Raw genomic sequence first — 115,343 nt, forward strand, 5'->3', positions numbered from 1 at the left:
CGGATAAAGGAAAGATTGTATTCTTCTCTACACACGTATTAGAAGTGGCAGAAAAATTATGTGACCGCGTCGCGATTATTAATAAGGGAAACCTTCAGTTTAAAGGGAATTTAGATGAAATGAGAGATCATTTTAAATCCAATGAATCACTTGAAAAAATGTTCTTGGAGATGACGGGCAATGAGTAAAATTTGGACGTTAACGAAAGTATTATTGAAATTAAATTATGCAGATTTTATAACAGATAAGAAGAAGCGATGGGCGTATGTATTTTCATTTGCAGCTATTTTATTTGTCGGCTTTTTACTGTTTGGTTCTATCACGCATGCAATGTATGAGGGAATGATACATTTAGGGCAAGATCCAGGAATGATTATCGCAATGGGACTTGCGATTGCGAGTATATGGGTATTTTTAATGAGTATTACGAACATTTTAACTGTATTTTACTACAGCAATGACATTGAAATGTTATTACCATTACCATTAAAACCAGCGCAAATTATTTCAGCCAAATTTTTAACAGTATTAATTACACAATACGTAATGAGTTCATTTATTTTATTACCGATCTTTATTACGTACGGTTTAAAAAGTGGCGCATTTATTACATATTACATATATATGATTTTCATTTACTTACTCTTCCCAATTGTGCCGTTAGTACTAGCTTCGTTACTGATGACAGTTATTATGAGGTATACAAATATAGCGAAAAATAAAGACCGAGGAAATATATTTATTGGAATCGTAAGTATACTATTTATTGTAGGAATTAACGTATTTTTGCAGTGGAAAAATAAAAGTTCGTTTTCTGAAGATGCAATTGCGGATTACCTTGCAAACAACCAGTCTTCTCTTTTAGTACAAATGACAAACTATTTTCCAACTACATATTTTGGAGCAGTAGCATTAGTAGAAAATGCAAATTGGAAGGGACCTTTATATGTAATAATCTTTGCAGTTATTTCATTTGTCTTCTTTGTGTTGTTTTATTACATAGCAGAGCGTACATATTTAAAAGGGGTTATTGGACTTTCAACGAGTACAGCAAAGAAACAAGTTATTTCGGCGGAAGGTTTACAGAAATCAACAGTACAAAGTTCGCATTTAAAAGCGTATGTGAAAAAAGAATTTAAAACGTTATTCCGTACACCACAATTTTTCTTAAATTGCATTGTACAAACTTTCGTTATGCCAATTATGTTGTTCTTTATTTTATTTGTGCAAGATGGAAATTTAAAGTTTATTACAGAGTATATTAACAATCCAGAGACAACGGGATTTGCAATTGGTGTTGGCCTTTGTGCATCGTTATTTTTAATGGGTAGTAACGTCATTGCAACAACGTCATTTTCGCGAGATGGAAGCTCTTGGTTTGTGAATCGTTATTTACCAGTAAAGGCTTCGGATATCTTTTTTGCGAAAGCAATCACTGCTTGGTTAATTAATGTGATCATTTTAGCAGTATTCGGTATTACGATGGCAGTTGTAGCTGGGATTTCTCCAGTCTTTATGATACTGTGGTTTTTACTAAGTGCGAACGGGTTGTTATTAATTAATTTAATCGGAACACGCTGGGACGCGCAAACTGCAGATATTCATTGGGATACAGAGCAGAAATTATTTAAAAGTCGATATACAACTTTGTGGAATTTTTTAGCTAATATTTTAATAGCTTTAATTATTGTGGGGGGAGTAAGTGTATTATACTTCTTCCTTCATGTCGGACTGTGGGTTATGTTTATCGTTTTATTTGTAATGTTTACGATTGTAAATTATATCTTTATTAAAATGTTAAAATTAGGTGCTGAACGTATACTGTCAAATATTCAATAAGAAGATAGATCCTCTGTATTCATGCAGGGGATCTGTGTATAGATGGAGGAGAAAAAGGTGAAGAAAATAGCAATTGTAACAGGGGCAACTCGTCTGAATGGAATTGGTGCAGCTGTATGCAAGGTGCTTGCTCAAAAAGGGATAGACATTTTTTTCACGTACTGGCCAAAGTATGATAAAGCGATGCCATGGGGAATGAGTGATCAAGAACCCTTTTTGCTGAAAAAGGAAATTGAAAGTTACGATGTTCGATGTGAAATGGCAGAAATCAATTTATCGCAGTCTTATTCGCCAAATCGTTTGTTTTATATGGTATCAGAACGGTTAGGTGATCCATCTATTCTAGTTAATAATGCAGTATATTCTACTCATACGAGAATTGAGGAATTAGATGTAGAGCAGTTGGATAAACATTATACAGTTAATGTTCGGGCTACTATGCTATTAAGTTCATTGTTTATAAAACATTATTCACTTAAAACGGGCGGGAGTATTATTAATCTTACTTCAGGACAGTCAGTAGGTCCAATGCCAGATGAACTAGCATATGCAGCAACGAAAGGGGCAATTGAAGCATTTACAAAGTCAGTAGCACCAGTTGCGATGGAGAAGGGGATTACAGTGAATGCTGTAGATCCAGGACCGACGAATACAGGATGGATTACAGAGGAGCTGAAGCATCATTTAGTATGGAAGTTCCCGCAAGGTAAAGTAGGAGAACCGGTGGATGCTGCGCGCTTAATTTCTTTTTTAGTAAGTGAAGAAGCGAAATGGGTTACTGGGCAAGTCATTCACTCGAATGGTGGTTATTCATAAAAATATTATGTTAACAAATGTTGAGAAACAAAAAACGAAAGAAAATTTTATTTTTTTGTATAAATAAAATGTCAAGAAAGATAAAAATTTGATAGAAGAGTATATCGTCATATGAAGATAGTAATTCTTAATGTGACAATATACTCTTTTTCTTTTACTTGCGAGTAGAAAAATGAAGTAGAAGAAACTCGAATATTAAAATGAGTTTATCAGTTTTTGTACGTATTATTATGAAGATTACTGTCGGAAAGATGATAATTCGTATGAAAAGGGATTTTTTAAGGGGGAATCGAATCGTAAAGGGGAGGATAAATTATGTAAAACATAGGGGGATTTATATGAAAATGAAAAAGGTCGCTATCGCATCGATAACAATTGGTACAATGCTTACTATGGCAGCTTGTAGTCCTTCAGCAGATAAAGAAACAGAAAAGAAAGAGCAAGTAACTGCGCAAAATGATGGAGAAGCAAAAACGACAAGTGCAGATGAAGCGTCAAAAACAATGAAAGATACTGAAAAAGAAACAAATACTTCTTCAAATGAAAAAACAGATAAGGATGCAAAAAATACGAAAGAATCATCAGGGACAGAAAGTAACGGCAAAACGTCAACTCAAAACGAAAATGTAAAAACAAAAGAAAAAGAGACGACAGGAAAAACGAATGATCAAACGACTAGCGGGAAAACAACAGATCAAAGCACAAGTACAAGCACAAACAATAACGGAAAGACAACGAAAGATCCGAAGAAAAGTGTTGCTGTGAAAACGAATGTTAAAGAAGTTGTAGCATTAATTGATAGCTTGGACAAGCAGTTAGCTGCTAATCCAAAATTGGAAACAGTGAATAAGCTTGGCAAACAAATTAATGAAAAGTGGGATGTGATTGAAAAAGAGCTAGAAGCATCACATCCGACGGATTCTAAAACAATCGGTCAAAGTATGTATCCGTTAATTGTAGGAGCGGAGAAAGAAAAAATCGATATTAATAAAATGAAATCATTAACGACGAAAACGAAAAAAGATTTAAATCAGTTATTGACGAAACTTTCATAGTTTCAAAAGCCTACTCGTGTGAGTAGGCTTTTTTTGGTTGTTGTAATGTGCACAGTATAACTTATTCATTTTCAATTACGATACGAAAGGAACTGAATGCTTGTTGACTAACATAATCTTCTTCGCTAACTTTAAAAGGAAATGGAAAAGCGACGAGTTGAAAATTACTTTCCTGATCTACTGAAGGCAATGTGAAATTAAAGATTTGTCTCGTTTCAGGTGCAACCTTAGTATAAACGACTTTTCTATTGTTAAATATTTCAACTTGTTTCCAATCTTTAAAAGCCACGATTGCGTAAGTCATTTCATCATTTTTTTCATTACCGTTTGATAAAATTAATTGCTTGCCTTCCTTTTCAAAGAAGACAGTTTGTAAGTTCTCTTCACGGTTCGTAACAAATACTGGTTCGTAAAGACCATCTTTTAAAATAGCATTTGGATCTATAAGGGAGAGTTTTATTTTTTCGTTTTCTTTCTGAAGAAGATGCATTGAATACCGCATACTTAGAATATCTTCTAAAATAGCTGCTTTATTTAAGTTATTATCTTTTAATTTGTATTCAGGTTTTTTAATTATTAAAAAGGTTAATTCACTTGCATCAGGAGAAGTGTGTAAAGAGATTTTCGTAGTCATTGAACTGTTTGGTTTCATATCAAAAAAATAGTGTGATATTTCATTAGTAGTATCTTCTATTTTAAAAGGTTTTTGTTCGTAATCTTCTAGAACAATTAATCCATATTTTCGGTTTTCATTAATAGTATGTACGAATGATAATGTTACATTAATTTTATTATCCTCACTAGTAATTGTACTACCATTGTTAATATGTTGGCCTTGATTATCCTTCAATCCGTAAGAAATAGTATTGGTTTGTTGCTCTCGTTTATTTTCTATGGAAGGTGGATGAGGTTGTATGAATGAAGTATTGAACAAAATATAAATTGTAAGTAATGAAATAAGTAAAACACCGCTAATAATATATATTTGTTTCATAAATAGCACCTCAATATATGTAAAATATTATAGAAAAAAGATATGCAAGATGCATATCTTTTTTCTCTTTCTTACCAGAAAGCTTTTGTTTCGTGATTCACATCATTATAACCACTTAATTTATAGGTATGATTACCGATAGCGTAATCATCTCCATAATAAATGCTTGTGTTGGTCGCTGTAGCACTTACAAAGGATGATTTTTTTGCACTATTACTTTTCGTACTCACTAATGAGCCATCGCCATTGAAAGTTCTTGCTTTTGCATAAACATAGTCTTCGGTCGTAGTTGATTTCGATTTAGCAACTGCATAGGGGTTACCAAAAAAGGGAGTATATACGCTAATGTTAGAGTCATTCTTAGGTGCAGCTGCAATAGTCAAACTAGGAACACTAGATGTTTTTGTTGATTGAATTGTATCAAAGTCAACTAAAACGGGCTGCTTGTCTATAGTATCGACCTCTGAAGCACTTGCGTTATTAGTAAAACCAAAACCTAAAACCGCTAACCCTAAAGTTGTCACCGATAAAGATTTTTTCATATTCACTAATTTTCCCACCTTTTTAAATTTTTGAGTTCGAACTCAATTCATACAATATATGAAAATTTCGAAACTCTCAATGGTTTATTCCATACTTAACTTTTCTTTTACTTTCGATTCAACATGTCTTCATTTGCAAAAAAGCGAATATATCTTCTAATGCTTAGCCAGCAAGGGATATAGGTTTAACTTTATGAAATTCGTGTAAATTTAAATCTATTCATGTCAGAATCTCTGTTATTTTTAAGTTCATATGGGAAACTTATTAAAAAAAGGATGGTGACAAAAATGACAATCGATCGAATTTGTACAATTGGACCCGCAAGTAATAATAAAGAAACGTTAGCACAGTTAATAAAGAATGGTATGAAAATTGTTCGACTGAATTTATCGCATGGCACGCATGAAAGTCATAAAGACATCATTCGTTTAGTGAAATCATTAGATGACTCTATTAAATTTTTGGGTGATGTACAAGGACCTAAAATAAGATTAGGTGAAGTGAAGGGAGAGCAAATTACACTTCAGGCAGGAGATTCTTTTATTTTACATACACAATCAGTTACAGGGAGTAATACAGAAGCGAGTGTTGATTATGAAGGAATTGCGAATGATGTAAAAGTAGGCAGTAGAATTTTAATTAATGATGGAGAAGTTGAATTAATTGTTGAAAAGATAAGTACGGACAAAATAGAAACGAAGGTAAAAACAGGTGGCAATATCTCATCTCATAAAGGAGTTAATTTACCAGATGCGGCTGTTCGTTTACCAGCTATTACAGAGAAAGATAAAAAAGATATTCAGTTTCTTTTAGAGGAGAATGTTGATTTTATCGCGTGTTCTTTCGTAAGAAAACCTAGTCATATAAAAGAAATACGAGATTTTATACAACAGTATAAAGAAACGTCACCTAATATAATTGCAAAAATAGAAACGATGGAAGCAATCGAGAATTTTCAAGATATATGTAAAGAAGCAGATGGAATTATGATTGCAAGGGGCGATTTAGGAGTAGAGTTACCGTATCAATGCATTCCGCTTTTACAGAAAATGATGATTCAGGAATGTAATCGAACGAATACATATGTCATTACAGCAACACAAATGCTTCAATCTATGGTAGATCATTCTATTCCAACAAGAGCAGAGGTGACTGATGTGTTTCAAGCTGTACTGGACGGAACGAATGCAGTTATGCTTTCAGCTGAAAGTGCATCAGGAGAGCATCCAATCGAAAGTGTGAGAACATTACGTCTCGTTTCAGAATTTGCGGAACATGTTAAAAAAGATGGACCTTTTGCGATGAAAGATGTACTGCAATTACTGCGTGAGTCTCTGGATGAGTAATAAATAAAAAGAGGGCGGATATGCATCCGCCCTCGTGTTTTTCATTCATACTATTCTTGCTCTTGCTCATCCAAAATCTTTTCAAACGCAGCAGATACTTTATCAAACTCTTCATCATTTTCAATGTATGAAAACTCATTATCTTCTTCTACTTTTAAAAAGAAAATATCAATGTCTTCCTCAGTTTCTGTTTGGATATCTTCAACAAAGGCAACTGCAATATATTCTGCACCTTCGACATCCATCGCTCCAAGTACTTCTACTTCTTGCTCTTCGTTATTCTCATCACTAAGAGTAAACACTTCGCCAACTTCAATATCAGACATATTCATTCTCCTCCTGTTCGACTCTAAAAAATAGAGCGCTCAAACTGTATACATACTAACATATCTTTCCATGAAAAACCAAATTCATACATAAGAAAAACGACTGATAGTTCTTTAGTATAAGTATCCAGCTATTAGGAGCATTATTTGTCTGTGCTATATTACTTAATCCATTCAACAATTGTATCCATAGTCTGTCTTGTTTTATCACGCTTTGGCTCTTCTTTACGGTAACCAAAGGCAACCATAACTGATACTTCAAAGTTATCGCCTTGTATAATGCCTTCTTGACGAAGTAAAGAATCTACTTCCTCTTTATCAAATCCTTCTATTGGACAAGAATCAATACCGATTTGAGCTGCGCTCGTCATCATATTACCTAAAGCAATATAAGTTTGTTTAGATGCCCAATCAAATACAGCACGATCGGATTGTAATAAGTTAAAATCTGATTCCTGGAACTTTTTGAAGAATTCATATCTAATTTTTTGAGTGTCTTCAGGCAATCCAATAATATCGTTCATCATATATTTGATATACTCTGCATCATAATGCATATCTTTAATGTTTCTTGAAAGAACAATAACAAAATGACTAGCTGTTGCAAGTTGCCCACCAGCGCCCCATGAATACGGTTGTAGTTTTTCTCTTAATTCTTTATTTTGTACGACAATAAATTTCCAAGGCTCATATCCAAAAGAAGAAGGAGATAATCTGCCTGTTTCTAAAATGAATTTGAAATCCTCTTCTGAAATTTTGTGCATAGGATCGAATTCTTTACATGCATGTCTGAAATGAAAAGCCTCCAAAATCTTTTCTTTTGTAATTTCATTTGTATTTGTCATAAAAGTTCCTCTTTTCATGAATTTATTTTTGTAAGTAAATTATATTTTTAAAGTAACACAGATACAAGTACGCACATTTATGTGGTATAGTATCATAAAAGATACTATTGATAAGGGAAGGGATTTATTATGGATTGTTCAAATGAAAATAATATAAATTACCCATTTTTAAATAAATATTCTTGTCCAGTTGAAGCTATGGTTGAGGTGATTGGAGGGAAATGGAAAGGGGTAATTTTGTATCATTTATTAGATGGTACAAAGCGGTTTAATGAATTAAAAAGATTAAAACCAAATATCACACAAAGAATGTTAACGCTGCAGCTGAGAGAACTTGAAGCTGATGGCATTATACATCGTGAAGTATACCGTGAAGTGCCACCTAAAGTTGAATATTCGTTAACTGAGCTTGGTGAATCACTACGTCCAGTGATTCTATTAATGATGGAATGGGCAACTCATAATATGGAGAAAGTTTTGGAGAGTAGGAATACGAAAAATAATAATTAAGAGTTGAAATTGTTATAGAAGAAATAATTGTAGAAATAAAAGGTGCTTTCATACGTGAAAACACCTTTTATTTCTATATTTTTTACTTTTTAACTTCAACTGCTGAAGTTGGAAAGTTATTTAAGTTTGCAGTTTGACCATACCAATCAGCATGTTTAAAAACAATACCTTTTCCATATCCGTCAGTTGAAGTACGTTCCCATAGTGTTGTTGAATAGCTAGCAGTAGGAGCTGCTGTACGTACAGAAACAATTTGATTTTGCCAACTAGCAGACAAGTTTTTATAACCGCTACTTAGAGAAAAATACTCGCTACCTTGATTTGTGAGTTTATAGAAGTCTGTACTACCAGGTCCGCTTCCTCCAACACCAAGAAGAGTGATTGAATGATTCAACCTTTGTTTATCTTTTTCAATAAAAGACTCTAAACTTTCTTTGCTCGAAAATCCATAAGATAACCAGTCTCCATTTTGATTTTGTTTCGGTAGAACTAACGTTATTTTTACGTCTTCCTTTGATGGAGCACTCAATTTGTTAAACGAATCAACAGTCTTTTCATCTACAGTTACATATTCGAAAGAGGAAATCGTATAATCTTTTTCGGTACTAGCTGATACTAATCCCATTCCTCCAGTTAACGACGAAACAGTTAATAATGCACCTGCTACCAACTTTTTCAGCATGGATTCATCTCCTTAAAACTTAGATTTTTTACATAACTAAAATGTATGTTAATTCGAATGTATTATAAATATTTAGAAATTTATAAAAATTAAACAGAATATTCTTTTATTATTCTGGAGTAAGGAGGGGAATTTAAAAAAGGATTTACTTAAAAAGTAAATCCTTTTTGGGTGTTAGCAATGAAGTTATTGTGTAAGTTTTGCAATTTGCTAACCGACTTCAAAACTCTACTGATTAAAGTTTCATTTCATCCTGTTATGAATCATACACTTCTTTTGCATTCGTAGAAGCAGCATCTAATAAAAGGAAAATGGCTGCTATCATATGTAGAACGATTTCTATATAAGGGAAAAAGGCAACTAGAGTAACGATAATACCGATATAATGAGGGGACGTATTCATGCCTTCTTTTTTAGCTAATAAAATAGTATTGATATGTAAAACAATCAATAGTAGTAAAGGTATCCCATATAGGTTAACAAGACTTGGAAATACATAATAAAAAGGAAGTAATAAAAGATGATAGATTCCTGTAGTCCACTTTAGTAATTGGATGTAGGTTTTCAAAGTGAATCCTCCTAAAATAATTCATATCTATATATTACCAAAAATAATAGGTAATTGGATATTGTTTATTTGTATTTTTAATAGATTATAATAATTTTATGTAAACTAATTGTTAGGTATCTATAAAATAGAAAAACCACCCAAACGAGGGTGGTTCGTATTATAAATAATTACTTAAAGAAGAAATCGGAACCTTCACCTCACTACCTTCCTTCATATTCCGCAACACAACAGTGTTTGTACTAAGTTCGTCTTCCCCAATAATAAGCACATAAGGGATATTCTCTTTATTGGCATAATTAAGGGCACGTTTTAATTTGCGTCCTGCTAGTTCTAGTTCGACTTTTAAGGAAGTGGTAGAACGTAATTGCTGGGCAATTTGTAAGCATTGTAACTCTGTCCCGAGTGGGATGATAAATAGATCCGCTGTAGATGAGATGGTTTCTTTCTGCGATAGTGCTGTATAAATAACGTCTAAACCGAATGAAATACCGACTGTTGGATAGTTCATATTATCACCACGGAATGCTCCGATAATGTTATCGTAACGGCCGCCGCTACCGATGCTAGATGTAATCGATCTGTCTTTTAAAAAGATTTCATATACAGTACCTGTATACATTGTGAGTCCTCGCGCTAAAAACGGATTAAATATCGTATTTTCATTTATTCCAAGGGCGATTAAATATTGCTGTAATTGTTGTAGTTCGTTTACTCCATCGGCAACGAGTGGATTATTGAAAGCTTCTTTAAAGTCAGCGATAGTAAGCTTTAGACAAGATAATACGGTATTACATATCGTATCAGCCATTTCTTCAGAAATTCCGCGCTCTAATACATCTTTTCGTACACCATCAATCCCAATCTTTTCGATTTTATCTAATGATAAAATGACGTCACTTGTTAACTCAGTAGGGATGTTAATGGCCTGAAGAATACCATTTAACAATTTTCGGTTATTATATTGGATCGTTATCTCTAAGTTTAACGTTCGGAACAGCTCAAACGCCATAGCCATAAGTTCAGCTTCTGCCATGACAGACTCAACACCGACGATATCAACGTCGCATTGTATAAATTCACGAAATCTTCCTTGTTTAATTGGCCCATCTCGAAATACTTTCCCAATCTCATAACGTTTAAAAGGGAGGCGGAGGTTCGGATTCATTGCCACAACCTTTGCGAATGGAATAGTTAAATCGTATCGTAAGGCGAGCTCACGTTTTCCTTGATCCTGAAGTGTATATATTTCTTTTAATATTTCATCGCCACCGCCGTACTTGTAAGACATAAGCTCATACATATTTAACGTCGGCGTTTCTAAAGGTTTGCATCCGTATCGTTCAAACGTATCTTCACAAGCTCTTTTAATTTTATTTCGCAGCACTTGCTCCTCTGGTAAATAGTCTTTCGTTCCTTTTACATTTCTCATTTCCATCATAATCACTCCTTTTTCAAATTAAAAAAGCTATGCAGGTATAAAAATACCCACATAGCTTTATGAACGCTTCGTGGGTCAACAGGAAAAGCCCTGTACCCACGAAGAAAAATTTTTCTTCGGATACACGGCGTTACGTTTGATGATGAAGTTGGAAAGAAGTATTAAAATTTAGCATTGCAAATCTCTCCTTAACGTAAGTTTTTCCAAATTATATCAGATGATTTTTGAATTATCAATATTTTTAGTTTTGAAATATACGTGAAGTTATGTAGGAGAAATGGAAAAGGGTGTATAATAAAACTTAATAATATGAAATAACCTTTTAAGGAGATCACTATGAAAAAAGATAAAACAAATGCGATGCGAATATTAGATAAAGAAAAAATTGAATATTCGATGATGTCATATGATCCAGACGATGGGAAAATTGATGGCGTATCAGTAGCCGAGAAAATTGGACGAGAAGTGAGAGAAGTATATAAAACGTTAATCGCTCAAGGGAATAGTAAAAATTATCATGTGTTTATTATTCCGGTAGATGAGGAACTAAATTTAAAAGCTGCCGCAAAAGCAGTAAGTGAAAAGAAAATTGAAATGATTCCTGTAAAAGATATTACGAAAGTTTCAGGATATATTCGCGGCGGTTGTTCGCCAGTCGGAATGAAAAAGTTATTTTCTACATGTATTGATGCGAGTGCTCAATCACTTGAAACGATGATTGTAAGTGGCGGGAAAATTGGTATACAAATTGAGCTGAAAGTTGATGACTTGGCGAAAGTGACGAGAGCGCAATTTGGTGAGATAACGAAATAAATATACATAGGGAAAGAAGTTCTAGTTTAGATAAACATTTATAGGATAATTAGTCCATTATGGGGCTGATTATCCCTTTTATTTACATACCTATATTAAAATGAATAAAGATTGAATATTCAGTTTGAAATAGACTATAATATGAATCATTTGTTTGGCTATGGGAGGAGGACAATGCCTCCTTACAAGGAATTTAAATAAACAAGAGTTACCCTTAAAGATAGCCAAAGGTCTGGAGAGTGTTTTAATGAGGTTTCAAGAAATACCCATAAGAAAGCATATATTGGGGATGCTAGTATTTTTAAAAAAACCCACGCATAAGAGTATGCAAAATTTTATACAGTTTTTTAGCTAATCGAGTAACAAACAAGAACCATAAAACGATACCAGAATAGGAATGTATAGAATATGTATAGATTCATAGAACTAAAAAAGAAGGTTCTCCTTTTTCCATGCTACTGATAATGAGACGTTATGTTAACCTGATATGTATAGAATATACAACCAAAATCATACAATAAATTACTTGTTTTAAATAGTAAAATAATAAATAGTAGTTTCTAAATAATGCCTTTAGAAACTACTATTTATTACATAGATGTTGCCGAAAAAAGAAATGAAAGAAAAAAGTAAGGGAGGGACATATATGGATTATATTAACTATTTAAGAAATATGGTGGGTCATGAAAAAGTGATTATGGTCTCCGCGGGAGTAATTGTATTCGATAGAGAAAATCGCATATTACTACAAAAACGAACAGATAACGGATATTGGGGTCACCCAGGTGGTTTTATGGAGTTAGGAGAAACCATACAAGATACAGCAAGAAGAGAAGTATTTGAGGAAACAGGACTTGAATTAGGGAAACTGGAATTTTTCGATATCCACTCTGGACCTAAATACGAAAGAACACTTTCAAATGGCGATCAAGTTTCCGTGTTCAAAGTTTTGTTCACTTGTTATGAATTTGAAGGAGAACTATTAGAATCGAGTAGCGAATCCCTAAATAATCACTTTTTTTCACTCGAAAATCTACCAAAAAATTTAGTTCCTCAACATAAAGAAATTTTTAAAAGTCTATTGTCCCATAAAAAACCACCAAACATAAAGTAAATACTAGCACAGTTAAATTACCTCACAACTTCCGTTTTCACTGATTATGTGAATATGAACCCCTCCAGATTGCTTTACTGGAGGGGAGTTTTATAGGATTCCAGTATATATTGAATCCTGATAATGATGCGTTATGTTAACCCCACATGAATACCCTATTCATACAAATTTGCACAAAGTTGTCTTTCCTGATGGTACAATTAAAATCACGGAGGGATGTTATGGGAATTTTTTATGTAATACCACTTTTTCTTATATTTGGCACTGCAACATTTTTATTTATCAAGTCTGGTTCAGCAAAAATTAAAGATAAAAACTTATCATTAATAATGATCTTTCTAGGGATAAATCTAATTACAATTCCAATGGCTTATTTGGTAGGTTCGTTTGTTTCTTATACACATGAGGCGTCAACAGAATTTACATATAATAATCCACTTTATTTTTGGAAAGGATTTTTCTTTATTCAAATAATACCGCTTTTCGTGCTATTTGTAGCTTTAATATGGTGGTTTATCCGTAAGGACAAAGAAAAAATCGACACATAGAATTTTAAAATGACTTCCGCTAACGAAAGTTATATAAATAAGCTGTTCACTAGATTCTCATAGAAAACTGTGGTGAGATAAAATTTTTGATTTTGCAGCACTTCAAAATCTTAACTAGAGTGCTAGTATCGGTACCCCACAATAAAAAGGCAGGAACATATCAAATATGTTCCTGCCTTTCATTTTAGAGAGATGTTTCCTAACAGTTGATTTTGTTAACGAAAGTCGACTTTAAATCCATATTTTGTGTGAAATAAAAGCATATAATAAAAGTATGAGGTGATGATGTGAAGGAGATAAACATTCATAAAATAATTGCGGATAAGAGAAAAGAAAAGGGAATTACGCAGGAAGAGTTAGCGATGTATATTGGTATTACGAAGGCATCTGTTTCCAAATGGGAGACAGGGCAGAGTTATCCGGATATTACATTTTTACCACTGTTAGCATCGTACTTTAACATAAGTATTGATGAACTAATTAGTTATACACCACAAATGGAGCAGGAAGATATTAAGGATTTATATCATAGACTAGCGGAAGCTTTTAGTGAAGAACCATTTGATGAAGTAATGATAGAGTGCAGAGGAATAATCAAAAAATATTATTCTTGTTTTCCGTTATTACTTCAAATGGGCCTACTTTTTATTAATCACCATATGTTAACAGAGGATACGGATAAAAGAATTGAAATGTTAGAAGAGGCAATGTCTCTCTTTAGCAGGGTACAGGAAGAAAGTGACGATGTTTCTCTTGTGAAAGAGGCGGTATCGTTTCAAGCAACTTGCTATCTTATACTCAATAAAGCGAATGAAGTATTGCAATTGCTTGGCGAAACGATACGTCCTAACGTTCCAGAGGAGGATTTAATTGCACAAGCGTATCAAATGCTTGGAAATGTTGAAAAGGCAAATGAAATAATGCAAATTAGTATGTACCAACATTTAATACAACTCGTTGCGACAATACCGAATTATGTAGTAGTAAATGCCTCAAGCGCTGAAAAGGTAGAGGTAATTTTAAATAGAGCTTTCATGTTAATAGATATATATGAAATAGAAACATTACATCCTAATATGACTTTAAAAGTATACTATGCTGCTGCGCAAGTATATTGTATGCAAGGCAATTTTGAAAGAGCCTTAAAAATGTTACGGAAATATGCAGCGGTTTGTGCGGCGAGCTTTACAGTAAATAGTCTACATTTACACGGTGATTCATATTTTGATGCGATTGACGGATGGTTTGCAGAGTTTCCGCTCGGCGCTAAAACAGTTAGAAATGAAGAGATTATAAAGCGAAGCATGCTACAAAGTATTGCAGAGAATCCAGTTTTCGCTCCGATGAAAGGTGTAAGAGAGTACAAAAATATAATAGCGAGTTTGAAATTCAAATTAGATATAACTGAATAGAAGGAGGGTTCATATAATGACCTTTGACGAATATGAAGTAACGATAAAGAGTGAATTAACTTTGCTAGGTACGATTACTAAACCGAAAGTCGACGGGAAGTATGCAGCGGTTGTCATTATCGCTGGATCTGGAGAGATTGATCGTGATGGAACGATCGTACCGCTAAAGCTTGAGGCGAACATATATAAAGATTTAGCGCATGTAATAGCGGGGCTGGGTGTAGTGACGCTCCGTTTTGATAAGCGCGGAGTAGGAAAGAGTGACGGAGAATTTCTGAAGACTGGAATGTGGGATTTAGTTAGTGATATAGAGTCTACGATTACGTATTTAAAAGAACAACCATTTGTTAATCCAGAAAATATCATTTTAGCTGGTCATAGTGAAGGGTGTATGTTGGCAACAGTAGTCAATGCAAGAACACCAGTTAATGGGCTCATCCTTCTTACCGGAGCTGCGGAATCATTAGAAGAGGCTTCGAAAAGACAAAGAGAGATTGCTTATAAAGAATTAAAAGCGCAGAAAGGAATAAAAGGAAAACTAATGCGCCTTCTCAATGTAGAGAAACGTGGAGAGAAGCAAATGGAAAAAATAAAAGAGAAAATGATGAATACAGAAAAAGATACGATTAAAGTTGGTTTTAAACCGATGAACGCAAAGTGGTTTAGAGAGCATTTTCAGCATGACATTTATAAAGATTTAATGAAAGTAACGTGCCCGGTATTAGCAATCGCTGGTGATAAAGATATTCAGGCTGATCCTGAAAGAGCGAAGCGGATCGGTGATTATGTGAAGGGTGATTCTGAAGTACATGTAATAAAAAATATGGATCATAGTTTGAAAGTTTTTGAAGGTGAGTTTAAAGCATTAGATTTTAAAAAGAATTATGAAGAAGGGGCAAGAAAGCCACTTCATCCAGAGTTGGAAGAAATAATTGTGAATTGGCTGGATACACATTTTAACTCGCAACATGCGGGTAGTAAGATTCCCGGCTCAATATTAGGCGAAAGTGAGGAAGTCGGAAGGAAGAGTAATTGTCTGTAAAAAAAAACGGTTGTTGTAGGTTGATTTAGTTTAGTATATGAATTTATTTTTTTTGCGAATTCATTCATTATAAAATGTTCGTTTTTATTAATTAACGAGATAAAAACGAACATTATTTTATTTTAAATAAATTAGGTAATTAGACTATAACATTAATGTTCATAATTGAATATAATAATAATATAATGGAGGTGGTGTTATATGGCTCTTACTACAGGACCAATTGAAAACGTAGGAAATCAACCTGCTAATGCAAATAAAGTTAGGGTGAAGATCCTTAACCGTACTGCGGGCCCACTTACTGGAGTAGCTAGAGTTTTTAGACTTGACGGTTCATTAGTATTAATTGAACAGGTAAACTTCAATGTGAATTCTAATGCTTCTACTTTTGCAACTCTAAGTTTAGTTCATCCTGCTCTTGGACAAGCATTTGAATATGAAGTTCAAATTGTTCCTAATCAACCTGGTGGACTATATAGTGTTTATGGACTAACAGCTGAAAATGTTATTATTACTGCACAACGTGTTGTGAACTCAGAATTGACACAGTTTCTTTAATTAAAATAGATTGGTGCCTACATGGTATCCAATCTATTTTTGTACGTATTATTCAGAGAAAGAAAGGTTTTACACAAAAATAAAGATAGTTATGGAAAAGGGAAAAGTCGAGCTATCATCTTAATTTTTATTATTTCTGTCTTAGACCGTATCTGTTTTGTGGCACGGTTTTCTTTGAATGCATTTTATTCAAACTGTTTTTTAAAGTATTTATCAAATATGCATTATTGCATAAATAAATTTAAATTTATAAGTTAATATTAAACTACTTTTTAGTTGTAAAGAATATGTTAATAATCTTTATAAGAAAAGGATATTCCTTGTAAAAAGTGAAATTGTTTGGAATGTGAATAAACAAAAAGTTTAGAAGTGATACAGACTGGATAGAGTCTTGTATTAAATAAACAGAAAAGGGGTATGGGTTTCTAAAAGGTTTCGGGGTTAGAAAGCACTTTTTAGTTAATAGCTTTAAATTATATTTTAAAGGGGAATGGGTATATGAAGTTTCGAAATACAAAGATTGCTATGGTTACACTATCTTCATTTTTTATTTTAGGTTCTGCATCTCTATCATTCACAGATACTATACATGGTGAAGTGGTTCCTGCATCAGCACAGGAGATTATTGTAAAAAATTATGACGATACATATTATAATAACGCAATAGGAAAAACGGGGTTAGAATTAAAGAAGGAATTGCATAATATTATTGATAATCATACAAAGTTATCATACAGTGCGGTTTGGGACGCGTTAAGAGATACTGATGAAGATCCGAATAATAAAAATAATGTGATACTCTTATATACTGGTCGTTCGCAAGGGAAACTTACGAATGGATCAGGAGTAAATAACTGGAACCGAGAGCATGTTTGGGCAAAATCTCACGGTGACTTTGGAACGACTGCAGGACCTGGAACAGATCTACATCATTTAAGAGCGACGGATGTATCTGTAAATAGTTCACGTGGAAATCTAGATTTTGATAACGGTGGTGTAAATCATTCTGAAGCGACAGAATGTAAATATGATAGTGATTCTTGGGAACCTCGTGATAGTGTAAAAGGAGATATTGCTAGAATGCTGTTTTATATGGCTGTTCGTTACGAGGGAGACAACGGCGAAATAGATTTAGAACTAAATGAAAAAGTGAATAACAATAAAGATCCATACATGGGGAAACTATCTGTCTTATTAAAATGGAATGAACAAGACCCGGTCGATGATTTAGAGCGAAAGCGTAATGAAGTGATTTTTACAAAATATCAACATAACCGCAACCCTTTTATTGATCATCCAGAATGGGTAAATAAAATCTGGAACTAAGATTTTTAAAGGTATTATACTTTGATAAAAGGGATTGATCATTATGATCAATCCCTTCTTATATTTTTACTAGAATAAATGATTTTTATAGGACTAGTGAGGGAAATAGAATAGATATTTATATGGAACGATAGTACTTATTTATCTAGTTAAGTATTTAGTAAGGTCCCCACTCAATATTCACCCCAACAATAAGAAAAACAAGTCCAATGATAAACCAAATGAGTGCAAGTGGAGCCATGAAACGAATCCATTTTCCATAAGAAATCCCGCTTGCTGCGAGAACGCCCATTAAAACACCGGAAGTTGGATTTAAGCAGTTTACTACACCTTCTCCGAGCATAACAGCCTGTACTGTAACTTGGCGTGTAATGTGCATGAAATCAGCTAATGGAGCTAATATCGGAATAAAAATAACCGATTCTCCTGTCCCGGATGAAATAAGGAAATGTAATGCAGCACTACTTACGTACATACCGATAACGCCAAATACAGGGCTTTGTCCTTCAAGAGACTGTGCGAGCTGGTTAACGATAGTATCAAGTAATTTGCCTTGTTCTAAAATGACTGAAATACAGCGAGCCATTCCGACAATTAAAGCACCATAGATAAGGTTTTGGCAGCCAGTTAGAAAAGTAGAAGCGATATCGTTTGCTTTCATGCCACCTATTATTCCGGCTGTAATTGCTATGAAAATAAAAGTAGCGGTCATTTCTGCGTCCGTCCAATGCAGACGAAAAGCGCCTATTAAAAATGCAATTAATGATAAAGCTGAAACGAGTAAAATTAATTTATGACGTATCGTCCAAGGAACTTCCTTTTTCTCTGCTTCTTTTTCGCTTGAAAGAGCGTTACTTGGAAACCAGTTGTCGCCAAGGATGCTTCCTTTATTCGATTTTTTCAAGCGCTTTACATACCAATTTATATATAGAATGGTAGCAAGTAAAAAAGATATATAAATTGCTGTGCGTAAACCAATTCCCGAAAACATCGGAAGTTCTGCGATCTTTTGTGAAATGCCTAAAGGTGAGGGGGATAAAATAGTAGCATTAAAACCAGCATAAGTGCCTAAATAAATAATTGCTACGCCAACGATAGCGTCCCATTTTAATGTGCGGGCAACGATGATGCCGATAGGGATAAAGCCGATAACTGAGTTAACGATAATGCCAGTCGTTCCGAGAATGGAAAAGAGTGCGGCGACAATACATATGAAAAGTAATTGCTGATTACGAAATTTGTTAATAACATGATAGATTAAACCGTCAAGGGCACCTGTCTTTTCAAGAATTGCAATGGCTCCACCTGTAAATAAAATTAGAAAGATAATAGGAGCAGCAAGTGTCATTCCTTTTTCAATAGCGGTAAAAAAAGAAACAAATCCTACAGGTGATTGCGGAACAGAATGGTAGCTACCTGGTATTGTCGTTGTAACGGTCCCGTTTGTAACCCTTTTAAATTCTCCAGCAGGAACGAAATAAGTAGCAATGGCGCAAAGTAAGGCAATAAAAAATAGCAGTACGTACGCATCAGGCATTTTAAACTTTGGTTTACTAGGTTGTTTTTTTGCCTCAGTTTGTATTTGCATAAAATCCCTCCTTCTTCACTTTGTTAATTTTAAATATTCTGAATTTAATCTGTGAAATAGATTATAATAAAGGTAGCTTCTTAAGGCAATAGTTTTTGTATCCTTTTCCCGCACGTACAAATTATTGCAATATTAGACAGGGAAACGATAATAAGCCAAGAATATGTTATGTAGAAAGAAAAAGGAAAAGAGGGAACAAGATGTGGAAAACTACTGATCTATGTGATGAATTTGAAAAGGAATTACAAATATGTCGCCAGTCTTTTCGGTCTTTTGGGAAGAAAGAACAATTCCACGGGAAAATTGCAACTGTAAAAGTGAAAGATGATAATGTACTAGTGAAGGAAGGATTGCAAACATTACCAGAAGGAACAGTATTAGTTGTTGATGGCGGAGCGTCTACGAATTGTGCGTTACTTGGTGATAATTTGGCAGCTATTGCGGAAGAAAGAAAGCTAGCAGGAATTATTGTGAATGGGTATGTTCGTGATTCTAGTGAACTAAAGAATATTAATATTGGTATTTTAGCGTTAGGAACGATGCCAAATAGAAGTGTGAAAGAAGGAAAAGGAGAACGAAATATTTCATTGCACTTTGGACAAGTGGATTGGAATCCAAATGAATATGTCTATGCGGATGAAGATGGCGTCATTATTAGTGAAAAGAGTTTACATCGTTAAGAGTTAATAAGTTATTATTCTTAGAAAATAAATCCGATAAAGCATGGACAAAATTCTTTGTCAATAGTAAAATAATACAGAAATTTAAAATTTACAGAATGTATAGGTTTATCGTTTTACGATAACTTAAATGGAAGTAAGTTGTGCCAAGAAAAGTGAATGTTATCACAATGATACGTTCATAAACAAAATTATTTTTCCTATACAAATATAGCCGCGAATAATGCGGGTAGGAGGTGTTGTACATTTTTGTTCGACACTTACAAAAAGAGAGTGTCAATCGCACGCCCTTGAAGGGCCTTTTTTTGTGTAAATGGTAGTAAGGGAGGAAATTTTGGGATGGCAATGTTGAAAAAGTGGCTGCTTACGTCGTTAATGGCAGTGACACTTGTATTTGTTTCTTTTGCGAATACAGTACATATTACGTTTGCTGAAGGAAATACAGCAAAACTTGCAATTATTGGGGAATCACAAAAGGGCATTATGTTATGTCCGAAAGAAGAGCAAATTAAAGATGGGGAAACAGCTTTAAGTTTGCTGCAAAAGGTCATGGGGGACAAAGTAGAATCTGAAACGATGTCGTTTGGAACATATGTAAAAGGAATCGATGGTTTAATGGCCGGGGCTACAAGTGCTTGGCTATATGATGTAAATGATAAGTCTGCAGAAGTCGGAGCAGATAGTTATAAATTAAAATCTGGAGATGTTGTTGTCTTTCGCTTTGTTTCAGACTGGAGCAATATAAGCCAGGAAACATTGAAAGAAACGTTAGATAAGTTCGGGACGTGTAAAACAGAAGAACCTAACGGTGGCAAACCAGAAGAACCAAAGACGGATGATCCAAAACAAGAAAAACCAGAAGAACCGAAGACGGATGATCCAAAACAAGAAAAACCAGAAGAACCAAAGACGAATGATCCAAAACAAGAAAAACCAGAAGAACCAAAGACGGATGGTTCAAAACAAGAAAAACCAGATGGTACAAAAACAAATGATGAAAAACCAGAACAACCAAAGCAAGAGAACATTCAAAATCCAAGTGCACAATTAAACGAAGCCATTTCTAAAACATCAGATAAGATGTTACAAGATGGAATTGAAAGTGACTGGGTAGCTGTAGCGCTTTCTCGTTCTGGAAAGAATGTGCCAATTGAGGCGAAATTAAATTATGTTAAGTCAGTAACTGAAAAAGTAGAAAAGCGCATTAATCGTTTTTCAGCGACAGATTTAGCTAGAACAATTATTATGATGAATGCAATGAGTGCAGACCCTAAAAATGTAGGTGGACATAATTTAGTTCAAAAATTGTATGAGTCAGATAAAGTGAATTCTGTTACAGGTTATGCATTTGCTTTACTTGCATTTGATACGAAGAAGTATGAGATTCCAGTTGAATCAAAATGGAACAGAGTTGCTCTAGTGGAAGCACTGTTAAATAATCAGCATACAGACGGTGGATGGACTTATAATAGTTCAGGTAGTAAAGATAGTGCTAGTAGTGTTGATGTAACAGGTATGGTTTTATCAGCATTAGCTCCTTATCAAGAGCGATCAGATGTGAAACCAGCTATACAAAAAGCTGTTGCGTATTTATATAACGAACAGCTGCAAAATGGCGGTTTTTCAGCTGATGGACAAGAAAATTCAAATAGTACTGCGCAAGCAATTATTGGATTATCGCTTGTTAAAGATGTAGATCAAAATCGTCTTCATAAGGCAATGCAAAACCTATTATCATATCAACTTTCAAATGGTGAATTTAAATGGTTACCAAGTGATCAAAATGGTAACGGAATGGCTACAGAACAGGCTCTTTTAGCATTACTTCAATTTAAGGAAATGGGAAAATCTATTTATGATTGGTCTAATGTAGACGCTGGTGATGTAATTAAGCCAAAACCGATTGAAGAGCCAGAAAAGGTCGTTGAACCAGAAAATAATGTAGTAGAAAAAGAAGTTATTGAAGAACCGAAAGAACAAAAACAAGTACAACAAGAAACAAAAGATGAAAATCTAAAAGTAGTTGTAGATAACGAACCGGTTAAGAATAAAAAAATCGGAAACGATAACAGTCTACCAAAAACAGGAGCATCTTCTCATGGCGCAGCAACAGAAGTAGGTATGGGTGTATTATGTATTGCTTCTGCATATGTATTATGGAGACGTAAAGCAGCTTAACAAAAAATTAGGAGCAATTATTTGCTCCTAATTTTCGTATGAAAGGTGAGAGATAGGATGAGTAAGGTGAAATGGTTCATTTCTTTACTGCTTTCGCTCGGGCTACTTGCCGGATGTGAAGAGGCAGCTGTAAAGCCTGAGAAGAAGGTAGAACCGAAGCAAGAAGAGGTAGCGAAACAAGAAGTACAAAAAGATGAAGCGAAGCCGGAAGAAAAAACAGAAGAAAAGCAAGCTGAATCAGAGCAAAAGCAGCAAGAAGAGCAGAAAGAGAAACAAGAACAAAAAGTAGAAGAGAAGGCGAAAGAGGAAAAGCCGCAGGCACAACCAGAGGTAAAGAAAGAAGAGAAACAACAGGAACAACCGAAAGAACAGCCGGCTGTAAATAAGCAACCAGAGCAGCAACAAGCACAAGAAGAGAAACAACAACCGAAAGCACCAGAAGTAAAAGAAGAAGCAAAGGTTGTGAATCAGCCGAAAGAAACACCGAAGCAGGAGCAAAAGAAAAAGCCAGAAGAGAACAATAGTGTACCAGCTCCACCAACACCGGTACCACCACTAAACCCAGTGCCACCACCAGTACCACCAGTACCTAAAGCAAAACAAGTAACAATCTCGGTAAAAGGAAATAACGGATATATAATGGGTGCGAAAAAGATGGATGTACAAGATGGCGATACTGTGTATAAAGTATTACAACGTACAGGATTAGATGTTGATGCAAGCGGATCTAGAGATAGTATTTATGTAAAAGGTATTAATGATTTATATGAAAAAGATATTGCGGATACTAGTGGATGGAAATATCGTGTGAACGGTGCTTTTCCAAACCATAGTGCTGGTGTAGCTACGGTAAAACCAGGAGATACAATTGAGTGGGTATACGTATTACAATAAGAAAGGCATTCGGTAAAGGGCTATGAAAATAAGTTTTTCTTCTTTACATCCTTTTGTGAATTTTTTCTATTATATCGGGGTGATGATACTATGTATGATGTGTCTTCATCCTCTTTTTTTAATTGGAGCAATAGTATTAATTATTATGTTAAATGTGATGCAAGGAAATAGCGAAAAGATAAGAAAGATGCTACCGAGCACAATTGTTTTCTTTTTTATGGTAATTTTATTTAATTCGTTATTAACGCATAGAGGTCGAACTACGTTATTTTGGTTAGGTGATAGCCGTATTAAGCTTGAGGCGATTATGTTTGGAATAGTAATGGGGTTATTACTAGTTGCAGTTATGTTTACGTTTGCGTCATACAATGATATTATTTCCAGTCATAAATTTTTATATTTGTTTTCAAGAATTTCACCGAAAGTTGCATTGTTAACGATGATTACAGTGAGATTTGTTCCTTTGTTTATAAGACGATTAAAGAAAATCACACTCGTCCAAAAAACGAAAGGTGTGCAGGTAGATTCAGGTTCGATAATTGAACGCGTCAAAAATGGTATGCAATTGCTGCAAGTATTATTAATTTGTTCATTAGAAGATGCACTGCAAACGGCAGATTCTATGCAAGCTCGTGGATTTGGTGTAACGAAGCGTACGACGTATATTCGCTATAGAATGGAAAGGCGCGATTGGTATACGCTCAATTATTTAATCATTTTATTTATAGCTGCTATTGTATGTAGTAATTATGGCGGAGGGAAATTAATTATTTATCCGAAAGTCGAATCTATTTTCTTCCAGCAATACGATGGGATGATGTTTGTTGTATTTACGATGTTTATTAGTTTACCAATCATAATGGAAGGGAGAGAATGGATATGGTGGCGCATGCAGAAATAAACAATTTATCATTTGTATATACTGATGAAAACGAATACGCGTTACAGCATATTTCTCTTTCTGTTCAAAAAGGTGAGTTTATTGCACTTGCTGGAGGATCGGGATCTGGGAAGACGACGTTATTAAAACATTTTAAAAAGGAGTTACTTCCAATTGGTACGCGTTCTGGAGAGATATTTTATGAGGGTGTTTTAATAGAGGAAGTAGCTGATTTGTTATCTGCCCAAGAAATTGGGATGGTATTTCAAAACCCAGAAAACCAGATTGTTATGGATACAGTGATTCAAGAATTAGCATTTTCTTTAGAAAATATCGGATTACCATCACATATTATTCAAAAAAGAATAGCAGAGCTTATTAGCTTTTTAGGATTTCAAGATTTATTGCATCAATCTGTTCATACGTTATCTGGTGGGCAGAAGCAGCTTGTCAATTTAGCTGCGGTATTAGTTATGCAGCCGAAATTGCTATTATTAGATGAACCGACAGCGCAGTTAGATCCAATCGCTGCAAAAGAGTTTTTAGGATTATTAAAACGGATTAATGAAGAACTTGGAATTACGATTATTTTAAGTGAACATCGTTTAGATGAAGTTATCCCGCTTGCAACACGCGTTGTTTGTATGGATAATGGCCGTATTATGTATGATGGTAGTCCTAAAATTGTTATTACGGATATGTGGGGAGTAGAAACATTCCGTCCATTTATTCCGCAAATTCCAAGGCTATTTTTAGAGTGGAATGTGAGAGATATTCCGTTTACAGTGCGAGAGGCGCAAATGAAAATGAATGATTTTGCAGCGATATCATATGTAAATGACCCAATAGCACAAAGTGAAAAGCAAGAGGTAATTTTAAGCGCAGAGCATATTTCGTTCCAATATGAAAAAAATAGTCCGCTTATTTTACGTGATTTATCAGTTTCGATTGAAAAAGGAAAATGGGTAGCGCTCGTTGGGAAGAACGGTACAGGTAAGTCTACACTGTTAACGATTTTAGCAGGATTACAAAAAGCGAGAAGAGGAAAAGTAAAGTGGAACGGAAAAGTGATACATAAAATTGATTCGAAAGAACGGTTTAAAAGTATTGGGTATGTATCGCAGCATCCGTATTACCATTTTACATTTGATACAGTATGGGACGAGGTTTATGAACGTGCGCGTGAATTATATGGAGAACAAGGAAAAGAAATAGCAGAAGATACGCTAAAACAGTTTTGGTTGTACTCGCTTAAAGAACGCCATCCGCATGATTGTAGCGGAGGAGAGCAACAATTACTTGCGTTATGTACGACGTTATTATCAAAGCCAACGATATTATTACTTGATGAACCGACAAAGGGATTGGATCCATGGAAGAAAGAAAGAGTAGGAGAACTATTTAGGAAGCTGCAAAAAGAAGGTACAACAATTGTAATGGCAACGCATGATATTGAGTTTGCAGCGAAATACGTGGATCAATGTATGATGTTATTTGATGGAACAGTCATTATGAATGATGCACCGAAAGAATTTTTTAGCGGCAACTTCTTTTATACAACATCTATTAATCGATTCATTCGAAAAGAATTGCCATATGCATTAACGTGGGAGGATGTGTACGAAGCTTGTCCAAACAATATGTTGCATTCATAATATGTATCTTTGCAGTAATAATCGGCACATTACTCTTTACGACACTTGTCATGGACGGTTATTACATGTTAAGTAGTTTGTTTCTATTAGCGGTTATTATGTTACCTTTCTATATCCGTTTTGAAAGAAAGGCGTTTGTTTCACGTGAAATTGTTCTCGTTGCTGTATTAGCGGCAATTGCAGCAGTAAGCCGGGTGCCATTTTCTATTTTACCAAGTGTACAACCAACTTCTTTTGTCATTATCGTTTCTGCAATTGTATTTGGAAGTGAAACTGGTTTTATGATTGGTGCTACAGCAGCAATCGTATCTAATATTTTTTTAGGACAAGGTCCATGGACACCGTGGCAAATGTTTTCGTGGGGCATGATTGGTTTTATAGCAGGTTTACTTCGTAATACATTTTTTATGAAAAAGCTATGGGGGAGACTTCTTTACGGAGTAATTGTTGGCTTTTTATTTGGCTGGATTATGAATTTCTGGGGCCTTCTCGGTTTTATACGAGAAGCAACATGGGAAACTGTCATTTCGTATTATATCGCAAGTTTTTACTTTGATTTGAGCCATGCGATTTCGAATGTTATTTTCTTATTACTATTTAGTACTTCATGGATTACGATTCTTACAAGATTTAAAAAGAAATACGGTATATTAGATGAGCATAACGTGACATAGAAAAGCATACTCATATAAGGTAGGGTCGCGACTTACATATTCGTTTGCCTCTTTCATGCTTCTTACATAATGTAAGGAGCATTTTTTTGTCAAAAAATCGATTCAATATGCATCCGCTATTATATAAAATTATTTGTATAATTGTAGGTGAGAACTTTTTTCAAAAGGGAGGTGTATAGTTAATGAAGTTAGTTATTCCGAAGCAACATGGTGCATGGGCCATGCTTGTTATTCCTTTTTTATTAAGTGTCATACTTGGGAAACCTACTATTTATCATATTCCATTGTTTTTAGCGTGGTTCTTTATCTATTTAGCTACGTACCCATTTCTTACGTACATAAAGCAAAGACGAAAAAAAGAGTTTTTACAAGTTGCCATTATTTATTTTCTTATTGCGTTCCTATTTGGGATGATTTCTTTATTATATGAGTGGCGAATTCTTTTATTCGTAATAGTAATGATTCCATTATTTATAGTGAATATGTATTACGCTCGTCAAAAAAATGAAAGAGCACTATTAAATGATATTTGTGCGATTATTGTGTTTTGTATCGGTGGGTTAATTAGTTATTACTTTTCAATGAAGCAAATCGATCATACAGCATTATTCATTGCGCTTATTTCATTTTTATACTTTTTAGGTAGTACGTTCTATGTGAAAACGATGATTCGTGAAAAAAATAACCCGAAGTATCGTCTTATATCTTGGGGATATCATATCGTATTAACGATAATCATATTTGTGATTAATCCGTGGTGTTCTCTTATTTTTATACCAAGTGTCATTCGAGCAATTGTGTTGTATGGCAAAAAAATTTCTATTATAAAAGTAGGAATTTTAGAAATTGCTAATTCTGTATATTTTTTAATCATAACGGCAATAATTATGAAGTATGCCATTTGAAAAAACTTCCCATCAATTGATGGGAAGTTTTTAATCTTTTTCTAAAATGTGAACGGTGTACTCGCAACGTTGAATAGCTTGTTCAACAGCATAAAGTGATTGTTCAATACGAGCGCGATTAAAATCTTTTTCAACTGTTTCGAGCGCTTCTTCTAAACAATTTTTAGCTTCTTGTAATGATTGAAAAGAATCTTGTACATATCCGCGAGCATTTTGATGCATTTCATAATCCTCCTTGCATGTTCGTATATGGGTAGTATGAACAGTAAGGAAGAAAATATAATTTGTTATATTTATTATATTTGTTTGACAATTAAAGTGGAATTACGTATAGTAAGAATTAAGTGAATATTTTCTTATCCAGAGAGGTGGAGGGACTGGCCCGATGAAACCCAGCAACCGCGATGCAGGTGCTAATTCCAGCAGAACATATTTGTTCTGGGAGATAAGACGAAGATATATACGTAACTTCTTCTTATCGGAGAGGTTTTTTTATTGCAAAAAAACCGATTACGAAAATTTATATTAAGAAGAAAGGGGTTGCGCATTACTGTGACACTCGAAAAATACGTAAAACTGCGTAGTACAGTTTATGAATATATGATAGAGCAAGATAAGCCGATATCATTGTTAGATATTCAAGAACATATCGTTTCGCATCATGAAGGAAAATTCACGAAAAAGATGTTGCATCAATTTTATTTATCAAGATTATTAGACGAACTAAAACTGGATGGGAAAATTACATTAGCTGATGAATATCTCTATGCTGAAAAAGGGGTATTGTATAAGGCGAGAAAAGGGAGCTAAGCTCTCTTTTTTTCTTAAAATAACGGAGTATGTAGAGTAAAAGACTGCTAAAGCAGCCTGATACAGGGAATGGTGTTGAGTGTGTAGTGTCAAAAATTGAATGTGCCTGAAAGAGGCAATTCATATCGGCTGCAAATGAAAAGAGACACCTTCGCCGAATAGGTGTCAGTCGTTTTGTCACGTAGACTTGCTACTTAACAGTAATTAGAATAACATGCAGGATTTTTGAAGTCAAAAGGGAATTAAAGGAAGGGGTACAATTATGTACGCTTACTTATTAAAAGATATAACGAAATGGATCCCAAAGTACATTGTAGATAAGGGATATGAATATTATGAAGATGGGCATGTAGAAGATGTTGAAATACAAGGTAAAAAAAGTGTTTGCTTTCGTTACTGGAAATGCAGGGAATTATGAAGTAGTTATCGATCTCGAAGATTTTTCAGAAAGTAACTGTGAATGTCCCTATGAAAATTATTGTAAACATATGGCGGCAGTTGTTTATGATATGCAAGGTGCTGGTGAGAGTGCAGTTAAAGAGAAACTGAAAGATTTAGAAAAAGAAGAGTTACTTATATTATTAAATCGATTGTTGCAAAGTTCGAAAAACGTACAAATTGTAGAGAAGTTATTAAAGAAGGAGAAACTTTAACGTATAGAGGGAGTTGTTTTGTAGTGAACGTACTAATTATATATGCTCATCCTAACCCTTCAAGTTTTAACGCGGCGATTTTCAATCATGTGCAAAAAGGACTACAGGAAACAAATCATTCAGTTACCGTACTTGATTTATACAAAGAACAATTTGATCCAGTCCTCGTATTTAATGAAGAGAAGAAAAGACGCGATTTAGTAAATGAAGAGGAAACAGCTCGGTATAGAACGTTAGTAGAAGAAGCAGATACACTTCTATTCATCTATCCAATATGGTGGTGGGGGATGCCAGCAATTTTAAAAGGATTTATCGATCGTATTTTCGTAGCTGGATTTGCTTATAAATATGAAGGGGCTCTGCCGAAAGGATTATTGCAAGGGAAAAAAGCATGGGTTATTAATACGTTAGACTCGCCTCTATGGTACGTCGCATTGTTATATCGATCAGCAGATTGGATTATGATGAAGAGAGGTATTTTACGTTTTTGTGGCATTCGCGATATAAAACGGTCAGTGTTTCAATCTGTGAAAACGAGTAAAGTATCAAAGCGTGAGAAATGGTTATTACAAATAGAAGAAAAGGCTCGTGCATTATGAATGAAGTCGATCGTATTATAAACTGTGTTCAGTATGATGGCGAACTTTTTCGGAAGTATGTTACGTGTTTACTTCAATTGAAAAAATGCAGCGAAACATTTCAGCAAATTCAAATAGAGTTAAGAAATGATTATTTAATAAGAGGAATTTGTGAAAGAGAAGTTGATCAGGTAGTACGGGGAAGTAAAGAATATGAAACATATTTTCTTCCTAAAGCGTTACAGTGGAATTTTTTGAGGGAACATCCACACCTGATCGGAAAAATTTGCGAAGATTTTTTTGCATTTGAGTCATTACATCTTACGGAGTCAGAGTGGGAGAAGATTATAAATTGCATGGGAAATAAGTGATTTATTATGTAAAAAAGCTAGTATAAAACTAGCTTTTCGTTTAAATAAATAAGAAACATAGACTAATGATAAAACCCGCATATAGTAAGTTCACAACACAAAATCCCATAATGTCACGAGCACCTAAACCAGCTATCGCTAATGCTGGTAATGCCCAGAAAGGTTGAATTAAATTCGTCCAAGCATCGCCCCATGCAATTGCCATTGCTGTTTTTGCAGCAGGTACACCAAGTTCAGCGCCAGCTGGAATCATAATTGGTGCTTGCACAGCCCATTGACCGCCGCCAGATGGAACGAAAATGTTAACAATGCCAGCACTTAAAAATGTAAAGAGCGGAAAAGTCGTTTCATTTGAAATGCTAATAAAGAAATTAGAAATAGCTCCTCCAAGTGAAAGTCCTTCACTATTTGCTCCAATCATCATGCCCATAATTCCTGCGTACAACGGAAATTGAAGTAAAATGCCAGAAGCACTTTTCGTAGAGTCTGAAAAAGCACGAATATACTGAATCGGAGTACGGTGGAAAATAAGACCTGCAATTAATAACATAAAAATCACGATATCGAGAGTAAGGTTAAAACCTTTCGTATAAAAGTAATTGAAAATATAAATGAGACCTAACAATCCAACGCAAAGTGTAATAATAATGCTATTTTCCATCTTTTCAGCGAACGTATTTTTTTCTACTTCTTGAGCAGCAGCTTCTTCATGGAACACGCTAGGATCTACTGTAATCGTATGTTTTTCATCTGGATGCATCGCTTTATTAATGAGAGGCATCGTAATGAGAAAAATAATAACTGGAACGAGAGCGTATGGTGAGAATAACGTTTCTGTTATTGGAATCGCCTCTTTAATACTTCCAGCAGTCGTTTTAATTAACGTTTCACCGCCTGTTGCTAACGTAAGAGGAATAGAGGCAGAAAGACCGGCATGCCAAATGAGAAATCCAGAGTAAGAAGAGGCGATTGCTAGTCTATAATCTAATCCGTCCAGCTGCCTGGCCACTTCTTTTGCGTATAAAACAGATACAACAATTCCAAAGCCCCAGTTTATGTATGCACCGAGTAAACTTACAATTGAAATGGCAATAATGCCTTGTCCAGTTGTTTTTGGTAGTCTGGCAGCTTTCGTTAATCCTTTTTTAATAAGAGGAGCATTTGCTAAAGCAGATCCAGTCACGAGTACAAGTGCCATTTGCATAGAAAAGGCGAGGAGTCCCCAAATTCCATTACCCCAGTGATTAATCATTTCTACAGGTGTTTGGTGAGTCGCAAACATACCAAAGAAGATAACGAAAACAGTTAGTAAACATGATAAAATAAACGGTTCTGGCAAGAAGCGTTGCACTAAGGCGACGCAACCATTTGTAAAGGAACGAAACAAAATAGATCAACCTCCTTATGTATATGTATTACAATTATTCGAGGTTGTTTAGGAGATAACCTTCAATGTAAAGAAAATTCAGATATTTACAGAGTGGTAATTTATTGATAGATTGATATAGAGCCTCGTATCAAATTCTGCTTTTAATATACTAGAAGAAAAACGGTTGGAAATGGGGTAGCACTTATAGGGATAGTATAGAGAAAGGTTACTAGCTGGCTTCAAAGCAACTGTTGCAAAGGGAGAGGAGATTCAATACAATAGTGTTGCATTACATGAGAAATATGTTTTAGCACAAATCTAGCTAAAAATGTTTATACAAATACATTTAAAATTGATGGGGGAATTATGATCAAAAGTTTTTATCTTTTAAAGCCTAAAATGTTTACGGCAGATATATATTATAAAGTTTTTATTACAGGTGACTGTATATATTTTATAAAGATTGGCGGACAGTTTCATAGCCGACATGCTTATAAAAAACAATTACCTGGTATTTCAGAGCTATTGTTTTTGTTTTGGTTCAAAAAAATTGAGAAAAAACAATTAAACTTAGAAACTGAAATAGATGCAAAAATACATACTGGCGATGTACATGAACTCTTGCAATTAAAGAATAACTTTTCAATTGAAATAAATATAATTGAAGAGGTACTATTAAATAAACGAGGAACGTTTCATACAGGTTTTAATGATAATGGAACGATTTCCTTCATGTTAAAAAATGGTCAAAAAATAAAGTTCATCATCCCGGAAGAAACTTTATTTTCATCTATAGAAGAAATTTTCGACCAATATGAACAGACAATCTTTGTAAGGGAAGTGTTTTAAAGGAAACGATTAATTTATTATCTTTTTAATAAAGTGATAGAAAGCTTCATTAAAAAGATGAAGCTTTTTACTTATAAAAGATAACAAAAGTAATACATTCATTACTACATTTGTGTGTGAATTCAAGAAAAATTAAACCACCTAGCCCCTAAAGAGAATATAGGAAGCAGATGGTTTAGGTGTTTTGAGAGGTATCCTGTTTTCAGGATTTAGTTCAAATTATTGATTTGCATTTTTATATCGAGTAAATTTAAGTTTCTGGAATAATTGTAATAGCGACAGTCCGAACCGGAGTCTCTATTTCGTCGCCTTTACTTTGGCTATTGTAGTATTTAATCATTAATTCGTTAAGTTCGTTTTGAAATTTTCCAAAGTGTTCTTCATCTAGCTTTAATTCTACTACAGAAAAAGTAGCAGTATCTTCTTGACTGTTTTGTTCCTCTAATTTCTTAAGGTAACTTTGATATTGTGTCATAAGTGATAACTGATAATAGGAAATGTAGTTTAACTTTTCATCATCAGATAATCCTTTCCATTCACTTCCTTCAATTTTTGCATCTTCTTCATTGATTGCGTAATATTTTTCAGAAACAGATTTCACCTTTTTTTCTTTAATTACATGGACGATACCAGAATCAACCATAGTTTGTAGCTGTCTATATAGTGTGGCTTGTGGTACATTTTTAATGATTTTTACCATTTCTAATGGTGTTAGCCCATCTTCCTTATTTCTCATTAACACTTGGCAAATTTTCATTCTTACCGGATGCATTAAAATTTCAACTTTATTATTCATTCGCTCACCTTATTTATTATGTATTTTTATTCTCATTATAAATAATGAGAATAAAGTTTGCAATTCATTCGTTTATGTTTTATCATTATCAATAATGAGAATGAATTTAGGGAGGAATGACAATAATGCAACTACATTATGGATTGAATGATCTTAAAGACATTGATATTATGACTTTTCTACCCATTATATTGCCAGTTATTGCAGTGGGGGTACTTTTAGTTTTCATTGCATTCATTGATTTATACCGACATAGAAAAACAAGAAAAAATGTACTTGTATGGACGTTCATTATTCTTTTCATTAATGTATTGGGACCTATTTTCTACTTCGTTATAGGGAGAAAGGATAGTGAGAAATTATGAAATTAGAGATTAAAAATGTAACAAAAGTATTTAAAAGAAAAATTGCGGTTAATAATTTCTCGATGGAACTGCAAGCGGGGGAATGCGTCGGATTAATTGGACCGAACGGAGCAGGGAAATCCACATTAATAAAAGTAATTTCGGATATTATTCATCCAACTGCTGGTGAAGTTTTATTGAATGGGATAAAAATATCAAAAATGAAAAGTGAAATTGGTTATTTACCGCAATACCCTAATTTTTTCCATTGGATGACAGCGAGAGAAACGCTTACCTTTATGGGCCAACTTTCGGGATTGAAAAAAGAAGAATTGTCAAAGTCGATTCCAAAGATTTTGGAGAAAGTTGGACTAAAGGACGAAGAAAACGCAAAGGTTAGTACATTTTCTGGTGGAATGAAACAACGACTTGGTATTGCACAAGCATTATTGCATAAACCGTCACTTATTGTCATGGATGAACCGGTATCCGCATTAGATCCAATCGGCCGACGGGAAGTATTGAATTTAATTGAAGAAATAAAAAAAGATACAACCATTTTATTATCAACCCATATATTAGGCGATGCGGAAGAAATCTGTGAACGATTTGTCATTATAAAAGATGGAACAAAAATAGAAGATACAACGATTACGGAACTTTTACATCGTAATAGTGAAAATAAATTAATGATTGAAATAACAGCTAAAGATCAAAAGTGGATTGAAATTGTAAAAAAATTACCGTATGTGAAGGACGTTGAAGTGGTTGGGCTTAAAATCAAAGTGAAGGTTGAAAGCATTGAAATAAATAAAAATATGTTATTGCAAAATGCACTCGAACATAAAGTGAACATCGTTAAATTTGAAATGAGCAACGATACTTTAGAAGAAATCTTCTTGAAATTGGTGGTGCAAAAATGAATAACTCAATTGTATTGATAAAAAAAGAATGTGTTCAAATGTTACGTGATTTCAAGATTATTTGGCTACCAATTGTTTTTATATTTTTAGGCGCAACACAACCGATAGTAACTCATTATTTGCCATCAATTTTAGAAGCGTTAGGTGGAGGACAGGGAATTACCATTGATTCGAGTATGGCAACGCAAAAAGGGGGCGAAGTATTAGCGAGTACTTTGGGATCCCAGTTTGATCAGCTTGGACTTATGATTCTAGTGATTTCTATGATGGGTGCTATTCAAACAGATAAAGCTAATGGTATGTTGGCCTTTATTTTAACAAGGCCTGTTACTGTTCCTTCATATGTAGGTGGGAAAATAGTGTCGAACTATTTAATGGTAGCGTTTAGTGTAACAATTGGATTCGTTACTTCTTATATATATGTAAATTATCTTTTTACTGTTGTTCCATTCGCACACCTAATTACTGGATTACTATTTTATTTAATTTGGGTTCTTTTTATCGTATCTTTCACAACAATGATAAGTGCTATTTTTCAAAGTCAAGGTATGATTGCATTAATTTCAATTGTTTTCCTTTTAGCTTGTAGAGTAATCGTCGGTTTGAATCCAATAATGGATCAGCTTAATCCAGCCAGTATGAGTAAGTATGCAATGGAAATGTTAGTCACGGGGGGAGTAAATTCAAACGCAATAATCAATGGATTACTAACTATAGTATGGATTTTATTGACACTCTTCGTAACGTTTTATTGGATTGCTAATAAAAAGTTTAATGATGAATAACCATGATGAGTATAGTAGATTTACGAATGCTTTTAAACCTGGAATAATATAATGGATTCAAATAAAACACCGAAATAAGAAAAAGCTTCCACTACTGTGGAAGCTTTTCTAAATGATGTGCAATATCAATATACATATTTGAGTAAACCGAATGTATTTCATTACTTGGCGTTGCGTTAGAAGAGAAATGAACGATCACCATATTTGCTTTCGGATCGATGTAAAGTGTTTGTCCGTAACTACCTAACACTTCGAAAGCACCTTGTTCATTGTGCGGAATCCACCATTGATTACGGTAAGAAATGGAAGCTCCAGGGCCAATTGCAAGTTCACCTTCTTGGACATTTTTTATATCTTTAGTAATAGAAGAAGGGAGAATTTGTTTTCCGTTATATTCCCCATTGTTTAATAGTAATTGCCCAAATCTCGCGATATCTCTAGCAGTTGCATTTAATCCAGCACTAGCTTGTTCTATTTTTGTTTCATCTGTAACGTAATACGCGTTTTCTTCCATACCAATTTGAGACCAAATTCGTTCACTTACATTTTCAGCTAGTGATTTACCAGTAATAGTTCTAATAATCCAAGCGAGCGTTTCTGTTGATCCGTTATTGTAAGAAAAGGAAGAACCAGGCGGTGCCGTTTCTTCGGCTTCTCGTAACATATCATAAATTTTCATCGGACCGTCGTAATTTTTGCCGCGGGGTAAAATATTGCTAGCTAAATATAATTGTGCATCTTGATTTTCTAGCCCAGGCTGCTCATATCCGTGGGTCGGGTATTCTGCTGACACTTGCATGTCCATTAATTGCTGAAGTGTGGCATTACCGAACGGTGTGTTTTTTAATTCTTTTATGTAAGTGTCAGCTGTTTTCTCTAAATCGATACGATTCTCTTCAGCGAGAGATTGTATAATTGCCCCGGTAAAGACTTTTGCTAATGATGCCATACCATGAGGTTCATTCTGTTTATACCCATTGAAATATCGTTCGTAAACAAGTTGTCCATTATGTACAACGACAAAAGCATCTGTTTTGTTATCGTCTAAAAGTTTTTTTAGAGGATTTGTATTTCCGAATCTACGCTCCACAGCAAAATCGTCTAAGTTTTGCAATGCGGAAGGGAAGTGAGCAATTTGGTCAGAATTGTTTTTTACGTTATTAACTAAAGTGAATTCTTTCATATGTGTATACGACCAACGTAAGTAAGGGTCATTTAACCAGTTTTCTTTTGTCACATTATGTTTTGATGGGGTCGTTTTATTTTGTTTGAAGTAAGTAAACCCAAGCCCTGTAATTACAAATATGAATGTTAGTATAAGTAAGAATAGGGGAGATTTTTTTAGTTTCATATATGGCCCTCCTTTTTATTTCTACTATAAGTATACGCTCGTCTTGAAAGAAATACAAAATAAGGAAAGTAAACGGGGAAGTTTACTTTCCTTATTAACGTTAAGCGGAAATTTTTCCGTCTGTAGGTTGTTTCTTGAATTTTTGTTTTCGTCCGTGTAATCCATAATATAAAAGTAAAGTGAACGCAACGATAATAGCTGCGATAAAATACATATTATGATAACTGGATTTCGCTGCGACAATACCTAAAATAAAAGAACCAAAGCCAATACCACTATCAAAGAATGAGAAATACGTAGCTGTCGCAGAACCACGTCTATGGTTTGGAGCGGCAGAAATCGCAATCGTTTGGAAACTCGGAATTAATGTTCCGTAACCTAAACCGATTAGCATACCTGCGCCAAGGAACCAAAATGAAGTTTGTGCTTGGCTTAATATGAACATTCCGATTGTGAAAATAATGATAGCAGGGTAAACGAGTACATTTTCACCGAAGCGATCAAAAATCTTTCCTGTAAATGGACGAGAAATGACAACAACAAGTGCGTATAAAATAAAGAAGTAACTTGCAATTTCACTTAAACCAAGTTCTTTCGCATAAATAGGAATAAAGGATAAAATACCACTATAAGAAAAGGCTAAAACAAATCCTGTAAGTGCAATCGGAATAGAAGATGGTTCGATTAAGTCTTTCCATTTCATTTTTTCACGTTTTTGTTTGCTAACAGGTGCTTCGTGTGGAATATCTACAAGTAGTCCTAATAAAAATGCAAGTAATGAAAATACGGAACAAACGATAAATAACACAGTAAACGAAAAATGAGAAATAATTGTTAAACCTAAAAAAGGACCAATTACCATCGGCAGACTCATAAATACGCCGAAATATGCAAGTGCTTCGCCTCGTCGATGAGCTGGCGCAACATCAGTTACGATCGTACCAGTAGCTGTCGTTGCCATTCCGAACCCAATACCGTGTAAGAAGCGAAGGGCAAGTAATAAGAATAAACTTTGCGCACCGAAATACATAACAGTAGCGGCTAAAAATAATGAAAGTGAAATAAATAATATTTTCTTTCTTCCTAAATCATCGAGCCATTTTCCTGTGAATGGTCTACATAAAACAGAAGAAATAAGAAACACAGTTGCAACTAAACCAATTTCCTCAGGTTTTCCTTTTAGGCCGTCTATTACATAGACAGGCAGAGTAGTCATAAGCATGTAAAATGTTAAGAAGAGAAATAGACTACTAAAACAAGTTCCGAGGAAATCCTTCGTCCAAAGTTTCTCACTTTGCATCGTCATCCCTCCAATTTAATCTAAATTTTTAATAATTTGTTGTAACACTTGAAATGCTTGATGTAAATCATCTTCGTTAATACCTTCTAGCGTTTTTTCTTCGAAAGTATCAACTTCTTCTTGCCATATTGGAATCATCTTTATCGCTGTTTCGGATAAAGAAATGAGCTTCTCACGGCGATCTTTACCTTCTGTACGAATAATCCATCCCATCGTTTCCATACGTGTTAACGTACGAGTCATCGTTGGTGATTCAACATTTAAATACTGGCACAATTCTGTTTGCGTACAAGAACCAGTTTGATTAATGCGGAAAATAACAGCCCATTGCGCACTAAATAACCCTGTTGGAGATACACGTTCATTAAATTTCTTCGTAAACTTTCGAGAAGTCTGGCTGACGATGTGAAAAAAATGTTGTTTTTCGTCCATGTATTTTGATCCTTTCAAATTAGTTACCTAGCTAACTATATACTTTTTTATAATAATTGTCTAGTAATAGACATGTTGATTTATGTAAAAAATTCTTATAGGTTTTATGTTGCGAACGTACATTCTACGTGCTATTCTTTAATTAAGTAAAGAATTTTCTTTCTATTAAATAGAATGGGGGAACTTGTGATGATTAAGCCTGCAACAATGGAGTTTGTTTCACTATCGAACGGAGAAACGATTGCATATCAGGAAGTTGGAAGGCGAAATACAGATATTCTTGTACTCATTCACGGGAACATGACATCGTCACAACATTGGGATTTAGTTATTGAAAAGTTGCAAGATCAATACCATATTTACGCTCTTGATTTAAGAGGGTTTGGACAATCAACGTATAATCAGTCGATAGATTCATTACAAGACTTTGCAGACGATGTAAAATTATTTATTGACGAGTTAAAGCTAGAGAAATTTTCATTAATGGGCTGGTCAATGGGTGGTGGCGTTGCGATGCAATTTACAGCGAATCACCCAACTTTTGTAGAAAAGTTAATTTTAGTAGAATCAGTAGGAATGAAAGGATACCCAATCTTTAAAAAAGATACGAATGGGCAGCCGATTGTATCAAGTTTAGTAAAGACGAAAGAAGAAATTGCGCAAGATCCAGTACAAATCGCTCCAGTATTAGATGCGATAAAAAATATGAACAAACTATATTACCGTACAGTATGGAATCTATTAATATATACACATAATCAACCTGAACCGGATCGTTATGAAAAGTATTTAGATGATATGTTAACGCAACGTAATTTCGTAGATGTGAATTATGCGCTCATTACATTTAATATTTCAGATGAACATAATGGGGTTGTAGAGGGAAGTAAACAAATTCATCGTATTAAAGCGCCAACACTCGTCATACAAGGTGATAGAGATTATGTCGTACCGCAAGTAGTCGGTGAGGAATTAGCGAAACATTTGCCAAATGCAGAGTTGAAGGTATTAGAAGATTGCGGACACTCGCCGTTTATTGATTGTTTAGATGTATTTATAAAACATGTAGAGGATTGGTTAGAACAGAAATAATCCCCGAAATGAGAAGTGTTGCATATACTATAACATTTGTATGTATAAGGGGAGATTATCAATGCATAAACCATCCTTAATCGCTTATTCGCCATATAATCATCATATCTATACAAAAATAATGATAGATCCGATGTATATGCAAGTTTCACCAGCTGTAGTTCCTTTACAAATGCAGCAGCCACTAACAGCTCATATGCAACATTACTTATATGGACCTTCATTTTATGAAAATCCATATTTTAAACACTTTCATTACAATGTGAAAGCGCAAGTTTGGGAAGGATAAGATAACAAGCTAAAAGGTTCATTCTTTTAGCTTGTTTTTTATTGCGAATATTCGTACACGCATTTGAAGAAACAGTTTATAATGAAAAGTGGAAGCATGAGAAGGAGAGGGACAGAGGATGTCAATGCGTTTTACTTTTTGGATTATGGTTGGGATTGTAGCAATCTCGGGTTTGTCACAAGGAATGCTCTTACCGGCCATTGCAATGATTTTTGAACAAGAAGGGGTTAGTTCAAGTATTAATGGTATTCATGCGACGGCATTGTACATTGGGATATTAGTTATTTCGCCGTTTCTTGAAAAACCGATGCAAAGGTTTGGAATGAAGCCGATTATTGTTATAGGTGGGTTTCTCGTTATTATTTCATTATTCTTTTTTACACAAACATTTTCATTTTGGGTATGGTTTATCCTTAGATTTCTAGTTGGAGTTGGAGATCATATGCTTCATGTCGGAACACAAACATGGATCACGACAACATCAGACCCAAGTAAAATAGGGAGACAAGTATCGATATACGGTGTATTCTTCGGAATTGGTTTTGCCGTTGGTCCGTATTTAGCAAGCACTGTGCAGTACGGTCTTGCAACGCCATTTATTATATCTACTATACTTTGTTTAATAGGTTGGCTTTTACTACTTCCAACAAAAAATGCATTCCCAGCGCAAGATGAAAGAGAAGTGAAGAGTGAATCATCATTTTCTCGTTATAAACAAGTTGTTGGATTAGGATGGATTGCACTGCTAGGACCACTTGCATATGGCGTACTTGAAGCAATGCTAAACAGTAACTTACCAGTATACGCACTTCGTAAAGGGTGGTCTGTTTCAGATGTATCCTTCTTATTACCAGCATTTGCAGTTGGGGGTATTATTACACAAATTCCGCTCGGTATATTGAGTGATAAATACGGAAGGGACCGTATTTTAACGTGGACGTTTAGCATAAGTACGGGCATTTTTCTACTTGCCGCCGTATTTGATCAATATTACTGGATCGTCTTTGCCTGCATGCTTTTAGCGGGTATGGTTATTGGATCGTGCTTCTCTTTAGGGCTTGGATTTATGACTGATTTATTACCGAGACACTTACTACCAGCAGGTAATATATTATCCGGAATCGCTTTTAGTTTAGGAAGTATTATGGGACCTGTATTAGGCGGCGTATTTATAGAAAAAATACAGTATACAAGCTTTTTTATTGCGGTTATGATTATAATGGGAATTCTCGCAATGTTATATATGGTCTACATGAAAAATCAATTCGCATCAAGAAAAATAGAAAGTAGGTTAGGGCATGACAAAACAACCTAATAAAAAGAAATTTGAAGTACTTGAAAATGAAACAATTACAGACTGCTTAGCACGTATGGAACAAGAAGGCTACGCTCCGTCTCGTCGTATGGAAGAGCCAATCTTTCATGAAGTAAAGAAAGACGGCAAAACAGTAGTTGAGCCGTGCGGTAGGAAGATTGTTTTTGAAGGGAAATTGAAGTAATCCAATAACAAATTCTCTTTATAGTATAGAGCCATCCAATAGTTGGGTGGCTTGTTTTTTTATTAATCAATGAAGGAATTGAATAGAATGAATCTCTCGTTCATTTCTCCTAATTGCCTTCTTTATATGGGGCAAAAGATTGCTACTTTTTTCGTATATTGGTAAAATAAGTTCTTGGGTCTTACTTATTGTTATCGGTATAATGTTTGTCGCTTGAATGAAAGAAATTAGTTGCAAAAATTTCGCACTATGTAAAGGGGTACAGCAACGATCCCTTTTTTGGGAGGCACCTTAAACATAAAGCGAGAGAAGAGGCTATATGAACGATTCTCCTATCTTGTTTAAATATTAAACGAGTTACTGCAATTGGAACAGGTATATCAAACTAGTCGACATCCTGATGGATCATCTTTTTCTAGTAATCTATCACTTCTGATGGAATCGATAGATTGCTAGAAAGCGGAAAATAATTATTAGTATATTCCGAAGCAGGTGTAACAGAGTGTCCTTCCATAATTAAGGGTAAAACCAAAATACGTTGTTGTAAAGAATGATTTGTTAGAACTAGTTATAAGGAATAAAACAGAAAAGAGGATCACATGTTAGATACTTTACAGAGAAGTAAAAAGTTTTTTTTAGTATGTCTTATTTTTTTAGTGCTTTTAACCGCTTGTGGTAATACTGATGTTAAGACATCTAAAGCTTCATTACCACCGGCTGAATCCAATATAGATACATCATTAAAAGCACCAAATTGGGTAGATAAAAGTCCTATCCAACAGTCTCCTAATTTTACGGAAGATAAAAAAGTACAATCGGTTGTGAATTTAATAGCAACGGGTGATAATTTATATCATGACGCAGTAATTAAAGATGGCAAACAAAAAGACGGTTCATATGATTATAATTATATTTATGAAAATATCAAAAAAGCTGTTAAATCAAGTGATCTTGCTATCGTGAACCAGGAGACTCCGATTGCCGGAAATAATTTAAAAGTACAGGGATATCCGACTTTCAATACACCTGAAGAAGTAGGCCAATCTTTAGTGGACACTGGATTCAATATAGTGACGCAAGCGACAAATCACGCTATGGATATGGGTATTAAAGGTGTTGCGAATACAAGAGAATACTGGAAGAAATATCCGGATGTTATCCCGGTAGGTATTAATGAGAGTCAAAACGAGCGTAATGAAATAAAAACGATTACAAAAAATGGTATTCGTTTTGCGTTACTCAATTATACATATGGTACGAATGGAATTAAAATTCCAGCTGATAAGTCTTGGGCTTTAAATTTAATTGATAAAAAAGCGATACAAAATGATGTGGAAAAGGCAAAGAGTAGCTCTGATATGGTGATTGTTATGGTGCATTGGGGAGTAGAATATACCTCAACACCTTCAAAGCAACAAAAAGAAGTTGCTCAATATTTAACAGATTTAGGTGTAGATGTAGTAATTGGAAATCATCCACATGTAATTCAACCAATTGAGTGGAAACAAAATAAAGATGGACATGAAACGCTAATCTATTATTCTCTTGGAAATCTTATTTCTGCGCAAGAAAAATTAGAAACATTAGTTGGAGGATTATCTTATGTACAATTTGTTAAGTATGAAGATAAAACTTTTGGTATACGACAAGCGGCAATCGTACCGACAGTAACCGACTATGCTGATGGTAAGAAACAATTTAAAATTCAATTTTTAAAAGATTATTCGGATGAAAATTCTAAAAAACATGGAATTAAAAAATTTGTCGGCCCCGTTTCTTTGAAGGATTTCAAGGAGATTCCTAGAGACGTGTTGGGAAATTGGTATAAAGACTAATAAACAAAAAGGGAATGAGATACAATTAAAAAATTTATAATTTTAGCATTGGTATTAGCAATGGGATGGAGTCTTGCTGCTTGTAGTGGAAAGCAAACATCTCAGGAAACTACTAATAATAACGATAAAAATAAAAATGAAATACATGCGAAGAAAAAAGATGTTTTACCTATCTCTGATGTTAATGATTGGAGAATTATCCTTGTAAATAGAGAGCATATGTTATCAAAGGAACTAGGAATTGAATTAACAAGTATCACCCAAAATGCGAAGCCAAATATGAAAATAGATAGTAGAATTGCAACTTCCTATCAGGATATGGTAGCAGCTGCAAAAAAAGAGGGAATCAATCTTTATTTAAGATCAGGTTATCGAGCTATAAAATTACAACAAACTTATTATGATGCTTCAGTTAAAAGCTATAAATCTCAAGGCTTGTCGGATAAAGAGGCTAGTGCTAAGGCATTGGAATATCTTCAGTATCCTGGTGCAAGTGAACATCATACTGGATTAGCGTTAGACATTATTTCAGTTGAATGGCAGAATACTGTAGAAGATTTAAATGCAAAATTTGAAACTACCGATGCATTCAAATGGTTAGATAAGAATGCTGCAGAATATGGATTTACTCTCCGCTATCCAAAAGATAAAGAGAATATTACTGGCATTAAGTATGAGCCATGGCACTATCGTTATGTAGGAAAAGAAGTTGCTGTTTATCTAAAAGAAAAAGGGTTAACTTTAGAAGAATATAACGAAAAAATTAAGTCTGGTAAGTAAAAATATGCTTTAATTTTATTAAACATTATGCACTGCTACAGGAAAAGGTGAATCTGAGGATGTGTTAACCTTCCGCCTAGTATTGTAAAAACTGAGTATGATAATTTGAACACGTATGAACCAGTTATCGTGTAAAAAGATGTATGTATTAAGAAATTAAAGTTAAGGATCTGATATTCATATCAGATCCTTTTTCTATCGTTCTTTTAAGAGCGACTGAGCCAAAATATTGGAATGAATATAAAAATAAAACAGCCCAAGGAATAGTAAAACGAATCCGGGAGTCTACTCGTACGCTTCATTGGGATTATCCAGAAATAGTTGTTGATGAAATAAGAAAGAATGGGTCTTACTCTCAAGCAAGGATTTAATATGAATGAATTGGATAAAAGGTAGTAATAAAAAACACTGCGCCTGGCAGTGTTTTTTATTATTTCTGCACATAAATACATAGTCATATTGATTAAAGTTTCACTTTATTGAAGAAAAATGCGAAAGCCATTCATAAAATATGGAAATGTTAAAATCCCTTTGATAAAATAGCAATATGTAAAAATAATTATTTGTTAATTCTTAATGTAATGAATATTCATGTTTAAATATACGAATTTAACTACATAGTTATTGTGCTAAAGGGGGAGAAAGATGTTAGATGAATTGTACAATGCTTTTTTAAATGCGTCTGGTTTTACAGAAAGTGCGAGGAAACGAGATCGGTATGATGATTTACATGATTATTTAAAAGATAAAGAAAGAGAGTTAAAGCAATTCATTCAAGAGGCTGAATCAGCGAAGAGAGATTATGAGAGTAAAAGTAATGGCTTAGAAGCTAATAAAATTCCGGCAGTTGAATTTGAACAAAAACGTCATGAAAAGGATGAAGACTTAAATACAGTATTATCCTATTTTAAAAGTGCATTAAGCGATATTGGATCTGCAAAAAGTACAGCTTATGCAAAGTATTTGGAATATAAAGCGAAAGCAGAATCGGAGAAAGCGTCAGCATACGCCGCAGCGACCAAGGCTTTTGAAGAAAAGAAAAAGGAATTTGAAAACTTTATCCATTAAGCATACAAAGAATGGAGGGAACCAACATGAGTGGTAAAGAGGTTGAAATTATAGGAAGTAACACTGCAAGTGCCATTTCTTACGCACAAAACATTGAAAATGGTATGAAGGATTCTTTAAACCAAGCGAAAGACTTAAAAGCATATGTCACAGGTGCGAAATGGAATGGAAAAACGCGAGATGCTTTTTTAAGTTATCTTGATTTGATCATTCAATATAATTCAGAAATGGTAGAGGCATTTGAAGGGCATACGAAAGCTTTGAAAGAGTTAGATAAAAGTATTCAAACGTACGGCGATATACCGAAAGTAAGGGCGATAAAACAATTGTGATGGAGAAACGAGGGATAAAAGAATGGGGAAAGAAATGAGTTTTGCACCTGCTGAATTATATGTTCTCGCAGGTGCAGCTGGAGTTACGGATATATTTGGATTGCCAAATCGTGACGCAATTATTTTACTTGATGAAGAATGTGTCACGAAAGCAACTACGAGTTTAAAAGAAAAAGGCTTACTTACAAGTGAAAATGGAATTACCCCTGCAGCCTTTCAAATAATTGAGCTATTAAAGGAATATGAAAATTGTCATGAATACACGAGAATGAATAATGTGTTAATTGGCTTTTTAAAAGAGGATAAAGACCGAGTGGCTGTATTAACGGAAATAGAACCAAATAAAAAATACGAGATCGACTACATACCAAAGCCAGACGTATATTTTTCATTATTAACACGCATTCCTTTCTTATTGAGAGAACCGAGGGAAATAGAAGATACATTTTTCTCAAAGAGAATGACAGAGGCAGAACAACAAACATTTGAGGAAAAAGATTTATCAAATAAAAACGTTATAGCGATAGAAACGTATACGAGGCCTCGAAGTAATAGAGGAGGAAAATGGGAATGTTTCTTATATTTCACTGAAGGAGAAGATTTCGTTCAAATAGATGTAGATCGTAATCAATATGACTGGGTGAGCCTCTATGCGGTTAATAAGAAATTGTATGACGTGTTAAAAATGCCATATAAAAAGTTAATTGACCCGAGACAATTCTCGTTAGGAGGTATTCAATAATGCAAGTATCAATGGGAGATAGTGGTTCTGGTGGTGGAGAAGAAGTATTAGTTAATTTTCAAGAACTACTAGATATAGTAATGAAGTTAGAAAATATATATAAAATCCATGTAGACGTCATTGGAACGAATATTGAGAGTTTATTAAGCTGTGATTTTTATCAAAAAGGTGAAGCGATGAGAGTAATTGAAAAATATCCTGATATATTACACAAAACACTAGAATTGGCTGAACACTATTCTAGGTCAGCGACAGTTGTAGGAAATGTATGTGTAGAAATGCTTGAAAAGGACGAACAATTACGTGAAATATTAAGTAAGTTGTAGAAATCACCATACGGCTGGGGGGATGAAAACGAGATGGATGTGAAATATAGACCTGAACCATGGCAAAACATGGGGGATGGTATGAATCGAATTACAAAAGATGCACTCATGAAATTACGGGAAGCAAATGAATCATTAAAAAGAATTGATGGAAGAATACGAGATTTAGACTCGGATGGTAGTATACATTTTAATCCTAAAGATCAATCGCAAAAAATCGGGGAATTACTTGATAGCTATTCGACATTACAAAAATATTGCGGAGAAGCAGGTCGATTAGTCTCTGAACATATAGATAAACCTTTTTTAGTAGAAATGGATAAATTCGCTCAAAAAATGAGAGATACATCTATTCTCAGTTTTGAAACAAATAACCGAATTGGCTCTACAACAACGACAGTATTACCAGGTGCGCATGCAGGCTACGGAAGTGTACCACAAACAATACAGAAGAAGAAAGATAAAATAACAGTAGAAGATATTTTTAGAGATTCTCCTGCATTTGATAACGTACTTAGGGCAGAATACAAAGAACTAAAAAAACAAAATCCAGATGCAAAATTAAATTATGAAGAATACAAGAAAGTAGTCCCATCCACACGAGGATTTGAATACAAATCGATAGAAGATGAACAGAAAAAACTAGAAATGGTGCGAGACATAGGAATAGGCGTAGGAATCATCATCACAACAATCCTTTGTCCACCACTTGGGGCCGCTGCCGCAGTAGTATACGGAGGTGTACAAATAAAAAGCGGTATCGACGGAGAAGACTGGGGAACACATAGGAAATTGAGCCAAGAAGAGCGGGTAGGAAACATCATTTTTGGCGGATTAGATGCAATCCCAGTTGTTGGAGCAGTAGGAAAAGGAGTAAAAGCATTCAAAGGCACGAGTGAATTAGCTGATTTAGCGAAATTATTAAAATTCAAAGAAGGAATGCCTGGTTTTAATCCAAATTTGGGTAAAAATGTGGTACAATCGCTTAAGGAAAATAATCTATTAAAAAATTTAAAAATACAAGGCTGGAAAACCGTAGATAAGATTAATGATGCGGACTATTTCATTAAAGGTCTAGTAGCAAAAGGTGTGGACTCCGTAACTCCATTCGTTAAAGGTGTAGAAATACTGCCAGATGGAAGTGTCGTTAGATCTGGAACGAACTATAGCGGGAAATTCCAAGAAGCCCATGATGCCTCAAAGGCGAGTATTCAGAGTAGGATCTCGAATTTGGAGAGTGGTGGGGTTAAGGGTACGGGTAACGCTGTTCATAGATCTGAAATTGACGAAGTAATTAAAAATAATTACGATAAAGACGGAAATTTGATTAATAGATCAATTGTGCCTAAGGGATATGATAGTGTTGAAGATTTCTTAAAACAAGTAGATGATACTACTATCAAAGAATTTGGGTATGATAGTGTTGAAGAGTTTAAATCAGTAGTAGGATATGTTGATGACTTTTTAAATGCTTCACCTAAAAATAATATAATTAATAAAGGATTGGCAGGAGGAACACATGTGCAGGGTGTAGACTATGATGTGTTAGGTTTTCCTATTTTTAAAGGAGATAACTTAAAATTTACGTTAAAATTAAAGGAAGAATATTATGTTATGAAAGATACAGATCAGTTTAAAGAGTGTACAAGGATATTAAAAAAGGCAATTGAAGAAGGTAAAGTATCAAGGGAACTTTTTACTCCACAACAGCTTAATCAGATTGAAAAGGGGAGAGCAAGAATAAAGGGGCTTACTTGGCACCATCATCAGGTTCCTGGAAAGATGCAATTAGTATTAACAGATATTCATGGGGTTAACCATCTTGGTGGAAATAAATTATGGGGAGAGGGTATTAGATGAGAAAAGATTTAGAGTGGGAATATGCTGATGCAGAAGTATCAGAAACTAAGATTAAAGAAATTGGATTACAATTAGGCTTCCAGTTACCTCAAGATTATATTGATTGTGTAAAAATAAATGGAGGTGCGAGTGTATTACCAGAAGAATTTAATGTAGGCAATGTAGAGCGTTGCTTTGGTAGTTTATTTAGTTTTGATGAGGAAAGTAGTGAGTACATTATTAAAAAGTATGAAATATATAAACCTACGCTTCCGCAAAAGATTTTCCCTATTGCAATTGATCCAGCTGGAAATTTAATATGTTTAGATTATAAAAATAATACAGAAAACCCAATTGTAGTTTTTTGGGAGCATGAGAATGCTGGCGAAAAAGAAATGTTAATGCGTCAAGAAGGTTTAACAGAAGCACAAGTAGAAGAACTGGCAAGAGAAAATGTATTTTATATTGCAGATACATTTACTGATTTTTTAAGTAAATTACACGATTAAAAAATATAATGATGAATGAAAAATAAAGTTTATGTGAAGTGGATAGAAAAAATAATAGGGTGTTTGAAAATAGATACTCCATGATGGTTGTACCATCATGGAGTACTATGTGCAATGATAGAATAGAAAACGAAGTACGAGCTTAGGCGAAATGGCATTTTACATGGCGGTGAATATAAACACATGGAATGGGTATGAAACTAACGAACTCGTACAAACTCGGAAGTTTTAACATAGTAGTTGTCATGACATACAAAAGGTGTCATACTTTTACTACAAAACTTACAAAATTAGCGATACTTAAAAATATATTAACTTAAAGTACTTGATTGTCGATTACAGGAAACAAGTGCTTTTTTTGTTTTAGCGTAGAAATAATGTGGTACAATCGCTTAAGGAAAATAAGAATTTAAAAAATGCACTAGATGCTATGAAAAATACTCCTATTCCAGTAGCAGTTAGGATGGTGGATACTGGAATAGGAGTGAAGATTCCTTATGTAGAATCTTCAACTGTTGGAGAAGTAGCTGGAAAGTTTTCAAAGGCAAGTACGGCAGCTAAGGATGACGCTTATCAACTTGCTAAGGGTACGGGTAACACTGTAAGCAATTATCTTGATGATATAGTCGAGGCTGGTAGTGTCAATGCCACAAAGATGAATAAGCTTAAAAATGCTATTCAAAATAATACTTTTAGTGTAGATGAGTTGTCTGAGGTTAGAAAAAAGATGTCTGATTTAGGCATTACTAAAGAATATAATGAAGCATTAATTAAACTTAATTTTGGTAAATATCTTAGAGGACTAATAGGTGACCCACCTACTGCTATGATAGATCCACATGCACATCATATTTTATTTAAAAAGGGTTTAGGTGAGGCTCAACAAAAACTTGTTCAAGAAGGTCAAGAATTATTAAGGAAATATGGTATTGATCCTATAATTGGTAAAGAAAATTTAGTTTGGGCGCCAAATAGAGTTGCCGGACAACATAGTATTGCAGCTTTAGAGAATGTTGTAAATCAATTGAAAGCAGTTGATGCGGCAGGTGCAGATTTAGATGATATTATTGAAATACTAGAAGACCTTGGAAAACAAGCTGCTTCTAGGAAATAGAACTTAAAGGAGAAATTAACATGGATAAGACTCAATTTGCAAAAGATATTAGAAGTGCCATAAAAAGTGGTCAATTGGATACTTTAAGAGATTTACTTGAGAAAGAACCAGAAATGTTAACATGGATGACACCTTTTGGTACATGGTTACATGTAGCGGCAGCTCATGGACATTTAGCGATAGTAGAATATCTTATTAATGCTGGAATAGAAATTAATGCACAAGGTGGAACTTTCTCTACAAATGCTCTTGAAAGAGCAACTACAAAAGGACATTTAGATATTGCTGAATATCTAATTAGTCGGAATGTAGAGATTGATATTAGTGAACCAGATAGAAATCCTCTGTTTGCTGCAATATACGGTGGGCATTTGGAGATTGTTAAATTGTTAGTTGAGAACAATATAGATATATCTATAAAATACTCTGGTGACACCATGAAAGATATGGATGCTTATGCATTTGCTATTGAAAGAGGGCAAACAGAAATTGCTGAATATTTAAAGCAGAAGATGGATGAAAAAAAATAGGCTGTTAAAAAGTACATACTTCATGATGGTTGTCCCGTTATGGAGTATTATGTGCAATGATAGAATAGAAAATGAAGTACGAGCTTAGGCGAAATGACATTTTACTGTACAACGAATACAAAGACATGGAATGGGCATAAAACTAACGAACTCGTAATTTTTAAGGTAGTAGTTGTCACGATATATAAAAGGTATCATACTGTTTCCATAAAACTTACAAATTTAATGCTACTTAAAAGCATATGAACTTAAAGCACTTGATTGTCTACGAAAGGCAACAAGTGCTTTTTTAATAGATAAGCATGCTATAAATTTATAAAAATTATTTTTATGAATTAAAGCTAACAAAAATTACTAGTATTATATAACTAGAACTACATTAGCAAAAGGTGTGGACTCCGTAACTCCATTCGTTAAAGGTGTAGAAATACTGCCAGATGGAAGTGTCGTTAGATCTGGAACGAACTATAGCGGGAAATTCCAAGAAGCCCATGATGCCTCAAAGGCGAGTATTCAGAGTAGGATCTCGAATTTGGAGAGTGGTGGGGTTAAGGGTACGGGTGAAACTCCTAAGATAACTGAAATAAAAGAGAAAGATCTTGGGAAGCACATTGTTAAAGGAAAAAATGGAAGGAAAGAACTTGCGCCAAACGTACGCTATATCACTGAGGATGGTTATAAATATACAACAGATGAACTTGGTAGAATAGTAGATGTTGAGGCGGAAGGATTAATACTTCAAAAAGGAAAACGAAGCACAGGAATGCAAGTGGCTGCAGGAAGAGAAGATAGATTGCCTGATGATGGTGGGCACTTGATAGGGACGCAATTCCATGGATCCGGTGATATTGATAATTTAATCGCTCAAAATAAACAAATTAATCGTTCGGGTGGAGAATGGTATAATATGGAGAAAGAATGGGTTAATGCATTAGGTGGGAAGCCTCCTAAAAAAGTATCAGTAAAAATTGAATCAGTATACTTAGGTTCATCACTAAGACCAAACTCATTTAAAATAAATACCAAATTGAAGGCCAACGTAAGGTAATACGTGAAATACTTAATAAAACAGGAGGTTGATGTAAAAGTGTTCGAATTAGAATTAAATAAAATCTATCAAAATATAGCGCAAAAAATAAATGATACAATTCCCGTAGAATGGGATATCTTTTATTTTAATGCAGAGATTTATAACCAAGAGGGTGGGGTATTATTCTTTTTCAATACCCCAGATAGATCGGATGAATATATATATTCCCATGATATACCAGATATATTTAATGTGAGTGAAAAAGAATATGATAAGACATATGATGAATTATTTCATTTAAGTGTAGAGTTACAGGAAATATTTATAAAAAATAATCAGGAACCTTGGTATTCTTTTGATATGATTGTGACATCTGAGGGGAAAGTAAAAATTTATTATGGGTATACTAAATGGTATCAATCTACTTTTGGATCGAATGACCGAGTGGATTATTTTGAATATAAATATTTAGGGAAGAAACCTAGTAATGAAAATGAGCGAAGAAAATTCGAAGAGATGAAAGAATATGAAGAGCAAAATAAATCTTAAAATGTTTTTTTGTTAAATTAAGGAATGTATTATTAGCGAGTAAATATGTAAAATATCCAAATTAACTAGCTTTAGTTGGACTATTGAAAAAAGAATAGTGACGGATTAATGTTACTTATAGAACATATGAAGTTAAAGCACTTGATTGTCTACTTGAAGCAACAAGTGCTTTTTTGCGTAGAAATTTAACAGATTACTATAATTTTATTATGTAAACTTTTTACATAGTTTTCTATACAACTAAAGAGAAGAAAAAGGTTCACTATTACTTTCATTTCTGTTATAAAAATTCTACAATAGAAGACAGAACGTATATTTGGTATAATCAAAATATACTATATGAAATGATGTACATGAGTTTGAAATTCATGTAACGAGGTAAGCACTACATAACAATGACTAATATTTAAAGTTTTCGTACCTATAGAATTCAATTCATGTTATATAAATCAATTGTTAGAAAGGAACAGGTGTAATGAATCAAATTTCATTTGAAGATTTATTTGAAGAAGAAAAAGAAAAGGTGGAGGTAGCTGAGGTATGTAAGGTACCAGCCCCTTTATCACCATTACAAAAAGATATTTTAGAATTAATTGATTCTGAAGAAATAAGTGCGCTTGAGCTATGTGAACGATTAATACGATCTGGTAAAATACCCGATGAAAGATTCACTACGAATAAGCCTAAAGCATATGGACAAGTATGTTTACTATTAGAAGGTTTTGTTACAGAAGGAAAACTTATTTTTATCAAAGATGATGAGAAAAGAGATAGGGTATATAAATTGAAAGAAGAAGTTTGAGATGTATAGTGGGAGATGAATGATTGGTTTCCTTTAACTTGTAGCTCCGTTAGTCTAGTAATGTCCACTAAAAAGGTGTCAATCTCTCCTAGATTGACACCTTCATACTTTTAACATCTTACATACTTACGCTTAAAACCAAGTCTTCCTCTATCAAGTTCTTTCTGAATACTCTCTGTAGCATTTAACAAACTGCTTTTTTTATTATCACGTTTGACTTCAACTATACCAACTTCTTTTGCAATCTCGACTGCTTTTTCATGTAGTGGTACATATGAGATTGCCACAGTGTTTAGGAAATTATTCATAGCGGATTTTGTTCGTTCTGGAGAATGATGAATTGTATCTTTCACCATTTCAAGCATATCGGAAATTTTACTTTCGGAAAATTCATTGTCTTTGCGGTTTCCTAAAAGCCAACAGTAGCAACTCCAGCCTGCAGACATTTTAAGCTCGTCCCCACTTGCAATCCATTTATCAGCAACATCTTGTGCGATATTTGACTCTGATAAAGTTACTGCCACCACATAATCGGATAGCATATAAAAATATGCCCCGTCTATCCAGCGATCAAAATCAGACTCACTCATAGCTTTTGGATCGGCAATAATACCTGCAAAGTACATAGCATCGTAGTTACCTGTGGCATAAAGCTCTTCAGCTAACTCTTGATTTAATTTTATTTTTTTAGCGATTGGTTTCATAGCACCTGTAGCAACTCCGAATACTGGCTCATGCGCACCGTTAGATATGTATATTTTTTTCGTTCGTTCCTTACCTAGAGATTCAAGTTCTTGCATAACTGTTTTAAAATCCATAGTTGTGCAACTTCCTTTCTTCATGTGAAAGCCTTTTTAAGCCTTTCGTATTTCATATGTTAATACTAATTGTATTCAAGGGGTATGTCTACTTTCTAAAAGTATCGAAACCGGTTAGTAATTTTGAAGCTTTTGATTTTGTGACTGCTACAAGCTATCTATAGTTAGAAGCAAAGTATAGTAGAATAAAAAATACATTTGTATAGTTTTTCCAATGAATATTTGGTATGATGGTGAATGGGAAAAATATACAAGCAGTTAGTGGTTCATAAAAGGGGGATTGAATTGAAAAGAACGCCTGAATTTGTATTAGGTTTAATTGGTGGCATTTTGGGAATTATTATTTCTATAATATTAATAGTTGTAGCGTTTAATATTATGGAAGGTGTTGATTACGAACTTTTAGCTTATTACTCTATTATTTTAACGGTTCAAATAGGGTTGTTCATTTTATCGTGTTTAGTAAACAAGGTTAATAATAAAGTTTATGGAGTTTGTATGATTGTGATTCCTATAGTTATGTTATTTATGTCATTATTCTTTTTACTTATTCCGACAATTTTACAAATTATATCTGGTTCATTTGCATTTAGAACATTAAAGTTAGAATCGAATGTAAGCTAAATATAATTATTAACGTCTGAATATTCGGTTTTTTAAACGTTTTCGTTTGCAGTTCAAATTAACATAAAGCACAAAGTTGTATGCTTTAGGAGGAGAAATAAATGATTATTTGGTCTGGTTGGGGTTTTTTAGTCGCAATTATTGTAATTATTAATACTCTTTTGGGTAAGGCTATCTTTGGATCTATAACGGGGGACGCTACATATTTTCAAGACCATAGTTGGCCAATGGCGGTAATGTTTATTATATCAGGGGTTATGTCTTGGTATTTAGGTAAATATATTAATAAGCCAGATGGTAAAGTTTATATAGATGCCGAAACTGGTGAAAAAGTTATGTTTAACAAAAAACACTCGCTATTTTTTATAAAAATGGAATATTGGGGACCAATTTTAGGAGTTATTGCAGTTGTAACTTTAATTACAAGATAAAAAAAGAGGATGGGTATAGTAAGAGTAATCTATTCAAGTAGAAGGAGAAATCAGTCATGAATGCAAAGAAACTACTAGGGGTAGCAGTTCCGGTCATGTTGTTATTTGGTTGTGGAGTTTCTGAGAAAACGAACACTTCTAAACAGGAGAAAACGGAAGAGTCTAAAGTAAAAGAATCGAAGTCTAATAGTAAGAAAGAAAAAGTTTCAAAGGAAGACTATCCTAATAAAGTGTATAAATTAGGGGTAGAGTTTGATAAGTTGTTTGCGGAGCATAACAATATTACAAGAGAGGTTTTTGACGGTAAGAAAAAGAAATCAGATATAGTAGATAGTGTGAAAGAATTAAATAAAGTGTTAGATAAATTTGAGTCGATAGATCCCCCTGCAGAGTATGTAAATCAACAAAAGGATTTTGAAAAAGCAATTGGTTATTTTAGAGAGTCTTTTTCTTTAATAAATGAAGTATTCACCCGAAAAGAAAAAAGAGAAAAAGGCGATAAGACTGATAAAGAGTTAATGGAGAAATCCGAAAAGTTAGTGAAAGAAGGAGATATTTACTGGCTTAAGGCATTCAAAGATCTTGAAGGGGATATTAAAATCGGTGACGGTACAGTATCTGTGAAAGATTTGAAAGAGTTAGATAAGAAAGCTGGAATTAATACGGATAACGTTATGAAGAATGTGAAAGATGGTACGGAATTAATCGGTAATTGGGGATTCAAAGGAACAGACGGTTTCATTATGTCACTTATTCTAAAAGGTGATAAGACATTTGAAACGTATGGTAAAGGTGAGTATCCAAATAAAAAGAATTATATTGAAGGCACTTGGGAATATGATAAGGAAGCTTTTACAATCTATTTACATCTCAATAAACGTTTAGTAGACGGTGTAGAAGATACAATTCAAAAAAAGAAAATAGCATATAAAGTTCAAGATTATGATGGGGAAAACTTGCAATTATTTAATGAGACGTCATTTCATACAATTAAGTATGTGAAGCAAAGTTAAAGTTATGTAGGACTAGGTTTAAATGGCCTAGTCCTTCATTAAAGAGTGGGTATGTAAAGAATATGTTATCTTTCGTTCTGTTTACTTAATATCATGTTATTCTTTAATAGAGTAATAAATGGAGTTTTGCATTAAATATATGAGGTTGGTTACAAATGATAAAGAAATTTACTAGATTAGTATTAATAGTGGTTATCCCAATCAGTCTTATTACAGGTTGTGGGACTGCTGAAAAAACTGAAGCACAAAAGCCGAAAGCGGTACAAACGGAGAAAAAGGACTATATGGATTACTCATATGGTAGCAAAGGTATATTAGTAAGTGGCAAAGCGAAAGAACGGCAACAATACGAGATTGGATATATGGATGATAATAAATTAATTGGGATTGATGAAAATATTGAAGACTGCATTATTTTAGATAATAAAGATGAAGCAGGTCTCATTTGGAAACAAATAGAGCGAGGATCTATTATTGAAGTGCAATACGGTAAGGATCGCAATGATATCGTAGGCGTGCAATTCGTAGGAGATCGTGAGTCATATGAAATTAGTGATAAGTTTGATCGGAATACGATAAATGAGATTGTTGAAAACGTTAAAGGGAATTTGTAATAGATGTATTTCGATAGTATAGGATCTCTTATTATGAAATTGTATGCCAGTTATTTGTCTAAGTTTAAATTGATTATTTTGACGGTATTTGTAATTAGTTGTAAAATAATGTTTGTTGATGAATTTTATAAAAAGTATGTTAGATGAAATTCATCTGTAGGGATGACATATAAATATTTTCTTAATGGGTATAAAATATGATAATTTAAATATATGAATAAAAAGAAAATGCATTAAAAGTACATAGTAGATTCATATTTTAAAAAATTAATGTGACAATAAAGGGAGGTTGAGATACATACACGGCGGGAATGTGTATGTATCTATTATAATAATGAATAAGACAATCAAACAACAAGTAATCGCACTATCAACAAGTCTAGTGATTTTAGGGAGCGTACCTTTATCAGCATCAGCAGAAGAGATCAACAAATCTCAAACTGATCAACTTAATATTGCCCAAGGAGAACACGGAACGAGCGGATTAAATTATTCTAATTTCAAGTTGGAAGTTCCTGATCATGTACAAATTAACGAAGCAGAAGTATCTGAAAATGAAAAAATGCTTTTAGAAGAATATAAGCATAAACATGATGAAACAGAAGAATTAAACAAAATGCAGGATGCTAAGAAGGGACAAGTAGCAGAAAAGGAAGCTATTTCAAACATTGAAAAGGCATTTGAATCTGTAGATGGTCGAAATGATGGATCTGATCGTCAAATGAAACCTGTTGCAAAGCCAAGAGGTATTCAATATAGTGCACAGAGTACGAAGAAATATGGAACACTTGCAGGAGTTCCATTTGTGGAGTGGATTGTTCCAGCAGGAAATCCTGATATTCGTCCTGCGAATCCGATGAAAGCACGTTACATTACAATCCATGAGACCGCAAATACAGCCGCTGGTGCTAATGCTGAAAATCATGCGAAATATTTATACAAGCAAGCAACTGAAGGCACTTTCCGAACAGCTTCATGGCATTTTACTGTAGATGATAAACAAATTTATCAACACTTACCAACAAACGAAAATGGTTGGCATGCAGGAGATGGAGATGGTTCAGGAAACAGGGAGTCTATCGGTATCGAGATTGCGGTTAACCAAGACGGTGATTACAATAAAGCGTTAGAAAATGCAAAACGACTTGCAGGTTATTTAATGAACAAAGAAGGAATTGGTGCAGATCATATATACAAGCATCAACAATGGAGTGGGAAAAAATGTCCTGACATTTTAATTTCACGAGGTAATTGGGCTGGTTTCGTACAAGGAATTCAGTGGTATGCAAATATAAATGCGCAGATTGATACGCCTTTACAAGATAAAAATGACTCATTTAATCCAAATGAAAATAATCCAGCTGAACCTAGCATGGAACTAGTGGTAAATGGTAGTGGCATCAATGTACGTAGTGATGCGGGCATTGAACATCGTGTTGTACGTAAAGCTTCAAACGGAGATCGTTACAAAGTATTAGCGGTTAAAAATGGTTGGTATAAAGTAGGTAATGGAGAATGGATTTTCTATGACCCAAGTTGGATTAAAATTAACTACAATGTACCAAAGGAAGAAGTACAAAAGCCTAAGGAAGAAGTACAAAAAACAAAAGATGATATTACAGGTGGATGGTTTGAAGGGCATATTCGTAAATTAAACAGTCTAGGTATTATGCAAGGCGAAGGCAATGGTGTATTTGCTCCATATCGAAATGTAACGAGAGCGGAGTTTGCGAAATTAATCTCGAATGCTCTTAAACTACCAGAGGGAAATAAGTCATTTGTAGATATTAATGAGGCACATCCATCACTTCATGACGGTATTAAACGTTGTGCAAGTGCAGGAATTATTAATGGTCGTGGTGAAGGGATTTTTGATCCTAACGCACCAATTACTCGTGAAGAAGTATCTATTATGATTGACAAAGCATTACGATATAAAGGAATTACAGGTGAGTTAGTAGCATTACCATTTACAGATAAGCATTTAATAACATACAAAGAATCGGTTCAACGATTATACAGTTTAAAGGTAGTTAATGGTATTGGAAATAATGAGTTTGATCCTCGAGGCACAGCAACTCGTGGTCAGGCGGCTGCCTTTATTGTGAAGATGTTAGATTCAATGCAAAAATAAAATGAAACTTTAATCAGTGAGGGCCACTCGCATTGCAATCAAGCAGTTTATTCACCAAATTTTGAAATGAGAGTTTTACTGCCCGCAAATAGCAGAAGAAATTGTATGTAGAAGCTGACATTGGTAGAAGTAAAAAATAAGAAGAATTTGAAAGGAGCTATCCAAAATAATAATTTGGAATAGCTCCTATTTAGTAGGAAGAACAATTGTATTTGATAGATTGTAATGTAGAATGCCCTTCCAAGCCCCTCATAAGCCCCTACCAAGTAATAAATCACTAAGAAAAAACAAAAGCAAAAACAAAAACAACTACAAGAACAAAACAAGCGCGAAAAAATGAAACCGGCGTTGTAGTAGTAAAAAAATTGTAATTCGAATGCCAAAACCATTCCCGCATTCCTATCTTTATAATGAAGGATTAAAATTTTCCTATTTACTAGCAAAGAGTGGAGGGAAACATATGGCGGTATACCGTAATGTGCAGGTGAACTTTTGGCAAGATGAATTCATATTAGATTTAACGCCAGAGGAGCGTTATTTTTACATATATTTGTTAACTGGTACGAAAACGAAGCAATGTGCTATCTACATATTACCGAAGCGTGTGGCAGAGCTTGAAACAGGTTATAGTATGGAGACTGTTGAGAAGTTGCTAAACAGGTTTGTTGAGTATGGAAAGATTCTATATGATACGGAAACGAAAGAGGTATTCATAATAAATTGGTTACACTATAACCCTATTTCAAATACGAATGTGGAGAAGTGCGTATTACGTGAGTTAAAGACTATAAAAAGTAATGAGTTCATACATATATTTTTACGTAAATGCCTTGAAAAAGAATACAAGATTCCATTAGTACTGCAGCATTTTGGTATGCCAAAAGAAGAGGATAATAGTAGTTCACAAGTAGTTATTGAAGAGAAAGAAGAAGCGGAAGAGGTGGAAACCATAGAAGAGGACGTTCCAAATAGTGAAGTTTATAAGTTTTATGAACAAAATATTAGTAGTTTATCCCCATATATTGTGAAGGAATTGAAGAATTGGATACAAAGACTTTCTGGAGAGAAAGTGTTAGAGGCACTTAAAATTGCGTTTGAAAATAATAAGAAAACGTTAGCTTATGTGAAGGGGATTTTGAGGAATTGGTGTAAGAAAGGACGAGTAGATTTTAGTGAAGGAATGCATAGGAGAGAAGTATTTGGTTCGTATGATCCATAGTTTGGATAAGGATTTTTTCTAGTCTAAAAGGTTCTTTTACTATAGAAGCGAATAGTGTGAGAAAGGGGTGGTTATATGGAAGTCGTTATAAAGAAGAAACGAAAAAGGGGAAAAAGAATTTTTATTTGGGCTAGTAGTATCGTTCTTTTGTTAGTTATTTCCGCTGCGATTTTTTTGAACATATATACGCTGAAATCTATGCCAAAGATAGATGGAACGATAAAGCTAGAGGATTTACAACAGGCTGTTACGGTGAAGCGTGATAGTAAAGGTGTACCGCATATTAGATCGGAAACTGCACATGATTTATATTTTTCACAAGGATATGTGCAAGCGCAAGATCGTTTGTTTCAAATGGACTTAAGTAGAAGACAAGCGTCTGGTATGTTAAGTGAAGTTGTTGGGGAAGCAGCTGTTGACCGAGATAAATTGTTTCGAACACTCGGTTTACGGCGAGCGGCCGAAGCTTCAGTTAGTCAATATAATGGAGAAGCGAAAGATGCCCTGCAGTCATTTGCTGATGGGGTGAACGCTTTTATACGTGAGGCGAAAAAGGAAAAGAAATTACCAGTTGAGTTTACTATATTAGGTTATGAACCTGCTGAGTGGTCAATTGTTGATACTTTAACGATTGGGAAGTATATGGCGTTTGACTTAGGAGGACATTGGCACGGACAGGCATTTCGATATTGGGCGCTGAAAAATCTTCCGAAAGAGCAAGCGAATGAGCTATTTCCTGCATATCCGAAAGATGCTCCTAGATTGCTAGCTGAACTGAAAAATACAAATGTGGACGTAGCACAAAGTTTTTCAAAAACGATAATTCCGCCGGAGTTTAACGGTAGTAATAACTGGGTTGTGAGCGGTGAGAAGAGTGCGTCAGGTAAGCCAATTTTAGCAGATGATCCTCATTTATCTCTTGCGACGCCTTCTATTTGGTATCAAACGAGACTTGAAATGAAAGGTTTAAATGTGAGTGGCGTTATTTTCGCTGGAGTACCAGGTGTTATATTAGGACACAATGACAAAATAGCGTGGGGTGTTACGAATACAGGGCCTGATGTGCAAGATTTATATATTGAGAAGAGAAATCCTAATAATGAAAATGAATTTCTGTATAACGATAAATGGGAGAAAGCTACCGTTGTAGACGAGTCTATTAAAGTAAAAGGCGGGAAGACAATTCCTTATAACGTTACGATTACGAGGCATGGACCAGTAATTTCAGAGTTTGCGGATAAGGGGAAGGAGAAAACGAAAACAGTATTCTCTTTAAAGTGGACAGCTTTAGAACCGTCAGCTGAGTTAAAAGCTGTATTAAATATGAACAAAGCAAAAGACTGGAATGAGTTTGAAACCGCTCTTCAAGATTTTCATACACCAACCCAAAACTTTGTGTTTGCATCAAACGACGGCACAATTGCTTATAAAGCGAATGGAAATATACCAGTGCGTAAAAAAGGTGATGGTAGCTTACCTGTTCCAGGATGGACAGATGAATATGAATGGGAAGGGTATATCCCGTTTGATCAACTTCCAAAAGTAATTAATCCAAAACAAGGGTTTATTTCAACTGCGAATAATAAAATTGTTGATGATGATTATCCGTATCATATTAGCAATACGTGGGCGCAGCCATATAGGCAAATGCGTATTCAAGAATTTTTGCAAGAGAAGGAAAAGTATACGGTGAAAGATTTAGAAGAGTTACAGATGGATCAAAAGAATTTATATGGGAAAGAGTTTACTCCTATATTTTTAAAAGAGTTAAATAAAGCATCTTTAAATGAGGTAGAGAAAGAAGGCGTAGACCAATTAACAAAGTGGAATTTTTACGATAGTAAAGATGAAGCGGCACCATTAATATTCCATTTGTTAATGAAAGAGATTTCAAATACGTTATTTTCAAAAGAAATACCGAAAGATGTAATGGAGTTATTTGAAGGGAAGTCACAAGTTGTTGATGAATTGATTCGAAAAGAAGTAGCGGGAGAAAATAGCGTTTGGTTTACGAAGTACGGAGGTTTCACAAAAGTTGTGCATACATCGTACGAGAATGTAATGAAGAAATTGCAGAAGGAATATGGACCCGATATTGGAGAGTGGAAGTGGGGCGATTACCATCAACTCGCTTTTACACATCCAATTTCGAAATCATCGAGTATGTTAGCATTACTCGCTTTTAATCGTGAGAAACCAGTTCCGATTGGTGGGAGCCAAGTTACCGTGCAAGCAGCGAGTTACGGCGAAAACGGCATTGTAAATCACGGGGCGTCTTGGAGATTCATTATTGATACGAAAGATATGTCAAACGGTTATCATATCGTAGGGCCAGGACAGTCGGGCCATTTTAGAAGCGATTGGTATCATGATCAAATAGATGATTGGGTAAATGGCACGTATCATACGACTACATTGAATACGGAGGGGATAGAGGGGAAGGTGCTAAATTTAGAACCGAAGTGATAGGGTGTTTTTGTTTGTGGAGGGAACTAGTAATACTCTTTTTGATAATGAAAGCTTATCATTTAGAACATAACCCAGTTCTTAAATAATTTTAACAGCCAGCCTACTATCATTTAATTTGATAGTAGGCTGTTTCCATCTTCGAAATACGCTGTAGCAACTTCTTCAGGATTACGATTATTTCCACATGCTGTAAGTGCTGTAACTAATAAAGTCATTACAACTATTAACATGATCATTCCAGTTTTGAGGGGAATTAGTTAACAAAGACTAGGTATTATTTGCAACAGAACTGTTCCTCTATCCTCCTTGTTTCATCATTTTTCTAGGCCAGCCAACTTGAAAAATGTTTTTTTATCAAACTACAATGAAAATCATTATCAATAATATAGGGAGGATACTTTGGTCAATAAATGAAAAACAATATATTTATAGGTTAATAATCAGATTTTGTTAAGTTGTATGTACTATTTTTAGTTTAGCGTTTCCCAGAATGTACACCAATTAATCTCGCGAATTACAAGAAAACTATTATTGAAATGAGGCGTGTATTGTGAAGTTAGACGTGAATGAGTTAGCAGAGTATCTTGCCAATACTCCTTTCGGAGTAGAAGGAGTATATCGTTATGCTAAAAATCCAGGTGTGCCTTTTGCTGAGTCTACAGATTCTTTCCTAGGATTTGTATTTCCAATTACAGGGAAGACGCAATTTCAATTTAATGGTACGCCGTATACTCTTTCCCCAGGAAAAGTTATACATGGGGGTGCAAAAATGACATTAGCCCATAAAATGCTTGGTGAAATAAACTGGGAATATATTCTTGTTTTATATCGGATAAGCAATTCAGAACGAGAAGACTCTGGATTTACTCATCAGCATTTTGAATTATTAACAGGACAATCTCCTCGTCTTGTCGAATTACTTATGCGTCTTTGGGATGTATATAATCAGCGTGGAGGCATTTCGATGTTTCAGACCGAAATGCTGTTTCGCGAAGCGTTGAATGAAGCTTTATTAAGTGTTTTCAATAGAGAAAGCAATTATGAGTCGCATACTTTATTCGAACGAATATCTAGTTACGTTCGTAAATACTATTATAAAGATATTACAATTCATACACTTACAGAACAAAATAATGTTAATCGAAATCGTCTTTCTTACGTGTTTAGAAAGCATGCAGGTATGGGGGCAGCAGAATATTTATTGAACTATCGTATAAAGATGGCTCAAAAAATGTTATGTACAAGTGATGTGCCTGTACAACAAATTGCGCAGGCTGTTGGAATCGCAGACCCTTTTTATTTTAGTAGAGTTTTCAAGAAGCGAGTTGGCATTTCGCCTACTAAATATCGCGAGAAGTTCATCAATAATCCATACTAATGTCAACAGGGGTCCATTCTTATTTGAAAATCACTGTTCTATACTTATGGAGAGTTAAAGGAAACATTGGATTGAAAGTACTTTCATTGAAATCACTCCTTTGTACTATCTGAATGAAAAGTTCTGGCCGGAGCATTTTCTTTTTAAGCGTAATAACGACTTTTTTACTTATATTACTGTAATATAGTGGAATTTGAAAGTGAGGAGGGATTATTATCCATTACCAACCTATTAAACTAAATGACGAGTTATCTAAAATTAACGATTATTGGTATCCACAAGTGATTGGTGAAATGAATGACGATCAAATTCAGCTTTTTAAAGCTAATGGAGATTTTATATGGCATGAGCATCCTAATACAGATAAGCTATTTATTGTGCTTGAAGGGGAGATGTTCATCGATTTTCGTGATGGACAGGTGAAAATTTCTAAAGGCGAGATGTTTATTGTCCCGAGAGGCGTTGAGCATAAACCTTTCACTGAAAAGGAATCCCATATCATGTTGGTAGAGCCTAAAAGGGAAATGGATTGATAATTGTAAAAAGATAAAAAAGGAGCGGAAATCCGTTCCTTTTTTATTTATCTTACTATTTTTAGGAGCTTAGTATGAGTAAGATGTGAATAAAGGATGAATAGCATTTTTATCAATAAAAATTTATTGGATTTTTTGTGGAATATATATGAAACGTTGTATAAAATAATCAAGAAAGCCAAAAATTATAGGGGGAAAGTTGTGAAGAAAAATAAGAGTTTAATAAGTTTTTTAGGAGTGTTTCTTATGTTGTTTTCTTTTTGTTTTCAAGGAAATGTACAGGCAGATGTAAATACTGTTCAATCTGGAAAAATCAAATCAGGAAACGTAACAGTATGGGAAGTTGGAAATGTAGCGAAAGTATTAGCGGATGTGGAGCGCTTAAATTTAAATACAGTAAATGTACCGATTCAAGTAGATATCCCAAATGTGACTTCTACTAACATGGTAATTAATCAAGCGCAAAAGCAACAAGCTATTATTTTAATTCAAGAATTATTAAAGCGTAATATTCAAGTTATAGTGGAACCGTTCCCGTATATTCAGCAGGGGAATGTTGGAGAGACAGAATGGAACCCAAGTAACATTAATGATTTCTTCTGGAATTGGAAGACGGTTATTCTGCAAGATATTTTTAATTCCATTACAAGTAAATACAATGTGTATGGACTAAAGATTGCTTCTAATTTCGTGAATATGGAGTATGCAGAAGGATACTGGAGCGATACAATTGATTTTGTTCGTAATCAGTATAAAGGAAATGTTTTGTATCAAATGAACTGGTGGTTAACAGCAAGCTGGGACCCTTCTTATGAAGCGAAGTTTAAAGAGAAAATCAATCGCCCGTATTTAAAAAAGGTGGATATTGTTAGCATAGACAGTTGGTTTGAAGTTTCAGGAAAAAGAAATCCAACATATGAAGAAGTGAAGCAAAGTTTATTTGCGACAACAGTATTTAATCGTGGGCAAAATGTTGTTCAGCAATTGGAACAATTACATAATGCAACAGGAAAGCCAGTTTACTTCGGTGGATTTAACGTTCCAGCACGTGAACTTGGATTACAAAATCCATGGAATTCAGATGTTTCAAATGTGTTTTCGAAGGATGTGCAATTAAATGGATGGCGTGCTTACCGCGATGTATTAGAACCGAAACCATATTTTAAAGGTTTTTCAATTTGGTTTATTGGCTCTAATGATAGTACACATGCGTATCAAATACATAGTAAAGAAGCAGAGGCAGTTATTAACGGGTGGTACAGAAAATAAATTTTATAAAATAGGTAAGTTTTAAAGTTTACTACATATATTTCTAGTGAAAGGCCTTTCACCATCTTATCACCTAGGGGGCAATCATAATGAAATTTTTGTCTTACCTTACAGTAATTTTGGTGATTCTTGGCGGTTTGAATTGGTTATTTGTAGCGTTAGATTACAATGTAGTTGAGAAATGGTTTGGTTCTATGCCGGCGCTTGTGGACACTATTTATTGGCTCATTGGTCTCTCTGCTATTTATCAAATTTTTGATCGGTTCTTTACGAACGATTAGCTATTATTCTTTCATTATTAGAGTGTTAAGTACGATTATGTACTTAACACTTTTTTATATGTCCATAAAAAAGTCTGCACTTGCAAGCGATTCCATCGCGTCTTGCGCCCTAATAATAGAAAACAAATTGACCACATATTATATTTTAGGTTATAATTCAGAAAGTTTAAAAAATAATCTGATGAGAAATAGGGAGGTTATGAGGGTAATGGAGAGAGTCTATAATTTTTCAGCAGGACCATCAATACTCCCTTTGCCAGTTTTAGAGAAAGTGCAAAAGGAGCTATTAAATTATAACGGGACAGGCATGTCTATTATGGAAATGAGTCATCGATCTTCTTATTTTCAAAGTATTATAGAGGAAGCGAGTAACTTACTTCGTGAATTAATGAGCATCCCTGATGAGTATGAAGTTTTATTTTTACAAGGCGGTGCGTCATTACAATTCTCTATGATACCGTTGAACTTAATGAATACGTATAAAAAAGCTGGATACGTACTAACTGGCTCATGGTCTAAAAAGGCATTGCAAGAAGCCGAAAAAGTTGGGGAAGTACAAGTGATTGCTTCTTCCGAGCAAGAGAAGTTTACTACGATTCCTAAACTGGACGGTTTATTAAGTGATGAAAAACTAGATTATGTACATATTACAACGAATAATACAATTGAGGGGACAAAATATGTGGACATTCCACATGTAGAAAAAGTGCCGCTCGTTGCGGATATGTCCTCAAATATTTTATCAGAGCGATATGATGTTTCGAAGTTTGGTCTTATATATGCGGGGGCGCAAAAGAATTTAGGACCTGCGGGCTTAACGATTGCTATTATAAAAAGAGATTTAATTGGGGAAGCAGATCGCTCTTGTCCGACAATGTTAAATTATGAAACTTACAGTAAAAATAACTCCTTATATAATACACCGCCGTCCTTTAGTATTTACGTAACGAAACTTGTACTAGAGTGGTTGAAAGAGCAAGGCGGAGTATCTGCGATTGAAGAACAAAATAGAATGAAATCTTCACTTCTTTATAATTTCTTAGATGAATCAAAATTGTTTACTTCACCAGTTGATCCTACGTATCGATCACTTATGAACATTCCGTTTACAACACCGTCAGAAGAGCTGAACAGTGAGTTTTTACAAAAAGCGAAAGAACGAGGACTTGTTACGTTAAAAGGGCATCGATCAGTCGGTGGTATGCGCGCTAGTATTTACAATGCGATGCCAGTACAAGGCGTACAGCAATTAGTAAATTATATGAAGGAATTTGAGCTTGAGAATAGATAGGGAGATGGGGATATGTTTCGTGTTCAAACGTTAAATCAAATTGCAGAAAAAGGTTTGCAAGTTTTTACTGAAGAACGTTATGAAGTAGGAGATAGAATCAAGCATCCAGATGGAATTTTGCTTCGTAGCTATTCTTTACATCAAGAAGAGTTTTCAAAAGATTTAAAGGCGATTGCAAGAGCTGGCGCTGGTGTAAATAATATTCCTGTCGAGCGATGTACAGAAAAAGGAATTGTAGTATTTAACACGCCGGGGGCAAATGCAAACGCTGTAAAGGAACTCATTATTGCCAGTCTTATTATGTCTTCACGTAACATTATTAATGGTGTAAGTTGGACGAAAAACTTAGAGGGTGAAGAAGTACCACAGCTTGTTGAATCAGGAAAAAAACAATTTGTTGGATCAGAAATTGCAGGGAAACGTCTAGGTGTTATCGGACTTGGCGCAATCGGTGCTTTAGTTGCGAACGATGCGTTAGCGTTAGGGATGGATGTTATCGGATATGACCCTTACATTTCAGTTGAAACAGCTTGGCGTCTTTCTACACATGTGCAAAGAGCATTTAGCCTTGATGAAATTTTTGCAACGTGTGATTATATTACACTGCATATTCCTCTTACGAATCAAACGAAGGGGATTATTGGGGAACACGCTGTAGAGAAGATGAAAAGAGGGATGCGTCTATTTAATTTCTCTAGAGGAGAACTTGTAGATGAAAAGGTTCTTCAAAAAGCATTAGAAGAAGATATTATTACACATTACGTAACGGACTTCCCGAATGAAAATGTAATAAAGATGAAAAATGTAACAGCGACGCCTCACCTTGGTGCATCTACGTCTGAATCGGAAGAAAATTGTGCAGTAATGGCAGCACGTCAATTACGTGAATATTTAGAGACAGGAAATATTCGTAATTCAGTAAATTATCCAAACGTAGAATTGCCGTATATCGGAAAGAAACGAATTACAATTATGCATCAAAACGTCCCGAATATGGTAGGGCAAATTACAGGATGCTTAGCGGAACATCATATTAATATTGCCGATATGATTAATCGTAGTAAACATTCTTGGGCATACACAATGATTGATATCGATAACGGAATTGATGATATAATAAAAGAGAATATTGTAGAAAATATAAGCAAAATTACAGGTGTTGTAGCCGTTCGAATGATTGTGTAAAGGAGAGAGGAATGTGGCAAAAATACGAACGTTTCGGGCCATTCGTCCAGTAGAGGAAAAAGCGGCACAAGTGGCAGCTTTACCGTATGACGTATTAAATAGTGAAGAGGCAAGGGAAGTTGTAAAAGGGAATCCATATTCTTTCTTGCATGTTGATAAAGCAGAAATTGATTTAGATCCTGAACTGTCACCGTACGATGATCGCGTGTATGAAAAAGCGGGAGACAATTTAAAGCAATTTATACGAGAAGAAGTGTTCATACAAGATGAAGAGCCAGCGCTATATATTTATGAACTGACGATGCAAGGAAGAACGCAGTCAGGCCTTGTCGTTTGTACATCTATTGATGAGTATGAAGATGATACAATTAAAAAACATGAAAGAACACGTCATGAAAAAGAGCTAGATCGTATTCGCCACGTAGATGTGTGTGACGCAAATACAGGTCCGATTTTTTTAACGTACCGTACAAAAGATGAAGTAAAGCATTTAATTAGAAGCTGGAAAGAAGAGCATGCGCCAATTTATACATTTACAGCAGAAGACGGTGTTAAGCATGTTGCGTGGAAGATTGCAGATGAAGATGTAATTACGACTTTAGTAAACGCATTTGAAGATATTCCTAATCTTTATATTGCAGATGGGCATCACCGTTCTGCATCAGCTGCAAAAGTAGGACTTATGCGAAGAGAACAATATCCAAATTACACAGGAGAAGAGGAATTTAATTTCTTCTTATCGGTTCTATTCCCTCATGATGAATTATCGATTTGGGACTATAACCGAGTTGTGAAAGATTTAAATGGCTTATCAGAGGAACAGTTTTTAAATCAAATTACGCAGTACTTTTATGTAGAAGAAACAACTGTTTCTCCGTATAAACCAAATGAGCCCAAATCATTTGGTATGTATGTAAATAAGAAGTGGTATAAGCTTACTGTGAAAGAAGAAACATTTGATGCGAATGATCTTGTTAGAGGTTTAGATGTATCTATTCTGCAAGATCATTTATTAAGCCAAGTGCTTGAAATACATGATCCGCGTTCTGATTCACGTATCGATTTTGTCGGAGGAATCCGCGGATTAGAAGAACTAGAACGCCTTGTGAACAGCGGCGAATACAAAGCAGCATTCGCATTATATCCGACATCTATGGAAGATTTATTAGCAATCGCAGATGCCGGAGAAGTCATGCCACCGAAATCAACGTGGTTTGAACCGAAACTGCGTAGTGGGTTGTTTGTTCATTCTTTAAAATAAATAGACTTCTTTAGTTAGAAAAACCGAAATGATTTTTAGTTTCGGTTTTTCTTATTTTGGCTCAGTAAACGTTTAATGTTGATTTTAATGTTAAGATTGAAATATGTAACAACAGGTCGCTACAAAAAAATGGAGGAAATACGATGAAAATGCAGCTGCAAAAAAGTTTTTATGTTGAATTGAAAAATGCAATTCGTTGTCATTATAACGAACTTTTAACAAGATGCGGTGTTGACACAATATACGGGTACTCCATATTAACAGACGATTGTGTCAATAGCATTGGACCAGTGGCAAATAAAGAAAGACTAATCAAAGTTAATAAATCGGACCCTTTATACAATTATTATAGATACGGAGCTGTTGAGTGGAGCGAATGGAACGATTTTGGAATGTTTGATGAAGTGAACAAAATTATTAAGAAATATCATAATATCGTCGAAGATGACTTTAACATACGAGTACATACACTGTTGAAAGAAACGTTAAATGTGTTAATGGAACTTGAATCAGAAGGGTTGTTTGGAGATAGAGATGATAATCGATTTATTGTCATTTGTGTAACTGATTCATCGAACGAAATCATGATTGAATCAGCTCGATTGCTTAATACATTAAAGACATACGAAGAATATGCTTCAGAATTTGCATAAGAATGAACATAAGTAAAACTGCGCTCTATAAGAGGCGATTTTCATTTAATAGAAAGTCACCAATTAATAGTAACCATTCGTTGTGACGTAAGCATTGAACAATTAGAACCTGATGAAAAAACGTCCAAAGATAATTACGATGTTTATATGTATGAATCAACTTGGAAAAGAAGTAATGCAGGGGAGCTTTTCAGGCATTATTCTTTGATTGGTAGGAAAAGTAATGAATAAGTGGGCCCCCGATGCCTCCCAGGCTTAGCGTTTTAATTCCCTCCATAACGTATACTCTGTTCTTTCCTTAACTATTAGAAAATAGTTGAATAAGCTCGTCAACAAAAAGGACATTCCTAGTATTACAAGAAATGTCCTTTCCACTAAATTATAGGATATTTTACTAAAATTCAAACTCTAAAATCAGTTTACTAGTTTGACCTGTAAACTGATAATTATAGGATCCTCTCAGGTTTTCTAAGTTACCGGTAGCTTTAATAATTGTTCCTGGGGAATCTAAATTTCCTTTATCAAATATTCCTTGCTCTATAGCTGTAAATGTCCCTTGTTGCCCCTTATAAATCCCTTCAAAGTGTAAAAATCCAGAAATTTTAGCCGTAGCCAAGTGACCATCATTTATATTTGAGTCTAAATAATATAATAAGTATTCAACAAAAGCCTTTCCTTTTAATTCCCCATCAATATCATATTCGACATGAGCAATATTAATAGGGAGATCTTTTTTATTATCATCAATTGGTTTTTCATCCCACTTACTTACTGTAAATGTTACTTCCATACACGTAAATCCCCCTTTATCATTAGATAAGTAATCTCCATATCATTTAAAAAGTACCAATTCACTGTCATATCTCATAGGAGTGTTTTTATTTATTTGAGTCCTGTCATATTGCTATCAAGCTCATCAAAATAAAATACACCCTAAAATGAAAAAAAATTATAAAACTTATGGCTAAACTTATTTAAAGTTTTCCTTTATTCCACACCACTCTCCAAAATAGAGAAAGATCCATTCTCACAATCAATTTCTGCCATTGCACCGTAAGGTAAAATAAACTTCGGTTCAGTATGGCCAAAATTTAAATTATAAAGAATCGGCAAATCTTCTAAGTTATGTTCCTTCATAACCTGCAATATTTCCTGTTTATATTCTTCATAGTATTGTTCATCTTTCGGTTTACCAAAAATGATTCCTTTTGCTTTTTGCAGAATACCTTGTGCTGCATAATTTCGTAACCAATATTTTATATAACTTGGTTCTGGATGATCTTCAGAAGTTTCAAAGAAGAGAATACTATTCTCCCAATGTTTTTTCTCAGGCCAAAGTTCCGTTCCTTTTGCAAATTCCAATACTTCAATACAACCACCAATTAAGCGCCCCTGTACAGTGGTAGAGCCTTGAAGTACCTCATATCCATTGTTTTGCTGCATCGTACGTCTTGTATCCTTATTTATTTCAATCCATTCTAAATGCTCACTTGTCCATTCATGAGCTGGTTGAATCTCGCCAATCGTTTCATTTGAAAAGAGGGTACGATTTACCATTTCAATTGTGTATGGATCCATTTCTACATTTTCGGCAAAATCGGTCAGAATTGCTGGACCGTATAAAGAGGAAAGGCCTGCTTTATGACAAAATAAATGTGTAATAGTAACGTCAGAGTACCCCATAAAAATTTTCGGGTTTTCGCGTATCACATTAAAATCTATATAGGGAAGTAACCGGATGCTATCTTCACCGCCAATATTCGCGATAATTGCTTTCACGCGTGTATCTTTAAATGCTGTCATTATATCTTCGGCACGAGCCTCTGGATTGTTATAAAGGTATTCGCTACCTTTTAAGCTATTTGGCATTGGGATAACCGTAAGACTAAAAACTTCTTCTAATCTTTTTACTCCTTGCTCATATCGCCATCTTATTTCAGCATCACCTGCTCCTCCCCACGAAGGACTTACTGTCGCTACGATATCTCCTGGCTGTAATCTCTTTGGTTTTATTAACATATGAATCCCGCTCCTACATAATGTAATGAACTACGGCTATACAAACCGTAGAGTTGAAGAACATTGTACATGACATTAGTTTCTCCGCCTTCAATAAGTTCACCTGCTGTAATTTGAGAATTTAGTATTAGTGCTGAATATAGGAATAATCTACAAATATTTTTTGCTAAAATTTATATTTGAAAATCACAGTATGCATCATTGCATGAGGAAAACGGTTGTTATTTTTATAACCTGTAACTATAATGATTACAGGTCGGTCGTATCCAATCAAAAAAAATCATCATGAATGGAGATGTTACATATGGGTATGAAAAAAATAATTTTAGCAGGTGCTTTAGGGATTGCAGCATTATCAGGAACAAATGTACCAGGATTAGAACTAACAAAAGCGAGTGCAGCTTCTATTGAATCGAATTTCTCGACGTTAGAAGGACGAGTAGTAGAAGTAGATAACGGTGTGATTGTTGTAAAATCTAAGCAATATGAGGAACCTGTTAGTGTGTATATTGATTCACTTTCAAACGTGAAAGTAGGAGATGAAGTAAAAGCTACTGGATCTATGATGCGTAATTTTACAGAATATATGGTTGCAACTGCAGTTGAAAATACAACAAACAAGTTAGGTATGCACATGAAAGAAGATGGCTCACCTAATTATGTAATTGGAGAAGTATCAAAAGTAGGAACGATGGAAGATGAGGGAGACGGTGCTACTAAATATGTTGTAGTTGAGTATCCATCGTTAAATGGGAAGAAAGATATTATTGATGTTTTCTTAACAAAGGGACAAGTATTTAATGTGGGTGAGAAAGTGAAAATTGATATGAAGTATGTAGGGTGGGGCGGAAGTTCTATTAACTGGAACACAGTTGACCATATTGAAAAAGTTCATGAAGCAAAGACGAACGTTGAAAATAATGATGATGTATGGATTTGGTCTTAATAAGGCGAGTATAAGTCGTTATTTGCAATTTTCTCCAAACAATACATGTAAAAACTAAATGTATCATGCAGTACCCATCTAATTATCATTGTGTATGACAATTAGATGGGTACTTTTTTATTTGAAATTTGTGCAAGTCAATGTTCAGCATTTCTTTTTAAGAGTAAATTACGGGTGAAATCAAAACTTTATTTGCAGTACATAATAAATAATGTTGATTTTTTATCTTATATTAAAATAAAAACAAACCACTGTTCGATTTGAATATTCCACGATATAATAGTGAGAGTTTATGGCAGAATAAATATTTACATAAGAAGTGAGGTACTGTATGAAAAAAAGAACGACAGACATTATTTTTATTATTATCGGTGCATTTCTTTTTGCGTTAGGTGTCAATTTATTTGTTATTCCGAACGAGTTTGGTGAGGGCGGGGTAACAGGTATCACGATTATTACGTACTATTTATTTGAGTGGTCACCAGGTTTAGTTAACTTAATTTTAAATGCGATTTTGTTAATAGTCGGTTATAAATTTTTAAATAAGATTACAACGATTTATACGATTATCGCTGTAGTGACTAACTCGCTATTTCTTCATTTAACAGAAGGCTGGACGATTGCTTCTGATGAAATGCTCGTAAATGCCATTTTCGGTGGAATATTTATCGGGTGTGGTATTGGTCTTATCATTCGCGTTGGTGGAACAACTGCAGGTACTACGATTTTAGCAAGAATGACGCATAAGTATTTAGGCTGGAGTATTAGCTATGGTCTACTGTTCTTCGATTTAATCGTTGCGTTTTCATCTTATTTCATCATTGGTGCAGAAAAACTGATGCTGACAATTATTATGTTATATGTAGGAACGAAAGTAATGGAATTTGTAATTGAAGGCTTAAATCCGAAAAAGGCCATTACAATTATTTCTGATAAACCAGATGAAATTGCCGGGAAGGTAACTTCTTTAATGGGTAGAGGGGTTACTGTGTATTCAGGTCATGGTTATTACACGAAAACTCCGAAGGACATTCTTTATGTTGTTATTAATAAGCAAGAAGTAGTGAAGCTAAAGCGGATTGTTCAAACTACAGATCCGGCTGCCTTCATCGCTATACACGATGTTCGTGATGTGTTCGGAGAAGGATTTGTTGATATTTCGAAGGCTTAAAAATTGTTTTTGATTAAAATAATCTTAATACTAAAACGTGAGAATCTATTTTGAATAATCTTTTTTCAAAATAGATTCTTTTTCTTTTTCTTGCAAAAAATCTAATTGTTTTTTAATGTAGTGATGTAGAAGGATGAACGAGAGAGGGTTTAATGAAGATGATACATATTTTATTAGCTGATGACGATAAACATATTAGAGAGTTATTGCATTACCATTTAGAAAAAGAGGGGTTTAAAGTTTTTGAAGCTGAAGATGGAAAGGTAGCGCAAGAAGTATTAGAGAAGGAAAATATTCATCTTGCGATTGTAGACATTATGATGCCGTTTGTTGATGGTTATACGTTATGTGAAGAAATACGGAAGTATCATGATATTCCTGTTATTTTATTAACGGCGAAAGACCAGTTAGTGGATAAAGAAAAAGGATTCATTTCTGGCACAGACGATTATATCGTAAAACCATTTGAACCAGCTGAAGTGATTTTCCGTATGAAAGCATTGCTGCGCCGTTATCAAATGCTGAGTGCAGACATTATTACACTCCACGGAACGACAATTGATCGTAAAGGCGTTGAGGTGAAGTGTAACGGACAGACGATTCTACTTCCGTTAAAGGAATTTGAATTATTATCACAATTAGCTAGTTATCCTGGGAGAACATTTTCAAGAGAAGAGCTAATTGAATTAGTATGGGGAATGGATTTTGAAGGAGATGAACGAACAGTTGATGTTCATGTGAAAAGGCTCCGAGATCGTTTCTCAAAACGAACGGATGATTTTCAAATTACAACGGTGCGCGGCCTCGGGTATAAGTTGGAGTTGAAATAAGATGAAATCACTATATTCTAGATTTGTATTTATGACGGTCGGCATTATGCTACTTAGTAGTATTATCGGCTTTTTATTAACGAACGTATATTATCAAGTGAAGTTAAAACCGTATAATAGTGAAAAGATTTTAAAGTATGCGGAAGAAGTTAAATCGTTATATGAAAAGCAAAGTGAAGAAAATCAAGAGACGTATTTGCATTCTATTGCAAAGTTAGGGTATGAAATTTATATTGTCGATGATCAAAAGAATGGAAAGCGTATCGGTAATGCGTTTCGTAAGACGTCTATTAGCGATGCTACTGTTCATAAAGTATTGCAAGGAGAAACGTTTAATGGTGTTTCTACGTATCCAACGCGTCTTTTTATTACAGGATTTTTCGATAATGAATTAATAAATAGTGTTGGTGTACCGGTAAAGCACGGTGATAAACAGTACGCGTTATTTATTCGCCCCGACATTCAGAACCAATTTGGCGAAATGCGAATTTTCTTAGCGGTATTACTTGGGTTTATCGTACTATTAAGCATTATCTTTATAGCGATTGCAGCAGGTTATATCGTTCGCCCAATCCGTAAATTTACGAAGGCTACGCAAAAAATTGCGAGTGGGGAATATAAAATTGAATTAGACGTAAAACGAAAAGATGAAATAGGAACGTTATCTACAAGCTTCCAAAAGATGACGAAAAGTATTAAAGAACTAGATGAAATGAGACAAGAATTCGTTTCGAACGTTTCACATGAATTTCAATCACCACTTTCTTCCATACAAGGTTTTTCAAAAACGTTGCAAACAGAAAAGATGAGTGAGGAAGAAAGAAATCATTACTTACAAATTATTGAAGGTGAAAGTAAGCGAATGTCTAGTTTATGTAAACAGTTGCTTACGCTCGCTTCATTAGATAAGGAGGAAAAGGTTTTACAAATAAAAGACTTTTCCTTACAAAAACAAATTAAAGACGTCATTTTTATGCTTGAATGGAAATGGCGGGAAAAAGATATCGCCGTTGAATTTGATGTGCCGGACATTACAATTCAAGGTGATGAAAACTTACTTCATCAAGTATGGAGTAACATTTTCACGAATAGCATTAAGTTTTCAAACGATGGTGGAACGATTGAGTTTTTCGTGGAAGAGTTAGAGTCTAGCGTTATAATTTCTATATCAGACAACGGAATCGGTATGGAAAAAGAAGAAATGGATCGTATTTTTGATCGTTTTTATAAGGTGGATACAGCGAGAGCAAGAAACGTAGAAGGTAGCGGTTTAGGGTTATCAATCGTGCAGAAGATTGTTGAACTGCATAAAGGGACCGTTTCGGTATATAGCACGAAAGGGGAAGGGACGACTGTTCGGGTTGAACTTCCTAAATAGATGAAAGAGGCTGTTTGGGAACAGCCTCTTCTTTTTTTGTCGCTAGTATACGTGTAAAATGAAAAAATATGAGTCATTTTAATTGCATAATCGGATGAGTTTATGGAGTGGGATTAGGAGGAAGTTTATTTAAAAATGTAGAATCTCTACAGAGTTAGAGGAAGTGTATTAAAACTTGAACTGTGTAGGGAGGAAATTACTTTGAAACGAATTGACTTGTTATTAAATAAACTAGATTCAACATTCGATAAAGAGAGTTGGTATGCACCGTTTAAACATGCTATAGAAGGACTTACAGCTGAACAGGCTATGTGGAAACCAGCTGGAGAGACAACGAATACCATTTGGGAGAATGTTAATCATCTCACTTATTACAAAGAAAGACTTGCTGCAAACTTGGAAGGACGTGAATGGACACATAATCTTGACGGTAATGACACCTTTTATCTTACTAAGCAATCTAATAATGATACGGAATGGAAGGAAGTCGTTGAACGCTCTGAAAATGCTCAGCGTAATTTAAGACAGGTATTAAGTGCAATTTCTGAAAGAGAGCTTGAACAAAATTCACTTGAAGGTAAATTACTGGACATCATGCTTCATGATGCTTATCATACAGGCCAAATTATTCAATTAAGGAAAATGCAGGGGGCATGGTCATCAAAGCGTTAACTGCCGTTTTAGGTTGGTGCTTTTGTTGAATAAAATTTAGATATTCAAACGACTTTATTATTATATTTTTAACCCCGTCCCAAATTTAGAACGGGGTTATGTTTGCTGGCTATAAAGCAGCACCTTTCCCGCGCTCCTCCCTAAACTGCACTCCAAAAGTATCCGCTGTAATCTCATCAGCTTTTGGCAATGCTCGTAATTTCGGATGAAGTAGCCATACGAGAGAAATAAATAAAATACCGATGCTAGCGAGTGCGAAAATGAGTTGGCTACTAAATACATTTGCGGTGTATCCGCCAATTAAAGAACCAAATGGCATCGCAATTGTGCCCATACTTCGCATAACTGAGTTGATGCGTCCAATATATTGATTTGGAATTACCATTTGACTAATTGTCGCAAACAATATGTTCGTAGCTCCAATTGGAATCCAAGCTAGACCGAATAAGAAAATAGACATCCATTGAAACGGTATAATCGTAGAGAGAAACCAAAAGATAGCGCCAGTCGTAAAGCTAATAATGGAGACACGGCCAACATTACGTTTGCCAACCCATGAACTGAATAATGCACCGATGAGACTACCTGCTGATATAGCAGCTAAGAAGAAACCATATAATTTCACACCACCTAAAGAATCAGCGAAAGAAGGGAGTATGGCCATCGTCATACCGATTGAAAAATTAGCGACAACGGAACCGATTAAGAAGACGCCCATTAATGAACGAAAGACGATTGAAAACCCTTCTTTTAAATCAGAGAAATATTGCTTGGTTGAAAGTGTTGTGCCTGCTTCAGTTTGCTTTGGCATTTTCAATGAAAAGAACAATAGGGCAGTAATCGCGAATGTAAAAGAGTCGATTACATATAAAGTGATTGCGCCAAATAGTGCTACTAATATGCCAGAAAGAGTCGTACAAATTAAGTCAATGCCTTGATACGCAAATGAAAAGAGTGAATTTCCTTTTAATAATTGTGTTTTATGCAGTAGAAGTGGTAAAGCTTTTGATTGTGCGGGATAGGCGAATTGTTCAATAAAGGCTACGATTGGCATGATGATGAGTAGTAGGTGGACTGTTAATAGGTCGAAGTAGTGTGTAATAGGAATGATTAAAATAAGAATGCATTGCAAAACTTGTGTGATGACGAGGGTGTGTTTAATGGACCATCTATCAACGAATGGACCAGTAAGAAATTGAAGTGCAGAAGGTAATAATGTAAGAAAACCAGCTAATCCAGAATAAAAAGGATTACCACTTAATTTGTATACGAGCCACATCGCTGCTACATAATACAAACTATCTCCTACGTTTGTAAAAATTCTCCCTAAAAATAATAAGAGGAAATTCCGGTTTTTTAATATGTCCACTTTATCTACTCCTTTATAATAAATTTATTCGGTAAAATAAATTTGACCGTTTATGTAAAAAAAATCGTATTACGATTTTTCTTCTTTTTTAATAAATTGCTGCATTGTTCTCTCAGCGATTTGAAGTGCAGTAGTAGAAATATAATAAGGTTTACTATTCGGATCTTTATCTGCACCTTTTGTGATTTCGTTTAATTCAGCCATTAATTCATAAAACTTTTTTACCCACACTTGAAATTGTTCTGGCGTAGCATCAAATTCCCAGCAGGATGAAACGTAATTCCACTTAGCTGGATCTTCACTTGCATTTCGTAATGTAAAAGCTTCTTCTGGTGCAGCGAGAATTTGGCTTTTCGTTCTTTCTATCATTTGTAAAAAGATTTGGCGACCTGATTCGCTTAATATTTCTAAATGAGGTAATAGATCTGTAGCAGGGGTGAAGCCTTTAGCGACAGATTGATAAAACTTTTGAACAATCCCATTCTTTTCTTCTGTATAAACGATCTCTATAAGACCATTCTTTTCTAATTCTTTTAAATGATAATGAATTTTCGCCCTTGAAATGCCGAATTTCTCAGATAGTAATTGTCCAGTATAAGGACGTTCGCATAGACGTATCATCATTTCGGAACGTAGTGGATCGCTTAATGCTTTTAGTTGGCTATAAGTAGTTAGTGTTAATACGGGCTTCAAAATGATCAACTCCTTAAATTAAATTACTCGGTCAAGATTATTTGACTGAATTGTATCAAGGATTTCGAATGTTTTCAATACTTTCTGAAAATTAAATCTTAATCTCTGTAATCTTCTGTTCATATTCCGTTCATATTTCTTTTTTATGATAAGTGCATAGAAAGAAAGAGGAAGGAGCGAGCGAAATGTTTTTAGCTCTGCGTGAATTAAAACAATCAAAATTAAGATACGGATTAATCGGATTGATTATGGTGTTATTATCATTTTTAGTCCTTGTTATTTCAGGATTAGCAAATGGATTATCATATGATAATGCTTCATCGATTCAAAATATGGAGGCAAATAAGTTCGTTTTAGCAGATGATGCGGAAAATAAATTACTTCGTTCACAAATTAAGAAAGACGATGTAGATAACGTAGTAAATCAAGTGGGCGAGAAAGAGGCAGTTCCGTTTCGGGTGAAAGTTTCAACGTATGAAAAGAAAGATAGCTCGAAAAAGGTTGATATCGCTATTTTCTCAAGCGAACGAGATTCATTTTTAGAACCGAACATTGTAAAAGGGGAGAAATTAGGTACAGCAAACAACGAGATGGTTGCTGATGAATCGATTAAAGAGAAGGGAATCGATATTGGAGATACAATTATCGATCCTGTTTCAAAGAAAGAATTTACAATCGTCGGATTTACGAAAGATCAAATGTTTAGCCATACACCAGTCGTTTATGTAAATGAAGACGTATGGGGATCTATTTCACAACCAAACCAAAAAGATTATAGTGCAATTGCACTTAACACAGATAAAGAAATTAAAAATGCTCACGTTATCGATAAAAAAGAAGTACTGCAAAGTATTCCAGGATTTAAAGAAGAGCAAGGAACTTTAACGATGATCATTGCGTTCTTACTTGTGATCGCTGCGTTATTAATCGGTGTATTCTTCTATGTTATTACACTACAAAAAACACAGCAATTAGGTGTATTAAAAGCAATTGGTACGAAGAACTCGTATTTAGCAAATAGTTTAGTCGTACAGGCGTTATTCTTATCAGTCGTTGCGATGGTAATTAGTATCGTTCTTGTACAAGGATTAGAACAAATTTTACCAGCGGGTATGCCGTTCTTATTAACAACACCGATGATTGCACAATACGCAGCAATCTTTATCGTAATTAGTATTTTAGGAACACTTATTTCGTTATACCAAGTATTAAAAGTTGATGCATTAGAAGCAATTGGAGGCGGGATGTAATGACTTCATTATTGAAATTAGACAAAGTAAGTAAAGTGTACGGAGAAGGGAATACGGAAGTAACAGCCCTTCATCCGATGTCGCTTGATGTGAAAGCTGGAGAGTTTATCGGAATCGTCGGTCCTTCTGGATCAGGGAAAAGTACATTATTATCAATCGCGGGTGCACTATTATCACCGTCAAAAGGGGATATTTACATTCGTGAGCAAAATATTACGAAGCTATCAGAAAAGGAAATGACAGACATTCGTTTGAAAAAAATCGGCTTCATTTTCCAGTTCGCAAATCTTGTTCCATATTTAAATGTGAAAGAACAACTACTTTACATTGCTAAGTTAAAAAAAGAAAGTAAACAAGAATCAGAAAAGCGTGCGGATCATTTATTAGCGGCATTTGGATTAGGAGAAAGAAAAAATCATTATCCAAATCAACTATCTGGTGGGGAAAAACAAAGGGTAGCAATTGCTCGTGCGTTCATGAACAACCCAGATTTAATATTAGCGGATGAGCCAACGGCAAGCTTAGACTCAAAACGCGCACGTGAAGTTGTTGAAATGATGAAACGTGAAGTGAAAGAGAGCCAAAAAGCAGCAATTATGATTACACATGATGAAAGAATGCTTGATGTATGTGATCGTATATTGACGCTTCGAGATGGACAGTTAATATAAAAAAAGGAAAACCGTACATGTATGTGCGGTTTTCCTTTTTTTAATGGATTTATTTAGAGAATAACGTTTTAATTTTATTACGAGTAAGTAATAAAATCCCGCCTAATACAGATAGCATTCCTAGAGCTATATTGTTTGATTGCTCGCTACCAGCGTTAGGAAGTTCTTTAGCGTTATTGTTTTTAGTACCATTATCTGCTTGCGTTTGTTTGGACTGTGATACTTCATTAATCTTGTTATCAACATTTTGCTTCGTTGTATGTAACTCAGCTAATTTGTCGTCAATTTTTTTCTCAGTATGCTTAAAGTCGTTGATTTTAATATCTAAGTCTTGTTTTTTCTTTGTTAAATCGTCTGAAACAGTTTGTTTCGATTGTTTAATTTCGTTAATTTTATTTAGTAAATCTTCTCTAGCCTTTTGTAATTCAGCTAGTTTGTTTTTTACATCTTGTTTAGCTAGTTCTAAGTTAGCGGAAAGACTGTCTAAATTGCCTTTAATTTTCTTAAGTTCCTCTAACGTGTTACCAGTATTCGGCTTGTTTTCTTTTAGTTCAGCGAGTTTGTCTTCAGCAGTTTGTTTCGCTTTCTTTAACTCAGCTAATTTTTCATCTACTTGTTTTTTAACTTCCTTAAGTTCATTAACCTTTTGATCAATGTTCTCTTTATGTTGCTTCATTTCATTCACTTTTTCATCGACAGTTTGTTTATGTTCTTTAATCTCATTCACTTTGTTATCGATATTTTGTTTATGCTCTTTTACTTCAGCAACTTTATCTTCTACTTGTTTTTTATGCTCTTTAATTTCAGCGATTTTATCTTCGGCGATTTGTTTGTCTTGCTGAAGTTTTGCATCTAACTCTTGTTTATGTTGTTTAATCTCGTTAATTTTTTCATCAGCAACTTGTTTACGTTCATGTAGTTCATTCACCTTCGTATCAACATTTTCCTTAACTTTGTTAAGTTCATTTAATGTTTGATCCACGTTTTCTTTGTGTTGCTGTAATTTCGCATCTAACTCTTGTTTATGTTGCTTAATTTCAGCTAATCGATCTCCCGTACTTTGCTGAGGAGTAGCATCATTTACTTCCGCCTGAGCAGAGTTCGCGCCAGCAATCATTGCTAAAGCTAGTGTAGACGCAGCAATTGTTTGTTTTGTTTTCATATTTTTGTACCTCTTTTCTTTCATATGCATGAGCTGTTTTGTGTAAAATTGAGCATATAGAAGTAGATTATCTTATTATTATATACTATGTTAGGCGCTTAGAGGAAGGATTTGCATAATAATCTATGATTATGTAATTTTTATAATCTCTTATTTGGGGTAGGGGAGTACTCTTTAGCAAATGTAGTTTTTCCAACTGTAATGATAACTAATCTTTTCATGACGCCCTCCATTTGTGTTGTTATAAACTGGAATATTCGGTGTAGATCGAAGTCTTCCTGCTAGAGATTACAAAAATTGTTGGAGCGTAGCAGGCTGGAAATTTGACAAAAAAACTTATTTATGCTATAATTTACCAAAATAAAAATAAGGTGTATAATAGGGTTCTCCTGGCCAGGGGAACCCTATTTTTGTTGTGAAAATGAAGGAGAGTGTATGTGCGTGAAACAAGGTGAAGCAAGTGTAACGTCGTTAGTATCAGCTTTCAGCAGGGCATATCATAGTGAATTTGATAATCCGAAAATCTTTGATGATTATGTAGCTAAAGAGTTCATTTCGCCAAAAGAACGAATTAATATTGAAACGAATATGGTTCAAGGAATACATTTCTTCAATACAGACATTGCACAGCAGTTTCAAGATAATCCACAAGAAATATTAAAATGGATTACACAAGTGCAATTATCACCAACACCTTTAGCACGTGCGGCATATTGTGAAAGAGTATTACTACACGAGATTACGCTGGGAGCGAAACAATACGTCATACTCGGTGCAGGCTTAGATACGTTCAGTTTTAGACACCAAGAATTAGAAAATAAAATAGAAATATTTGAAGTGGATCATCCTTCTACGCAGGCGTTTAAGAAGGAAAGAATAAAAGAAACAGAACTTGAAGTTCCAAAAAACCTTCATTTTGTTTCAATGGATTTTACGAAAGGATTTTCCTATGAACAGTTACGCAATGAAGGATTTGAACATAAAAAGACTTTCTTTAGCCTTTTAGGTGTTACGTACTATTTAACGAAAGAGGAACTTGCTAGTTTAATAGAGTGCTTGTTTGAGATGGTTACAGAAGGGAGTTCTATCGTTTTCGATTATCCCGATGAAAATTTATTTACGGAAAAAGGGTTGTCTAACCGAGTTGAAAATATGGTAAAAATGGCTGCAATAGGCGGAGAACCGATGAAGTCATGTTATTCTTATCGCGAAATGGAAGCATTGTTAGAGAATTCAGGTTTACTCATTTATGAGCATTTATCACCAGAGGATATAAATACATTATATTTTGAAGGACGAAATGATTATTTGAAAGCTTTCGAGACGGTACATTATGTGCATGCGGTGAAGAGGTAAGGAATTAGTAGGCATAGGAAGGAATCTCTGTGTCTTTTTTTAAACAAAAGAGAAAATAGAAGATGTTTAAATGAGATGTATATACGTTCCATATATTTATATTTGCTGCTCAATAAACTATCATCTCACATAAGTTTGTACCACATATTCACTTTTATTTACAAAAAATACTATTAATTATTTTTGGATAATTGTTATAATATAGTTGGATTGATATAAATGTTTTTTCTATATTATGTATTTGAAGAATTCTCATGCAAAAAGAGCCAGTTCTCAAGTAGAGAACTGGCTCTTTGTTGAAGAGAAATAGGATTAGATGTACATAATGGGATGGCAGAATTTCAAGAAAAAATCTGTATTTATCCACAACAGTATTTAGATATGACGGAATTTTTAAATTTATAAAAAGATTAAGAGGCGATAGAAAATGAAAAGGTATATTAGTATAAAAGGAATTGGTAGCTATCTTCCAAAACGAAAGGTAGATTCTTTTGAAATAGATCGTATGCTACATGTGCCAGAAGGCTGGACATTAAAAAAAGCTGGAGTAAAAACACGATACTTTGTTGATGAGGAAACGTCTTCTTATATGGGGGCGGAAGCTGCAAAAAAAGCTGTAGAAGATGCTAAGTTAACATGGGATGATATCGATTGTATTATTTGCGGAAGCGGAACGATTCAGCAGGCAATCCCTTCTACTGCATCACTTATTCAAGAACAGCTCGGGCTACAGCATTCTGGTATTCCATGTTTTGATATCAATTCAACATGTCTAAGTTTTATAACAGCACTTGATACAATTTCTTACGCAATTGAATGTGGAAGATATAAAAATGTTGTTATTATTTCTTCTGAAATTTCTTCTGTTGGATTAAATTGGGGACAAAATGAAAGCAGTATTTTATTCGGTGACGGTGCGGCAGCTGTTGTCATAACAAAAAGCGATCATTCATCTTCTATTATTGCTTCCCATATGGAAACATATAGCTCTGGTGCCCATTTATCAGAAATACGTGGCGGTGGAACGATGATTCATCCTAGGGAGTATAGTGAGGAAAGAAAAGAAGACTTCTTGTTCGATATGAATGGAAGAGCCATTTTTAAACTATCTTCTAAGTATTTATTGAAGTTTATCGACAAGCTCCTTATGGATACTGGTTATTCTTTAGCCGATATTGATTTAATTGTTCCTCACCAAGCAAGTGGACCAGCTATGAGACTCATTCGTAAAAAATTAGGGGTAGATGAAGAACGTTTTATGACCATTTTTGAAGACTACGGTAATATGATTTCCGCATCTATTCCAGTCGCTCTTTTCGAAGCGATTAAGCAAAAGAAAGTGCAACGCGGAAATAAAATATTATTATTAGGTACTTCTGCGGGACTTTCTATCGGGGGCATCCTTCTTGAATACTAAGAAAACAGTATTAATTACAGGGGCACGTGCACCAGCAACTTTGCATTTATGCAGACTGTTTCATAACGCCGGACATACCGTTATTATTGCAGATAGTATTCCTTATCCGTTAAGTAAAGTTTCAAAGAGTACGGATTACTTTTATAAAATCCCATCCCCAAAGTGGAAAATAAATGAAAGTATTCGTGCGCTACTATCCATTATTCAACGTCACAATGTAGATTTGCTTATCCCTACTTGTGAAGAAGTATTTTATATATCTAAATATAGAGAGGAATTAAATGCGTTTTGTCATGTATTAGTAGATGATTTTCAAAAACTTTCATTACTGCATAATAAGTGGGAATTCATTCAGTTAGTAGCGAATTTAGGGTGGCAAGTACCTGCAACAAGCAGAATAAGTAATGAAGAAGCGATAAGGTTAATGATACACAAAACACCAGCTCATACTCCTTTTGTATTAAAGCCGATTTATTCTCGGTTTTCTGATAAAGTGGAATTTATTACAAAAGAGGCTGCTCTAAAAGAAAGCATGATACATAAATCGAATTATATTATGCAAGAGTTTATACAAGGGACGCAGCATTGTTCCTACAGTATTGCACAATCTGGAGAAGTGTTAGCTCACTCTACGTATAAAACGGAATTCACGGCAGGCTTGGGTGCTACCATTGCGTTTAAGCATATGAATCATCCTAAAATTGATCAGTTTGTTACGCATATTGTAAAAGAGTTAAATTTCTCAGGACAAATCGCTTTTGATTTTATCGTTACAGAGAATGGAGATGCGATTCCAATTGAATGTAATCCACGTACTACAAGTGGATTACATTTATTCGATGAGGAAATATTGCCCGTTTTTTTTAATGAAACAGTAAACAATTCATTCATTCCAAAACAAAATTCGGAGTGTGCAATTCGGTTAGCGATGCTTTTATATGGATTTCCTTATTTAAAAAGTAAACAAAAACGTAAACGATGTTTAAAAGTTCTATGCTCATATCCAGATATCGTTTATCGTCACAATGATTGGAAACCATTTTTTTATCAGTTTTTTAGCATGTACAAATTATGGCGTGAAAGTTATAAACATGAACGGACTATTTTAGAGCAAACAACATATGACATATCGTGGGATGGTGAAGATTTATGAAAATGCTAGTAACTGGTGGAACGGGCTTTCTAGGACAAAAACTCGCCTTTCGACTGAAGAATATGGGCTATGAAGTAACGGCAACGGGAAGAAATAAAACAATCGGTAAGGGATTAGAACAAAATGGAATCGAGTTTGTTCATTGTCCTTTTGAAGACAGGGAGCGTGTGCTACAAGTTTGTAAAGATAAAGATTATATCTTTCATAGTGGCGCACTTTCTTCCCCTTGGGGCAAATATGAAGATTTTTATAATGCGAATGTGTTAGGAACGAAACATATTATCGAGGGAAGCCAGAAGTACGGTATAAAACGCCTTATTCACGTATCAACACCAAGTATTTATTTCTATTATGATGAGCGACAAAATGTAGTAGAAAATGCGAAACTTCCTGATACGTTTGTAAATCATTATGCAACAACGAAGTACATGGCTGAACAAGCTATTGATCAAGCTTTCGCGCAGGGTTTACCAGTTATCACAATACGCCCGCGCGCTTTATTCGGACCAGGAGATAACGCGATTCTTCCGCGTCTTATTAAAGTATGTGAAAAAGGGGCCTTACCGAGAATTGGTACAGAAAATGTTCTTGTTGATATTACGTATGTTGAGAATGTTGTAGATGCCTTACTTCTTTGTATGCATTCCCCAAAACATACATTAGGGCAAAAGTACAATATAACAAATGACGAACGTATAAATTTATATGAGGTCATAGAACATGTAATGAAGCGCCTTGATAAGGAAGTGCGATATAAAAAAATTTCCTACAAAACTGCTTTTACACTAGCGACTATATTAGAAGGAATCTCAAAAACTATTTTATTCGGAAAAGAACCTATTCTTACAAAGTATACCGTTAGCGTCCTTTCAAAAAGCCAGACGTTAAGTATTGATAAAGCTAAAGAAGAACTAGGATATGTTCCAAAGGTTAGTATAGAAGAAGGAATTACAAAATTTGTAGATTGGTGGAAAATACGATGAAAATCAAATCTTTAAAGCTATATGATACAGGATATTGCACACATCCAGAAAAAATCGCATACTCCAAGGGCACTTGGAAACAAATCTGTTTTCCAGCTACAGTAGGATTACTCCAGCATCCAGAATTAGGATATATTTTATTTGATACTGGATATGCAGGACACTTTAAAGAAGCGACAAAAAAATTCCCTTACTCTGTATATGCAAAATTAACGCCTGTTCATTTTACGGAAGAACAATCTATTAAACAGCAACTTCTTCTTGATGGTATTCAGCCAGAAGAAATTAAATACATTATTCTTTCTCATTTTCATGGTGATCATACAGCTGGTTTACCCGATTTTCCAAAAGCGAAAATATTAACCTTCGCAAAAGCTTATGAGGATATTAAAAAGAGAAGTAAATTTGGTGCTCTATTAAAAGGGTGTCTAAAAGATACACTGCCAGTGGATTTAGAGCAGAGGATGACATTCATTGATCAAACTCCATTCCTTAACTTACCTTCTACATATGGAAAGTTTGAAGAGGGGTATGATGTATTTGGTGATGGTTCATTATTTGCTGTTGACTTAACAGGACATGCAACTGGTCAATTTGGTATATTCGTCCATTTACAGAGTAATAAAATTGTCTTTCTTTGTGCAGACGCAGTGTGGCTAAGTAAAACGTATCAAAACCTTGTCTTTCCTAGTAAGATTGCCAACCTTTTAACGAGCGATCCAAAGTCTTATCGGAAGAATATTGAGAAGTTACACTATTTATCACAAACATCACCTGAGATTGAAATTGTACCCACTCATTGTGAACATACATGGGATAAAATTAAAGCAGGGGTGTACTATGAATAAACTACGGATTCTCAAGAAATACTTGAAAACAAAATATGGCTTGAGATTTTCAAATCGCAAACAATTGGAACAGTTTCATAAACGACAAATAGAAAAACAACTTTTGTTCACGATAGAGGCGTCGCCTTTTTATCGCCAGTTATATAAACCGTTTTCACATGAAATTCAAAAGGGAAATTTGTCTGCACTCCCGATTATTGATAAAGAAGTAATGATGGAACATTTTGATACATTAAATACAGTCCATATTTCAAAGGAAGAAGCGTTTCATATAGCATTTGAAGCAGAGAAGACCCGGAATTTCTCACCAACCATTCGTAATATAACTGTCGGTTTATCATCAGGCACTAGTGGAAATCGCGGGGTTTTTCTCGTTTCCGAGGAAGAACAAACGTTGTGGGCTGGATCGATTATTGGAAAGGTGCTTCCTTCTAGCGTTCTACATAAACACACGATTGCTTTTTTCTTACGTGCAAATAGCAATTTATACGAAGCGACAAAAAATAAGCGAATCTCATTTCATTTTTTTGATTTACTAGATTCGTTTCAACAGCATATCACGCGATTAAATGAAGTAAAGCCATCTATTTTAATTGCACCTCCGTCTATGTTACGGAAAATTGCTTACTGGCAGCAAGAAGGACTGATTACAATTTGTCCTAAGAAAATTATCTCTGTAGCAGAAGTGCTTGAAGATATTGATAGAGACTTTATTTCTGCAACTTTCAAGCAGACAGTACACCAAGTTTACCAATGCACAGAAGGTTTTCTTGCTACAACCTGCAAGCAGGGGACATTACACATAAATGAAGACCTCGTTCATATTGAAAAAGAATACTTAGATCAAGAGAAAGGGATATTCGTTCCCATTATTACTGATTTCATGAGGAAAACACAGCCGATTATACGATATCGTCTCAATGACATATTAATTGAGAAAAAAACGCCGTGCAGCTGTGGCTCACCTTTCTTAGCATTAGAACGTATTGATGGTCGATGTGACGATATATTTATTGGAATAAGTGAAGTGGATCATAGCGAAATATTTATTTTTCCAGATTTCATTAGAAGAGCAATTTTGTTTGCATCTAATGAAATTCAAGAATTTAAAGTAATACAACATAGCGTAGATAAAATTGAAATTAAACTTAAAGCACTACCTGAAGATCTCGAATTATGTAAATCCAATGTAATGCAAGAGTTACATGCACTGTGGTCTACGAAAAAGTGTGCGATACCACATTTTTTCTTTTCACATTACGATATTCAAGTATATGATAAAAAATTAAAAAGAATAGAAAGTTTTGTAAGGCGTGGTGAACATAAATGATTCAGTTACATGATGTTCATTCTTTGCATAGCATTGATTGGGAATCCAAAAAAGATGGAGCGTATGTACGAGATAGTTTCTTGCCCCTTTTTCAAAAGGGCGTTACAGCATTTATAGAAAATGTTAACACGCAGCTCTTTCTACTAGAAATTGATGATCTCATCTTACCAGTCACTCTTAATAACGCTGAGTTTGAAAATTCATATGTATGTTCTCCTTATACACATTACATATCTTATGCGTTAGAAGAGCTATGGGAGTTGAAAAAACCATGGCTAGAGAAGCTATTAACCTATCCGATTCATCTTATGGGAAATTGGCTAAGACAAACGAATATTAATAAAGCAATTGTAGTAAATAATTGGATGCTTTCAACAAATCTTTATCACTCTATCAACGAACAACAAATCGAACAAATAACGAAATTATTAGTTGGAAAATTTCCAGAGCATACAATTCTATTTCGCTCTTTAAATAACAAATTATATCCCTTAACGACAGAAGCACTATCTACAGTAGGTTACAATAAAATTATGTCTCGTTCTATATATTTATTTGATCCGAAACACTATAAAAAAATGAATCGAAAAAAACGAAAAGACTTATTAAATGATAAAAGTTTATTAGAGAAAAGCAATTATGAAATCATTACGAATGAAGAATTAACAAAAGATGATATTTCACAAATTTCCCAGCTATACAACCAACTATATATTGAAAAATATTCCGCCCATAACCCAATGTTTACACCCGCTTATGTATGGAATGCTCTTCAGCATCGTTTATTTGAGATAAAGGCCATAAAAAAAGGGAATGCAATTGATGGTGTCATTGCTTATTTTATTAGGGATGGAGTTATGACAACGCCGATCCTTGGCTATAATACAAACTCTGACCAGCAACAAGGTTTATACCGTATACTTTCCCTCCTTATTACAATGGATTCTATCGAAAAAGGTTTAATTTGTCATTGTAGTGCTGGGGCTGGAGAGTTCAAACGAAATCGTGGTGCAATACAGCAGATTGAATACAGTTATGTATATAACGCTCATTTACCACCTAGACAACAAAAGGTATGGAAAGTATTAATGTGGATATTAAATACATATATAGAACCGATGGCAAAAAAACATCGCTTTTAAGCAAAAAAGGGATAAGATTCGTAATTTGTAGGAGTTATAAGTGTTTAATCTTGTTCTGTTAGTTGATTGAACAAAATGTTTTTTTTAGTAGGCTACATAAAATAATCAATCTTTTTCATAAAAACTTAGGGAAGCCAGAAGGACCCCACACATTTTACTCAAAATGTGTGGGGTCCTTCTTTTTATAAAATGAATATTTGTAGTGTGGAATATATCCAATTGATTAACCGAACTAGTATTTTAGGGACATTAACTGAAACCATAAATATAACCTCATGTCTATCTTGTTGATGAATATCATTGTCTTTGGATAAAGAACAGTAAAACTTTAGATCTTTGATTTTTATTACAATTTTGTAAGGTTAAGTAATGAAAATCGATAGAACTAGATATGTGAATAGGATACTCTGATTAACGGATAGAATATTCTGAAAAAAAGGGCGGAGCTCCCTAGTTACCAATTTACCGAACAGGCTGCTGCAGGTCTTAAGACAAATGTTACCGATATGATGGCATTTATACTTGCAAGCATGGATGCAAATAATAAAGGGAATGGTGTCATCAAAAGTGAACGTGTTGAGGAAATGCAAAAGCCGATATTAGGGGAGAATGGTTTAGGTATATTTGAAAAAAAACTATCTAATCAATGGAAATTACTTTATCATTCTGGTGACAATCGTGGCTGGCATTCTTTTTATGGTTTCATTCCTAATACAAAGGATGGATTGGTAATCCTTACAAATGGTGAAGGTGGTATAGACTTACGACAGGATATTTACCACGCATGGATTGAATATGAAACTGGAAAATTACCTGAAAGTTACTTCGCTCTAGCTGAGCAGAGAAAAACTAACTTCATTACATCAATTGTTATTGGCGCCACATTTAGTATATATTTGCTACTGTTTGTGATTAGTTTGTACAAAGGTAGAAGAACGTTCATTTTTAAGCAAGAGAAGAAATCTTACATCGGATTAGTAGTTAGGACATTTTTACTTATTATTCCTGCTGTTCTCGTTTTTTGTGCTGCCGATTTGTGGAGAGTGTTTAGTTTGAATTCCGGTAATACAATAAATTTCATTCTAATAATGGTATGGATTATAACATTATTAATTAGTGGATTTTTCCCGAAAATTAAAAGTAATAAAAACAACGTATGAAACGAAAAGATTTAACATCAAAATTTACATGTATGTAATGTAAAAGACTAGAAAGCTAGATTGGCGTGAATCGCGAATTGTGGAGTGCAAAAAACAACAAAATCTCTTAAAAAACACTTAATTTTTTACTCCATCTATCTTTACAATCCCTCTTTATAATGTGAATTGGACAAGCACCTAAGAGAAAGCAGAACATGTCAGTTTGTACATTCTATTATTAGGGGGAGAATTTGTATGAAAAAGACAGTTGCTTCGTTAGCAGTTATGGCGGCATTATTACCGACGTTTTCAGTGCATGCGGAAGGGAAAGAGCAAGCCCGAAAATCAGCTACAACTTTTAATGTTATTAGTGATATTCAAGGTGATTTAGGGGATTTTGATCATGTGCTAAAAGATATGAACAAAGTGACGCCACTTTCTAGAGCGCTTATTATGAATGGGGATATAACGCCGACTGGACAACAGTCACAATATGATGATGTAAAGCGTGTGTTAAATAAAAATAAGCATCCAGAAAATGTATGGTCTACTGTTGGGAATCATGAGTTTTATGCTGGTAAATGGACAGCAGATGGAAAACTCTCTCAAAGTACATGGCCAAATGGTGTAAATGAGGAAACTTTATTTAACCGCTATCTGAAATTTAGTGGACAAGAAAAGGTATATCATAAAAAAGAATTAGACGGTTATCCGTTTCTATTTTTAGGAACGGAAAAATATATGAAATACCACGATTCAAAAATGTGGGACGAAGTATATATGAGTGATGAGCAATTAGGTTGGTTAAAACAAAATTTAGAAGAGTACAGTCAAAAAGATAAAAATAAGCCAATCTTTATTTTCTCTCATCACGTTTTACCTGATACAGTATCTGGATCAAGACAATCACCATATTTACAAGATTATTTAAACGTGGATAAATTGTACGATATATTAAAAGACTATCCGCAAGTTGTTTTCTTCACGAGTCATACGCATTGGGATTTAAACTTACCTGACTGGGCTGGTAAAAAGAAAATTAAAGGCGGAGATGAAAAAGGTTTCACTGTTGTAAATACGGGCGGGATTGAAACAGGCTGGATGTCAGCAGGACCAAATGGAGGAGAGAAAACTGCTCCAGATGGCTATTCATTTAAACAAGGGTTACAAGTGAAAGCATATGGTAACGATGTAATTGTGACAGCTTACGATTACAAACGTGATAAGGATATAAAGAAGTTATTAATTAGTGATTCAAAAATTGCGCAGATGGCACCAAATGTAACGGCAGATGATAGTAAAAATATAATTGTCGGTGCAACTGAATATATGGAGTACACTATAGAAGGAACGAATGAGTGGCATACGTATAGTAAAGCAAACCCTCCGAAATTTGATGGAGATAAAGTCGTATACGTACGCCATAAAGGTGAAATGAATTTAGAGCCGGGATTAACGCAGTTACTTCGTTTTTCGGTAAATAAGTGATTGGAGGGAGTCTGCATTTGAATGTGTGGACTCTTTTTTTGTTGATGAGAAAGGGGTTGCCTGTCTGTCGTTTTTTGTCGATAGATCGATATATTAAGAAAATCGTTGATATACTGCAAGTTACGATCGATATATTTGAAAAATCGTTGATATATTGTAAGTAATGAACGATATATTTAAAAAATCGTTGATATAAATTTCATGTACCGTAATTAAGTTAAAATCATTAATACGGTTTTACTTATCAAAATGAAATTCTAATACATTTTTAACCGAGAAAGATGACTTCACCATTTTTACGTGTAATAATAGTAACGTTACATATATTGTGAAAGAAGTACAAAAGGAGCGTTACAATGAATTTAGCTAAATTCCCGAGGAAAAAATATACAGAATTATATACACCAATTGAAAAGTTAAACAACTTTTCTGAAGCACTTGGTGGTCCGACTATTTATTTTAAACGAGATGATTTACTTGGTTTAACAGCCGGTGGCAATAAGACGAGAAAGTTAGAATTTCTAGTTGCAGATGCACAGGAAAATGGTGCAGATACGTTAATTACAGCTGGTGGTATTCAGTCAAATCATTGCCGCCTGACACTTGCTGCTGCGGTAAAAGAAAAAATGAAATGTATTCTTGTATTAGAGGAAGGGCTTGAGCCAGAAGAGAAGAGAGACTTTAACGGAAACTATTTCTTATATCACTTATTAGGTGCTGAAAACGTCATTGTTGTACCGAACGGAGCAGACCTGATGGAAGAAATGCATAAAGTAGCAAAAGAAGTAAGTGAAAAAGGAAATACACCATATGTAATTCCAGTTGGTGGATCAAACCCTACAGGCGCTATGGGATACGTTGCTTGTGCGCAAGAAATTATGGCGCAATCATTTGAGCAAGGAATTGATTTCAGTTCAGTTGTTTGTGTAAGTGGTAGCGGCGGTATGCATGCTGGTTTAATTACTGGTTTTTCTGGAACACAAAGCCATATTCCTGTAATCGGGATTAATGTAAGTAGAGGAAAAGCTGAGCAAGAAGAGAAAGTAGCAAAACTTGTAGATGAAACTTCAGCACATGTTGGTATTCCAAACTTTATCTCGCGCGACGCTGTTACGTGCTTTGATGAATATGTAGGACCAGGCTATGCGTTACCAACGCCGGAAATGGTAGAGGCAGTTCAGTTACTTGCGAAAACAGAAGGTATTTTACTTGATCCAGTGTATACAGGTAAGGCAGTAGCGGGATTAATCGACTTAATTAGAAAAGGTAATTTTAATAAGGAAGACAATATTTTATTCGTACATTCAGGTGGTTCACCAGCTTTATATGCGAATACTTCTTTATTTGCGTAAGTGTAAAAAGCATTGGGTATCCAATGCTTTTTTGTTATATACTGGAATTATTGAGAGGTAGGAGGATGATATGAATTCAAATTTAAAATGGATTATATATACGGTACTCGGCATTTCTATTCTATTAATCTTATTTGTGGCTTATGGGGTGTATTCTTATTTTACATTTTAAAAGCGTAATGGAAGTGAACCATAATGTAATGTATGTTATAGTTTGATATGTTAATTACTTACAATAATTTCCACAAGGAGAATACATAATGAGAGCAAAGAAACTAGTAACGTTAGCAGTTCCATTTATGCTGTTAGTCGGATGCGAGGTAGGAGATAAAGATTCTACTCATAAGACTGAGCAAACTAGTAAAGCAATAACAATACTTTCCGAACAACAGTATCCGTACTACATATGTGAGCAAGTGGTAGAGTTCCAATTTAAGAAGGATGAACTATTACTAAACTTAGGAGAATCCTTAAAGGATAAAGAAAAAGCAAAAGCTGTTTTAAAAACATCAAACGAGATAGATAAAATTTTAGATAATATGGAACACATAAAAGTACCTGATACATACAAAGACATTCACAAATCCATACAAGAAGGGGTAACAGAGGCAAGAAAAGCAACGAAGTTAATTAAGGATGCTGGTAAAGAAGATAAACAGAAGATTCAAGAAGCTGCAATGAAAGGTACTGAATTTTTATCAGGTGTAGACGGAGAGCATTGGAAAAAAGCAGTTTATGAGTTATCACAGGAAAACAAAGATGCTTATAGTAAGGCACTTGATAAGAAAGTAAAGGAGTACTCAAAGTAAAACAGTAACTTGTAACAATACATATCCACCTAAAATTTCCGCGAATGCTATGCTAGGAAGTTAGGTGGGAGATTACTGTCCTTAAATGTGGCTGATTAAAGCTACAGCCACATTCTCCTGTTCTAATTAACTAAAAGAAGAACTTCCCCATCCCGATTAAACTACTGATCATTCCTATTCCACTCATGGTGCCTTTTCCTGCTGTAAGTAAGTTTCCAAGCAGTCCTAGCTGACCGTTACCTCCGTTATTTCCCCATCCCATTGGGGCCCACGGACCACCCCATCCTGGAGGGTTTCCAAAAACACCCGAGTTATTGGTATTGAAATGAAAAGGCTTGGCTGGCGGCGATAGTAAAGCTGCAAGATGACCTTGTGCGAACATCCCTGTATGATTGAATGGTTGCGCCCAGGGGAAGGGAGGTTTTTGAAAATTAAAACCTGCATGACCTGGTAATGGAGTCCAATTAGCAGGGTGACCTTGTGGTATTATCCCTGCATAATTAATTGGCTGCTGCCCCAAAGAGAAGGGAGGAGGTTGGGGATTGAACCCCGTATAATTGGCTGATGAATCCCAACTAACTGGATAAACTCGGTAACTCCAATTCTCAGGAAGCTTCAAATCATTCATTACCTCAGACTTAGTTATTTCGGGCTGTGAATATAATGAAATTTGGTTATTATATTGTTCCCCGTTTCCCTGTGACTTCAAATACCAATATTGGTGCATACGCTAATTCCCCTCACTTTAAAAATGTAATGTTAGACTTAGCCTATGTAATATTCCTTTTTTGGGATGGTTACATAACTAGATCTACAAGCCTGTATTTAAAGGAATGGGTGCGTGGTCTTGTTGATTTTTCTCACTGCCTGTAAAATTCCCATTGATTTAAAGTTTCAATTTATTTTAGAAGGGTATTTTCAGTTGCTTCTTTTTGTATTTCAGCCTAATTTAAATTCCGTTAACAAACGTTTTTATAAAGGTTTCATCAACAAAAAGATTTTAAAATGGTATGTTGAGCAAGTGGAATTGCTAAAAAGAGAATATCCATTCGAAGAGTTTGGCAAAATACTGCAAGGGTAATGTTTTCTTGTGCAAATATGTAAACGATTTAAACGAATCAATGAAATTTATAATGAAGGGGCAATTAAATATATGAGTGAAACATTACATAAAAGAAAACCACCATATTTAATGCTTGTAATCCTTTTTATTGGGGCATTTGTTTCATTTCTAAATAACTCCCTTTTAAATGTAGCCTTGCCATCAATAATGAAAGATTTAAACATTCAAGATTATTCAACGATCCAGTGGCTTTCTACAGGGTATATGCTTGTAAGTGGTATATTAATTCCGGCCTCAGCATTTTTAATAACGCGTTTTTCAAATAGGAGCCTATTTATTACATCTATGGTGATTTTTATTCTTGGTACTGCCTTAGCGGCTGTAGCACCGAATTTTGGTTTATTACTTACTGGTCGGATGGTTCAAGCGGCAGGCTCTTCAGTTATGGGACCTTTGTTAATGAATATTATGCTAGTAAGCTTTCCGAGAGAAAAAAGGGGAACAGCAATGGGGATTTTTGGACTAGTTATGATTACAGCTCCAGCAATTGGGCCGACACTATCAGGTTATATTGTAGAGTATTATGACTGGCGTTTGCTTTTTGAAATGATTTTACCGTTAGCAATCATTAGCTTACTGTTAGGGATTTGGAAATCTGAGAATGTCATGAAACAAAACAAAAATGCAAAACTTGATTATCTCTCATTACTATTATCTTCTGTCGGTTTTGGCGGTCTGTTATATGGATTCAGTTCTGCAAGCTCCGATGGCTGGACGAATAAAGTTGTCTTAACAGCCTTAATCATAGGCGCTATTGCCTTAATTGCTTTCATTATCCGTCAATTAAAAATGGATGAGCCGTTATTGGATTTACGTGTTTACAAGTACCCAATGTTTGCACTTGCGTCTGTAATTGCAATTGTTAACGCGGTGGCCATGTTTTCGGGTATGATTTTAACACCAGCTTATGTACAAAACGTCCGTGGTATTTCGCCGCTGAGCTCTGGGCTGATGATGCTTCCAGGTGCGGTAATAATGGGGATTATGTCACCAATTACAGGTAAACTATTTGATAAATATGGTCCTCGGATTCTTGGCATAGTAGGGCTTTCCATTACAGCTGTTTCAACTTATATGTTGGCAAGTCTGCAAATTGACTCTAGTCACACACATATTATTCTTATCTACACACTGCGGATGTTTGGGATGGCGATGGTTATGATGCCACTTATGACAAATGGTCTTAATCAATTGCCAACTCGCTTAAATCCGCACGGTACAGCTGTTAATAATACGGCTCAACAAGTGTCCGGTTCGATTGGTACTGCTATTCTTGTTACGATTATGAACTCTGTAACAAAAACAAAAGCTGAAAGTTTAATGTCTCATATAGATCCAACAACCTTTACAGAAACTACGAAGGCAATAGTAACTCAGAAGGCTTTATTATCTGGAATTCAATATTCATTTTATGTAGCGCTTGGCATGAATGTTGTTGCACTACTATTAGTTTTTTTCGTTAAACGTGTAGATACAAGTGCGGAAGCTGTCGAGAAGTTAAATCGGTAGAGAAGAATAAAACGTTAGATAATGATTCCTACAAGTTGTTTGCTGATTAGATAAACTATAAAGAAATACAAATTTTTGCTACTAAGGCGCCGGTATTTAAAATGGGAAAAGAACTGAAAGAAGCAGTGACATAATTATATAGTGAAAGAGGACCTGATGTTCATATCAGGTCCTCTTTCATTAGTAACACGGTATATTGCTTATTGTATTGGTTTAACTAAACTACTGATTTTTCGAATGCTACAATCTTAAGAGCGTCAACTTCTTTATTTTGGGGTGTTTTAGAAGAAAATGAATCAAAATAATCGTTTTTATAAACAAATACAAGAGATGAGATCCATTTGCAATTTCTCATAAACATTACAAGTTTAGATTATCTTTTAATACCGACATTAAAAGGCTCCAACTATATTTATTCGCTTCATTTTAATTTAGTATTTTTCTACAAGTTATAAATCTAATTGCCAAGCTTATACGCAATATCATAATCATGAATAGTTAGGGAAAAGATAAAATAAGGTAATCAATTACATATCTTTATTTCATGCTTTTTTGAAAGGGTGTTTTTAATGGAAAAAAAAGTATCTGCCATTCCTCAGCCGAAAACATATGGACCGCTGGGTAATCTCCCATTAATCGATAAAGATAAACCGACCCTATCCTTTATCAAGATAGCGGAAGAGTATGGTCCCATTTTTCAAATTCAAACTTTAAGTGATACCATCATTGTCGTTTCTGGACATGAATTGGTAGCAGAAGTTTGTGACGAAACACGGTTCGATAAAAGTATAGAGGGTGCTTTAGCAAAAGTTCGTGCCTTTGCTGGGGACGGATTATTTACTAGCGAGACTCACGAGCCTAACTGGAAAAAAGCTCATAATATTTTGATGCCTACATTCAGCCAACGGGCAATGAAAGATTACCATGCCATGATGGTCGATATTGCTGTACAACTCGTTCAAAAATGGGCACGGCTTAATCCGAATGAAAACGTAGATGTTCCGGAGGATATGACACGTCTTACGTTAGATACAATTGGTCTATGTGGTTTTAATTACCGATTCAATAGCTTTTATCGTGAGACCCCTCATCCTTTTATTACTAGCATGACCCGTGCTCTAGATGAGGCGATGCACCAATTGCAGCGGCTGGATATAGAAGACAAACTTATGTGGAGAACGAAACGTCAATTTCAGCATGATATTCAATCTATGTTTTCTTTAGTAGATAATATTATTGCTGAACGTAAAAGTAGTGGAGATCAGGAAGAAAATGATTTACTTTCCCGTATGCTAAATGTGCCAGATCCGGAAACTGGTGAAAAATTAGATGATGAAAACATTCGTTTCCAAATTATTACTTTTTTAATAGCTGGACATGAGACAACAAGTGGATTGTTATCTTTTGCAATTTACTTCTTATTAAAGAATCCGGATAAATTGAAAAAAGCCTATGAAGAAGTAGACCGTGTTTTGACAGATCCTACTCCAACATACCAACAAGTTATGAAACTGAAGTATATACGGATGATTTTAAATGAATCGCTACGTCTATGGCCTACCGCTCCAGCATTCAGTCTCTATGCAAAAGAAGATACAGTGATTGGCGGGAAATACCCAATTAAGAAAGGAGAAGATCGTATTTCTGTTCTTATTCCACAGCTACATAGGGATAAAGATGCATGGGGAGACAATGTGGAAGAATTCCAACCTGAACGATTTGAAGAGCTGGATAAGGTTCCTCATCATGCTTATAAGCCATTTGGAAATGGCCAGAGAGCATGTATCGGTATGCAATTTGCACTTCATGAAGCCACTCTTGTAATGGGAATGCTTCTTCAACATTTTGAATTAATCGATTATCAAAACTATCAGCTGGACGTAAAACAAACATTAACGCTAAAGCCCGGTGATTTTAAGATTAGGATTCTACCCCGAAAACAAACTATTAGTCATCCTACTGTTCTTGCACCTACAGAGGACAAGCTGAAAAACGATGAAATTAAGCAACACGTCCAGAAGACACCTTCTATTATTGGGGCCGATAATCTTTCACTTCTTGTTCTGTATGGCTCGGATACAGGTGTAGCAGAAGGTATTGCAAGAGAATTAGCAGATACAGCTAGTTTAGAAGGAGTTCAAACGGAAGTGGTAGCTCTTAACGATCGAATTGGAAGTTTGCCAAAAGAAGGAGCGGTACTTATTGTGACTTCTTCTTATAATGGAAAACCGCCAAGTAATGCAGGGCAGTTTGTGCAATTGTTGGAGGAACTAAAACCAGATGAGCTAAAAGGGGTTCAATACGCAGTTTTTGGTTGTGGAGATCATAATTGGGCTAGTACCTACCAACGGATTCCAAGATACATTGATGAGCAAATGGCTCAAAAAGGAGCAACAAGATTTTCTAAACGCGGAGAAGCAGATGCAAGTGGTGATTTCGAGGAACAGCTTGAGCAATGGAAACAAAACATGTGGTCTGATGCGATGAAGGCATTTGGATTGGAGCTCAACAAAAATATGGAAAAAGAGCGCAGTACTTTGAGTCTGCAATTTGTCAGTCGTCTTGGAGGATCTCCTCTTGCACGAACATATGAAGCAGTTTATGCATCTATACTAGAAAATCGTGAACTTCAATCATCCAGCAGTGATAGAAGTACACGACATATCGAGGTATCTTTGCCAGAAGGCGCTACATATAAAGAAGGAGACCACCTTGGAGTGTTGCCAGTTAATAGCGAGAAAAATATCAACCGAATTTTAAAACGTTTTGGATTAAATGGGAAGGATCAAGTTATACTGAGTGCAAGTGGACGAAGTATAAATCACATACCTTTAGACAGTCCTGTTAGTTTATTGGACCTTCTTAGTTATAGTGTTGAAGTTCAAGAAGCTGCCACTCGAGCACAAATACGAGAAATGGTAACATTCACAGCATGTCCTCCTCATAAAAAAGAATTGGAAGCATTATTAGAAGAAGGAGTTTACCATGAACAAATATTAAAGAAACGGATTTCAATGTTGGACCTTCTTGAAAAGTATGAGGCTTGTGAAATCCGATTTGAACGCTTTTTAGAACTTCTTCCTGCGCTCAAACCGCGTTACTATTCTATTTCAAGCTCTCCACTCGTTGCACACAATCGTCTGAGCATTACGGTCGGTGTTGTTAATGCGCCTGCATGGAGTGGGGAAGGGACATATGAAGGAGTCGCTTCTAATTACTTAGCTCAGCGTCATAATAAAGATGAGATTATCTGTTTCATTCGAACGCCACAATCAAACTTTGAATTACCTAAAAATCCAGAAACACCAATTATTATGGTTGGGCCAGGTACTGGAATTGCACCATTCCGTGGATTCTTGCAAGCGCGTCGTGTTCAAAAGCAACAAGGTATTAACTTAGGACAAGCGCATCTATATTTTGGTTGTCGTCATCCTGAAAAAGATTATCTCTATCGTACAGAACTAGAAAATGATGAAAGAGATGGATTAATCTCTTTACACACAGCTTTTTCTCGTCTAGAGGGACATCCAAAAACATATGTACAGCATTTGATAAAACAAGATAGAATCAATTTAATTTCGTTATTAGATAATGGAGCTCATCTTTATATATATGTGGTGATGGAAGTAAAATGGCTCCGGATGTAGAAGATACCCTTTGTCAAGCATATCAAGAAATTCATGAAGTCAGTGAACAAGAAGCAAGAAATTGGTTGGATCGTGTGCAAGATGAAGGGCGATATGGAAAAGATGTTTGGGCTGGTATATGAATGTTTCTTAATTAGATACATATTAACTAATGAACTTCTTTCGAATAAATTTCACTTTATTAGTATAGTGTATTTAGATGAATAGTGATTAACCAGATTATTTAGTATCTACTAAATAAAAAACAGGACCTGATATACATCTATTAGGTCCTGTTTCACATAGACATTATACATCGATATTTTCCACACATTATCAATGTTTGTAATGTAGTTAGCCTTTTGAGTCAGCTATAAAATCAGATATTATTTTTTCGATATCGAAAGGAGTAATCCCTTTATTCAAAGAGAAAATAGTTTCTGCTTCTTCGATGTCTTGAACGAGTTCACCTCTAGCTTCAATATGTAATCGGAACAAGTCATATAAATTCGGTTTAACTAAATTAGTTAAAGCCTTTCCAACTAGTATCATACCTTTTTGATTAGCTTCGATGGTATTATCATAAGTTAGATCTCTTGTAAGAGACAAATCTGTCCAAATCAATTTTCGTTCCTTTAAGTCTAAAATAACTGGAATAGAGATTTGGGTGTCGGCAGTAATATCCACTTTATCTTTTACTGTACCTTGTAACTACATTTTACCTTGCTGTAAAGAAACAAAAAACGTTTTTTTATTCAATAATTCCAATTTCTAGAGCCTTTTGCACAGCTTCTTCTTTGTTGCGGACTCCTAGCTTTGTATAAGCTGTGGAAGCATAATTTCTGACCGTACCATTCGATAAATATAACCTTGATGCTATGGTAGTGTATCGAAGTCCCTTGGCTACTAGTTGCAATATTTCTATCTCCCTAGCTGTTAGCTCATAAGCGGTTGCTTTTGATTGTGGTGTCTCTTTTTGCGCATCAAACTTTTCAAATATTTTGTGAGACATTCCCTGATCAATCAGTGTCCCACCTTTGTGAATAAGTCGGATCGTATTAGCTAGCTCCAATGTTTCAATAGATTTGAGTAAAAAACCATCCGCACCGTTGCGAAGCGATTCCAACGCCTGTTCGGTATCCTGAAAAGTGGTAAAAATCAATATGCGGATATGTGGCCATTGTTGCTTAATCTTTTTGGTTGCTTCGACTCCATCCATGTGTTGCATATCTAAATCCATAAGTATAACATGAGGTTGAAGGCGCCCACACAAATCGATGGCTTCATTGCCATCCTCGGCCAAACCGACTACATTTAAATCTTCATATCTATCGAGTAGTGTCCTCAAACTTTCCCGAACAAATGGCTGGTCGTCTACAATTAACAAACGAATAAGTCCATCTTTTATTTCAGTTTGTCGCGGTATGGTACATGTAACAAGCATTCCTTCATCTGGCTTTGTATATACAGACAATTGACCTTGCAAATTCATTGCTCGTTCTTTCATTGCATTCAGACCGAAGCCTTCCTGCCATTCTACATTTCCTTTTCCATTATCTTGAACTTCTAATCTCGTATATTGTTGTTCAAACTGCAATGAAACTATAATTTCAGTTCCCTGACCATGACGTACTGCATTCGTAAGGGACTCTTGTAAGCAACGAATGAACGCTATCTTCGCTTGCCGAGACAATTCATATTCCTCTCCGTATGCCCGAAAACTTACATTAACCTGAGCGTGCTCCTGAAATTCGGCTCCAAGATTTTGGAGAGATTGAATTAAGGAAGGCGATTGACAAGGAGACTCCATTTGATGTAGGTAACCTCTCACGTCCTCGATGCTTTTACGTCCCATTTCAAGCAGAGAATCTAGCCTCTGTATACCCATTTCAGTAGCAAGTTCGGTGCGCAACGTTTCCATCCCCATAATAATAGAAGTATAAGCGTGACCAACTGTATCATGAAGCTCACTCGACAGTCTGTTTCGTTCTTCCGCCAGTGTAATGCGTTCAATCTGAGACATATATTGCTCAAGTACTGCGTTTTGTTTACGAATTGATTCATTTTGTTTATGATTGACGATTAATAAATGAAAAGCGAAGCCCATTACATATGCGAATCCATAATAGGTGACCATAATCCAATAGCTATTACTTGGCGAGACCGCATAGAAAATTCCAGTTGTTATAAAAACCGTTATTGGAGCTGTCCAATAATAGGACAAATGCTTACTATTCGCAGCAATTAGAAACACTGATATAAGAAATGTGTTGTAAGCCCCTGGAAATAATGAGGTTAAATATATACATAGTCCACCATACAGCAGTATTTCTGTGAACAAATAATATTTATAATTGAATAGTAAGGCTACCCATGGAACAGAGAAGGCAATAATTTCCCAAAGAATAATAATCCAAAGTGGTAATGTTAAACCATCCTGAAAATTTAATGTAGCTAGAATGATAGACACACTAGCAAGTAGGCGTACCCCTAACATAATCCAATCATACCAAAACCAATACTTAACCATATCTAACAAGTCCTTTACCCCCTAAATAGCCTACCATTTTACTTCCTATATTATAATTTAATCCTTCCTGCCTTATTATACTTTTTAATTTAAAACTACGATACTACTCACAAACTGCAAACTTCTATTGATTTAGTTGCCGAATCATACTACGTGTATAGCCCCCAATTTTCTTTGTCAAACCATCGACTATTCTAATACTTATAGCGGTAAATACTATACCCATAAACATTACAAAGAGTGACTTGGTAAAAGTATCTATTTGTATAAATATAATATTCATATCGATGTATCGATACAGTAGTGGTGTCAACAGGAACATAAGTGGCATTACGTAAAAAATGATTGCACTAATGAGACTGAAAATGCCAATCGTAAATTTCTGCATTAGCCAATAGACAGCACACCAAGTGCGACGATCTGTTAGCACTAATTTCACCTGAGACCAGTTCGATGTATCCATTATTATACTTCTATCGTAAGAGTCTGTTGAAATATCTGTATAAATTTTCGTCTGTATGCGCTCGAATTGGATAAAGGGTGTGGTAGTCTGTAGTACGCGTATAACTAGTGGAATCCCAACAACAGTAAATGAAAGGGTTAAACTAAATAGCAGAGCTATTAGGTAAAAACAAAAATAAAACAATCCTGTACCGAAAGTTAGCAATAAAAAATAACCATTCTGGATGAATCTTGATTTCATAAAGTTCATCGCTCCTATCTATGTAATAACCGAATCATACTGCTTTTTTTGTCATTCTCACTAGTGTAAAAGTGTCATATGACAGTTCTAAATGATGTTAAAAAGGGGAGAGCAGCTTACTTCTGGTTAAAAAAGATGCTTTTATCCCGCTATTTACTGGGCAGTAAGACTCCCACCTCAAAATTCAGCGTTAGGTGGGGGGCGGGCTGCCGGTAAACGCACGATTGGTGAAGGCTAATAATCAGTGGGGGATGAACAAAAACCTGCTGATTAAAGTTTCACTTTATTAATCCTCACAAAACAATCCCGTTCTTACATCTGCAAGAACGGGATTGTTTTGTACTTTTATTTAATATGAGATGGACTTGTTTTTCGAATATGAAAAATAATATCAAATTGCTCAAACAATGAAGTATCAAAATACACCGAACTGTTCGGGAGGATTTGTCCCCCTATACTTAGTAATGGTCTTTTTGCTTTAACCCATTTTTCTGCTTGTCCTTTAAGGTGACGGTTATCCAATAAAAACATTTTATATGGCACTTTTCCGAGAGTATAATTGAAACTTTTTACATCTTGTGGAATAGTGTCGGTTGTAATCTTACCTCCAGTGGAAGGATCATATTCGCTGTATAAGGTAAAATTCCCCTCCGTAGTTGTACTACCAATTGTGACATAATTATTGTCTAAACGTTCCTTCAAAAACTGCCCCGCAACATAAGGGTATAATTTCTCATCGATAATTCCTTTAGCTATATGAATATTGTGTGCCCATACCATCGTTTTACCACCAAATGTCTCTTGTGCCCACATTGCATGATCGGCCAAGTATTGTTCATGTAGTTTTATTATACTTGGATAGTCGTTAGGAAGTAGCATTGTGGTAAATTTCTCTATTGCACTTGCCGTTGCTTTCGCCCAGATGTACTCGGATGGAATTATTTCTGTGTTGGCTTGCTCATTCTCATCTTTTAGTAATCGGGCTACTCTCTCAGCGTTTGCTTTAAACTTCTCTTTTCTTTCAGGAGCAAGTTTCATATATTCCTGTATACTTCCAGTAAAAGAAGACAATTCTTTATAATTTTCTTCTACTTCTGCCAGCAAATCTGGTCGATGGAGCCTTACATAATCAATTACTTTATTAAAGCTACCTTGGTCCAATGCCTTTAAGTCGAGCCCAATAAATTGGATCTTTTTTTTATTGGATGGATCAGCATTATAATCTTTCATCCACTCAATCATGGCTATAATTTCATCAGTAGGATATAACAATTTTAAAAATTCCCTAGGGTTTCCTTTTCCTGTTTGGATATATTCATTTAGTTTTAAGCCGTTTCCCCAATCTTCTTCCATTGCAAAATTCGTAAAACCCATTTCAGTAACCAAATATTTCACAAGGCGAAACTTCATAGTAAAAATTTCAGAGCTTCCATGAGTATTCTCTCCTAATCCTACATATTGCGCGTTCCCAATCATTTTCTTAAGTGGTTTTAAATCTTCAAATGGTTTTGACGGCTCTATCGTTTTTAATGGGTTAGCCTGTGATTGTATTGATTTAACTATATTTTTTTGGACTGATTGACCTGAATTTTCGACTGCTACAGTTTGAGCGTTTCCTACTTCCGCGCATCCTGTGACTAATAAAGCTGTACTAACCATTGCAATCATTCTTTTCTTATTCATTTTTGCCCACCTCAATTGAATTATTTTTATAAACAAGATTGATTCATGTACTTGCACGAATCAATTGCCTTAATTCAATTGTTATTTATTCCATATCATATTTTCTAGTTACATATTGTCATAAGATTAATTGACACAAGTCATAGGTTAATCATTACACTTTTGTACTATCGGCTATGACAGTTTATAAATAATAATTAAATTGTTGAATCGCAAGTAAGACTAGATTATGAATTTGGGAGGGATTTTAAAGATGAATGATCTGTATGTCAAAATATTTTTATTCTAAGTTGTAGCTGTTGAAATGACAGGAAGTAAATTTGATAAACAAATGAATAAAGGGGAAGGGCGGATTACAATGTTATTACACGCAAAATCGTTCCACAATAAAGATAAAATCCATCGTGCTAAAATAGGACTTCAACTTTTTCTAAGTATCTTAACTATTACTTCTATTATCCTAAATGTACTAGTAATGATTACTAAAAGTATGCCGCTTATTGTGGTATATATGTTTACCCCGGCATTTTCTTCTATTTTGACTCGTATAATATTGAAAGAAGGGTTTAAAGATGTATCTTTTAGTCTCGGTAACTTAAAGATATGGAAGGGGATTGGTTTTGCTCTGCTAATACCTATGATTATTTGTGGAATTACTTATTCTATCGCCTGGTTGAGCGGAATTGCGAAGTTTCAGCCCCCGCAAGGTGGTATGCTAGAACCTATTTACAATATACTTGGATTTCAGTATCTACCCATACCATTAAGTTTCATTTTTATAGTAGTATTGAGCGGAGTATTAGGTAGCTTGCTTAACTTAATTCCAGTTATGGGAGAAGAAATGGGTTGGCGAGGTTATATGCTTACAAGACTAATCGATGCAGAGTTTTCACGCCCAATCCTTATTAGCGGATTGATTTGGGCAACGTGGCATGTTCCAATTGTTATTGCTGGTCTATATGTAGAAGGAACATCTGCCCTACTTTCAGTACTTGGCATCTATTTTTGTATTGTGCCATTCAGTTATATTACAGCTTATTTACGACTTATCACAGGTAGCGTTTGGCCTTCGGTTATCATTCATACTACTTGGAATGCCATTATTCAAGGACCTTTCGCACGTGCAAGTACAGGAGATCAAACTGAGATTTGGATTGGAGAATCTGGTTTGATAACCGCTATTATTATCTTGGCTACTGCAATAATTATGTCTCGAATCGTAAATTTTACTAAATAGCATACGGATTTGTTTTAAATTCAATTAGTGTAATATGACGAGGCTGAAATAAGATGCTCCTAAAAATATTAGAAAAAATCTAGTTGAACGGACTCTTACTTAATCTTAGGCTGCTGGACATGCTGTGATATCCCATCGTCATCAAGCTAAGAAAATAAACTTGGTTGCCATAAAAAAACATAATGTTTTCATTTAAAGTCTTGGAGATGAAATTTCATCATCTTCATCACGTTTGACCTTCAGGAAATAAAAAGTTAAACGATTATACAAATACTCTAACTGAAAAACGATAGTCCTTTTATCAAAAATGTAGAAGGACTATCGTTTATTTTTTGACAAAATTAGGGATTGATGTTCATAAAAATGGATAATATAATTCGTATTTTACGTAAAGAGAAAAATTTCCCCCTAGAATATTAAGCTAAATCTCTTGGTATGACGGTTAATTTAAGTTTCACTTTATGACTTGTAAAGGGCTGTTCAATGCATCGTACTATTAAAAAATCTAAATTAAATCATTAAATTGCGATAAAATGTGGTCGGAAATAATGAAATTTTAGGAAAAATAAGGTACACTAGTCTATGATTTTAGTTGAAAATCGTTTGACGTTAATGCATACGGGGGAAAGATTGATGAACAACAATACAACAAATGAATCAGTTGAAGAAATTGATCAAAAACGAGTAAGATCAAACAAACGTTATACAAATTGGAAGTTTATCGCAGCGGGTATTGGTGTAATTGCACTTCTTATTGGGGGAATGAGTTATTATCAGGCAACTCACTTCAATTCGAATGTTACAATTAATGACACAAAAGTTGGTGGTCTGAGCGCTGATCAGGCAATACAGAAATTAAAGACATCTGGACTAGCAAACAAAGTCTATGTTGATCAACAACAAATTTTAGATGAAAAAGATACAAAAACGGAACTTACGGAAAAAGATTTGCCTCAAGTTAAGAAACTATTAAAAAGTCAGTGGACATTTTTCCCTTCCTCAAAGGGAGAAAATTATTCATTGCTACCAGAGAAGGCAGATCAGTATCGTAGTGAAACGATGAAAAAACTTGTAGAAGAAAAGCTCATCTCTATGAATGAGAAATTAAAAGCGCCTCAAGATGCTATGGCGAAGCTAGAACAAGGAAAAATTGTTATTTCGAAAAGTGTTGAAGGAAAACAGTATGACGTTACTAGTCTACTGAAAGATTACGATAAGCAAAAATATAAAAGCGAAATTCATCTGAAGTCTGCATACATAAAACCTATTAAAGAAGACGATCCGATTGTCAAAAAAGAGGAGAAAGCACTACAGAATCTTCTTGGGCAGTCTGTTGAGTATAAAGTGCAGAATGAAGTTTATCCTTTAAAAGCAAAAGATTTAATTCAAAATGCTTCTATGTCAAAGGATATGAAAGTTACAATTGACGCGAGCGACATTAAGAATAAAATTACTGAAATTAATAATGCCAAATCAACATTAAATAAAGATTTCTCATTTAAAACGCATTCTGGTTCAGTCATATCAGTAAAAGGGCAAGGCTACGGCTGGGCACTAGATGTTGAAAAAGAAACTAAACAAGTTCAACAAGCCTTTGAGAAAGGCGAAAAGTCGCTTTCTGCTTCTAACATTCACGGAAATGGTTGGGAGAAGGAAGGTATCGGTTATAAAACAACAGCGAATAATGGCATCGGAGACACGTATGCGGAAGTTTCAATTGCAGAGCAACAAATTTGGATTTACAAAGATGGAAAATTAGTTGTTACAACAAATGTAGTAACTGGTAAACATAGTACTGGTGAAGATACATCACCAGGTGTGTGGTACGTCCTATATAAACGAACACCATATACGCTAAGAGGTAACGCAGTAGGAAAAGCTGATTATGCGGTTAAAGTAGATTACTGGGTTCCATTCACAAATAGTGGTCAAGGATTCCACGATGCCGGCTGGCGAAAAGACTGGGGAAATAATGCTTATTTAACAGGAGGATCAGGTGGATGTGTGAACCTTCTTCCTAATGTTGCAAAAACTGTATATGATAGTTTGAACACGTATGATCCAGTTATCGTGTACTAGAAAATAGCTACGTATCAAGAAATAAACAAAGCAGGAAATCTTATCTGATGGTATATGAAAAAACACCTCTTGCATTCGCATACTAAGTGTGCAAATGCAATGGAGGTGTTTTTGTTTGAATACAAGAGTGTATTGCTTATAAGAAACAAAGTAGAAAGAGATTAAGAATAAGTATTCAAATAATCAATAAAATTGACAATGAATATCATTTTCACTTAATATAGAATCGTCGCATTTAATTAGACATGAATTTTTTGTTAATATAATAGATTTCTATTAAGTTGTCATATTTACGAACTATCATTAAATATTTTAAGAATTTAAACGTAGGAAAGGGTAATATAAAATGAACTGGAAAAAAGGCGGATTATGGGTTATTATTTTTTTCGTTGTAAAAGGCACGATTTCTACACTTTTAATCGTTACAGGTGCTAAATATTTTGATTTATCATTTATGCAACTTATCTTATTAATTCTGACCTTATTAGTGATTTCTCTAATAAGTCGTAAATTGCTCTATAGACATAAACAAAACAAAAAGCAAAAAGAGCTAAATATATAATGAAGCCCCAGAGACCATTGGATTTCTGGGGTTTTATTTTGATAGTGTTTTCGCATGTATATTAATTTAACAGAATAGGTTGTCCAAAATGATAAAATCGATGATGTTTAAAATGCGTCAGTTATTTTTACATAAGGATTGTAGAGAGCCTTTGAATCAATCTTTATTCTGAAGCGACAGATACGTATAAATTATGCTCTTTTTTCAATTGGTAGTTTAAATGTAAAAGTACTGCCTTCTCCTAATTTACTTTCAACCGTAATTTCTCCTCCATGTAGTTCGACAATCCATTTTACCATCGACAATCCTAAACCTGTGTTTCCGATGTTTGAAGATGTTCGTGCTGCGTCAACTCGATAGAAGCGGTCCCATATTTTAGTAATATGTTGCTCGCTGATGCCGATGCCATTATCGGAGACTTTACCTATTATGTTGGTTTCATCACGGAATAGTTGCATATTCACAGTTCCACTCGCTTTGCTATAAGCAATCGCATTCGTTAGTAAATTCATTAATAAACGCATCATCAATGTTTGATCGGCTTTAATAAATAGGTCTTCCTCTATATTAGTTGTTATTTCAATCGAATTTTCTTGAACCATTAATGAAAGTTCTTCTACAACGATTTCCGTTAATTCACTCATATTGATACATTCAAATTGGAAAGTATTATGATTTCCTTGGTCAGCTCTTGCTAATAATAAGAGTTGTGAGATTAGAGCGGACATTTTACGTGATTGCTTTAAAATTACTTCTAACGATTCTTCCATTTCTTTCGGGTTATTCCTCTGCGATAAAGCGTATTCGCATTGTGAAATAATAACAGATGTTGGCGTTCTTAATTCATGAGATGCGTCAGATGTAAATTGTTTTTCACTTTCAAATGATGTCTCCAATCGCTCAAACATTTTGTCAAAGGTTTGTGCTAAATGATACATTTCGTCTTTCGGTGAACCTTGTAAATTAATTCTCTTCGAAAGGTCTTTACCATCACCAATTTTACTGGCGGAATCACTCATTTGTTGCACAGGTCGAAACGCCCTTTGCGTGATAAAATATCCTCCGAATGCCGCAATAAGAATAAGTAATGGGAATGAAATGATTGTTACCACGATAAGCGTATTCATCGTTGAGGATAATTGGTTCATAGTCATTATTCCACGAACCCAGACTTGCTCATCGCCGCCTGCATTATGGAGAAAATCATATACTATCCATTCTTTATTGCCGTCTTTAATGGTTTGTATTTCATCGGATTTAAGGGATATCTTTTTATTAAAGCTTGTTGGACTATGTCCTACCAACAGCTCACCTTGTTTACTATAAATGCTTATATTTACTCCATCTTCTAAGGTTTCAAAATCATCGTCAATCTTTAACTGCCCATGCTTATATTCGATATCTTCCATGCTTTCTTTTACTGTGCTCTTCAATTGATCTTTCATATTAAAAAGTAAAACTTTATCTGAAGAAGTTAAAATAAAAGCTAACACGAGTGCCATAATAATTACAATTAGCCCCGTATACCACAGGGTCACTCTCATTTTTATTGATAGTCTTTTCATGGTTCTACTCGCAATACGTAACCAGTTCCGCGCACTGTATGAATTAACTTCGTTTCAAACTGGCTATCAATTTTTTTACGAAGATAGCGGACGTAAACATCAATAATATTCGAGCCGCCTTCATAGTCGTAATTCCACACATGTTGCTCAATTTTATCTCGTGTCAGCACAACTTCTTTATTACGAATCATATATTCTAAAATAGCAAATTCTTTACTGGAAAGAGTGATAACTTGGTCTCCTCGTGTTACTTTATGCATATTGCAATCTACCACTAGATCAGCGATTTCAAACACATTCGATGTATTTCCTGTTTTTCTTCGCATTAACACTCGAATTCTTGCTAACAGTTCGTCAAAAGCAAACGGCTTTACTAAATAATCATCCGCACCTAAGTCGAGTCCTGTTACACGATCATCAATTGTATCTTTAGCTGTAAGAAGCAAGACAGGAGTTGTATTATTGTCCGCGCGTAATCTTTGTAATACTTGTAAACCATCTATTCCTGGAATCATAATGTCAAGTACAATCAAATCGTAGGTAGCCATGTTTATATAATCCAGGGCATCTTCTCCATTCCCACATGCATCGACACTATAATGTTCTGCATTTAATCGTTTTACCAATATATTTTGTAAGTCTTGTTCATCTTCGACAATAAGAACTCGCATTAACATTCTCCTTTTCTTCTTATTAATATGTATCACTATAATTCCGAAACATTAAAGAAAGATTAGAAACTAGTTAATTATATCATTTTATCCCGTATTAACGGGTAGTAAGACTCCTCCCTCAAAATTCGGCGAATGCGAGGGGGGAGTCGGGCTACTTGTAAAAGCCTTCACTTTATTTTTTTGTACATTAATCTTCCTTTAATGTTTGTTGAGTAATATAAAGGCAAGGATAAGGTGCACATGTAAAGGGAGGAAAACAGAATGGGAAAATGGATGCTGATTGGAGCAATGTCTTGTGTATTGTTAACAGCTTGTTCTACTCAAGCTGATAACAATACACAAGTACAACAACTGAAAGTGGAAAATGATAAATTACAAAAAGAAGTTGCTCAATTACAACAAGAACCAAGCAAAATAGGGCCTGCTACGAATGATACGAAGCAAACACAAGATTTCAAAAACGAAGTCACATCTATTGTAGAAAAGGCAAATAACACGAAACCAGTTGGAGCAAAAGAAGAAAACCTAAATACGTACTTAGCAGTAAAAAAAGAAATTGACCAACTGGATGACAAGATAGATCTATCTGATAATCAGCTAGAAGCAGATTATCACGCTGGAACGATAACTGTTGAACAATATCAAACGCAAGAAAGAGAACACGATATACTGGAAGATCAATTAGAACAAGCAGAAAATGCACTTGAAGCAAGATTTGGAATAGAGGATTAATCATTAAGGAGTGGATGGAAATGTTAAAACATAAAAAGAAAATAATGATAAGTGTAATTGCTATTTTAGTAAGTGGTATTGCTATTATTAGTGGATATTATGGCATGGGTTACAATTATGCAAAAAAGAATGAAAACTACACAGAGAAACAAGTTCGTGAAATTTCTTTAGCTCATACAAATGGAGAAATTATTAATGTGAAAAAAGAATTCGAATTAGAAGATGACAACTTAGCACAATCAAAATTTGAATATGAAGTGGAAATCAAGACACCTGATAATCTGTTAAATATTTTAAAAGTTAGTGCAAGGACAGGTACAATAGAAATTGATAATGAAGATTAAATAAATATCGCGTATTTGAAAAAACTCCGAACAAAATTTGTTTGGAGTTTTTTCATGTTTATACTTTACTATTTTAAAATGTGGAAAATCTTCATACTTCTACAATCTATATAAATGGCTCAAGCTTCACATCTTATGAATTCCTTGAAGCGCTAAACTTAAGCAAAATAATGAACTATCCTATAGAAGAAAGTTGAGGGAGCTAATCGCATATGTTTTATTGAAAGGATGTGATTGAATTATGGAACGGCCAAATTGGGGAATTGGAGGATTAGTATTCGTTGGCTGTATGTTTCTTGGTGGAGGAGTGGGATCTATGTTAGGTAATGCCCAAACTGGATGGCTAATAGGAATGGGCATTGGATTTCTTGGGATGGCTTTAACGAGACTGTTCAGAAAATAATGTAACTGAGATTCTTCTTCTGGTAAATAAGGAAATATGTAAGTAATTCATGGCATAAGAGTTCTATAAATTATAGTTCGAATTTTCTCTTTTGTATTTGTCTTTTCTAAATTTCTCCATACATAGATAAGATTCTCAAGTCGGAGGATAGCACCTTAGGGTGTCTTTTTTATGCTTTTTAAAAATGTCTTATCATATAATAGCTGAGTTTTGCTTTCAGTCTCCGATGCCCATTAAACATAAAATGAAAATTCTGCACCATTTAAACTCTGATAACAATTCATACGATCAAGAATAATTGAGCTAATAGCTCTCGATAGATTGTCATCATTTTTTTTATAATACATTAGATTCATTACCGTTTCAGACCTATGTATTCATTCATAACCTAACAGTAAAAGGGGGGATGATTAAAGGTATGGCGTTTAATGATGAATTAATTTGTCAACAGTTTGCAAGAATTATCGGCGGGCAAGAAGGATTCGCCGGTGGGAAATGCGTGGCAACAATAAACAGGGATGAAATACGAGCAACAATCTTGGGAAAACGTTTTAGAGTAACAACTTCCTTTTCATTCGAATCACGAGACAATAAAACTGGACGAGCATTATGCCTAGGCCGAGTAGCACTCTTACAAAAAGAAGTCACTGAATTTGTGGCGACAATTATTAAACAAGGAATAATTGTTTCGTCTATACACAATGAGTGGTTATGTGATGATCCAAATTTGATTTACGTTAATATCGAAGACGTTGATGATCCACTAAATTTTGCAAGAAAAGTGAGAAGAGCATTGTGCAATTAACTAAGTTTTTTAGTTAAATGAGTGATTACGTTAAATAGAAGATTTCAGCGTGTTGAATGTTATATTTGTAAAATAGATTTAAGTGGATGGTTTTATAAAACGAAAGAAGGTGTTTCATATTTGGAATGCCTTTTCTTTATGTTTTCGTTGCTAATGTGGGTGGTTAACGGATTATATGCTGTTTATCTTGCAACAGCAAGAACTGGACGAGGTATCTTTAAAGGTGTTTGACTATTTGTAGATACCATATTTTATCAAATGTTATTAGCATATCATAAAATGATAAGGGAGAAATCGTCAGAGAGATACGTCAAATTAGTCATTCCTTCTATAATCTAAGGGGGGGCGATTTTGTTTTCGAAAAATAATAGGTAAATCATTTGACAATTAAAATAATCTACTTTAATATATGTGCCATAGCATATATATGGTGAAACAAATACATTCATTGTGGATGAGTGACTGGTATGCTGTATCCTTTTATATCTTAATTTATAGAGGTGATATATGAACTTACATGATTTAATAGGCTATCTTGTTCATCGTACTGATGTGAAAATGACCAATTATTTTACGAAGAAATTAAAGCCGTATGGAGTGACGCCAGAGCAGTGGGGGATTATTAGTGTTCTTTGTAGCCAAAGGAGCACTACTCAAAAAGAGTTGGCGGAAGCTATTGATAAAGATCAAACTACTGTTGTTAGAATGATACAGTCAATGGAGAGAAAAGGGATTGTAAGGAAGGCTTTGAATGACCAAGATAGGCGTTCACATAACCTTTTTTTAACTGAAAAAGGTGACGAGTTAAAGAAAACAATCTTGCCTGTAGTGAAAGACGCTCACCATTTCGTTACGAGTAATTTGAGCGAGGAAGAAATTAAAGTATTACAATCGTTATTAAACAAATTGTATGATACACGCTATTAATATTTGTTCCTTATTGATGCTATGCTATTCATAAGGAACAAACTTTGTTTTAGGTATTATATGTGCTATAGCATATAATTTTTGTTTGTTTGGACGAATGGAAAGATAACTTTATTTTGTATCATATCTGATTCAGGTTAACTTTTTTGCCTAGTACCAGTCAAATTCCTGCATTATATATGCTATAGCATGTAATTTTCGGCCCTTTAATATGGAAATGGGTAATGTAAATGAAAGCGAATTCCATACTGGTAATCTCAGGAAATAGGGTAAAGGTAGTGACTACTACCTGAACAATACTGAGTTTTTATCAAATAATAAGAAAGGTGTGATTACTATTTTAATTTTCATCAATATTGTA

Annotated in this window: 111 protein-coding genes, 6 pseudogenes and 1 riboswitch (2 of these 118 only partly in view); of the genes and pseudogenes, 90 read left to right on the forward strand and 27 right to left on the reverse strand. The window is 34.6% G+C overall.

Annotated features, from left to right (window positions below; all coding sequences use genetic code 11):
- The 4 genes from ACTFN4_RS12895 to ACTFN4_RS12910 form a co-directional block, all read left to right on the forward strand.
- Positions 1–188, forward strand: the 3' end of a protein-coding gene (locus tag ACTFN4_RS12895; protein ID WP_000570206.1) for an ABC transporter ATP-binding protein. The gene continues 538 nt to the left of window position 1, outside the view; only the last 188 of its 726 coding nucleotides appear in the window; its start codon lies off the left edge, out of view; it ends in the stop codon at positions 186–188.
- Positions 181–1,839, forward strand: coding sequence for a putative ABC transporter permease subunit (locus tag ACTFN4_RS12900; RefSeq protein ID WP_000036884.1), 1,659 nt, complete (start codon positions 181–183; stop codon positions 1,837–1,839). Before ACTFN4_RS12895 ends, ACTFN4_RS12900 begins: the two co-directional genes overlap by 8 nt.
- 57 nt (positions 1,840–1,896) lie before the next feature.
- Entirely contained in the window at positions 1,897–2,655 is a 759-nt protein-coding gene (locus tag ACTFN4_RS12905) for an SDR family oxidoreductase (RefSeq protein ID WP_000716965.1), read from the forward strand.
- A gap of 338 nt (positions 2,656–2,993) precedes the next feature.
- Positions 2,994–3,710, forward strand: a complete 717-nt coding sequence (locus ACTFN4_RS12910) for a hypothetical protein (protein WP_000782540.1) — start codon at positions 2,994–2,996, stop codon at positions 3,708–3,710.
- 61 nt (positions 3,711–3,771) lie between these two features.
- Here ACTFN4_RS12910 and ACTFN4_RS12915 read toward each other — a convergent pair whose 3' ends face one another.
- Together ACTFN4_RS12915 and ACTFN4_RS12920 are read right to left on the reverse strand one after the other, a co-directional pair.
- Positions 3,772–4,704 (reverse strand): hypothetical protein, encoded by a 933-nt coding sequence (locus ACTFN4_RS12915; RefSeq protein WP_410989268.1) that lies wholly within the window; start codon positions 4,702–4,704, stop codon positions 3,772–3,774.
- 71 nt (positions 4,705–4,775) lie between these two features.
- Positions 4,776–5,252 carry a XoxI protein gene (locus ACTFN4_RS12920; RefSeq protein WP_410989269.1) on the reverse strand — a complete coding sequence of 159 codons (477 nt, stop codon included), beginning with the start codon at positions 5,250–5,252 and terminating at the stop codon, positions 4,776–4,778.
- A gap of 282 nt (positions 5,253–5,534) precedes the next feature.
- Between ACTFN4_RS12920 and ACTFN4_RS12925 the strand changes: the two genes are divergently transcribed.
- Complete coding sequence (locus ACTFN4_RS12925) at positions 5,535–6,593, forward strand: pyruvate kinase (RefSeq protein ID WP_000151084.1); 1,059 nt, start codon at positions 5,535–5,537, stop codon at positions 6,591–6,593.
- 50 nt (positions 6,594–6,643) lie between these two features.
- Here ACTFN4_RS12925 and ACTFN4_RS12930 read toward each other — a convergent pair whose 3' ends face one another.
- Both ACTFN4_RS12930 and ACTFN4_RS12935 read right to left on the reverse strand, forming a co-directional pair.
- Positions 6,644–6,925: a DUF1292 domain-containing protein gene (locus tag ACTFN4_RS12930; RefSeq protein WP_002005464.1), complete on the reverse strand. Its 282-nt coding sequence runs from the start codon at positions 6,923–6,925 to the stop codon at positions 6,644–6,646.
- A 155-nt stretch (positions 6,926–7,080) separates the two neighbouring features.
- The gene (locus ACTFN4_RS12935; RefSeq protein ID WP_439962381.1) at positions 7,081–7,764 is read right to left on the reverse strand and encodes an NAD(P)H-dependent oxidoreductase; all 684 of its coding nucleotides are present in this window, start codon (positions 7,762–7,764) and stop codon (positions 7,081–7,083) included.
- A 129-nt stretch (positions 7,765–7,893) separates the two neighbouring features.
- Between ACTFN4_RS12935 and ACTFN4_RS12940 the strand changes: the two genes are divergently transcribed.
- Positions 7,894–8,274: a winged helix-turn-helix transcriptional regulator gene (locus tag ACTFN4_RS12940; protein ID WP_139019602.1), complete on the forward strand. Its 381-nt coding sequence runs from the start codon at positions 7,894–7,896 to the stop codon at positions 8,272–8,274.
- An 82-nt stretch (positions 8,275–8,356) separates the two neighbouring features.
- Here ACTFN4_RS12940 and ACTFN4_RS12945 read toward each other — a convergent pair whose 3' ends face one another.
- From ACTFN4_RS12945 to ACTFN4_RS12955, 3 genes are all read right to left on the reverse strand, one after another.
- A complete protein-coding gene (locus ACTFN4_RS12945; RefSeq protein WP_410989271.1) occupies positions 8,357–8,956 on the reverse strand; it encodes a hypothetical protein in 600 nt (199 codons plus the stop codon).
- Between the two features lie 256 nt (positions 8,957–9,212).
- The gene (locus ACTFN4_RS12950; RefSeq protein ID WP_000860727.1) at positions 9,213–9,524 is read right to left on the reverse strand and encodes a hypothetical protein; all 312 of its coding nucleotides are present in this window, start codon (positions 9,522–9,524) and stop codon (positions 9,213–9,215) included.
- Positions 9,525–9,684: 160 nt separating this feature from the next.
- Entirely contained in the window at positions 9,685–10,965 is a 1,281-nt protein-coding gene (locus ACTFN4_RS12955) for a histidine--tRNA ligase (RefSeq protein ID WP_324256723.1), read from the reverse strand.
- A 336-nt stretch (positions 10,966–11,301) separates the two neighbouring features.
- Between ACTFN4_RS12955 and ybaK the strand changes: the two genes are divergently transcribed.
- The 7 genes from ybaK to ACTFN4_RS12990 all read left to right on the forward strand — a co-directional run bounded on the left by ybaK (position 11,302) and on the right by ACTFN4_RS12990 (position 17,778).
- Positions 11,302–11,778, forward strand: a complete 477-nt coding sequence (gene ybaK, locus ACTFN4_RS12960) for a Cys-tRNA(Pro) deacylase (RefSeq protein ID WP_000710856.1) — start codon at positions 11,302–11,304, stop codon at positions 11,776–11,778.
- Positions 11,779–12,424: 646 nt separating this feature from the next.
- Positions 12,425–12,892, forward strand: coding sequence for an NUDIX hydrolase (locus ACTFN4_RS12965; RefSeq protein ID WP_000384564.1), 468 nt, complete (start codon positions 12,425–12,427; stop codon positions 12,890–12,892).
- A 221-nt stretch (positions 12,893–13,113) separates the two neighbouring features.
- A complete protein-coding gene (locus tag ACTFN4_RS12970) occupies positions 13,114–13,440 on the forward strand; it encodes a hypothetical protein (RefSeq protein WP_000511077.1) in 327 nt (108 codons plus the stop codon).
- 287 nt (positions 13,441–13,727) lie between these two features.
- Positions 13,728–14,852, forward strand: a complete 1,125-nt coding sequence (locus ACTFN4_RS12975) for a helix-turn-helix domain-containing protein (RefSeq protein ID WP_000659027.1) — start codon at positions 13,728–13,730, stop codon at positions 14,850–14,852.
- A 16-nt stretch (positions 14,853–14,868) separates the two neighbouring features.
- Positions 14,869–15,894 (forward strand): alpha/beta hydrolase family protein, encoded by a 1,026-nt coding sequence (locus ACTFN4_RS12980; RefSeq protein WP_000141812.1) that lies wholly within the window; start codon positions 14,869–14,871, stop codon positions 15,892–15,894.
- 201 nt (positions 15,895–16,095) lie between these two features.
- Positions 16,096–16,452, forward strand: a complete 357-nt coding sequence (locus ACTFN4_RS12985) for a hypothetical protein (protein ID WP_001229415.1) — start codon at positions 16,096–16,098, stop codon at positions 16,450–16,452.
- A 498-nt stretch (positions 16,453–16,950) separates the two neighbouring features.
- On the forward strand, positions 16,951–17,778 hold the full coding sequence (locus ACTFN4_RS12990) for an endonuclease I family protein (RefSeq protein ID WP_000672192.1): 828 nt from the start codon (positions 16,951–16,953) through the stop codon (positions 17,776–17,778).
- 157 nt (positions 17,779–17,935) lie between these two features.
- Here ACTFN4_RS12990 and ACTFN4_RS12995 read toward each other — a convergent pair whose 3' ends face one another.
- Complete coding sequence (locus ACTFN4_RS12995; RefSeq protein ID WP_001166966.1) at positions 17,936–19,366, reverse strand: YfcC family protein; 1,431 nt, start codon at positions 19,364–19,366, stop codon at positions 17,936–17,938.
- Positions 19,367–19,566: 200 nt separating this feature from the next.
- On the opposite strand from ACTFN4_RS12995, the gene rraA reads away from it, so the two are divergent.
- From rraA to ACTFN4_RS13030, 7 genes are all read left to right on the forward strand, one after another.
- Positions 19,567–20,046: a ribonuclease E activity regulator RraA gene (gene rraA / locus ACTFN4_RS13000; RefSeq protein WP_000266037.1), complete on the forward strand. Its 480-nt coding sequence runs from the start codon at positions 19,567–19,569 to the stop codon at positions 20,044–20,046.
- A gap of 339 nt (positions 20,047–20,385) precedes the next feature.
- Positions 20,386–22,224 (forward strand): DUF4430 domain-containing protein, encoded by a 1,839-nt coding sequence (locus ACTFN4_RS13005; RefSeq protein ID WP_199630816.1) that lies wholly within the window; start codon positions 20,386–20,388, stop codon positions 22,222–22,224.
- A 57-nt stretch (positions 22,225–22,281) separates the two neighbouring features.
- Positions 22,282–23,118 carry a DUF4430 domain-containing protein gene (locus tag ACTFN4_RS13010; RefSeq protein ID WP_000048899.1) on the forward strand — a complete coding sequence of 279 codons (837 nt, stop codon included), beginning with the start codon at positions 22,282–22,284 and terminating at the stop codon, positions 23,116–23,118.
- Between the two features lie 22 nt (positions 23,119–23,140).
- Positions 23,141–24,019: an energy-coupling factor transporter transmembrane component T gene (locus ACTFN4_RS13015; RefSeq protein ID WP_439962382.1), complete on the forward strand. Its 879-nt coding sequence runs from the start codon at positions 23,141–23,143 to the stop codon at positions 24,017–24,019.
- A complete protein-coding gene (locus ACTFN4_RS13020) occupies positions 23,992–25,653 on the forward strand; it encodes an ABC transporter ATP-binding protein (RefSeq protein WP_439962383.1) in 1,662 nt (553 codons plus the stop codon). The genes ACTFN4_RS13015 and ACTFN4_RS13020 overlap by 28 nt, the downstream gene beginning before the upstream one ends.
- Positions 25,626–26,327 (forward strand): ECF transporter S component, encoded by a 702-nt coding sequence (locus tag ACTFN4_RS13025; RefSeq protein ID WP_000043896.1) that lies wholly within the window; start codon positions 25,626–25,628, stop codon positions 26,325–26,327. Before ACTFN4_RS13020 ends, ACTFN4_RS13025 begins: the two co-directional genes overlap by 28 nt.
- Positions 26,328–26,509: 182 nt before the next feature.
- The gene (locus ACTFN4_RS13030) at positions 26,510–27,232 is read left to right on the forward strand and encodes a YwiC-like family protein (protein WP_439962384.1); all 723 of its coding nucleotides are present in this window, start codon (positions 26,510–26,512) and stop codon (positions 27,230–27,232) included.
- Positions 27,233–27,262: 30 nt separating this feature from the next.
- Here ACTFN4_RS13030 and ACTFN4_RS13035 read toward each other — a convergent pair whose 3' ends face one another.
- Positions 27,263–27,454: a hypothetical protein gene (locus tag ACTFN4_RS13035; protein ID WP_000554032.1), complete on the reverse strand. Its 192-nt coding sequence runs from the start codon at positions 27,452–27,454 to the stop codon at positions 27,263–27,265.
- A 131-nt stretch (positions 27,455–27,585) separates the two neighbouring features.
- Positions 27,586–27,684: riboswitch (SAM riboswitch) on the forward strand.
- 100 nt (positions 27,685–27,784) lie between these two features.
- Between ACTFN4_RS13035 and ACTFN4_RS13040 the strand changes: the two genes are divergently transcribed.
- From ACTFN4_RS13040 to ACTFN4_RS13055, 4 genes and pseudogenes are all read left to right on the forward strand, one after another.
- Positions 27,785–28,042 carry a hypothetical protein gene (locus ACTFN4_RS13040; protein ID WP_000171476.1) on the forward strand — a complete coding sequence of 86 codons (258 nt, stop codon included), beginning with the start codon at positions 27,785–27,787 and terminating at the stop codon, positions 28,040–28,042.
- Between the two features lie 262 nt (positions 28,043–28,304).
- Positions 28,305–28,695 (forward strand): annotated as a pseudogene (locus tag ACTFN4_RS13045) (SWIM zinc finger family protein).
- A gap of 23 nt (positions 28,696–28,718) precedes the next feature.
- Positions 28,719–29,294: an NAD(P)H-dependent oxidoreductase gene (locus ACTFN4_RS13050; RefSeq protein WP_001101572.1), complete on the forward strand. Its 576-nt coding sequence runs from the start codon at positions 28,719–28,721 to the stop codon at positions 29,292–29,294.
- Positions 29,291–29,644 (forward strand): group-specific protein, encoded by a 354-nt coding sequence (locus ACTFN4_RS13055; RefSeq protein WP_140387049.1) that lies wholly within the window; start codon positions 29,291–29,293, stop codon positions 29,642–29,644. Before ACTFN4_RS13050 ends, ACTFN4_RS13055 begins: the two co-directional genes overlap by 4 nt.
- A 40-nt stretch (positions 29,645–29,684) precedes the next feature.
- Here ACTFN4_RS13055 and ACTFN4_RS13060 read toward each other — a convergent pair whose 3' ends face one another.
- A complete protein-coding gene (locus ACTFN4_RS13060) occupies positions 29,685–31,031 on the reverse strand; it encodes a short-chain fatty acid transporter (protein WP_439962386.1) in 1,347 nt (448 codons plus the stop codon).
- 348 nt (positions 31,032–31,379) lie between these two features.
- Here ACTFN4_RS13060 and ACTFN4_RS13065 point away from each other — a divergent pair, with 348 nt between their 5' ends.
- Positions 31,380–31,862, forward strand: a complete 483-nt coding sequence (locus tag ACTFN4_RS13065; protein WP_000597307.1) for a hypothetical protein — start codon at positions 31,380–31,382, stop codon at positions 31,860–31,862.
- A 250-nt stretch (positions 31,863–32,112) separates the two neighbouring features.
- On the opposite strand, the gene ACTFN4_RS13070 is transcribed toward ACTFN4_RS13065, so the two are convergent.
- Positions 32,113–32,658 (reverse strand): transcriptional regulator, encoded by a 546-nt coding sequence (locus ACTFN4_RS13070; protein WP_001060889.1) that lies wholly within the window; start codon positions 32,656–32,658, stop codon positions 32,113–32,115.
- Between the two features lie 125 nt (positions 32,659–32,783).
- Here ACTFN4_RS13070 and ACTFN4_RS13075 point away from each other — a divergent pair, with 125 nt between their 5' ends.
- From ACTFN4_RS13075 to ACTFN4_RS13085, 3 genes are read left to right on the forward strand one after another with little or no spacing between them, the layout of a single operon-like run.
- Positions 32,784–33,023 carry a PLD nuclease N-terminal domain-containing protein gene (locus ACTFN4_RS13075; RefSeq protein ID WP_001175971.1) on the forward strand — a complete coding sequence of 80 codons (240 nt, stop codon included), beginning with the start codon at positions 32,784–32,786 and terminating at the stop codon, positions 33,021–33,023.
- Positions 33,020–33,925 carry an ABC transporter ATP-binding protein gene (locus ACTFN4_RS13080; RefSeq protein ID WP_000764116.1) on the forward strand — a complete coding sequence of 302 codons (906 nt, stop codon included), beginning with the start codon at positions 33,020–33,022 and terminating at the stop codon, positions 33,923–33,925. The genes ACTFN4_RS13075 and ACTFN4_RS13080 overlap by 4 nt, the downstream gene beginning before the upstream one ends.
- Positions 33,922–34,710 carry an ABC transporter permease subunit gene (locus ACTFN4_RS13085; RefSeq protein ID WP_001065773.1) on the forward strand — a complete coding sequence of 263 codons (789 nt, stop codon included), beginning with the start codon at positions 33,922–33,924 and terminating at the stop codon, positions 34,708–34,710. The genes ACTFN4_RS13080 and ACTFN4_RS13085 overlap by 4 nt, the downstream gene beginning before the upstream one ends.
- A gap of 91 nt (positions 34,711–34,801) precedes the next feature.
- Here the strand turns inward: ACTFN4_RS13085 and ACTFN4_RS13090 are convergent, their stop codons facing one another.
- The 3 genes from ACTFN4_RS13090 to ACTFN4_RS13100 form a co-directional block, all read right to left on the reverse strand.
- Positions 34,802–36,061: a serine hydrolase domain-containing protein gene (locus ACTFN4_RS13090; RefSeq protein WP_113303749.1), complete on the reverse strand. Its 1,260-nt coding sequence runs from the start codon at positions 36,059–36,061 to the stop codon at positions 34,802–34,804.
- 100 nt (positions 36,062–36,161) lie between these two features.
- Entirely contained in the window at positions 36,162–37,361 is a 1,200-nt protein-coding gene (locus tag ACTFN4_RS13095; RefSeq protein ID WP_001190318.1) for an MFS transporter, read from the reverse strand.
- 15 nt (positions 37,362–37,376) lie between these two features.
- Positions 37,377–37,793, reverse strand: coding sequence for a MarR family winged helix-turn-helix transcriptional regulator (locus ACTFN4_RS13100; protein WP_000343675.1), 417 nt, complete (start codon positions 37,791–37,793; stop codon positions 37,377–37,379).
- Between the two features lie 189 nt (positions 37,794–37,982).
- Between ACTFN4_RS13100 and phaZ the strand changes: the two genes are divergently transcribed.
- The 17 genes and pseudogenes from phaZ (at position 37,983) to ACTFN4_RS13185 (ending at position 52,129) form a co-directional block, all read left to right on the forward strand.
- Positions 37,983–38,885 carry an intracellular short-chain-length polyhydroxyalkanoate depolymerase gene (gene phaZ / locus ACTFN4_RS13105; RefSeq protein ID WP_000594877.1) on the forward strand — a complete coding sequence of 301 codons (903 nt, stop codon included), beginning with the start codon at positions 37,983–37,985 and terminating at the stop codon, positions 38,883–38,885.
- 61 nt (positions 38,886–38,946) lie between these two features.
- The gene (locus tag ACTFN4_RS13110) at positions 38,947–39,174 is read left to right on the forward strand and encodes a hypothetical protein (protein WP_000549500.1); all 228 of its coding nucleotides are present in this window, start codon (positions 38,947–38,949) and stop codon (positions 39,172–39,174) included.
- 118 nt (positions 39,175–39,292) lie between these two features.
- A complete protein-coding gene (locus tag ACTFN4_RS13115) occupies positions 39,293–40,489 on the forward strand; it encodes an MFS transporter (RefSeq protein WP_000062798.1) in 1,197 nt (398 codons plus the stop codon).
- A complete protein-coding gene (locus ACTFN4_RS13120) occupies positions 40,473–40,673 on the forward strand; it encodes an NETI motif-containing protein (RefSeq protein WP_000166303.1) in 201 nt (66 codons plus the stop codon). The genes ACTFN4_RS13115 and ACTFN4_RS13120 overlap by 17 nt, the downstream gene beginning before the upstream one ends.
- A gap of 599 nt (positions 40,674–41,272) precedes the next feature.
- Positions 41,273–42,508 carry a CapA family protein gene (locus tag ACTFN4_RS13125; protein ID WP_000887602.1) on the forward strand — a complete coding sequence of 412 codons (1,236 nt, stop codon included), beginning with the start codon at positions 41,273–41,275 and terminating at the stop codon, positions 42,506–42,508.
- A gap of 48 nt (positions 42,509–42,556) precedes the next feature.
- Entirely contained in the window at positions 42,557–43,288 is a 732-nt protein-coding gene (locus ACTFN4_RS13130; RefSeq protein ID WP_000241995.1) for a M15 family metallopeptidase, read from the forward strand.
- A gap of 645 nt (positions 43,289–43,933) precedes the next feature.
- Positions 43,934–44,356, forward strand: coding sequence for a hypothetical protein (locus tag ACTFN4_RS13135; RefSeq protein WP_000883457.1), 423 nt, complete (start codon positions 43,934–43,936; stop codon positions 44,354–44,356).
- A 26-nt stretch (positions 44,357–44,382) separates the two neighbouring features.
- On the forward strand, positions 44,383–44,688 hold the full coding sequence (locus ACTFN4_RS13140; RefSeq protein ID WP_000014534.1) for a WXG100 family type VII secretion target: 306 nt from the start codon (positions 44,383–44,385) through the stop codon (positions 44,686–44,688).
- A gap of 22 nt (positions 44,689–44,710) precedes the next feature.
- On the forward strand, positions 44,711–45,430 hold the full coding sequence (locus tag ACTFN4_RS13145; protein ID WP_439962388.1) for a DUF5081 family protein: 720 nt from the start codon (positions 44,711–44,713) through the stop codon (positions 45,428–45,430).
- A complete protein-coding gene (locus tag ACTFN4_RS13150) occupies positions 45,430–45,756 on the forward strand; it encodes a hypothetical protein (RefSeq protein ID WP_001198201.1) in 327 nt (108 codons plus the stop codon). Before ACTFN4_RS13145 ends, ACTFN4_RS13150 begins: the two co-directional genes overlap by 1 nt.
- A gap of 33 nt (positions 45,757–45,789) precedes the next feature.
- Positions 45,790–47,616, forward strand: coding sequence for an HNH endonuclease (locus ACTFN4_RS13155; RefSeq protein WP_439962390.1), 1,827 nt, complete (start codon positions 45,790–45,792; stop codon positions 47,614–47,616).
- The gene (locus ACTFN4_RS13160; RefSeq protein WP_002110829.1) at positions 47,613–48,104 is read left to right on the forward strand and encodes an SMI1/KNR4 family protein; all 492 of its coding nucleotides are present in this window, start codon (positions 47,613–47,615) and stop codon (positions 48,102–48,104) included. Before ACTFN4_RS13155 ends, ACTFN4_RS13160 begins: the two co-directional genes overlap by 4 nt.
- 376 nt (positions 48,105–48,480) lie before the next feature.
- Positions 48,481–49,218 (forward strand): annotated as a pseudogene (locus tag ACTFN4_RS13165) (hypothetical protein); the annotation flags it as partial.
- 20 nt (positions 49,219–49,238) lie between these two features.
- Positions 49,239–49,748 carry an ankyrin repeat domain-containing protein gene (locus ACTFN4_RS13170; RefSeq protein ID WP_000361849.1) on the forward strand — a complete coding sequence of 170 codons (510 nt, stop codon included), beginning with the start codon at positions 49,239–49,241 and terminating at the stop codon, positions 49,746–49,748.
- A 391-nt stretch (positions 49,749–50,139) separates the two neighbouring features.
- Positions 50,140–50,828, forward strand: a pseudogene (locus ACTFN4_RS13175) (DNA/RNA non-specific endonuclease).
- Positions 50,829–50,835: 7 nt separating this feature from the next.
- Positions 50,836–51,327, forward strand: a complete 492-nt coding sequence (locus ACTFN4_RS13180; RefSeq protein ID WP_000462359.1) for an immunity protein YezG family protein — start codon at positions 50,836–50,838, stop codon at positions 51,325–51,327.
- A 475-nt stretch (positions 51,328–51,802) separates the two neighbouring features.
- Positions 51,803–52,129 (forward strand): DUF3895 domain-containing protein, encoded by a 327-nt coding sequence (locus ACTFN4_RS13185; RefSeq protein WP_001071909.1) that lies wholly within the window; start codon positions 51,803–51,805, stop codon positions 52,127–52,129.
- A gap of 110 nt (positions 52,130–52,239) precedes the next feature.
- Here the strand turns inward: ACTFN4_RS13185 and ACTFN4_RS13190 are convergent, their stop codons facing one another.
- Positions 52,240–52,947, reverse strand: a complete 708-nt coding sequence (locus ACTFN4_RS13190; RefSeq protein ID WP_016111575.1) for a DNA alkylation repair protein — start codon at positions 52,945–52,947, stop codon at positions 52,240–52,242.
- Positions 52,948–53,232: 285 nt separating this feature from the next.
- On the opposite strand from ACTFN4_RS13190, the gene ACTFN4_RS13195 reads away from it, so the two are divergent.
- The 15 genes from ACTFN4_RS13195 (at position 53,233) to ACTFN4_RS13265 (ending at position 69,302) form a co-directional block, all read left to right on the forward strand.
- Positions 53,233–53,571, forward strand: coding sequence for a DUF4064 domain-containing protein (locus tag ACTFN4_RS13195; RefSeq protein WP_000831724.1), 339 nt, complete (start codon positions 53,233–53,235; stop codon positions 53,569–53,571).
- 101 nt (positions 53,572–53,672) lie between these two features.
- Positions 53,673–54,002, forward strand: coding sequence for a hypothetical protein (locus ACTFN4_RS13200; protein ID WP_000587854.1), 330 nt, complete (start codon positions 53,673–53,675; stop codon positions 54,000–54,002).
- Between the two features lie 56 nt (positions 54,003–54,058).
- Positions 54,059–55,015 (forward strand): DUF3994 domain-containing protein, encoded by a 957-nt coding sequence (locus ACTFN4_RS13205; RefSeq protein ID WP_000992202.1) that lies wholly within the window; start codon positions 54,059–54,061, stop codon positions 55,013–55,015.
- 155 nt (positions 55,016–55,170) lie between these two features.
- A complete protein-coding gene (locus ACTFN4_RS13210; RefSeq protein ID WP_000591637.1) occupies positions 55,171–55,629 on the forward strand; it encodes a hypothetical protein in 459 nt (152 codons plus the stop codon).
- 334 nt (positions 55,630–55,963) lie between these two features.
- Positions 55,964–57,763: an S-layer homology domain-containing protein gene (locus ACTFN4_RS13215; protein WP_031312946.1), complete on the forward strand. Its 1,800-nt coding sequence runs from the start codon at positions 55,964–55,966 to the stop codon at positions 57,761–57,763.
- Between the two features lie 376 nt (positions 57,764–58,139).
- A complete protein-coding gene (locus tag ACTFN4_RS13220) occupies positions 58,140–58,982 on the forward strand; it encodes a DnaD domain-containing protein (protein WP_439962392.1) in 843 nt (280 codons plus the stop codon).
- Positions 58,983–59,057: 75 nt separating this feature from the next.
- The gene (locus ACTFN4_RS13225; RefSeq protein WP_221840017.1) at positions 59,058–61,448 is read left to right on the forward strand and encodes a penicillin acylase family protein; all 2,391 of its coding nucleotides are present in this window, start codon (positions 59,058–59,060) and stop codon (positions 61,446–61,448) included.
- Positions 61,449–62,001: 553 nt separating this feature from the next.
- The gene (locus ACTFN4_RS13230; RefSeq protein WP_439962394.1) at positions 62,002–62,829 is read left to right on the forward strand and encodes a helix-turn-helix transcriptional regulator; all 828 of its coding nucleotides are present in this window, start codon (positions 62,002–62,004) and stop codon (positions 62,827–62,829) included.
- Between the two features lie 293 nt (positions 62,830–63,122).
- Positions 63,123–63,362, forward strand: a complete 240-nt coding sequence (locus ACTFN4_RS13235; protein WP_000997182.1) for a cupin domain-containing protein — start codon at positions 63,123–63,125, stop codon at positions 63,360–63,362.
- 201 nt (positions 63,363–63,563) lie between these two features.
- Complete coding sequence (locus tag ACTFN4_RS13240; RefSeq protein ID WP_439962396.1) at positions 63,564–64,631, forward strand: glycoside hydrolase family 113; 1,068 nt, start codon at positions 63,564–63,566, stop codon at positions 64,629–64,631.
- Between the two features lie 89 nt (positions 64,632–64,720).
- Positions 64,721–64,912 carry a DUF378 domain-containing protein gene (locus ACTFN4_RS13245; protein WP_000670804.1) on the forward strand — a complete coding sequence of 64 codons (192 nt, stop codon included), beginning with the start codon at positions 64,721–64,723 and terminating at the stop codon, positions 64,910–64,912.
- A 208-nt stretch (positions 64,913–65,120) separates the two neighbouring features.
- The gene (gene serC / locus ACTFN4_RS13250) at positions 65,121–66,203 is read left to right on the forward strand and encodes a 3-phosphoserine/phosphohydroxythreonine transaminase (protein ID WP_000442921.1); all 1,083 of its coding nucleotides are present in this window, start codon (positions 65,121–65,123) and stop codon (positions 66,201–66,203) included.
- Between the two features lie 12 nt (positions 66,204–66,215).
- Positions 66,216–67,388 (forward strand): 3-phosphoglycerate dehydrogenase family protein, encoded by a 1,173-nt coding sequence (locus ACTFN4_RS13255; RefSeq protein ID WP_025686842.1) that lies wholly within the window; start codon positions 66,216–66,218, stop codon positions 67,386–67,388.
- Positions 67,389–67,401: 13 nt separating this feature from the next.
- On the forward strand, positions 67,402–68,649 hold the full coding sequence (locus ACTFN4_RS13260) for a DUF1015 domain-containing protein (RefSeq protein WP_439962398.1): 1,248 nt from the start codon (positions 67,402–67,404) through the stop codon (positions 68,647–68,649).
- Between the two features lie 143 nt (positions 68,650–68,792).
- The gene (locus ACTFN4_RS13265; protein WP_001989073.1) at positions 68,793–69,302 is read left to right on the forward strand and encodes a DUF4303 domain-containing protein; all 510 of its coding nucleotides are present in this window, start codon (positions 68,793–68,795) and stop codon (positions 69,300–69,302) included.
- A gap of 394 nt (positions 69,303–69,696) precedes the next feature.
- Here ACTFN4_RS13265 and ACTFN4_RS13270 read toward each other — a convergent pair whose 3' ends face one another.
- Complete coding sequence (locus ACTFN4_RS13270) at positions 69,697–70,092, reverse strand: DUF3224 domain-containing protein (RefSeq protein WP_439962400.1); 396 nt, start codon at positions 70,090–70,092, stop codon at positions 69,697–69,699.
- Positions 70,093–70,289: 197 nt separating this feature from the next.
- Entirely contained in the window at positions 70,290–71,321 is a 1,032-nt protein-coding gene (locus tag ACTFN4_RS13275) for a S66 family peptidase (RefSeq protein ID WP_000905874.1), read from the reverse strand.
- Between the two features lie 304 nt (positions 71,322–71,625).
- On the opposite strand from ACTFN4_RS13275, the gene ACTFN4_RS13280 reads away from it, so the two are divergent.
- The 5 genes from ACTFN4_RS13280 to ACTFN4_RS13300 all read left to right on the forward strand — a co-directional run bounded on the left by ACTFN4_RS13280 (position 71,626) and on the right by ACTFN4_RS13300 (position 76,318).
- Positions 71,626–72,267, forward strand: a complete 642-nt coding sequence (locus tag ACTFN4_RS13280; RefSeq protein ID WP_000525486.1) for a F0F1 ATP synthase subunit alpha — start codon at positions 71,626–71,628, stop codon at positions 72,265–72,267.
- A 331-nt stretch (positions 72,268–72,598) separates the two neighbouring features.
- Entirely contained in the window at positions 72,599–73,438 is an 840-nt protein-coding gene (locus tag ACTFN4_RS13285; RefSeq protein ID WP_000747495.1) for a YitT family protein, read from the forward strand.
- Positions 73,439–73,590: 152 nt separating this feature from the next.
- On the forward strand, positions 73,591–74,268 hold the full coding sequence (locus ACTFN4_RS13290; protein WP_000781959.1) for a response regulator transcription factor: 678 nt from the start codon (positions 73,591–73,593) through the stop codon (positions 74,266–74,268).
- A 1-nt stretch (position 74,269) separates the two neighbouring features.
- A complete protein-coding gene (locus ACTFN4_RS13295; RefSeq protein ID WP_000839519.1) occupies positions 74,270–75,646 on the forward strand; it encodes a sensor histidine kinase in 1,377 nt (458 codons plus the stop codon).
- 201 nt (positions 75,647–75,847) lie between these two features.
- Entirely contained in the window at positions 75,848–76,318 is a 471-nt protein-coding gene (locus ACTFN4_RS13300) for a DinB family protein (protein ID WP_439962402.1), read from the forward strand.
- Between the two features lie 109 nt (positions 76,319–76,427).
- On the opposite strand, the gene ACTFN4_RS13305 is transcribed toward ACTFN4_RS13300, so the two are convergent.
- Both ACTFN4_RS13305 and ACTFN4_RS13310 read right to left on the reverse strand, forming a co-directional pair.
- Positions 76,428–77,687 (reverse strand): MFS transporter, encoded by a 1,260-nt coding sequence (locus tag ACTFN4_RS13305; RefSeq protein WP_439962404.1) that lies wholly within the window; start codon positions 77,685–77,687, stop codon positions 76,428–76,430.
- 69 nt (positions 77,688–77,756) lie between these two features.
- On the reverse strand, positions 77,757–78,380 hold the full coding sequence (locus ACTFN4_RS13310; RefSeq protein ID WP_439962406.1) for an ArsR/SmtB family transcription factor: 624 nt from the start codon (positions 78,378–78,380) through the stop codon (positions 77,757–77,759).
- 185 nt (positions 78,381–78,565) lie between these two features.
- Here ACTFN4_RS13310 and ACTFN4_RS13315 point away from each other — a divergent pair, with 185 nt between their 5' ends.
- Positions 78,566–79,630 (forward strand): ABC transporter permease, encoded by a 1,065-nt coding sequence (locus ACTFN4_RS13315; protein ID WP_048657077.1) that lies wholly within the window; start codon positions 78,566–78,568, stop codon positions 79,628–79,630.
- Positions 79,630–80,301 carry an ABC transporter ATP-binding protein gene (locus ACTFN4_RS13320; protein ID WP_000202606.1) on the forward strand — a complete coding sequence of 224 codons (672 nt, stop codon included), beginning with the start codon at positions 79,630–79,632 and terminating at the stop codon, positions 80,299–80,301. Before ACTFN4_RS13315 ends, ACTFN4_RS13320 begins: the two co-directional genes overlap by 1 nt.
- 49 nt (positions 80,302–80,350) lie before the next feature.
- On the opposite strand, the gene ACTFN4_RS13325 is transcribed toward ACTFN4_RS13320, so the two are convergent.
- Positions 80,351–81,463 (reverse strand): LPXTG cell wall anchor domain-containing protein, encoded by a 1,113-nt coding sequence (locus tag ACTFN4_RS13325; RefSeq protein WP_439962408.1) that lies wholly within the window; start codon positions 81,461–81,463, stop codon positions 80,351–80,353.
- 435 nt (positions 81,464–81,898) lie between these two features.
- On the opposite strand from ACTFN4_RS13325, the gene ACTFN4_RS13330 reads away from it, so the two are divergent.
- From ACTFN4_RS13330 to ACTFN4_RS13380, 11 genes and pseudogenes are all read left to right on the forward strand, one after another.
- Entirely contained in the window at positions 81,899–82,819 is a 921-nt protein-coding gene (locus tag ACTFN4_RS13330; protein WP_221839663.1) for a class I SAM-dependent methyltransferase, read from the forward strand.
- 427 nt (positions 82,820–83,246) lie between these two features.
- Positions 83,247–84,236, forward strand: coding sequence for a beta-ketoacyl-ACP synthase III (locus ACTFN4_RS13335; protein ID WP_439962410.1), 990 nt, complete (start codon positions 83,247–83,249; stop codon positions 84,234–84,236).
- Entirely contained in the window at positions 84,226–85,389 is a 1,164-nt protein-coding gene (locus tag ACTFN4_RS13340) for an ATP-grasp domain-containing protein (RefSeq protein ID WP_119683669.1), read from the forward strand. Before ACTFN4_RS13335 ends, ACTFN4_RS13340 begins: the two co-directional genes overlap by 11 nt.
- Positions 85,386–86,372, forward strand: coding sequence for an NAD-dependent epimerase/dehydratase family protein (locus tag ACTFN4_RS13345; protein ID WP_025686854.1), 987 nt, complete (start codon positions 85,386–85,388; stop codon positions 86,370–86,372). Before ACTFN4_RS13340 ends, ACTFN4_RS13345 begins: the two co-directional genes overlap by 4 nt.
- Complete coding sequence (locus ACTFN4_RS13350; protein WP_000695253.1) at positions 86,369–87,220, forward strand: MBL fold metallo-hydrolase; 852 nt, start codon at positions 86,369–86,371, stop codon at positions 87,218–87,220. The genes ACTFN4_RS13345 and ACTFN4_RS13350 overlap by 4 nt, the downstream gene beginning before the upstream one ends.
- Entirely contained in the window at positions 87,213–88,550 is a 1,338-nt protein-coding gene (locus ACTFN4_RS13355) for a F390 synthetase-related protein (RefSeq protein ID WP_059303639.1), read from the forward strand. The genes ACTFN4_RS13350 and ACTFN4_RS13355 overlap by 8 nt, the downstream gene beginning before the upstream one ends.
- Entirely contained in the window at positions 88,547–89,692 is a 1,146-nt protein-coding gene (locus ACTFN4_RS13360; RefSeq protein WP_059303640.1) for a hypothetical protein, read from the forward strand. Before ACTFN4_RS13355 ends, ACTFN4_RS13360 begins: the two co-directional genes overlap by 4 nt.
- A 443-nt stretch (positions 89,693–90,135) precedes the next feature.
- Positions 90,136–90,890, forward strand: a pseudogene (locus ACTFN4_RS13365) (penicillin-binding protein); the annotation flags it as partial.
- Positions 90,891–91,086: 196 nt separating this feature from the next.
- Positions 91,087–92,319, forward strand: a complete 1,233-nt coding sequence (locus ACTFN4_RS13370; RefSeq protein WP_075678202.1) for a DUF4073 domain-containing protein — start codon at positions 91,087–91,089, stop codon at positions 92,317–92,319.
- 356 nt (positions 92,320–92,675) lie between these two features.
- Positions 92,676–93,671, forward strand: a complete 996-nt coding sequence (locus ACTFN4_RS13375) for a D-cysteine desulfhydrase (RefSeq protein WP_439962412.1) — start codon at positions 92,676–92,678, stop codon at positions 93,669–93,671.
- Positions 93,672–93,931: 260 nt separating this feature from the next.
- A complete protein-coding gene (locus ACTFN4_RS13380; protein WP_001201796.1) occupies positions 93,932–94,480 on the forward strand; it encodes a hypothetical protein in 549 nt (182 codons plus the stop codon).
- Between the two features lie 130 nt (positions 94,481–94,610).
- On the opposite strand, the gene ACTFN4_RS13385 is transcribed toward ACTFN4_RS13380, so the two are convergent.
- Positions 94,611–95,207: a hypothetical protein gene (locus ACTFN4_RS13385; RefSeq protein ID WP_000554421.1), complete on the reverse strand. Its 597-nt coding sequence runs from the start codon at positions 95,205–95,207 to the stop codon at positions 94,611–94,613.
- A 114-nt stretch (positions 95,208–95,321) separates the two neighbouring features.
- Between ACTFN4_RS13385 and ACTFN4_RS13390 the strand changes: the two genes are divergently transcribed.
- The 3 genes and pseudogenes from ACTFN4_RS13390 (at position 95,322) to cypD (ending at position 100,881) form a co-directional block, all read left to right on the forward strand.
- A complete protein-coding gene (locus ACTFN4_RS13390; protein ID WP_000243463.1) occupies positions 95,322–95,561 on the forward strand; it encodes a hypothetical protein in 240 nt (79 codons plus the stop codon).
- A gap of 72 nt (positions 95,562–95,633) precedes the next feature.
- Entirely contained in the window at positions 95,634–97,112 is a 1,479-nt protein-coding gene (locus tag ACTFN4_RS13395; RefSeq protein ID WP_000005110.1) for a DHA2 family efflux MFS transporter permease subunit, read from the forward strand.
- 569 nt (positions 97,113–97,681) lie between these two features.
- Positions 97,682–100,881 (forward strand): annotated as a pseudogene (gene cypD, locus ACTFN4_RS13400) (bifunctional P-450/NADPH--P450 reductase).
- 211 nt (positions 100,882–101,092) lie between these two features.
- On the opposite strand, the pseudogene ACTFN4_RS13405 reads toward cypD, so the two are convergent.
- The 4 genes and pseudogenes from ACTFN4_RS13405 to ACTFN4_RS13420 form a co-directional block, all read right to left on the reverse strand.
- A pseudogene (locus ACTFN4_RS13405) lies at positions 101,093–101,440 on the reverse strand (TerD family protein); the annotation flags it as partial.
- A gap of 49 nt (positions 101,441–101,489) precedes the next feature.
- Positions 101,490–103,277 (reverse strand): response regulator, encoded by a 1,788-nt coding sequence (locus ACTFN4_RS13410; protein WP_439962414.1) that lies wholly within the window; start codon positions 103,275–103,277, stop codon positions 101,490–101,492.
- A 115-nt stretch (positions 103,278–103,392) separates the two neighbouring features.
- A complete protein-coding gene (locus tag ACTFN4_RS13415) occupies positions 103,393–103,971 on the reverse strand; it encodes a sensor domain-containing protein (protein ID WP_439962416.1) in 579 nt (192 codons plus the stop codon).
- Between the two features lie 345 nt (positions 103,972–104,316).
- Entirely contained in the window at positions 104,317–105,654 is a 1,338-nt protein-coding gene (locus ACTFN4_RS13420; RefSeq protein WP_001036229.1) for an erythromycin esterase family protein, read from the reverse strand.
- 358 nt (positions 105,655–106,012) lie between these two features.
- On the opposite strand from ACTFN4_RS13420, the gene ACTFN4_RS13425 reads away from it, so the two are divergent.
- The 3 genes from ACTFN4_RS13425 (at position 106,013) to ACTFN4_RS13435 (ending at position 109,532) form a co-directional block, all read left to right on the forward strand.
- Positions 106,013–106,891 (forward strand): CPBP family intramembrane glutamic endopeptidase, encoded by an 879-nt coding sequence (locus ACTFN4_RS13425; protein WP_002183718.1) that lies wholly within the window; start codon positions 106,013–106,015, stop codon positions 106,889–106,891.
- 633 nt (positions 106,892–107,524) lie between these two features.
- Positions 107,525–108,970, forward strand: coding sequence for a L,D-transpeptidase family protein (locus tag ACTFN4_RS13430; RefSeq protein ID WP_065212246.1), 1,446 nt, complete (start codon positions 107,525–107,527; stop codon positions 108,968–108,970).
- A 346-nt stretch (positions 108,971–109,316) separates the two neighbouring features.
- Entirely contained in the window at positions 109,317–109,532 is a 216-nt protein-coding gene (locus ACTFN4_RS13435) for a hypothetical protein (RefSeq protein ID WP_001104104.1), read from the forward strand.
- 191 nt (positions 109,533–109,723) lie between these two features.
- Here ACTFN4_RS13435 and ACTFN4_RS13440 read toward each other — a convergent pair whose 3' ends face one another.
- Both ACTFN4_RS13440 and ACTFN4_RS13445 read right to left on the reverse strand, forming a co-directional pair.
- Entirely contained in the window at positions 109,724–111,097 is a 1,374-nt protein-coding gene (locus tag ACTFN4_RS13440) for a sensor histidine kinase (protein ID WP_060851931.1), read from the reverse strand.
- The gene (locus ACTFN4_RS13445; RefSeq protein ID WP_001264525.1) at positions 111,094–111,768 is read right to left on the reverse strand and encodes a response regulator transcription factor; all 675 of its coding nucleotides are present in this window, start codon (positions 111,766–111,768) and stop codon (positions 111,094–111,096) included. Before ACTFN4_RS13445 ends, ACTFN4_RS13440 begins: the two co-directional genes overlap by 4 nt.
- Before the next feature lie 264 nt (positions 111,769–112,032).
- Here ACTFN4_RS13445 and ACTFN4_RS13450 point away from each other — a divergent pair, with 264 nt between their 5' ends.
- The 6 genes from ACTFN4_RS13450 to ACTFN4_RS13475 all read left to right on the forward strand — a co-directional run.
- Entirely contained in the window at positions 112,033–112,503 is a 471-nt protein-coding gene (locus ACTFN4_RS13450) for a hypothetical protein (RefSeq protein WP_100650541.1), read from the forward strand.
- 20 nt (positions 112,504–112,523) lie between these two features.
- Positions 112,524–112,847 carry a PepSY domain-containing protein gene (locus ACTFN4_RS13455; RefSeq protein ID WP_000912138.1) on the forward strand — a complete coding sequence of 108 codons (324 nt, stop codon included), beginning with the start codon at positions 112,524–112,526 and terminating at the stop codon, positions 112,845–112,847.
- 241 nt (positions 112,848–113,088) lie between these two features.
- Positions 113,089–113,250: a hypothetical protein gene (locus tag ACTFN4_RS13460; RefSeq protein ID WP_000441009.1), complete on the forward strand. Its 162-nt coding sequence runs from the start codon at positions 113,089–113,091 to the stop codon at positions 113,248–113,250.
- Between the two features lie 406 nt (positions 113,251–113,656).
- Positions 113,657–114,055 carry a DUF1259 domain-containing protein gene (locus tag ACTFN4_RS13465; RefSeq protein WP_000589729.1) on the forward strand — a complete coding sequence of 133 codons (399 nt, stop codon included), beginning with the start codon at positions 113,657–113,659 and terminating at the stop codon, positions 114,053–114,055.
- A 507-nt stretch (positions 114,056–114,562) separates the two neighbouring features.
- On the forward strand, positions 114,563–114,982 hold the full coding sequence (locus tag ACTFN4_RS13470) for a MarR family winged helix-turn-helix transcriptional regulator (RefSeq protein WP_001048567.1): 420 nt from the start codon (positions 114,563–114,565) through the stop codon (positions 114,980–114,982).
- 331 nt (positions 114,983–115,313) lie between these two features.
- Positions 115,314–115,343: the beginning of a DoxX family protein gene (locus ACTFN4_RS13475; protein ID WP_439962489.1), read on the forward strand. The gene runs 321 nt beyond the window's last position; only the first 30 of its 351 coding nucleotides appear in the window; it begins with the start codon at positions 115,314–115,316; the stop codon falls past the right edge of the window.

The sequence above is a fragment of the Bacillus cereus group sp. MYBK95-2 genome (assembly GCF_051915225.1).
GTDB classification, from domain to species: Bacteria; Bacillota; Bacilli; order Bacillales; family Bacillaceae_G; genus Bacillus_A; species Bacillus_A cereus.

Coding starts and splice junctions, on each gene's coding strand:
- ACTFN4_RS13215 (WP_031312946.1), top strand. CDS start 55,964: ATGAATAAGACAATCAAACAACAAGTAATCGCACTATCAACAAGTCTA.
- ACTFN4_RS13150 (WP_001198201.1), top strand. CDS start 45,430: ATGCAAGTATCAATGGGAGATAGTGGTTCTGGTGGTGGAGAAGAAGTA.
- ACTFN4_RS13425 (WP_002183718.1), top strand. CDS start 106,013: ATGTTATTACACGCAAAATCGTTCCACAATAAAGATAAAATCCATCGT.
- ACTFN4_RS13360 (WP_059303640.1), top strand. CDS start 88,547: ATGATTCAGTTACATGATGTTCATTCTTTGCATAGCATTGATTGGGAA.
- ACTFN4_RS13355 (WP_059303639.1), top strand. CDS start 87,213: ATGAATAAACTACGGATTCTCAAGAAATACTTGAAAACAAAATATGGC.
- ACTFN4_RS13295 (WP_000839519.1), top strand. CDS start 74,270: ATGAAATCACTATATTCTAGATTTGTATTTATGACGGTCGGCATTATG.
- ACTFN4_RS13095 (WP_001190318.1), bottom strand. CDS start 37,361: ATGCAAAGTGAGAAACTTTGGACGAAGGATTTCCTCGGAACTTGTTTT.
- ACTFN4_RS13145 (WP_439962388.1), top strand. CDS start 44,711: ATGGGGAAAGAAATGAGTTTTGCACCTGCTGAATTATATGTTCTCGCA.
- ACTFN4_RS13395 (WP_000005110.1), top strand. CDS start 95,634: ATGAGTGAAACATTACATAAAAGAAAACCACCATATTTAATGCTTGTA.
- ACTFN4_RS13255 (WP_025686842.1), top strand. CDS start 66,216: ATGTTTCGTGTTCAAACGTTAAATCAAATTGCAGAAAAAGGTTTGCAA.
- ACTFN4_RS13345 (WP_025686854.1), top strand. CDS start 85,386: ATGAAAATGCTAGTAACTGGTGGAACGGGCTTTCTAGGACAAAAACTC.
- ybaK (WP_000710856.1), top strand. CDS start 11,302: ATGAAAAAAGATAAAACAAATGCGATGCGAATATTAGATAAAGAAAAA.
- ACTFN4_RS13020 (WP_439962383.1), top strand. CDS start 23,992: ATGGATATGGTGGCGCATGCAGAAATAAACAATTTATCATTTGTATAT.
- ACTFN4_RS13110 (WP_000549500.1), top strand. CDS start 38,947: ATGCATAAACCATCCTTAATCGCTTATTCGCCATATAATCATCATATC.
- ACTFN4_RS13190 (WP_016111575.1), bottom strand. CDS start 52,947: ATGGATTTTAAAACAGTTATGCAAGAACTTGAATCTCTAGGTAAGGAA.
- ACTFN4_RS13470 (WP_001048567.1), top strand. CDS start 114,563: ATGAACTTACATGATTTAATAGGCTATCTTGTTCATCGTACTGATGTG.
- ACTFN4_RS13285 (WP_000747495.1), top strand. CDS start 72,599: ATGAAAAAAAGAACGACAGACATTATTTTTATTATTATCGGTGCATTT.
- ACTFN4_RS13085 (WP_001065773.1), top strand. CDS start 33,922: ATGAATAACTCAATTGTATTGATAAAAAAAGAATGTGTTCAAATGTTA.
- ACTFN4_RS13275 (WP_000905874.1), bottom strand. CDS start 71,321: ATGTTAATAAAACCAAAGAGATTACAGCCAGGAGATATCGTAGCGACA.
- ACTFN4_RS13010 (WP_000048899.1), top strand. CDS start 22,282: ATGAGTAAGGTGAAATGGTTCATTTCTTTACTGCTTTCGCTCGGGCTA.
- ACTFN4_RS12915 (WP_410989268.1), bottom strand. CDS start 4,704: ATGAAACAAATATATATTATTAGCGGTGTTTTACTTATTTCATTACTT.
- ACTFN4_RS13455 (WP_000912138.1), top strand. CDS start 112,524: ATGTTAAAACATAAAAAGAAAATAATGATAAGTGTAATTGCTATTTTA.
- ACTFN4_RS13280 (WP_000525486.1), top strand. CDS start 71,626: ATGGGTATGAAAAAAATAATTTTAGCAGGTGCTTTAGGGATTGCAGCA.
- ACTFN4_RS13375 (WP_439962412.1), top strand. CDS start 92,676: ATGAATTTAGCTAAATTCCCGAGGAAAAAATATACAGAATTATATACA.
- ACTFN4_RS13370 (WP_075678202.1), top strand. CDS start 91,087: ATGAAAAAGACAGTTGCTTCGTTAGCAGTTATGGCGGCATTATTACCG.
- ACTFN4_RS13445 (WP_001264525.1), bottom strand. CDS start 111,768: ATGCGAGTTCTTATTGTCGAAGATGAACAAGACTTACAAAATATATTG.
- ACTFN4_RS13185 (WP_001071909.1), top strand. CDS start 51,803: ATGAATCAAATTTCATTTGAAGATTTATTTGAAGAAGAAAAAGAAAAG.
- ACTFN4_RS13070 (WP_001060889.1), bottom strand. CDS start 32,658: ATGAATAATAAAGTTGAAATTTTAATGCATCCGGTAAGAATGAAAATT.
- ACTFN4_RS13120 (WP_000166303.1), top strand. CDS start 40,473: ATGACAAAACAACCTAATAAAAAGAAATTTGAAGTACTTGAAAATGAA.
- ACTFN4_RS13210 (WP_000591637.1), top strand. CDS start 55,171: ATGATAAAGAAATTTACTAGATTAGTATTAATAGTGGTTATCCCAATC.
- ACTFN4_RS13315 (WP_048657077.1), top strand. CDS start 78,566: ATGTTTTTAGCTCTGCGTGAATTAAAACAATCAAAATTAAGATACGGA.
- ACTFN4_RS13350 (WP_000695253.1), top strand. CDS start 86,369: ATGAAAATCAAATCTTTAAAGCTATATGATACAGGATATTGCACACAT.
- ACTFN4_RS13290 (WP_000781959.1), top strand. CDS start 73,591: ATGAAGATGATACATATTTTATTAGCTGATGACGATAAACATATTAGA.
- ACTFN4_RS12980 (WP_000141812.1), top strand. CDS start 14,869: ATGACCTTTGACGAATATGAAGTAACGATAAAGAGTGAATTAACTTTG.
- ACTFN4_RS13115 (WP_000062798.1), top strand. CDS start 39,293: ATGTCAATGCGTTTTACTTTTTGGATTATGGTTGGGATTGTAGCAATC.
- ACTFN4_RS13030 (WP_439962384.1), top strand. CDS start 26,510: ATGAAGTTAGTTATTCCGAAGCAACATGGTGCATGGGCCATGCTTGTT.
- ACTFN4_RS13270 (WP_439962400.1), bottom strand. CDS start 70,092: ATGGAAGTAACATTTACAGTAAGTAAGTGGGATGAAAAACCAATTGAT.
- ACTFN4_RS12935 (WP_439962381.1), bottom strand. CDS start 7,764: ATGACAAATACAAATGAAATTACAAAAGAAAAGATTTTGGAGGCTTTT.
- ACTFN4_RS13140 (WP_000014534.1), top strand. CDS start 44,383: ATGAGTGGTAAAGAGGTTGAAATTATAGGAAGTAACACTGCAAGTGCC.
- ACTFN4_RS13325 (WP_439962408.1), bottom strand. CDS start 81,463: ATGAAAACAAAACAAACAATTGCTGCGTCTACACTAGCTTTAGCAATG.
- ACTFN4_RS13135 (WP_000883457.1), top strand. CDS start 43,934: ATGTTAGATGAATTGTACAATGCTTTTTTAAATGCGTCTGGTTTTACA.
- ACTFN4_RS13450 (WP_100650541.1), top strand. CDS start 112,033: ATGGGAAAATGGATGCTGATTGGAGCAATGTCTTGTGTATTGTTAACA.
- ACTFN4_RS13155 (WP_439962390.1), top strand. CDS start 45,790: ATGGATGTGAAATATAGACCTGAACCATGGCAAAACATGGGGGATGGT.
- ACTFN4_RS13090 (WP_113303749.1), bottom strand. CDS start 36,061: ATGAAACTAAAAAAATCTCCCCTATTCTTACTTATACTAACATTCATA.
- ACTFN4_RS13235 (WP_000997182.1), top strand. CDS start 63,123: ATGAATGACGATCAAATTCAGCTTTTTAAAGCTAATGGAGATTTTATA.
- ACTFN4_RS13035 (WP_000554032.1), bottom strand. CDS start 27,454: ATGCATCAAAATGCTCGCGGATATGTACAAGATTCTTTTCAATCATTA.
- ACTFN4_RS13460 (WP_000441009.1), top strand. CDS start 113,089: ATGGAACGGCCAAATTGGGGAATTGGAGGATTAGTATTCGTTGGCTGT.
- ACTFN4_RS13075 (WP_001175971.1), top strand. CDS start 32,784: ATGCAACTACATTATGGATTGAATGATCTTAAAGACATTGATATTATG.
- ACTFN4_RS13430 (WP_065212246.1), top strand. CDS start 107,525: ATGAACAACAATACAACAAATGAATCAGTTGAAGAAATTGATCAAAAA.
- ACTFN4_RS13330 (WP_221839663.1), top strand. CDS start 81,899: ATGTGCGTGAAACAAGGTGAAGCAAGTGTAACGTCGTTAGTATCAGCT.
- ACTFN4_RS12930 (WP_002005464.1), bottom strand. CDS start 6,925: ATGAATATGTCTGATATTGAAGTTGGCGAAGTGTTTACTCTTAGTGAT.
- phaZ (WP_000594877.1), top strand. CDS start 37,983: ATGATTAAGCCTGCAACAATGGAGTTTGTTTCACTATCGAACGGAGAA.
- ACTFN4_RS13380 (WP_001201796.1), top strand. CDS start 93,932: ATGAGAGCAAAGAAACTAGTAACGTTAGCAGTTCCATTTATGCTGTTA.
- ACTFN4_RS12925 (WP_000151084.1), top strand. CDS start 5,535: ATGACAATCGATCGAATTTGTACAATTGGACCCGCAAGTAATAATAAA.
- ACTFN4_RS13385 (WP_000554421.1), bottom strand. CDS start 95,207: ATGCACCAATATTGGTATTTGAAGTCACAGGGAAACGGGGAACAATAT.
- ACTFN4_RS12965 (WP_000384564.1), top strand. CDS start 12,425: ATGGATTATATTAACTATTTAAGAAATATGGTGGGTCATGAAAAAGTG.
- ACTFN4_RS13100 (WP_000343675.1), bottom strand. CDS start 37,793: ATGGACGAAAAACAACATTTTTTTCACATCGTCAGCCAGACTTCTCGA.
- ACTFN4_RS12995 (WP_001166966.1), bottom strand. CDS start 19,366: ATGCAAATACAAACTGAGGCAAAAAAACAACCTAGTAAACCAAAGTTT.
- ACTFN4_RS12940 (WP_139019602.1), top strand. CDS start 7,894: ATGGATTGTTCAAATGAAAATAATATAAATTACCCATTTTTAAATAAA.
- ACTFN4_RS13015 (WP_439962382.1), top strand. CDS start 23,141: ATGAAAATAAGTTTTTCTTCTTTACATCCTTTTGTGAATTTTTTCTAT.
- ACTFN4_RS13170 (WP_000361849.1), top strand. CDS start 49,239: ATGGATAAGACTCAATTTGCAAAAGATATTAGAAGTGCCATAAAAAGT.
- ACTFN4_RS13055 (WP_140387049.1), top strand. CDS start 29,291: ATGAATGAAGTCGATCGTATTATAAACTGTGTTCAGTATGATGGCGAA.
- ACTFN4_RS13420 (WP_001036229.1), bottom strand. CDS start 105,654: ATGAATAAGAAAAGAATGATTGCAATGGTTAGTACAGCTTTATTAGTC.
- ACTFN4_RS13245 (WP_000670804.1), top strand. CDS start 64,721: ATGAAATTTTTGTCTTACCTTACAGTAATTTTGGTGATTCTTGGCGGT.
- ACTFN4_RS13205 (WP_000992202.1), top strand. CDS start 54,059: ATGAATGCAAAGAAACTACTAGGGGTAGCAGTTCCGGTCATGTTGTTA.
- ACTFN4_RS13335 (WP_439962410.1), top strand. CDS start 83,247: ATGAAAAGGTATATTAGTATAAAAGGAATTGGTAGCTATCTTCCAAAA.
- ACTFN4_RS13440 (WP_060851931.1), bottom strand. CDS start 111,097: ATGAAAAGACTATCAATAAAAATGAGAGTGACCCTGTGGTATACGGGG.
- ACTFN4_RS13200 (WP_000587854.1), top strand. CDS start 53,673: ATGATTATTTGGTCTGGTTGGGGTTTTTTAGTCGCAATTATTGTAATT.
- ACTFN4_RS13080 (WP_000764116.1), top strand. CDS start 33,020: ATGAAATTAGAGATTAAAAATGTAACAAAAGTATTTAAAAGAAAAATT.
- ACTFN4_RS13265 (WP_001989073.1), top strand. CDS start 68,793: ATGAAAATGCAGCTGCAAAAAAGTTTTTATGTTGAATTGAAAAATGCA.
- serC (WP_000442921.1), top strand. CDS start 65,121: ATGGAGAGAGTCTATAATTTTTCAGCAGGACCATCAATACTCCCTTTG.
- ACTFN4_RS13220 (WP_439962392.1), top strand. CDS start 58,140: ATGCCAAAACCATTCCCGCATTCCTATCTTTATAATGAAGGATTAAAA.
- ACTFN4_RS12900 (WP_000036884.1), top strand. CDS start 181: ATGAGTAAAATTTGGACGTTAACGAAAGTATTATTGAAATTAAATTAT.
- ACTFN4_RS13160 (WP_002110829.1), top strand. CDS start 47,613: ATGAGAAAAGATTTAGAGTGGGAATATGCTGATGCAGAAGTATCAGAA.
- ACTFN4_RS12970 (WP_000511077.1), top strand. CDS start 13,114: ATGGGAATTTTTTATGTAATACCACTTTTTCTTATATTTGGCACTGCA.
- rraA (WP_000266037.1), top strand. CDS start 19,567: ATGTGGAAAACTACTGATCTATGTGATGAATTTGAAAAGGAATTACAA.
- ACTFN4_RS13435 (WP_001104104.1), top strand. CDS start 109,317: ATGAACTGGAAAAAAGGCGGATTATGGGTTATTATTTTTTTCGTTGTA.
- ACTFN4_RS13415 (WP_439962416.1), bottom strand. CDS start 103,971: ATGAAATCAAGATTCATCCAGAATGGTTATTTTTTATTGCTAACTTTC.
- ACTFN4_RS12955 (WP_324256723.1), bottom strand. CDS start 10,965: ATGATGGAAATGAGAAATGTAAAAGGAACGAAAGACTATTTACCAGAG.
- ACTFN4_RS12945 (WP_410989271.1), bottom strand. CDS start 8,956: ATGCTGAAAAAGTTGGTAGCAGGTGCATTATTAACTGTTTCGTCGTTA.
- ACTFN4_RS13320 (WP_000202606.1), top strand. CDS start 79,630: ATGACTTCATTATTGAAATTAGACAAAGTAAGTAAAGTGTACGGAGAA.
- ACTFN4_RS13005 (WP_199630816.1), top strand. CDS start 20,386: ATGGCAATGTTGAAAAAGTGGCTGCTTACGTCGTTAATGGCAGTGACA.
- ACTFN4_RS12910 (WP_000782540.1), top strand. CDS start 2,994: ATGAAAATGAAAAAGGTCGCTATCGCATCGATAACAATTGGTACAATG.
- ACTFN4_RS13465 (WP_000589729.1), top strand. CDS start 113,657: ATGATTAAAGGTATGGCGTTTAATGATGAATTAATTTGTCAACAGTTT.
- ACTFN4_RS12990 (WP_000672192.1), top strand. CDS start 16,951: ATGAAGTTTCGAAATACAAAGATTGCTATGGTTACACTATCTTCATTT.
- ACTFN4_RS13225 (WP_221840017.1), top strand. CDS start 59,058: ATGGAAGTCGTTATAAAGAAGAAACGAAAAAGGGGAAAAAGAATTTTT.
- ACTFN4_RS13125 (WP_000887602.1), top strand. CDS start 41,273: ATGTTAGATACTTTACAGAGAAGTAAAAAGTTTTTTTTAGTATGTCTT.
- ACTFN4_RS12985 (WP_001229415.1), top strand. CDS start 16,096: ATGGCTCTTACTACAGGACCAATTGAAAACGTAGGAAATCAACCTGCT.
- ACTFN4_RS13065 (WP_000597307.1), top strand. CDS start 31,380: ATGATCAAAAGTTTTTATCTTTTAAAGCCTAAAATGTTTACGGCAGAT.